Source organism: Novosphingobium sp. UBA6272, assembly GCF_002440635.1.
Taxonomy (GTDB): Bacteria; Pseudomonadota; Alphaproteobacteria; order Sphingomonadales; family Sphingomonadaceae; genus Novosphingobium.
The window spans coordinates 113,260-225,676 of sequence record NZ_DJUW01000015.1 but is presented as its reverse complement, the minus strand read 5'-3'; the positions used below and the strand labels follow the sequence as shown (position 1 = coordinate 225,676).

Below are 112,417 nucleotides of genomic sequence, written 5' to 3'. Positions count from 1 at the left end.
CGGTCCACACCCGGTTCGAGACCTATTTCCGCTATTACAACATGGCCTGGCTGGAGCCGGTTGTCGTGGCCATGCTGCGGCGGTTCTATCGCCGCTGCGATGCACTGGTGGCGCCATCGGACAGCTTCGCCCAAGTGCTTCGTGACCAGCGGATGAACTACGATATCGATATCTGGTCACGCGGAGTCGACCGCGAGATGTTCCATCCCGGCCTGCGCGATATGGCCTGGCGCCGCTCGCTCGGAATCGGCGATGACGAGGTTGTGGTCGGGTTCCACAGCCGGCTGGTGATGGAAAAGGGGCTCGATGTTTTTTCCGACACGATCGACCAGCTCCGCCGGCGTGGGGTAGTCCACCGCACTCTGATCGTCGGCGATGGCCCGGCCCGGCCATGGCTGGAAGCACGGCTGCCCGATGCAGTTTTCGCCGGGTTCATGTCGGGCAAGGACCTTGGCAAGGCGGTCGCCTCGATGGACGTGCTGTTCTTCCCCTCGACCACTGAGACCTTCGGCAATGTCAGCCTTGAGGCGATGGCCTGCGGCCTGCCGGTCGTCGCAGCGGCGGCCACCGGCAGCCAGAACCTGGTCGACAATGGCCGTTCGGGCCGGCTGATCCGTCCCGGCGCGGTCCACCAGTTCGCCGAGGCACTGCAGGCTTATGTGGCTGACCCGGCGCTGCGCCGCGCCCACGGCCAGGCCGGCGAGAAGCGCAGCGAGGCCTTTTCGTGGGATCAGATCAACCAGGTCGTGGCCGATACCTATATCCGGCTGATTCGCCAAAAGGGCGCGGCCCGGTCTGGCTGACTGGGTCTATGACCGGCAAGGCTTACCGCAGCGTACCATCTGCAGTCTTGCGCCGGGCAAACCACCATTGCAGCACGATCGCGCCAAGGATCACCAGCGGCATTACCTTCATTGCCGGCGTATCGAGTTCGGCTGGCATTGTTACGGTCATCTGGAAAGCAAAACTGGCCGCCGCCGCGATTAGGGAGAGCGCGAAAACGCGGGCCGCATGTCGTGAGCGAGCCAGCAGTAGTAGCGATCCCAACACCGACGACCAGACCCCCAGCGGCCATAGGATTTGTGCGAAAAACGGCATTCCTTCAACCAGAGCCAACATCTCTTCGGCCAGTTCCCGACTGCCGCCAGTTGCGCTTGTGACATAGTCAATGTTGCGCATTCGGGTCATCAGATAGTCATATCCGCCAAAGCCGTTCCACAACAGGCTGAATGCCGAGATAATCCAGAATGTCGCGGATGCCTTGCCCGTTGAATTGGTGTCCATTTTCCCCTCCTCCAGTTGGTTACTGATGCAACCAGGCTACGCCGCTTCGCGAATCGATGCAAATTTGCGCGGCAGGCGCTAACGGTGAGCGATGAGCGGCCTGTTCGAAGATGATTTGCCCACTGCCTTGCCGGCCGCACCCGATGCGGATGCCCCGCTCGCCGACCGGCTGCGCCCGCGCGGGCTGAGCGATGTTATCGGGCAGGAGCACCTGACCGGCCCTGAAGGTGCGATCGGGCGGATGGTCGCAGCCGGCAAGCTTTCGAGCATGATCCTGTGGGGTCCGCCGGGTACCGGCAAGACCAGCATCGCCCGCCTGCTGGCCGACGCGGTGGGGATGCGGTTCATCTCCGTCAGCGCGGTGTTTTCGGGCGTGGCCGACCTCAAGAAGGCCTTCGCCGAAGCGGAGACGGCCGCGAAGATGGGCCAGCGCACGCTACTGTTCGTGGACGAGATCCACCGCTTCAACCGCGCTCAGCAGGACGGCTTCCTGCCCTTTGTCGAACGCGGCACCGTGACCCTGGTCGGTGCGACGACCGAGAACCCCAGCTTTGCACTCAACGCCGCGCTGCTCAGCCGCGCGCAGGTGCTGATCCTCCACCGGCTTGATGCCAGAGCGCTCGACACGTTGCTGGCGCGCGGCGAGGAACTTGAAGGCCCGCTGCCGCTCACCGCCGAAGCGCGCGAGGCGCTCGTCGCCAGCGCCGACGGCGACGGGCGATTCCTGCTCAATCAGGCCGAAACGCTCTACAACGCGCAGATCCCCGAACCGCTGGATCCGGCCGGCCTCGGCAAGTTCCTGCAGCGCCGGGTCGCGGTCTATGACAAGGACCGTGACGGGCACTACAATCTGATTTCCGCGCTGCACAAGGCGCTGCGCGGATCGGATCCTCAGGCCAGCCTCTATTACATGGCGCGGATGCTGACTGCCGGGGAGGAACCGCTGTATGTTCTGCGGCGGCTGGTGCGCTTTGCCAGCGAGGATATCGGCCTCGCCGATCCGCAAGCGCTGGTCCAGTGCCTCGCCGCCAAGGATGCCTACCAGTTCCTCGGCAGCCCAGAGGGCGAACTGGCGATCGTCCAGGCCTGCCTCTACCTCGCCACCGCGCCCAAATCGAACGCGGCCTATGCCGCGCAAAAGGCGGCCTGGAAAAGCGCCAAGGAAACCGGCAGCCTTTCCCCGCCCGCCAACATCCTCAACGCCCCGACCAAGCTGATGAAGGACATCGGCTATGGCAAGGACTACGCCTACGACCACGAGGCCGAGGACGGCTTTTCGGGAGCCAATTACTGGCCCGAAGGGATGGAACCGGCGCAGTACTACAAGCCGGTCGAACGCGGGTTCGAGCGCGAGGTACTGAAGCGCCTGGAGTGGTGGGAGAAGAAGCGGGCCGAACGGCGCGGCGAATGAATCCCGCGCGATTTCGGCACTTCGCTGCGATCGACTGGTCCGGCGCGGCGGGTGAGCGTCACCATGGGATTGCCGTCGCGCTTTGCCCGGCGGGCGATGCTGCGCCTGAACTCGTCCGCCCTGGCCATCGCTGGTCGCGCGGTGAGGTTCTGGAATGGCTGACCGACCAGCTTCCCGCCGATACTTTGGTCGGCATCGACCTCAGCATGAGCTTTGCCCACGCCGATTGCGGAGCCTATTTTCCCGGCTGGGCTGGCAGTCCGCCACATGCTCGCGCGCTATGGTCACTGGTCGAGCAGGTCTGCGGCAACGAACTGCACCTCGGCGCTACCACTTTTGCCGATCACCCCGATCTCGCCCCGCACTTTCGCCGCCACGGCGGGCGCGAAGGCGCGGCGTTTGGCGGTGGACGCGGACGCTTTCGCGAGACCGAGCATGGCCAGGCCCGCGCCGGTTGCCGGCCCTACAGCAACTTCAACCTGGTCGGCGCGGCGCAGGTCGGCAAGGGCAGCCTGGCCGGAATGCGGCTGCTGCACCGCCTGTCCGGCATCCACGCAATCTGGCCGTTCGATCCGTTGCCCGAGCGCGGCTCGGTGTTGGTTGAGATCTACACCACGCTGGCCGCGATCGCCGCGGGTAGAACTGCAGGGCGCTCAAAGATGCGCGACTGGATCGAACTGAATCTCGCGCTGGCCAATCTTGGCAGCAAGTCGGCGTGCGGCAACGGCCCGCTTAGCGATCACGCCTCGGACGCATTGCTTGCCGCCGCCTGGCTCCGTAAAGTCGCGCACGAGCCCGCGCTGTGGCAACCGCCGCTGCTGACCGATCAATTGGCGCAACGCGAGGGCTGGACCTTCGGCGCTACCTGAGGCTAAGGACGCCTGCACATAAGACCACGTTGCCGGCTTAGCTCAGTTGGTAGAGCACCTGATTTGTAATCAGGGGGCCACGGGTTCGAATCCTGTAGCCGGCACCATTTTTGAACCAGGAGCTTGTGCAGGCCAGAACCGTCCAACCCGTGGCTGAGTAATCGGTTTGTCGGCATCCGCCGACGTGGGGGTTCGAATCCTGTAGCCGGCACCATTTTTCGCCAGGGAGCGTGCAGCCGCAATGCTTGCAGAAATGATCCAGCGCCTGTTTGAGCGATCGCTCGACGACGCAGCGCAGGCGCAGGCGCGCGAGGGGCAGTGGAACGCGCCGCTGTGGGCCGAGGTTGAGGAAATGGGCTTGCCGCTGGCGCTGCTCAGCGAGGAGCAGGGCGGGTTTGGCCTGTCCGCCGCCGAACAGGGTGAAGCGCTGCGGCTGCTGGGCAGTCTGGCCGTGCCGCTGCCCGTGGCCGAGACGATGGGCGCCAACCGCCTGCTCGCCAAGGCGGGGCTGCCGTTGGCCGAAGGCCCGGCCGGTCTCGCCCGCGCCAATCATCTGACGCTGGAAGGCGGGATCCTCAAGGGCCGGGTCGAGAGGGTTGCCTGGGGCGAGAACCTCGATTGCCTGGTTTTGGCAGTTGGCGACACGCTGTACCGCGTGCCGCGCAGCGGCTGGTCGCTGGCCGAGGCCGGCACCGCGCTGAACTTCCATCCCCGCCCCGCGCTGGAGATCGCCTGGGAAGCCGATGCCCTGGCCCCCGCCCCGCATTGCCCGCTGGCCGAAGGCGCAACGCTGCGCGCGTTCCAGATTGCCGGCGCGCTCGAAGCGGCGCTCGACATGACGCTGGAACACACCGCCACCCGCGTGCAGTTCGGCAAGCCGCTGCAGAAGAACCAGGTGGTCCAGCACGAACTGGCCAAGCTCGCCGGCGAACTGGCCTGCGCCACCGCCGCGGCTGACCTTGCCGCCGAAGCGCTGGAGCGCGGCGACGCGCTGGGCGTGGCCGCCGGGTCGCTCCGCGCCCGCGAAGCCGCCGGCAACGGTGCGGGCATCGCCACCCAGATGCATGGCGCGATCGGCTTCACCCGCGAGCATGCCTTGCACCTTTACACCACCGCACTGTGGACCTGGCGCGACGAGTTCGGCGGTCAGGTCCATTGGGCAACCATGCTGGGCCGGCCGGCAGTCGCCGCCGGCGGCGAAGGCTACTGGCCGATGGTGACCGCGCTATGAGCAAGATCCCGTTCCCCTCACCGCCGCTTGATTCGGATGAAGTGCTGGCGCTTCGCAGTGAATTCCGCGCCTTCCTCGACCAGCAGCTGGGCCACCGCACGCCGCGTCAGCGCAGCGACAACTGGTACGGCTTCAGCCGCGAATTCTCGCTGGCGATGGGTCAGGCCGGATACCTCGGGATGACCTGGCCCAAGCAATACGGCGGGCACGAACGCAGCGCCTACGAACGCTATGTCATCGTCGAGGAATCACTGGCCTTTGGCGCTCCGGTCGGCGCGCACTGGATTGCCGACCGCCAGTCCGGCCCCTCGATCATCAAGTTCGGCACCGACGAGCAGAAGGAAACGATCCTGCCGCGCATCGCCAAGGGCGAGCTGGCCTTCGGGATCGGGATGAGCGAGCCGGACTCCGGCTCCGACCTCGCCGCGACCCGGACTAAGGCGGTGCGCGATGGCGATGTCTACCGCGTCACCGGGACCAAGGTCTGGACCAGCTTCGCGCATGAGGCGGACTATGTGATCCTGTTCTGCCGGACCAGCGGCACCCCCGCAGACCGGCACATGGGCACCAGCCAGCTGCTGGTTGACCTCAAGAACACCCCCGGCCTGACGATCCGCCCGATCATTGACCTTGCTGGCCAGCATCACTTCAACGAGATGCATTTCGAGGACGCGATCGTCCCGGCCAAGAACCTGCTCGGCCAGGAAGGCGATGGCTGGAACCAGGTGATGAGCGAGCTGGCGTTCGAGCGTTCCGGCCCCGAACGGTTCCTCTCTTCGATCGAGCTGATGTATCAGCTGATTGAGATGCTGAAGGGCCGCGAGGACGATGCTGCCATGGCCACGATCGGGCGGCTCACCGCGCAGCTTGCAGTTCTGCGCCGCCTGTCGCGCTCGGTCGCGGCGATGCTGCAAAACAAGCAGGATGCCGGCTTGCAGGCGTCAATCGTCAAGGATGTCGGCGCGGTTTGGGAGCAGACCCTGCCCGATTTCGCCCGCCAGCTGGTCGATGCCGAGGCCGACCCGCGCAGTCAGGCAGCCTATGCCGGGGTACTCGCCAACATCGTCCACAACGCGCCGAGCTGGTCGCTGCGCGGTGGGACACGCGAGATCCTGCGCGGGATCATCGCGCGCGGGCTGGGAACTCGGTAGGGCGGGATCGACCAACGCCACTTGTTTCGATGGAAACTATCGCCCAAGCTGGCGAGAGCTGCATTTCCGGAGAGACCCATGATGCTTCGCCGCCCTTTCACCGCGCTGCTGCTCGCCACAGCGCTCGCGTCCTGCAACATGGCGCCGACTGCGGGAACCACTGCCCAAGCGCCCTGGGCTGAATTCACCAAGGCGGCGATCGACGGCTGGCTGAAGCAGGATCCCTACTTTGCGGTCTATCAGGGCGCGCACCAGTACGATGGCAAGTTTGCCGACTGGACTGCAGCGGGCCTGAAGGCGCGGGGCGATTTCCTGCGCAAGGTGATCGCCGACGCCAAGGGCTATGACAAGCTGGAAGGCCGCGACCGGTTTGAGCGCGATTACATGGTCAAGGTTGCCGAAGGGCAGCTGTTCTGGCTGGAAACTGCCGATCAGCCGCACACCAATCCGGGCTGGTATGTCGGAGCCTTCGATCCCAACGTCTACCTGACCCGCGAATATGCAGACAAGCCGACCCGTGCCAAGGCGCTCGCCCAGTTCCTTGAAGGCGTTCCCGCCGCCGCCGCGCAGATCAAGGCCAACCTGAAGGGTCCGATCGCCGCGCCGCTGGTCACCTATGGTGTTTCGGCCTTTCAGGGCTATGCCGAGTTTTACCCCAAGGACGCGCTGAGCACCTTTGCCGATGTAGAGGACCCCGCGCTGCAGCAGCGGCTCAAGGACGCCAGTGCCAAGGCAGCCGCAGCGATGAGCGACCTTGCGACCTGGCTTAAAGGTCAGGAAGGCGCTAATGCCTCTTTTGCCCTGGGACCGGACCGGTTCGCCCAGATGCTGCGCGATACCGAGGCGGTCGATGTTCCGCTCGATCAGCTTGAAGCAGTCGGCGAGGCCGATCTCAAGCGCAACCGGGATGCACTCAAGGCTGCCTGCGACCAGTTCGCTCCGGGGCAGACCATCCCGGCCTGCATGGACAAGATGGGTGCCAACAAGCCGGTCGGCGGCGCGGTAGCCGAAGCGACCAGCCAGATCCCGATGCTGACGGCCTTCGTGAAGGAAAAGGACCTCGTCTCGATCCCCGGCACCGAGCAGGCGCTGGTCCGACAAAGCCCGCCCTATAACGCGCAGAACGGCGCCTATATCGATCCGCCGGGACCTTACGAAAAGGGCATCCCCTCGATCTACTACATCGCCGCGCCCGATCCTTCGTGGCCCGCCGACAAGCAGGCCGACTACATCCCGGGCAAGGACGACCTGATGTTCACCTCGATCCACGAGGTGATGCCGGGGCACTTCCTGCAATTCCTCCACGCCAACCGCGCGCCGTCGTTCTTCGGGCGGCTGTTCGTCGGCTACGCGTTCGCCGAAGGCTGGGCGCATTACAGCGAAGAAATGATGTGGGAAGCCGGGCTCGGCAACGGCGATCCCGAAATCCACATCGGCCAGCTTTCCAACGCCCTGCTGCGTGATTGCCGCTTCCTTTCTGCGATCCGGCTCCACACCAAGGGTATGACGATCGAGCAATCGACCAGGTTCTTCCAGGATGCCTGCTATCAGGGCGAAGGCACGGCCGAGCAGCAGGCCCGGCGCGGGGCCTATGATCCGGCCTACCTCAACTATACGCTGGGCAAGCTGATGATCCGCAAGCTGCGCGAAGACTGGACCGCAACGCGCGGCGGGCGGCAGGGCTGGAAGGCGTTCCACGACGAATTCCTGACCTATGGCGGCCCGCCAATCCCGCTGGTCCGCCAGGCGATGATGAAGGAAGATGCGCCCAAGGCGGTGTTCTGACTAAAGTCCGCTCATCCTGAGGAGCGGCTGAGTGCTGAGCTTGTCGAAGCATCGAAGTCGCGTCTCGAAGGACCCGCGCGAGGGTGGTTCGAGACGGGCCTTCGACTTCGCTCAGTCCCTCCTCACCATGAGCGGAGATGGATGCAAAATTCCAGCAACGAGCGATTCAGCATGACCAAGACCATGACCTATGCCCGCTACCTCGCGCTCGACGATCTGCTCGGGGCGCAACACCCGCGTTCCGATTGCGATGACGAGATGCTGTTCATCGTCATCCACCAGACCAAGGAACTGTGGCTGAAGCAGATGATCCGCGAGCTTCGGCTGGCGCTGGCGCAGGTCCGCGCCGATGCGCTGGTTCCGGCCTACAAGGCGCTGGCTCGGGTCAGCCGGATCCAGGCGGTGATGACGCTGAGCTGGGATGTCCTCGCGACGATGACGCCGAGCGACTACACCCGCTTTCGCGACGTGCTCGGCCCATCGAGCGGATTCCAGTCCGACCAGTTCCGCACGGTCGAATATATGCTGGGGCTGAAGGACGCGCGGTTTCTGGCCTATCAGGATGACCGCCCCGAAGCCCGCGCCGCGCTGGAAGCCGCGCTTGCCGCGCCAAGCCTGTGGGACGAGGCGCTTGCCGCGGCGGCCCGCGCGGGGCTGTCGATTCCGGCTGAGGTGCTAGAGCGCGATGTGACGCAGGCCTATACCGCGCATCCGGCAGTCGAGGCCGCGTTTCTGGAAGTCTATCGCCAGCCGGAGCGGTATTGGGATCTCTACCAGCTGGCCGAAAAGCTGGTCGATCTGGACGATGCCATGGCCACCTGGCGGCACAAGCATGTGCTGACGGTTGAGCGCGTGATCGGCGGCAAACGCGGGACCGGCGGCACTGCCGGGGCGAGCTACCTGCACTCGACCCTGAGCAAGCGCGCCTTTCCCGAACTGTGGTCATTGCGGACTTCGCTGTGAGTGCGTTTTCACCCGAAATTCCCTATTTCTCCCCTCCCCTTGGGGAGGGGCCGGGGGTGGGGGTTCGACACCGGCGCGGAACCCCCACCCCAACCCCTCCCCAAAGGGTAGGGGCTCGTCGGGAGCGGATCGAAGGATGACCTTCAAGCACCTCTTTTCGCGCGCGCTCGAAGCTGCGCCAAGCCGGCTGCACTTTGCCGCGCACAGCCATCACCTCTGGCCCGATGCGAGCTACGCTGGCCAGATCGCGGCGTGGGAAGAAGCAGCGATGCTGGCCGATCACAAATGGGACAAGATCTTCGGCGAGGTCATTCCCGAAGCGCAGCGGCACATCGCCCGCGAGCTTTCATTGCCCGACCCGGCGACAATCGCCTTTTCGCCCAATACGCACGACTTTCTGGTGCGGATCGTCTCAGCCATGCCGATGGACCGCCCGCGCGTGCTGGCCAGCGACTGCGAGTTTCACTCGTTCCGCCGCCAGTCGCTACGCTGGGCCGAGGCGGGCCGGATTGCGCTGACTACGGTGCCTTTGGAGCGGCTGGTCGAGGAAGCGGAGACCGGCGCCTATGATCTGATCTTTGCCAGCCAGGTCCAGTTTAATTCCGGGCGCGTGCTGCCGGGGATTGAGCGGCTGGCGGCGCTGGCCCGGCCCGAAGGTCCGTGGGTGGTGATCGATGGCTACCACGGCTTTATGGCCACGCCGACCGACCTTTCTGCCGTGGCCGACCGGGTATTCTACCTCGCGGGTGGCTACAAATACGCGATGGCGGGCGAAGGGGTCTGCTTCCTCCACGCCCCGGCTGGCTATGGCCCACGCCCCGAGGTGACCGGCTGGTACGCCGCCTTCGATGACCTCGCCGCGCGGCAGGGCGGAGTCGGCTATGCCCCCGACGGACGGCGCTTCCTGGGCAGTACCTTCGATCCGAGCGGCCTCTACCGCTTCAACGCGGTGCAGCGAATGCTGAAGGCCGAGGGCCTCGATACCGCAGCTATTTCAGCGCATTGCGAAAAGCTCAAGGCGCGCTTCCTCGCCGTCGATCCGCTGCCGCAGCTCGCGATGCTGAGCGAGCCGCAAGCCCGCTTCATCGCGCTGCAAGGGCCTGCTGCGCCTGCCTTGTACGAGAGCCTCACCGCGCGCAATGTCGTCACCGACCTGCGCGGGGACGTACTCCGGATCGGCTTCGGCCTCTATCAGAACGAAGCCGACGTCGATGCGCTTCTGGCTATGCTCCGGACCTGAATGCAACATCGCCGGAGTCCGCAATCGGACCCCGGCGACGTTCTTTTCCGATGTGCCTGGCGGTAGGGCCTAGAACTTCACGCCCACTTCCACGCCCCAGATCCGCGGTTCGTTGACCATCGCGGTGAGGTTGTTGAAGTCGATGCCCGAGACCGCCGATACATCGTTGGTGATGTTCCGACCGAACGCAGCGATGTCGAAACGGTCGGTGCGATAACCGATCCGCAGACCGCCTTCGAGCATGTTGTCGTCGCTGAACTCGACCGAGTTGTAGAGGAAGAACTGGATCTTCGAGCGATAGGCCCAGTCGGTGAACAGGTAGACGTGGCCATTGCCGACCGGCGCTTCGTAACCGGCGGTCCAGTTGGCGATCCAGCGCGGGCTCTGCGGCAGCTGGTTGCCGTTGATCGAATAGATCCCCGGGCTGCCCACGCGCTGGGTGTTGGTCACCGTGCAAGGCGCGCCGCAACCGGCGACATAGAGGTTGGGATCCTTGATCTCGTTGTGATTGTACGAAAGCCCTGCAGACAGCGTCAGCCCTTCGACCGGCTTGGCTTCGAATTCGGCTTCGAAGCCGTATCCGTCGACCTTGTCGGCATTGATCAGCGTGGTGAAGTTCGACGCCCCGCCCACTGCGGTCAGCTGCATGTCGTTGGTGCTGAAGTAGAACCCGGTCAGGTTGAAGCGGGCCTTGTTGCCCAGCGTCGACTTGAGCCCGGCTTCGTAGCTCATCGTGGTTTCCTTGTCGGCGACCGACAGCGTCCGTCCGAATGCAAGGCGGCCCTGGATCGACGGCGCGCGATAGCCGCGGGCGACCCGCGCGAAGACGTTGACATCCGCGCTGAGCGGCGCGGTTGCCGAAACATCCCAGGTCAGCACGTTCCCGCTGACTTGTGCAGTCTGCGGAGTAACCGGGCCGCCAAAGCCGAGGAAGCCGGGACGGGTATCGACCGGGCGAGCCGCCACCATGTCGCGCTTGTCGTGGTTGTAGCGCATGCCGGCCTGAAGCTTGAGGCCGCTTTCGAACTGGTAGTTGACCGAGCCGAACAGGCCCAGGGCATCGCTGTCCTGACGCTGGGTGGCGATCGCCGCCGGGGTGGTGTCAGTCGGCGCACCGAAATCGTAGCTGGTGATGTCCAGCTTTTCGTTGAACACGAAGACACCCAGCTGATAGCCGAGCCCGCCCGTGTTGTTCGAGGCAATGCGCAGTTCCTGGGTGAACTGGTCAAGGCTCGGCACGTCGTCCTGCGACTGGGCCGAGAACGGGATGAAGCCCGGTCCCATCGTCGGAGCGAACTGGTTGCCGAAGCCGCCATCGATATCGCCGCGGCTGGCGAGGTTGCCATTCCAGTACGACGTGACCGAGGTGATCGTCACCGGACCGGCATCGTATTCCGCCGTGAACCCGACGTTGTAATTGTTAAGCCGCTGGAAGTTGAGGCCATCGGCGCGGGTCTTGCGGCGGTCGAATTCGGTGGCCGGACCGCCGAGCCCGATCAGCGTGTTGCTGCCCTTGGCAAAGGCATTGGCGCGGAACACGCGGGCGCTGCCTTCGAAAGTGCGGACCTGCCCGGTCAGCCGCAGGGTCAGCGCATCGCCGGCCTTGGCCTGCAATTGCAGGCGCGCGGCAAAATCGTCGAACCCTTCAAGATCGTTGCCGCCAGCAATGTCGACGTTATCGACCCAGTTGTTGCGGTGCTGGTAGAGCATCGAGACGCGGGCCGAAATGCCGTCAGTCAGGTCGCCGCCCACGCCGCCTTCGGCGTTGATCGTGCCGAAGCTGCCATAGCTGGCGCGAACATAGTTCTTGCCCTTGGCGTCTGGCTTGACGCTGTCGAACTTGACGATCCCGGCCGGGGTGTTGCGGCCGAACAGGGTGCCCTGCGGCCCGCGCAGCACTTCGACGCGGTCAAGATCGAACACCGGGAAGCCCTTCAGGATCGGGTTTTCCAGCACGACATCGTCATAGACCAGGCTGACCGGCTGCGAGGCGTTGAGATCGAAATCGGTGTTGCCCAGGCCGCGGATGTAGAAGCGCGGGAAAGTGCGGCCGAACGAGCTTTCGATGTTGAGGCTGGGAACCCGGCCCGAAAGTGCGCGGATATCTGCCCCTGCGCCGCTGACGGCCTGCAGCGTATCGCCGCCGAGCGTGGCGACCGAGAGCGGCACGTCCTTCTGGTTTTCGGCGCGGCGCTGCGCGGTAACGATGATTTCGTCCAGACCTTCGTCGTCAGCGGCGGCATCCTGCGCCAGTGCGGGCGCTGCAGCCGAAAGAGTCAGGCCGATTGCCAGGGCGGCGGCGGAAAAGCGAAGCGAAGCGGAAAGTTTCATGAAAACTCCGTCAATTGGGAATGGATTGCGCGATGTGCTGCCTGCGCTAGCCAAGCCGCCCCACGGCTCAAGGGCAGAGCCTGCCATGGGACAATTTTCCCGACGACCTGTTGCGCGAAAGCCGCGCATTCGGGCGCGTTATGACAAAACTATGACCTAACCGCGACCGCGATAGCTCGCCACGCCCTGATCAGGCACCCACAGTCCTTCGGGGGCCGCGCCGCTTTGCCAGAACACGTCGATCGGGATGCCGCCGCGCGGATACCAGTAGCCGCCGATCCGCAGCCAGCGCGGCTGCATTTCGGTGAACAGGCGCTGGGCGATGCCGACGGTGACGTCCTCATGGAACCCGGCATGGTTGCGGAAGCTGCCGAGGAACAGCTTGAGGCTCTTTGATTCGACGATCGTTTCCCCTGGCGCATAGTCGATCACCAGGTGGGCAAAATCGGGCTGACCAGTGACCGGGCAAAGCGAAGTGAACTCGGGCGCGGCGAAGCGGACCAGATAGAGCGAGCCGGGGCGCGGGTTGGGGACATAGTCGAGCACCGCGGCTTCGGGCGAGACTGGAAGCGTGCTGGACTGCCCCAGATGCAGGGGTGTGGGTGTGTCTGACATGTCACGCGCCATGCCTCTATCGCGGCCCAAGCACAAGTCGGCGGTTGGAATGCGCGGGTTCACTTCCTATTCAGTGCCAGGGGCGCTAGCAGCCCGGGACGCGCTGATATGAACACGACTATGCACCAGGCAGGGGGGATTCGATCCGCCGCAAGCGCAATTGCGCTGACGCTGGCGCTCGTCCCGCTGGCAGTGCAGGCCCAATCGGCCAGCGACTGGCGCTTGCCCGGTGCCACGGTCCGCCCCGCCCCGCCGGGGTCGCAAGGCCCGGTCGATCGCGACAACCCGGTGGTGACGACCGCGGTTCCGCGTCCGACGCAGAGCACTGCGCCTGCGCCGACGCCTTCCGCAAGCCAGCCGGCCCCGACCGCCAGTGCCGCACCCTCGCCCGCCGCCAGCCGCACCGCGACCCCGCGCGCGGTCACGCCTGCTCCGCGCCAAACCGGCACTGCCGCCAGTTCCAGCGCTGTGCCTTCAGCGACAGTTCCTACGCAGGCCAACGGCGCAATTCCGTCGTCCGCAGCGGCCACCGACTTCCCGGCGCTGCCGACCAACATTCCCGCTGCGCCGGCGGTGACGCCTGTGGCGACCGACGCCAGTTCGGGGTGGTATTGGCCATGGATCGCCGGCGGCACGGCGCTGCTCGCGCTGATCTTTGCCGGGCTGTGGTGGCGTCGCCGCAAGGAGACCGAAACACCGCCGATCGTGTTCGAGCGCCCGGTCGTGGCAACCCCGCCCGCGCCTCCGGCGGCAGCGCCGGTGCCGGCTCCGGCAGTCTTGCCCGAGCCGCAACTGTCGATCGAAGTTCCGGGCGGACTTGGCATCACGCTCGAAGCCCGGAGGATGAGCGCTTCGCTGATGGCAACCACCCTGTCCTATGCGCTGCGGCTGACCAACAACGGTTCCGAAGCCTTGTCCGGTCTGGCGGTGGAAGGCGACATGATTTCGGCCCACGCCTCACTCCCGCCCGAACAGCAGATCGCCAACGATGGCCACCGGCTTGAGCCGCGGCACAATCTGCTTACGCTCGCCCCGGGAGAGAGCGCGGAATTCACCGGCGATTTCCGCCTGCCGCTGACTGCGGTGACGCCGATTCGGGCCGGCGACGCTGCCTATTTCGTGCCCTTGGCCCGGCTGCGGGTTGAGGCCAGCAATGCCAGAGGCGAATCGCTGGTCCGCGCGCAAACCTATGTCGTGGGCGAACTGCCTGAGGCTCCGGGTGCGGCGCTCAAGCCGTTTCGGCTCGATCTGGGCCCCCGGACTTACTCCAAAGTCGGCCAGCGGGCAGTAGATTGAGCATTTCCCCCCTCGACGCGCCGCGTCGGCGGGTCTAGTCTTCTTCGCAATTGCAGCGAAAACAGGGGCGCTGCAATGGCCGTGGAGGACGGCCTTCAGGAGGAAGCAAGAATCATGGAAAGTCTGGTTTCGACCGAGTGGCTCGCCAACGAAATGGGCGCGAGCGACCTTCGGATCGTCGATTGCACCAAGCATCTGCCCGGCACCGGGCGGGATCCGCAGGCTGAATACGAAGCCGGCCACATTCCGGGGGCGGTCTTCATGGACCTGGGCGACCTGGTCGACAGCAATGCCCCGGTTGAAAACACTCTGCCCCCGGCAGAGAAGTTCGCCAGCCGGATGCAGTCGCTCGGCCTCGGCGATGGCAGCCGGATCGTGCTTTACGATGACAGTGCAGTGAAGACTTCGGCCCGCGCCTGGTTCATGCTCAAGATGTTCGGCGCGCACGATGTGGCGATCCTCGATGGCGGCCTCGCCAAGTGGAAGGCCGAAGGCCGCCCGCTGGCGCAAGGCAAGGAAACATTGCGTCACCGCCACTTCACCGTGTGGCAGGATGACAAGAATGTGCGGACCAAGGCCAACGTCCTGGCCAACCTCCATTCGAAGGACGAACAGGTGATCGATGCCCGCGGCGCCAAGCGCTGGTCGGGCGAGGAAGCCGATCCGCGCCCCAACATTGCCAGCGGCCACATCCCGGGATCGTTCAACGTACCCTTCACCGAAGTCTACAACGCCGACGGCACCTTCAAGGACAAGGCCGACATCCGTGCCACCTTCGAAGCAGCCGGGGTCGATCTGGCGAAGCCGGTGATCACCTCTTGCGGCAGCGGCGTGACCGCCTGCGTGCTGATCTTTGCGATGCATCTGGCCGGCAAGGACGACGCGGCGCTTTACGATGGCAGCTGGACCGAATGGGGCAACGATCCCGACACCCCCAAGGCGGTGAAAGCCGCAAGTTCCGACACGGAAACCTGACCATGCCGAATGCCGAGGAAATTTTCGAGGCAGCTTTGGCGCGAGTTCAATCGGCCGAACCAATTAACGTTGGTCAAATGTTTGGAAAGCCCTGCGCCAAAGTTGCCGGAAAAGCATTCATGGCGCGCCAAGGCAGATTGATCGTTTTTAAGCTGAACGGCGATGCTCATCGCATGGCGCTAACATACGATGGTTCGTCGCTTTGGGACCCTTCGGGCAAGGGCCGCGCAATGCGCGAATGGGTTGCAATTCCTGAGCAAGCCGATGCTGATTGGGCAAGTCTGTCACAGTCGGCACATGATTTTGTGTTTGGTTCACGCAATTCCGCATGAGCGACGAGCCGCATCATCTCTCGACCCAACTGGTTCAGCTTGGCCGCCGCGCAGAATGGACCGAACCCGCTGTAAATCCGCCGATCTGGCGCGCTAGTACACACCTCTATGAAAACAGCGCCGCACAGCAAGCCGGGCTGAAGGTCAATGCCGACGGCCACTTCCACTATGGCGCACGCGGTGGGCCGACCCAGTGGGCCCTGGCCGATGCTCTGACCGTGCTTGAGCCTGGCGCGGCCGGCACCATGCTTTATCCAACCGGACTGGCTGCTGCGGCCATGGCGCTACTCAGCGTTCTGAAGGCCGGCGATGAAGTGCTGGTCGCTGACAATTGCTATGACCCCAGCCGGACCATCGCGGTTCAGGCGCTGCGCGACTACGGCATTTCGGCGCGGTTTTTCGATCCGCACGACGTGGCAGGCTTTGCCGCCGCGATCGGCGATGCCACCCGGGCGGTGCTGCTGGAAAACCCCGGTAGCGTCTCGATGGAGGTCTGCGACATTCCGGCATTGACGGCGGCGGCCAAGGCCCGCGGCCTGGCGGTACTGCTGGACAACACCTGGGCCGGGCCGACCGGGTTTCAGGCGCTGAAGCACGGGGTCGACTTGTCGATCCTGGCCCTGACCAAACACGTTGGCGGCCATTCCGACCTGATGTTGGGTGCGGTCACCGCCAATGCCGCCTGTTATCCCCGGCTGCGCAGGCGTTCGCTGATGCTGGGCCAGATGGCCTCGCCCGACGATTGCGCGCTGGCGCTGCGCGGCCTTCGAACGATGGGCGTGCGGCTGGAACGGTCCTGCGCCAGTGCGCTGACCGTCGCCGAATGGCTCCAGAGCCGCAGCGAGATCGCGGCAGTGCTGTTTCCGATGCTGCCCGGATCGCCCGGACACGAGCTGTGGAAGCGCGATTTCACCGGCGGCTGCGGGCTGATGACGATCATCATGGCCGGCAAGGATGCCAAGGCGCGCGATGCGCTGGTCGATGCGCTCAGCCTGTTCGGGATCGGTTACAGCTGGGGCGGATTTGAGAGCCTGGCGCTTGGCAGTCACCCCGAGCGCGACCGCGATGTGCTGCCCTGGCCGCCGCGCGGGATCGATCCGGAAAACCGCTTCGCCGTGCGCCTGTGGATCGGCCTGGAAGAACCTGCCGACCTGATCGCCGACCTTGAGCGAGGCCTGGCCGCCTGGGCGGATAGCTGACCTTATCCCCTGCAAAGCCAATATCGCTGGCACCTTGCCGTTCCAGTCGCCATTCCAACGCAATGAGCAAGCTTCCTTCTTTGCCCGGCAAGGTCTGGCTGGTCGGCGCCGGACCCGGCGATCCCGACCTGCTGACGCTGCGCGCCGCGCGGCTGATCATGCGCGCCGGGCTTATCGTCCACGATGGGCTGGTCGATCCAGCGATCCTGGCCTTGGCTGGCGCGAAGGCACGGCTGGTCTCGGTCGCCAAGAGCCGCTCGCGCCATACGTTGCAACAGGACGAGATCAACGCCTTGCTGGTCCGTGAAGCGCTGGCCGGGAACGAAGTGGTGCGCCTGAAGGGCGGCGATCCGTTCATCTTTGGTCGCGGCGGCGAAGAGGCCGAGGCCTGCCGCGCCGCTGGCGTTCCGGTTGAAGTCGTCCCCGGGATCAGCGCCGCGATCGGCGCCGCCGCCGCCGCGCAGATGCCGCTGACTCACCGCCGCTCTGCCTCGATCGTCAGCTTCGTCGCGGGTCAGTGCAAGGGCCTGAGCGAACAGGACTGGACCGGCCTTGCCGGCAAAGGCCGCACGCTGGTGATCTACATGGGCCTCGCCACCGCCGATGCGATCGCCGAAAAGCTGATTGCCGATGGCCTCGCCCCCGATGTTCCGGTCGCGGTGGTCGAGAATGCCACGCGGCCAGGCATGCGCGTGCTGCGCAGCCCGCTGGCTGGCCTGGGTGACCTGGTCGCCCGAAACAAGGTTAAGAGCCCCGCGCTGATCGTGATCGGCGAAGTGGCTGCTGAGTCCGCTGACGAACCCTTGAAAACCCTCGCCCTGGAAGCGCTGCAATGAAGATATTGACCGGTAACGATTTGAAGAGTGGCGCCGTCACCTGGTGGGACGGCGTGCAGTGGTCGCTCCACGTCGAGGATGCGGTCGATGTCGGTGACCATGCCGATACGATCCTGGCCCGCGAGCAGGCCGCGCTGCGGGTCAACGCCGCCTATGCGATCGACGCGGTCAAGGATGAGCAGGGCGTCCGCCCGGCCCACATCAAGGACCGCATTCGCGCGCTCGGCCCGACCGTGCGTCCCGACCTTACTTTGAAGCCGGCCGACCCTGCCGCCGGCGATTGGGTGATCTGATGTACAAGTACGACACATACGACCAGGCGATGGTCGATACCCGGGTCGAGGAATTCCGCGACCAGGTGAAGCGCCGCCTCGAGGGGCACCTCAGCGAGGACCAGTTCAAGCCGCTGCGGCTGCAGAACGGGCTTTACCTGCAATTGCACGCCTACATGCTGCGGGTCGCGATCCCCTATGGCACGCTCAATTCGGCGCAGATGCGGGTGCTGGGCGACATCGCCGACAAGTACGACCGTGGCTATGGCCACTTCACCACCCGCCAGAACATCCAGTACAACTGGATCCAGCTCGACCAGACCCCCGACCTGCTGGCCGAATTGGCCAAGGTCGAGATGCACGCGATCCAGACCAGCGGGAACTGCATCCGCAACATCAGTTCGGACCAGTATGCCGGTGCCGCCGCCGACGAACTGGTCGATCCGCGCCCCTATGCCGAACTGCTGCGCCAGTGGTCGAGCTTCCACCCGGAATTTCTGGTCCTGCCGCGCAAGTTCAAGATCGCGGTGATTGCCAGCGAGACCGACCGCGCGGCGATGAAGCTGCACGATATCGGGATCCGCATCGTCAAGAACGCAGCGGGTGAAATCGGGGCGGCGTTCTACGTCGGTGGCGGGATGGGCCGGACCCCGATGATCGCCCCGTTGATCCGCGAATTCGTCCCGCTCGATCAGTTGATTACCTATTCGGAAGCCTGCCTCAGGGTCTACAACCGCTATGGCCGCCGCGACAACAAGTACAAGGCGCGGATCAAGATCCTGGTCCATGAACTGGGCAAGGACGAATACACCCGCCAGGTCGAGGAAGAGTTCGCCCACCTGCTGACCCAGGGGATCGAACCGCCGCTGGCCGAGCTGGAGCGGATCAAGGCCCATTTCCCCGATCCGGCTTATGACCCCGCCGCGCCTGACACGCTCGATCGCTCGGACCCGGACTTCGCGTTGTGGGTGGATCGCAACTGCGCAGCCCACAAGCAGCCGGGCTACATGATTGCGACGATCAGCCTCAAGCCGGTCGGCGGGATTCCCGGCGATGCCACTGGCGAACAGATGCGGCTGATGGCCGATCTTGGCCGCGACTACAGCTTTGACGAACTGCGCGTCACCCACGCCCAGAACATCGTCCTGCCGCATGTCCGCAAGGCCGATCTCTATGCGCTGTGGCAAAAGCTCGATGCGGCCGGGCTCGGCACCGCAAACCTTGACCGGATCGGCGACATCATCGCCTGCCCGGGGCTCGACTATTGCAGTCTTGCCAACGCCCGCTCGATCCCGGTCGCGCAGAAGATTTCCGAACGGTTCGCCGCCAAGCAGGCCGATCTGGGCGAACTCAAGCTCAAGATTTCGGGCTGCATCAACGCCTGCGGGCATCACCATGCCGGCCACATCGGCATCCTCGGCGTCGACAAGAAGGGCACCGAAAACTACCAGCTGCTGCTCGGCGGGTGCGAGGGCGACGACACCTCGCTCGGCACGATCACCGGACCGGGCTTCTCTGAAGACGGGATCGTCGACGCGATCGACAAGGCCACCGAAGTCTATCTTGCCCACAAGCAGGGCGATGAGCGTTTCCTCGATACCTACCGCCGGGTGGGCATGGCCCCGTTCAAGGAGGCAATCTATGAGTGACGTCCAGTTCCGCTTCCGCGATGACGAGCCGGTGGCCGATCCTGGTGTAACCGTCGATGTGTTCGGCGCCCAGTCCAATGCCGCCGCGGTGCGGCTTGAGCCGGGCGACGATGCCCGCGATCTGCTGCCCTATCTGGACCGGATCAAGCTGATCGAGGTCAACTTCCCGACCTTTACCGATGGCCGCGGGTTCTCCTCGGCGCGGGTCCTGCGCGAGGCCGGCTATACCGGCGAGCTGCGCGCGGTCGGGGAACTGCCGGTCGATCATCTGGGTCATCTGCGGCGCTGCGGCTTCGATGCCTTTGCGCCCGAACCTCCGCTCAACCCGGCTGACGCTGAAACCGCCTTTGCGCGCTGGGACAATGTCTATCAGGCAACCGGCGATGGCCGCGTGCCGATCTGGGCCAAGCGGCATGGGTGAAGCCGCGCGCCGCATCGATCGCCTCGATACCGCCGCCCGCTTTACCGCGGCGGAGGTCGAGGCGCTCAATGCGCGTTTCGCAAACGTACCGACCAAGCACATGCTCGCCGCAGTGCTCAGCGAAGGCCTGGCGGGACGGATCGCGGCCGTATCCAGCTTCGGCGCGGAAAGCGCGGTGCTGCTGCACCTGATCGCCAGTGTCGACCGCTCGGTGCCGGTGCTGTTCCTCGAAACCGGCAAGCACTTCCCCGAGACCTTGGCTTACCGCGATGAAATCACCCGGCGGCTGGGGCTGACCAACCTGATCAACCTGACCCCGGACCCGCAACTGCTCGCCAAGCGCGACGAGACCGGCCTGCGCTGGTCCTACGATCCAGATGGCTGCTGCGAGATCCGCAAGGTGCTGCCGCTGGCGCGCGCGCTGGAGGATTTTGACGCCAGCTTCACCGGCCGCAAGGGCTTCCAGAGCGCGACCCGCGCCGGGCTGCCGCGGTTTGAACTCGACCTGACCGATGTCCAGGGCCGGCTCAAGATCAACCCGCTGGCCGACTGGTCGAGCGACCAGATCCAGTCCTACTTTGCCGCCACCGGCCTGCCGCCGCACCCACTGGTCGCGCAGGGCTATCCGTCGATCGGTTGCTCGCCCTGCACCACCATGGTCGCGCCGGGCGAAGACCCGCGCTCGGGCCGCTGGAAGGGCTGGGACAAGACCGAATGCGGCATCCACGTCGATGGCGCGGTGGAAGAACTGCCTCCGGGCTACGAGCCCTATCTCTAAGCCGTTTGCGCCGCCGCGGGCCTGGCCCAGCGGCGACGCAACACGGCCATCGGGTCAGCCTTCGACGCGCTCGACCTTGGAAACCTCGCCCTTGGCGTTGGTGGTGGTCCAGACCCCGTTTTCGACCTTCTCTTGGTTGCAGACCTGCTTGGCGTCTTTCCCGTCCTTGATGAAGCAGAAGGTCCCGGGGCTCTTCTGTTCCCACTTGCCGGTCTCGACGACCTTGCCGTCCTGGGTGGTGACATAGGTCCCGTCGGCCTTATCCTCTTCGATATAGACCTTGCCGTCATGCGAAGTGATCTTGAACTTGCCGACCGAGGACTTGCCGTCGGCAGCGATGTTGACGGCGGCGGCGTCACTGGCTTCGGCAGCTTCGGAGGCAGCGGGTTCGGGCGCCGGCTCAGGCTTGGAACAGGCTGACAGCGCCGCAAGCGCGGCAAACAGGACAAGCTTCTTCATGATATGATCCCCTACGAGAGTGATGGCGGAGGTTCCCGCCTTTACGACTCGCGATCCCGCCTTGACCCTAGGGCTGCAACGCGGCGTTACCTAACGCAACTTTGCGGGCATCTGCCCGCTGATCGGGCGCAAATCTGCCTTCTCCTCAGCGCGCCATGCAAACCGATTGCAATTGCTCGCATTTTGAGGTGACCTGCCAAAAAGGTCGCATGACGCTACGACAAGCAAGGCCTTGTGGGGGAAGATCATGTACGCGCTGCAACTGACCGAATCCTATTGCCCGGCCCAGACCGACGCGGATCTGGCGGAATCCACCGTCGGCAGCGTGCTGCGCGATGCCGCGGCGCGGACGCCCGATGCGCCGGCGCTGCACGAGGTTGACGGCGACGGCAATCTCGCGCGCAGCTGGACCTATGCCGAGCTGCTGGCCGACAGCGAACGGCTCGCCCAGGCATTGCTGACCCGCTATCAGCCGGGCGAGCGGATCGCGGTCTGGGCGCCTAACATTCCCGAATGGGTGATCGCCGAATTCGCGCTGGGGCTGGCCGGGTTGACGCTGGTGACGGTCAATCCCGGCTACCAGCCGCGCGAGCTCAAATATGTGCTCGAGCAATCGCGCGCGGTCGGGCTGCTGCTGATCAAGGAATTTCGTGGCAATCCAATGGCCCGGATCGCTGCCGAGGTGACCGCCGCGATCCCGGCGATCCGCGAGGTGACCGATCTTGAGGATCACGCCGCGCTGTTCCGCGAGGCCGGACCGCTAGGATCCCTGCCCGAAGTCCGCCCGCGCGACGAAGTCCAGATCCAGTACACCAGCGGCACCACCAGCTTTCCCAAGGGCGTTGTATTGCACCACCACGGGATCACCAACAATGCCCGCCATGGCTTTGCGCGGATGGAGATGCCCCACGGCGCGACGGCGCTGGTGATCATGCCGCTGTTCCATACCGGCGGCTGCGGCATGGCAATTCTGGGCGGGGTACAATTTGGTTGCCGGATGCTGCTGATGCGCCAGTTCGAGCCGCAGCGCGCCAATGCCCTGATCGAAAGCGAAGGCGCGATCGGGATGATGGGCGTGCCGACCATGCTGATTGCTATGCTGGAGGCCGATGCGGCCGTCCCGCGCGATTTTGGCAGCGTCCGGTTCGCCGGGTCTGGCGGTTCGATGGTCCCGCCCGAACTGATCCGCCAGATCATGCAGCGGCTCCGCTGCGCCTTCTACACCGTCTACGGCCAGACCGAGACCTCGCCGCTGCTGACCCAGACCCGTCCCGGCGATCCGCTCGACGATGTGCTGCACACGGTTGGCCAGGCCATGCCGCAAACCGAGCTGTCGATCCGCGATCCGGCGACCAACGCGGTACTGCCAGTAGGCGCAGTGGGCGAAGTATGCGCCCGCGCCTATTCGCTGATGCTGGGCTACAACGACGATCCCGAGGCCACTGGCAGGACCATCGATGGCGATGGCTGGCTCCATACCGGCGACCTTGGCACGATGGACGCGCGTGGGTTCGTCAGGATCACCGGGCGGGTCAAGGAAATGATCATCCGTGGCGGCGAGAACCTGTTCCCGGCTGAGATCGAGAACGTGCTGCTCGAACACGCCGATGTTGCCGAAGTCGCGGTGGTCGGGGTTCCCGACCCGAAATTCGGCGAGGCAGTGGCGGCCTTCGTCCGTCTCGCCGAGGGTGCCAGCCTCAACGACGCGGCGCTGATCGCCCATTGCCGCGCCAACATGGCCGCGCAGAAGACCCCGAAACACTGGATCGCGGTCAGCGAATGGCCGCTGACCGGTTCGGGCAAGATCCAGAAATTTGCACTTAGGGATCAGTGGGTTGCCAGACTTTCCGGGGATTGATCGGCTGCCCGCCCGGCATCCGCAACAAAGTCTTGCAGCCGAGGTGCTTCCTCCGGGCTTCAACCTTGTGCCTAGAGCGAAAGCTACTTTGCGGCTGCGGGTAACCGGCCGTATTTGCGCATGATTGCCAGCAGCCGATCATGCGGCAGCGCATGGACCCTGAGATCGTCTGCCCCCGTCATGGTTTGAGCAGCAAGCAAGGCGTTGGTTATTGCCGCTTCGGTTGCCTGCGCGGTCGCCTTGAACAACGGGCTCATTTCCGAATTGCCGATCATCTGCACGCTCGAGGGCTTGCTGTTCGACCAGATGTTGGGGTTGGCCGTGGAAAAGGCCACGAAGATATCGCCCGAGCTGTTACCGCCAAACCCACCCTGGCGGCCAATACCCAGCGCCACCCGGGTGGCGAGACGCTTGAGCTGATGCGGCAGCAAGGGCGCGTCTGTGGCGACCGTAACGATGATCGAGCCCTGCTCTGCCCGGTTATCGTTGCCTGCGATCCCGGCCCCGCAATGGGGCCATTCTTCGTTCGGCAGGGCTGCCGCATTGTTGGCGATGCACGGACCCAGGTCGGTAATTTCCTCGCCCACGGGCACCCCGGCGATGCGCAGATTCTGGCGCTGGCCGAAATTGCACTGGACCAGCACACCGACGGTATAGCCGCCTTCAGCCACGGTCAGCTTGCGCGAGGCCGTGCCGATCCCGCCCTTGAAGCCCAGGCAGATCATTCCGGTCCCGCCGCCGACCGCACCTTCTTCAACCTTGCCGCCGCGCGCGCCATCGAGCGCGCTCAGCACATGCTCGGGCTTGACGTGAAATCCATTGATGTCGTTTAGTGAGCCATCATAGGTTTCCGCCACGACGGGAAGCCACCAGGGCTGCAGCACGTTCTTGCGGGTCACTTCCCACTTGATGATCGTATCGCGCACCACACCCACGCTGTGGGTATTGGTGATCGCGATCGGCCCTTCGAGGAACCCGCTTTCCTGTATCCAGGTCGTGCCAGTCATCTCGCCATTGCCGTTGAGTGTAAACCAGGCTCCGAACACCGGGTCAGGATTGTCGCGCCCGCGCGGAAAGATCACTGTCACGCCGGTACGGACCGGGCCCCGGCCCACCACCAATTTGCCCGAACCGGAAATCAGAGTGGTCTGCCCCACCTCGACCCCCGCAACATCGGTTATCGCATTGAGCGGCGCGGGAATTCCGCCGATCGGCAGGCCCAGCTCATGCTCGCGAGAATGGGCTGACAAGTTGGAAGGCAACGCAAGCGCAAGACCCGCAGCAACAATCCCGATCGAACGGAGCAACTGACCTTTACCCATGATTTCACTTTCCACTACCGGATAACGCCGACTTGGTTGGCATGTTGTCGCACTGTCAGCAACCGCTCGCTCTTGGATTTAGAGCAAATCGTCGAAAAACAGGCTGACCAGCCCGGCCTGGCTCGATACTCCAGACTTGGAATAGATGCTGGAAAGCTGCGCGCGCACGGTTCCTGGCGCAGCGCCGCGCAGCCGGGCAATTTCACCCGCATCGCAGCCCTTGAGGGCGAACAGCGCGACTTCGGCCTCGGCCGTGGTCAGTCCCCAGTCCCTAAACCGGGCGGAGAGATGATCGGCCAGTGCGCCACGGGCAACGGTCAGGGCCCGCTCACGCCGGTCCGCTTCGGCCAGCAACACGCGCAGATGCCAGGCGCCCACGATCACTCCAGCCATTAGGGCAAAGGCGATCATCGCTTCCACTGCGATATGGCGGGTCATCCCGTCTGCCGCGAGATCGCCGATCGCATCGGCGACAAAGAACATCGCGGCGACCGCCTGGATCACCAGCACAGCCGCGACCAGCAGGGTTTGCCGGTCGCGGCGCATCAATCCGGTCTTGCGACTTGCCGCCATAAGCCTTCCCGTCAGCTCCGGCGGTTGCCCCCCGGGATCATTGCTCCAAGCACTTCGCGGCCCGTGCGGCGGGTTTCGAATGCCACGCCGGCAAGGTGAAGCGCAACCAGCAGATAGAGCAAGTTGACCGCGATTTCGTGCATTTCTTCGAACAGCTCCTCTCCCTCGTCTTCTGTTCCGGCTTCGCCGCCTTCGTCGGCGCGGGCCGGTGCGATCAGCCATTGCCCAGGTCCGGCAGACGCCTCTTCATGCTCTTCACCCTCGCCGCCTTCACCGTGCTCGCCGCGCACCGCCGAGGGATCGGCCGGCGGCGCGCCCGACATGGCGACGCCGCTGCCGATCACGACCAGCAGGGTTCCCCAGATCGCATAGACCATCAGCGCGCCGAGCGGATTGTGCGAACGGTGGCGCACCTTTTCGCCGCGGCCGATCTCCCCGACATGGCGGCTGGCCCGCGCGAGGCTGGGGGGAAAGGCGCCAAAGCGCGCCTCGCGCGGACCGACCAGACCCCACAGCAAGCGCAAGGCAAGCAGTGCGGCCAGGCCATAACCGACCCAGATGTGCCAGCCGGAGCCTTCCTCCGTGACCAGGGCATTGCCGATCACCGCGGCCACAATGCCCCAGTGCGTCAGCTTGACGATCGGGTCCCAGCGGCGCGGCAGTTCGGTTGACGGTTCCATGTTCGGTGCTCCTGAAAGTACGGCACTCGACATGGCATCCCTGCGCCGGCTCAGCGAGGCACAGGCGCTTGGATTGCGCGCCTTAAGCAGCTGCTTAGAGCCACCCCTCGCGCTTGTACCACTCCGCCGTCGCCTTTAGCCCCTCGCGGGTCGGGATCAGCGGGCGCCACAGCTTGGCCGGGGGGCGCTGGCCGTGGCTGACCACCCAGTCGGGGTGGCTCATGTAGCCGACCCGGTCCTCGGTCAGCCGGGCCCTTTCGCCGCGAATCCGGCGATCGACCCGGGCTGCGCGCTCCAGACTGGTGCGGCTGAGGTGCACCACCCATGGCCGCCGCCCCATCGCCCAGCCGACCGCGCGGGCGAACTCGTAATGGCCCCAACCGTGTTCGCGGCCGTCATCGGGTTCATAGGTCTGGAACGAAACATCCTCGCCGCCCGGCACCAGCGCCAGCAGTAGCCGGGCAAGATCGTCAACGTGAATGATCGAGGCGCGGCCTTCCTTGGGCGGAATCGGCATCAGCCCCCAGCGGGCGAGGCGGAACATCTCGAAATAGTCGACATCGCGCGGGCCGTAGATCCCCGGCGGGCGGACAATCGTCCAGTCGAGCCCGCTGGCCATGACCAGCTTCTCGGCCCGCGCCTTGCTCGCGCCATAGGCCGACAGCTCCGGTTCGCGCGCGGACAGCGAGGAGACGTGGATCAGGCGCGGGACACCCTCGGCCCGCGCGGCCTCGATCACATTGAGCGTGCCGGTAACATTGCCGCGTTCGAACTCGGCGGCGTTGTTGACCACCCCGGCGACGTGGATCACCGCCTCGGCGCCGCGGACCAGGCTGCGCAGCGCATCGCCCGCGTCAAGATCGCCGCTTACCCATTCCACTCCCTCGCGGGGGTCCTGCGGTCGGCGTGCCAGTGCGCGAACCTCCAGCCCCTGATCGCTTGCTCGGTCCAGCAAGGCCTGGCCGACAAATCCGGTCGCCCCGGTCAGGGCAATCGTCACAGCACCACCATCTGGTCGCGATGAACCACGGCCGAGCGCGGAGAATAGCCGAGGATCGCGGCGTGATCGGCGTTCTTGTGGCCCAGCAGCCTGATGCACTCCGCCGCATCGTATTCGGCGAGGCCGTGGGCCAGCACGCTGCCATCCTCGCCGTGCACCGCCACGGCATCGCCGCGCCGGAACTCGCCTTCGACCCGCACGACACCGGCGGCCAGAAGGCTCGAACCCTTGCCCAGCGCGCGCGCCGCCCCGGCATCGATCACCAGCGCGCCCTTCAGCCGCAGCCGCCCGCCAAGCCAGGCCTTGCGCCCACCGTCCTTGCGGCGCGGCAGGAACAGCGTTCCGATGCCTTGTTGGCAAACGCGGTCGATCGGCGCGTCTTGCAGGCCCGAAGCAATCGCCAGCGCGATCCCGGCGCGCTCGGCAATCTCGGCAGCCTGAAGCTTGCTGGTCATCCCGCCCGAGCCCATGCCGGAGGAACTGCCGCCGGTCGCCATCGCGTGAATTTCGGCGGTGACGCCGCGCACTTCGGGCAGCAGGACGGCGCCGGGTTCGGCTGGATTACGGTCATAGAGCCCGTCGACATCGCTCAGCAGCAGCACCGCGCTGGCCTGCGCCGCTTGGGCCACGCGTGCGGCCAGCCGATCGTTGTCGCCAAAGCGGATTTCCTGAGTGGCGACCGAATCGTTCTCATTGATAACTGGCACCGCGCCCGCATCCAGCAGCCGGGTCAGGGTGGCCGTGGCATTGAGATAGCGGCGGCGATCCTCGAGGTCTTCCAGCGTCAGCAGCAGCTGCGCAGCGGTGATCCCGTGAGCGCTAAGCAGATCGGCCCACAGCCCGGACAATGCAATCTGGCCCACAGCGGCAGCCGCCTGGGCATCGGCCAGCGAACCGCGCCCGCCCTTGTCGAGCCCGAGCCGCGCCGCTCCCAGTGCAATCGCGCCCGAGGAGACCACGATCACTTCCTGCCCGCGCGCCCTGGCCGCAGAGATTTCAGCCACCAGCCCTTCCAGCCAATCGCGCCGCACCCCCTGCTGGCCGACCAACAGCGACGAGCCGACCTTGACCACCAGCCGGGGGCAGGCGGCCTTTTCAGCCAGATCGGATAAGCGGGCGATCTTCATCGCCTGTGGCGATTAGGCAAAAGCGCGCGCGATGCAACCTTTGGCGATCAAACCGGCGACCAGGGACGGTCGTCGCCTTCTTCCTGTTCGCCCGCCGGCCGCTCGGTCCCGGTGGCCGCAGGAAGGAACTGGATTACCGCATCAAGCAGCGCATCCATGCCTTTTCCGGTTGCGCCGGAGATCGGGTAGATCTTCTTGGCGCCGGCGGCCTTCAGTTCCTTGATGAACATGTCGACCAATTCGCGGTCGACCGTGTCAACCTTGTTGAGCGCAATCAGGCGCGGCTTTTCGTCGAGCCCGCCGCCATAGGCCGCCAGTTCGTCCTCGATAATCTCCAGTGCTTCGGCCGGGTCGGTGCCGTTGATGTCGATCAGATGGATCAACACGCGGCAGCGTTCGATATGGCCCAGGAAGCGGTCGCCGATCCCGGCGCCCTCGGCCGCGCCTTCGATCAGGCCGGGAATGTCGGCCAGCACGAATTCGCGATTGCGGTGGCGGACCACGCCCAGCTGCGGGGTCAGCGTGGTGAAGGCATAGTCACCGACCTTGGCCTTGGTATTGGTGATCTTGTTGATGAAGGTGCTCTTGCCGGCGTTGGGCAGGCCGACCAACCCGGCATCGGCGAGCAGCTTGAGCCGCAGCCAGACGTACATCTCCTCGCCCATTTCGCCCGGCTGGTGCTGGCGCGGGGCACGGTTGGTGCTGGTCTTGTAGCTGGCGTTGCCGCGTCCGCCCATCCCGCCGTGGAGGAAGGTGACGCGCTGGCCGGGCTCGGTCAGATCGAGCAGCACCGTCTCACGGTCCTCGTCCGAGATCAGCTGGGTGCCAATCGGAACCTTGATCACCAGATCCTTGCCAGCCGCGCCGTTGCGGTCCTTGCCCGAACCATGGACCCCGCGCGGGGCCTTGAAGTGCTGGGCATAGCGGAAGTCGATCAGGGTATTGAGCCCGGGCACGGCCTCAAAGATGATGTCGCCGCCCTTGCCGCCGTTGCCACCGTCGGGCCCGCCATATTCGACGTACTTCTCGCGCCGGAACGACACGGCTCCGGGGCCGCCCTGGCCCGAGCGGATGTAGATCTTGGCCTGATCGAGAAAATGCATGGTTTCGGTTCTAACGGAATTGAGGACAGATGTCGCTGTTTAGTCCAGTGCCTTGCCATTCGCCTCAGTCCGAGCCGAAAATGGTGACATTCGAGAACCGGCGCGCAGCGGCCATTTGGGCCGTGAGCACCGGAAGCGCAGAAGATCGCCATTTGCAGGCCGGAATGTGGCGAATGGCAAGGCACTGGTGGAGCCGAGGGGGATCGAACCCCTGACCTCGTCATTGCGAACGACGCGCTCTCCCATCTGAGCTACGGCCCCGTTCCAGTGCGACTGACGGACGGCAGGCCGCCCGTTGCGAGGCGCCCCCTTAGCGAAGCTGCTGCCCGCTTGAAAGAGCAAAGTTACTTGGGCGCAGCCACCGCGGCTGGAGGGTTGTTGATCGGAATCGAGGAGGCCAGGACCAGCGAGCCGGGCACGGCATCCTTGCCCCACTTGACTTCCCAGGCGGCCATATCGGCACGCCATTGATCATAGCGCTTGTAGAAATCGTCGAACACGATCTCGATATTGGGCAGCGCGGTGGTGGCAAAGGCGGTCAGGTTGGCGGACTTGACGGTCTTGGCGTCCTTGCTCATCGCCAGTGCAGCGTTACAGAAGGCCGGCATGATCGGCGGGACCGCAAAGTGGTTGTAGACCTCGGTCATGAATTTTTCGCGGTATTTGACATAGCCCGCGCCGTACTTGGCGCGCCATTCGGCATCGACCTTGGTATTGGTCGCGCGCAGGGTCTTGGCATGGGCCTTGAGGAAGGCGCGATAATTGACCACGATTTCCGCATGTTCGGGCTTCAGGCAGTTGAGCGCCGCGACATTGTAGGCCGAACGCAGGTTCCACAGCGTCTGTGCCGGCGAAATCTTGCGATTGACGCTGAGCCGAACACCGTCCGGGCCCAGCGGCTGATAGGTCAGTTTGGGAGAAGCCCATTCAGGCGGAATCGGCTTCCATGCGACATAGACCATCGGCGGGGGCGGCGGAGCAGGTGGCGGCGGCGGCGCCTTCTTCTTGTCCCTGGCGTCGGCCGCGCCGGCGACCAGCACCATTGCGGCGACGCACCCGGTCATGACCTGGCGAATATTCACTGGCATTTCTCGTCCCACTCCAACCTTCGAGCCTTCGCCGCTTGTGGAGCGGCGCGGCTTAACCCGCGATGACGCTTGCCTAGCGCGGCGGCCCGATAAAGCAAGTGCCCGGCCTGCTGCTGGGCAAGCCGGGCACGATTGGCCGTTTCCGGAAAGGGATCAGTCGCGGCTGCCGAGGAAGCTCAGCAGGAACTGGAACATGTTGACGAAGTCGAGATAGAGCGAGAGCGCGCCCATGATCACGACCTTGCCCATCATGTCGGTTCCGGCGACGTGGTAGTAGGTTTGGCGCAGGCGCTGCGTATCCCAGGCGGTCAGCCCGGCGAAGATCAGCACGCCCAGGGCCGAGATCGCCATGGCGAGCGGACCCGATTGCAGCCACAGGTTCAGCAGCATCGCAATGATCAGGCCGATCACGCCCATCGCCATGAAGCTGCCCATGCCCGACAGGTTGCGCTTGGTGGTGTAGCCATAGAGGCTCAGCCCGGCAAAGGCACCGGCAGTGGCGAAGAAGGTGGTCGCGATCGACGGCCCGGTATAGATCAGGAAAATCGACGAGAGCGACAGGCCCATCGCCACGCTGAACAGCCAGAACAACAGCTTCAGGGTCGATTCCTGCATGCGGTGGAGGCCAAAGCTCATCGCCATGACGAAGGCCAGTGGCGACAATGCGATGACCCAGCGCAGCGGGGTGACCATCACCTGGGCAGCAAGGCCCGAGGTGGCAAACAGCAGTGCGACCACGCCCGAGAGCAGCACGCCCGAGGCCATGTAGTTGTAGATCGACAGCATGTACTTGCGCAGGCCCTGGTCCATCGTGACCGCGCCGAGCGAAGCGCCGTTAAGCGCCGGACCGCTGGTGCCGAACGGCGATTGGGTGGTCCGAGGATCGTTCCAATCAGACATGACAAACTCCTTTGCCGCCCCGAGATAGAGGCAGTGCTGTGAATATCGGATGGATCGCCCCCGGATTCAAGCGAAACCGGACCGGTTTGATCCAAAATTGATGGTTAATCTATTGCCGGGCTTCGGCTGCCATTTCCGCGCCGCGATCGCGCGCAGCCCGCAAAGTGGCGGAAATTAGCCGCGCGAGGGCCTGGTCATGGTCGAGTACGGCTAGGCCGGCCGCGGTTGTTCCGCCCGGGCTGGTCACGCGCCGGGCCAGTTCTTCGGGCGGCAGATCGGTCGATGCAGCCAGGATGGCCGCCCCTTCGACCATCGCCAGCGCCAGCCGCCGCGCCTGATCGGGATCGAGATCGAGTTCTGCGCCTGCATTGCCCAGCGCATCGATGATCCGGTAGATGAAGGCCGGACCCGAACCGGCCAGCGCGGTCACCGCATCAAGCTGGCCTTCGGAGGCCAGCCATTCAGCCGTACCGAGCGGAGCCAGCAGAGCTTCGACCTGCACCTTCGCCGCATTGTCCAATCCGGCGGCGTAAATGCCCATCGGGGACTTGCCGATCGCGGCTGCCAGGTTGGGCATCACCCGCACCAGCCCCGACGTCTGCGGAAACCGCGCCGCCAGGCTCGCTATCTCCGCCCCGGCGAGGATCGAGAGCAGCACCGCGCCTGCAGAGGCCGGAGCCAGCGCCGGGGCGACCTGATCCAGCGCTTGCGGCTTGATCCCGAGCAGGACGAAATCGAAGCGCTTGCTTGGAATTTCGCGTAGAAGGCGTACGCCGGCAGGCACTTCAGGCAGGACCGGATCGACCACAGTGAAACGCTCGGGATCGAGCCCGGCGCGCAGCCATCCCGCCAGCATCGCCCCGCCCATATTGCCGCAGCCGCAGATCAGGATGGATTGATCGGTCAAGGGACTGCTCCTTTTCACCCCTGCCCCAATAGGGCGGGGCTTGAGAGTCACGCCTCGCCCGCGGCGTCGACCATCGAGCTGGCCAGCGCCTCGGCCGGGCTCTTGTCGCCCCACAGCACAAACTGGAAGGCCGGATAGAACCTGTCGCATTCCTCGACCGCGGCTTCAACCGCGACCTGCGCCTGGGCCAGGCTGAGCAGGCCTTCATCGCCGAGCAGCATGGCGTGGCGGTAAAGCAGCACCGAACCGTTCGACCACATGTCGAAATGGCCGACCCACATCTGTTCGTTGACCAGCGCGAGCAGTTCGTGAACCGCCGGGCGCTTGTCATCCGGAATACGGATATCGGGCAGGCACAGCAGTTGCAGCACGTGATCCTCACGCCGCCACACCCCGCGCAGTGTATAGCTGGCCCAGGATCCCTTAATCTCGCCCGAAATCTCGTCTTCGGCGACGAATTCGCAGGGCCAGCCGCGCGCTTCGAACAGGGAAGCGAGCATATCGACGGGGGCCGCGTCCTCTTCGCGCTCGAAATGGCTGTCGCCTTGCATCATGAGAGGGTGGATGCAGCGGCAAGGGTGCACCGCACAATCCACTGCGTGCGCTGCCCTGCGCAAAACTCGACAAGCCTGTTTACAAGGTGTGGAAAAGGAGTGGACGGAGCCTACTTCGATCCGCCCAGGGCATCGACGACCTGCCCAGCCGGGCTGGTCCACAGGAACGCACCGCTGACCCCGGCCTTCTTGAGCTGCGCCAAAAAGACATTGGCCTCCTTGGCCGAGGCAAAGGGCCCGGCGAGCAGGCGGTTGGCCTGGCCCCAGGCGGTAACATGGGGTTTGAGCCCCTTGAACACTGCCGGATCGTCCTTGACCAGCTTGCGCCAATCGAACCCGAGCGCCGCCTTGTCGCGCCCGGTCGCGAGCTGCACCCAGATCCGGCTCGGCTGGGTCTGGGTGGCGGGCTTGGCGTCCTTGCCCTTGGTCTTGTCGCCGGCCTTGGCCTTGTCAGCGGCCTTGTCGCTGCCCTTGGCCTTGTCACCGGCCGGCGGCTCCTTGGCCGGCGGAGCGCCCGGGCGGATCCGCCGGACGTCGACGGCACCGGACTGCGGCTCGATCTCACGGCTGGGCGGTGCAAGGTCTGCAAAGGCTTCGTCAATGCTGGTCGGCTTCGGCGCCGGCTTGGGCACTGGAGGCGCTGTCTGTGCGGGAGCTTTGGCGAGATCGAAGGTACTGGCAGAGCGCTGCGGGGTTGAATCCAGCGAACCAAAGCCCGGTTGCGGAGCAGGCGCCGGAGCAGGCGGAGCAGGCGGGGGCGGCGGCGCGGGGACGGGGGCGGGCTTCGGCGCCGGTGCAGGAGGGAATGTTGCCTGGCCCAGCTTGACCGGCGCGGTCGTGGTTTCACGGCCCACGCTAGGTTCGGGCGGCGGCGCAGCAGCCGCTACCGCGACCGGCTTGGTGGGCACTGGTTTTTTGCCCCTGTCGTCCTTCTTGCCCTTGCCTTTGCTTGCGGCCGGAACCGGCGGCGGCGGTGCTGCGGCAACCTTGACCCGCGAACGTGAATATTGCGCCATGCGCGGATCGTCATTGCCGATTTCCGATGCGCGCGGGAACCGGCCAAGATTTGCCGCACCGGCCTGCTGCGCCGCAGTCAGTCGCGGCATGTAGCGCAGATAGGCGGTGATCGCAGTGGCCAGATCGAGCGGCATGGTCTGCCGGGCGATCGCTTCGGCCTCATCGGTTTGGCCCAAGATCGCCAGGCCGAAGGCGCGGGCCCGCCAGGCGGCCTTGTCCTGCTTCTGCAGCAACGGGGCGAGCGTGATGTCCATGCCCTTGCGATCGCGCGTAATCGCCTGGCTGATCCCAAGGCGGCGCAGCGTTTCATCGCTGGGCGCGGCGGAGAGCGACTGGCGGTAATAGAATTGTGCAGTCTGCGGATCGCCGACCAGATCGAAGGCCAATCCCCGATCTGCCAATCGCGCCGGATTGATCGGCCCCGCCTTCTCCGCCTCGTCGAACAGCTCGATTGCGGTGAAGGGATCCTCGCTCAGCACATAGGCCCCGGCCAGACCCGCCTTGACCTGGGCATTGCCTGGCTGCAGCGCCAGCGCGCGCTGATAAAAGCCGATCGCCGCCTGGGCATCGCCCAATTCCAGCGAGGCCTGACCTGCCTCGCTCAGCGCTTCGATATCCTGCGGACTGCGCGCCAGCCGTCCCAAAGCATCGTTGAGTCGCATTCCAGCCGATTTCTGCGGCACAGCCTGGACCACCGGCACGGCCACTTGTGGCAGCGGCGCAGTCTGAGCCAGGGCGAGGCCAGACCAGACCAGCCCCAAGATCGAGGTGCTGCACAGTTTCAGCATGCGAACGGCGGATTCGGACATCGACGCAGGCGTTACCTTGTTCGCGTCCGCAGGCAAGCGGGATCGCACCGCCGCAGCGATGCAATCCCCAAGCTTAACCCTAACCGAACACGTGCGGCGGTTTACTGGTTGTTCTGGCGACCGAGAAAGCGCGGGATCGAGATCGAGGGGCCATCGCCATCCTCGTCCTCATCGTCATCCGAACGGGCCCCGCCGCGCGACAAGTTGGCCATGCGCTCGAACAGCGTCGCCCCGCCGACCTTGGGCGCGCGGGGAGCAGGATCAGCGGCCTGGGCAGGAGCATTGCTGGCCCCGGCGTCGCCCGGCGAGCTGCCCGGCACGGGGACGCTGCCTGCTTCGGCGGTATCGTCACTGCTCGACACGAGCCCGCGGCGACGTCCGGGCATAGCTCCGCCCGACCCGACCGGGGCATCTTCATCGGCCAGACGGCTGGCATCGAGCAACAGTTCATCTCCGCCGTCGCCGCCAGATGAAGCCTCGTCGGCTTCAAGCTCAAGCTCCAGCGGATCGGCTGCCGAGGGCGCGTCCGGCGCTGTCAGTTCGGGCATTTCCCAATCGTCATCCGCCGCCTTTGGCTCTGGCGCGGCGGGCGCTTCGGGTTCGGAAACCGCTTCGGGCTCCGGCTGCACTTCAGGCTCGGGCTCAGGCGCAGGTGCCGACTGGCGTTCAAACAGCGGCTCTGCGGCGGGTGCGGTCATCGGCGGACGGGCCGGCCCGCGCGAGCTGCCGAGGTTGAACGGGCGGCTTGCCTCTTCCGCCTGGGAATCGGTCTGCTCGATCCCGGTCGCGACGACCGAAACGCGGATCTTGCCATTGAGGTCGGGATTGAAGGCGCTGCCCCAGATGATGTTGGCATTGGGATCGACCAGCTCGCGAATATGGTTCGCGGCTTCGTCGACTTCGAGCAGCTTCATGTCGTCGCCGCCAATGATCGAGATGATCACGCCCTTGGCGCCCTGCATCGAGACACCATCGAGCAGCGGATTGGCGATCGCCTTTTCCGCGGCTTCGAGTGCGCGGTTCTCACCGCTGCCCTCACCGGTACCCATCATCGCCTTGCCCATTTCGGCCATGACCGAGCGGACGTCGGCAAAGTCGAGATTAATCAGGCCCGGCATGACCATCAGGTCGGTGATCGAGCGCACCCCTTGCTGGAGCACCTCGTCAGCCATCTGGAAGGCTTCCTTGAAGGTGGTCTCGGCCTTGGCCACCAGGAACAGATTCTGGTTGGGGATCACGATCAGGGTATCGACGTGCTTCTGCAGCTCTTCGATGCCCGCTTCGGCCGCCCGCATCCGGCGGGTGCCTTCGAACAGGAACGGCTTGGTCACCACGCCGACGGTCAGCACGCCCTTTTCGCGCGCCGCCTTGGCGACGACCGGAGCCGCGCCGGTACCGGTACCGCCGCCCATCCCGGCGGCGATGAAACACATGTGCACGCCTTCGAGCGCGCGGTCGATCAGGTCGAGGCTTTCCTCGGCCGCAGCCCGGCCCACTTCGGGGCGGGCCCCGGCGCCCAGGCCCTGGGTAATTTCGGAACCGAGCTGAATGCGGTGTTCGGCCACGGCGTTGTTCAGCGCCTGAGCATCGGTGTTGGCGACGACGAAGTCGACCCCCTCGATCCCGGCGGTGATCATGTTGGCAATGGCGTTGCCGCCAGCCCCGCCGACCCCGATCACGGTGATGCGGGGACGCAGCTCTTCGACAGCGGGCGGTCCGATATTGATGCTCATCTACGCTCTCCTGTCCGCTCAGCGGATGCAACTCATGCAATTACGCGGGTCTTGCACCCTTCGAATCACCGAATCAAAGCCGGATCAACCATTTTCCACAGTCGTCCCGGCACCTGAGTGTGGACCCGGAGGTCCTAAAAATACTCCCGCACCGCCTGGTAAAGACGATTGACCATGCCAAATCCCTTGTAACGAACGATCGGCTGGTAGCTTGGCCCGACCGAGCGGATGTCGATCGGATCGGCCGCCGCGTAAAGCACCAGCCCGGATAGCGTCGAAAAACCGGGGGTCGCATGGGCTTCGGCGAGGCCCTTCAAATGCTGCGGCTTGCCCAGCCGCACCGGCTTGCCGAGCGCGCCCTGCGCAAAGTCGGCCAATCCGGCCAGTTCCGCGCCGCCGCCGGTAAGCACCACCAGCTGCCCGCGCTGGCCGGTAAAGCCAAGCGCTTTCAGCGCCTTGTTCACTTCGTCGATCCATGCCGCCAGCTGGGTGGTGATGACCGAGACCAGCTCTGCGCGCGGCACCCGGTTCTTGTCATCGGCATGCCGCGCGGCCGGGCCGGAGCTCTCCTCGCCCGGTGCATTGACCGGAATCATCTCGCGGTGATCGGCCGGGCTCGCGATCGCCGAACCGTGGACGCACTTCAGCCGTTCGGCCTGGAAGCGGCGAATTCCGAAGGCGCTGGCCACCGCATCGGTGATGTCGCCCGAACCGAGCGGAATGGTTACCAGCCCAAGCAGCATGCCGGCGGCATAGACCGAAACATTTGTTACTTCCCCGCCGAACTCGACCAAAGCGACTCCCAGCTCGCGCTCTTCGCTGGTCAGGCAGGCGTGCCCGGCGGCGATCGGCGATCCGACCACTGCTTCAACCTGCAGGTGCGCGTTCTGGACCGCTTCGGTGATATTCCGAACCGGCGCGCCATCGGCCAGCATCACGTGGATATCGACCCCCAGCCGCTCGGCATGGAGCCCCTTGGGATCGGCGACCCCGTCAGCGCCATCCAGCGTATAGTGGGCCGGCTGGGCATGGAGCACCATGCGTCCGTCGGGCTGGATCACGTCACGCGCCGATACCAACAGGTGATCGATATCCTCGGCCTCGATCCGGCGGCCACCGATATCAACCTCGACCTGGGCGACCTGGCTGGCAAGCCCTGCGCCAGAGCAGCCGATCCAGACGCTGGAAACCGAAGTGTTGGCCATTTTCTCGGCGCGTTCGACCGCGTCCCGCACGGCATAGGTTGCGGCCTGCATGTCGGTCACATAGCCGCGCTTGATTCCCTGGGCCGCGCGGTGGCCGGAACCAAGCACGACCATTTCTCCGGTTTCAGAGAGCCCGGCAATCATTGCCGAAATGCGGAATGAGCCGATGTTGACGGCGCCAAAAACGCGGCTGATGCGGGGCGCGGGCATTACTGCTTCTCCTCGGACTTGCTAGCGGGTTTGGCGGCGGGTTTTTCGGCAGCCTTGGCGCTGTCGCCGGCCTTGGGTGCCGGCTGCTCGACCGGATCGGTGCGGCCCGGTACGCGCAGATAGATCCGGTCCGGCGCGCGCATATCGAAGGCTACCGCCTTGCCACCGAGCAGGCGGTTGCGGCCATCGAGTTGGGCAAAGGTCATCAGCGCCTTGGCCGATTTGTCCGCGCCTTCGGGCAGCGCCAGCACCTGACCCGTCTTGAAGGTCAGGTTCCAGCGCCGGTTGCCGACCCATTCGGCGCTGCGCAGCTGCGGCCGCATGGCAGGGGCGGCTTCCAGCAGTTCGCTCAGCGCCGCTACCTGGCGGCTGGCACCCGGACCCTTGAGCAGCAATTTGCCCTTGGCGCGTTCGGCCGAGACCACTTCGAGTTCATGCCCGTCCTTGTCGATCAGCATCAGCCGGTCGGCCTTCTGTGCGACGGCAACCGGCTTGCGCTCAACCACGTCGATCACCAGCGTATCGGGAAGCTGGCGCGAGACCCGCGCGTCCTCGACCCAAGACAGCTGGAGCAGCTTGTCACGCAGGGCCTGGACATCAACGAAGGGCATCGCCCGGTTCCGGTCGGCCAGCGCGATCTGGTAGATCTTCAGCTCGTTGAGGTTGTTGGTGCCGCGCACGTTGACATTGTGCAGTTCGAACCCGGCATCGTGGGCGAAGACAGCGACCTGATCGCGCGCCATTGCCGGGACCCCGGCAAAGCTGGCCGCCATCCACGCGCCGACCGCGACGATCCCGAGGATCATCGCCAGGAAGATCCGGTGCAGCTGCGCCTCGCTGAACGGCAGCCAGGCCATCAGCGTGTCGATCACCGATCCGGTCTTGGCCCTGGCGGTGCGGACCTTCTGGGCCTTGCCCTGGGCCGCCGCGGCGCGGCGCGCGCCCTTGCCGCCGCGTTTGATCGTGCGCCCGCTCACTTCGTTTTCTCCTTTGCAGAGAGCGCGTCGGCGATGATCATTTCGACCAGCTCGCCATAGGAAATGCCAAGGTGCCTGGCCTGTTCCGGCACCAGGCTGAGCGGGGTCATCCCCGGCTGGGTATTGGTTTCGAGCACGAACAGCCCCTCGATCCCGCGTTCGTCATCCCAGCGGAAGTCTGTGCGGCTGCAGCCTTTGCAGCCGAGCAGCTTGTGGCAGCGTAGCGCAATGTCGAGGCAGGCCTGGGTAATCTCGTCCGGGATTTCAGCCGGGCAGACATGCTCGGTCATGCCTTCGGTATATTTGGCGTCGAAATCGTAGAAGCCGCTCTTGGGCTTGAGTTCGGTCACCATCAGGGCCTTGTCGCCCAGCACCGCCGTGGTCAGTTCGCGCCCGCGGATATAGGGTTCGGCCAGCAGGCTGTCGAATTCCTGCCAGGGCCCTTTGGCGTCCTTGCTGATCGGATTGCCGTAATTGCCCTCGGCGGTGACAATCGCCACGCCGACCGATGAGCCTTCGTTGACCGGCTTCAGCACATAGGGCCGTTCCAGCGGATCGCGTTCGAAAATCTCGGCAACCTCGACGATCCGTCCGCCCGGCATCGGAATGCCGTGGGGGACCAGCGCCTGCTTGGTCAGTTCCTTGTCGATCGCGATCACCGAAGTGACCATGCCGGAATGGGTATAGGTCAGCCCCATCAGATCCATCATGCCCTGGACGGTGCCGTCTTCCCCCGGGGTGCCGTGCAGCGCGTTGAACACCACGTCGGGCGCGGCCTTGGCCAGCTTCTGGGCGACATCGCGGCCCATGTCGACGCGGGTGACCTTGTGCCCGCGCTCTTCCAGCGCCGCAGCGACGCCCTCCCCGCTCATTAGCGAGACCGGCCGCTCGTTCGACCAGCCGCCCATCAGGACCGCGACATGAAGTTTGGGGAGAGTCACTTCTTACCTACCAGTTGTTCGTCTGGCGCTTTGGCACAGGTGCCAACGCGCTGAATTTCCCATTCGAGCGAAACGCCCGACTTGTCTTTCACGCGCCGCCGAACTTCTTCGCCGAGGTTCTCGATATCAGCGCTGGTCGCATCGCCTAGGTTGAGCAGGAAGTTGCAGTGCTTTTCGCTGACCTGCGCACCGCCCAGGGTCAGCCCCCGGCACCCGGCCTGATCGACCAGTTCCCAGGCCTTGTACCCGTCCGGGTTCTTGAAGGTGCTGCCCCCGGTCTTGCTGCGCAGTGGCTGGCTGGCTTCTCGGCTGGCGGAAATGCGGTCCATCTCGGCCTGGATGTCTTCAGCCTTGCCTGGATGCCCCATGAACCGCGCCCCTACGACGATCGCCCCGTCGGGCAGTTCAGAGTGGCGATAGGTGTAGTGCAGATCGCTGGCCGGCAGTGTCAGCAGCGTGCCGTCGCGCTGCACCACGTCGCAATCGACCAGAATATCCTTCACCTCGCCGCCATAGGCCCCGCCGTTCATCCGCACGAAGCCGCCGACCGTGCCGGGGATCGAGCGGAGGAATTCGAGGCCTGCGATGCCATTGTCGCGCGCGGTCGAGGAGACGAGGATGCCGCTGGCCCCGGCCCCGCAATCGAGCGTCAGGTCCGCGCTTTTGCCGACCTTGGCAAAGGCCTTGCCTAGCCGCACCACCACGCCGGGCACGCCCCCATCGCGGACGATCAGGTTGGAGCCGAGGCCCAGCGCCATGACCGGCACCGCCGGGTCGAGCTCGCGCAGGAACGCCTGCAGGTCGGCCACGTCCTTCGGCTCGAACAGCCATTCGGCCGTGCCGCCGGACTTGAACCAGACCAACGGGGCGAGCGGGGCATCGGCGGTCAGCTTGCCTGCGACCTTCGGCACTTCGAGACGGGCCTTCGCCAGGCTCAGTCCCTCCTCAGCATGGGCGGACCGGCTGTTCATCCGCCCGCCCTCAAATATTTGATCTTGTCCGCCAGGCCCCCGGCCCACTTGGTGATGTCGCCCGCACCCAGGCAAACCACCATGTCGCCTGGCTGAGCGCTGTCAGCCAACACAGCGGCAAGCGCATCGGCCCCTGCCACGGTGTGCGCGCTGCGGTGCCCGCGGGCCTTGATCCCTTCGACAAGCGCATCGGAATCGACCCCGTCGATCGGCGCTTCGCCGGCCGGATAAACCGGCGCTGCGTAAACCACATCGGCATCGTTGAAGGCGGCCTGGAAGTCTTCCATGTGATCGCGCAGCCGGGTGAAGCGGTGCGGCTGAACCACCGCGATCACGCGGCCCGCGCCCACCCCCTCGCGCGCGGCTGCCAGCACAGCGCGGATTTCGACCGGGTGGTGGCCGTAATCGTCAATCACGGTCACACCATCGACCTCGCCGACCTTGGTGAAGCGGCGTTTGACCCCGCCGAACTTGGCAAAACCTGTGCGGATCACCTTATCCGCGCAGCCCATTTCCACCGCCACGCCGATCGCGGCGAGCGAGTTCTGGACATTGTGGCGGCCGGGCATCGGCAGTTCGATCCCTTCGATCCGGCGGCTTTCGCCGTCGCGCTGGCGGATCGTCACGTCGAAGCGGTTACCGCCCGGGTAAGGCGTCACGTTCTCGCCCCGCACGTCAGCCTGGGCGGAGAAGCCATAGGTAACCACGCGGCGGTCGCGGATCTTGGGGATTACCGCCTGAACCTCGGGGTGATCGATGCACAGCACCGCGCAGCCATAGAACGGCACGTTCTCGATGAATTCGACAAAGGCGTCCTTGATCGCGTCGAAACTGCCGTAGTGATCGAGATGCTCGGGATCGATGTTGGTGACCACCGCGATGGTCCCGTCGAGCCGCAGGAACGAGCCGTCGCTCTCATCCGCCTCGACCACCATCCAGTCGCTTTCGCCAAGCCGCGCGTTGGAGCCGTAGGAATTGATGATTCCGCCGTTGATCACGGTCGGATCGATCCCGCCGGCATCGAGCAATGCTGCGACCATGCTGGTCGTGGTGGTCTTGCCGTGGGTGCCGGCAACTGCAACGGTGCGTTTCAGCCGCATCAGTTCGGCCAGCATTTCGGCGCGGCGGACGACCGGGATGCGCGCTTCGAGCGCGGCGGCGACTTCGGGATTGGTCCGCTTGACCGCGGTGGAAGTGACCACAACCGCCGCATCGCCGACATTCTCTGCCGCGTGCCCGATCATCACCTTGATCCCGCGCGCGCGCAGCCCTTCGACGACATAGCCTTCCGCGATGTCGCTGCCCTGCACGCTGTAGCCGAGGTTGTGCATCACCTCAGCAATACCGGACATGCCGATCCCGCCGATCCCGACGAAATGGATCGTGCCGATATCGGTCCCAACGCCCTTCATGCCGTCACTCCCTGCGCGGAAGGCGCGGCTTCGGCGCTGTCGGCAACCCGGATCACGTCCATCAGCGGCGCGCCGCCGAAGCCTTCCATCAGGTCGGCCAGATCGCTCACTGCATTGGGATAGCCACAGTTCCACGCGGCGTGGGCGGCGGTAGCGAGGGATTGCGGGTTCATCGCGATCGCCTGGATCTGCTTGGCGAGTTCACTGGCAGTGAACTTGTCCTGCCGGATCATCCGCGCGCCGCCCGCGGCGCAGATTTCGGCGGTGTTGTAGGCCTGATGATCGTCGGTCGCGATCGGTAGCGGGACCAGGATCGCCGGACGGCCCACAGCGGTCAGTTCCGCCACGGTCGAAGCCCCGGCACGGCCGATGAACAGGTGCGCGTCGGCCAGCCGTTCATGCATGTTCTCGAAATAGGTGCCCAGCTCGGCTGGGATTTCGTGGCTGGTATAGCGGCCGCGCACAGCCTCGATATCCTCGGGCCGGCATTGCTGCGTCACCTGCAGGCGGTTGCGCAGGTTGGGCGGCAGCATCGCCAGTGCATCGGGCACGATCTCGCTGAGAATTCCCGCGCCCTGGCTGCCGCCGGTGACCAGCACCCGCAGCAGGCCATCCTCGCTGAAGGCCGGGAACGGCTGTTCGCGCAGCGCCAGCACTTCGGCGCGGATCGGATTGCCGACCAGATGGGTCTTGCCGAGATATTTGGGCTTGAGCCGCTCGGTCTCGCGATAGGATGTGGCAATCGCATCGACCCGTCCGGCGAGGAAGCGGTTGACCCGGCCCAGCACCGCGTTCTGCTCGTGGATCACGCTGGGAATGCCCGCGCTGGTTGCGGCCCACAGTGCGGGAAAGGCGGGATAGCCGCCGAACCCGATCACCGCCGAGGGCTGAAAGCTTTCGAACAGCCGCGCCGCCATCCGCTTGCCTTCGAGGATCGCCTCGATCCCCTTGGGCCAGTGCAGCGGGTTCTTGCCGATCCGGCCGGCTGGAAGGACATGGGCAACCAGCGTGTGCGGCTTGCCCGGCAAGCGGCTGCCGCGATCATCGGTGATCAGCGCGCAGTGGTGCCCGCGCCGCTCCAGCTCGACCGCCAGGGCAAAGGCCGGGATCAGATGCCCGCCGGTGCCGCCCGCTGCCAGGACATAGTGCCGGGAAGGACTGCTCATAGCTTGATGCCCATGCTGGAAAGGCTGAACTTCTCACGCCGGATAAAGGGATTGCGGCGGGTGATCGAAAGCAGGAACCCGGCCCCCAGGCACAGCGCGATGGTTGAGGAACCGCCATAGGAAATCAGCGGCAGGGTCATCCCCTTCGACGGGAACAGCTGCAGGTTGACCAGGATGTTGATGAAGGCCTGTCCGCCGATCTGCGCGATCAACCCGGCTGCGGCCAGCGTGGTGAACAGGTCTTCCTCTTCAAGCAGGCGGATCAGCACGCGGGCCACCAGCGCAAGGTACAGCACCACGATCACCAGGCAGGCGATCAGACCGAATTCCTCACCGATCACCGAGAAGATGTAGTCGGTATGCGCCTCGGGCAGGCCAAGCTTGCGGGTGCCGAGCCACAGCCCCGACCCGGTCCAGCCGCCGGCCAGCAGGGTGCGCTGGGCCAGATCGACCTGATCGAAAGCGGTCCCGCCGCCCAGAAATGCGTCGATCCGATGGCGGGCGTTGTCATAGAACATGTAGGCCAGCACCACGAAGGCAAGGCCGGCCCCGCCGGCGAGGCCAATCCGTTTCAGCGAAATTCCGCTCATCAGCACCATCACGAACCACACCCCGATGAACAGGATCGCGGATCCGAAGTCGGGCTGGGCCATCAGCAGCACGGCGATCATCCCCATCAGCCCGGTGACGATCTCGATCACCGGCAGGTTGGGATCTCGGACCCGCCACGAGAGGATCCAGGCCATCCCGATCGCAAAAGCTGGCTTCAGGAATTCCGAGGGCTGCAGCGACATGCCAAGGTTGAGCCAGCGCTTGGCGCCATTGACGCTGAAGCCCATGATCGGGACCAGCATCAGCGCGACCAGCATGGCAAAGCAAAGCACGATCCCGGCCCGCCGCGCCATGTCCTTGGGCAGCATCGAGGCACCGAACATCGCGATCAGCCCGATGAACTGATAGCGGATGTGCATCGTGAAGAAGTGCAGGTCGTCCAGCCGGACCGAGGCGGTGGAAAGCCGCCGCGCGCTGGCCGGCGAACTGGCCGCAACCGCCGCGGTACCGATCGCCATCAGGGTCAGGATCAGAAACAGCAGGGTGCGGTCGATCTCACGCCACCAGATCGCAAAGTCACTGCGGCGATTGCGGTGCTGGCGCACAGCGCCATCAAGGCCGACCCGGCCGCCGCGCGGCACCACGGGGGGCAGCGTCGCCATCAGCTGCGCCCTCCGGCTTGCGCTGCCGGTTCAGGGGTCAGCAGGGTCTGGACGATCTGACGAAAGGCATCGCCGCGCGCTTCGTAGTCGCGGAACTGGTCGAAACTGGCGCAGGCCGGGGACAGCAGCACCACGTCGCCCGGCTGGGCCGCAGCCATCGCTTGCTGGATCGCTTCGCACATCATCTCGCTGCGGGTCACCGGCATGTGCGGTGCGAGGATCTCGGCAAAACGCGGGCCGGCATCGCCGATCGTATAGGCGGCGGCAATATTGCCAAAGAACGGTGCGCATTCGTCCAGGTCGTCGCCCTTGGGCAATCCGCCAAGGATCCAGTGGACCCGGCGATGGTCGCTGGGCGGAAAGGCAGCCAGCGCCGGCGCGGTCGAGGCCGGATTGGTCGCCTTGCTGTCGTTGATGTACATCACCCCGCCAGCTTCGGCGACGCGTTCCATGCGGTGTGGCAGGCCCCGGAAACTGGCCAGCGCCGGGCGCCACTGCATCGGGGTCAGCCCCAGTGCCTCGGCGATCGCGACTGCGACGGCGGCGTTCTGAAGATTGTGCGGGCCTTGCAGGCTGGGCCAGTCCGGCTGGAGCTTGACCAGATCCTTGCCATCGACGCTGCGGACCCGCCAGGCTTCGCGCAGCTGCCCTTCTTGCGCGGCGACCGCCTGGGTCTTGGCATCGCTCATCCCGAAGATCGCGAATTGCTCGGGCCGCTGCATCGCAAACAGCCGAGCCTTCGACGCGGCATAGCCGGTGAACCCGTCATAGCGATCAAGGTGATCGGGCGTAATGTTCAGCAGCGCGGCAACATCGCATTGCAGCGAATGGGTCAGGTCGAGCTGATAGCTCGACAGTTCCAGCACATAGACCCCGCCGGCCGAAAGCGGATTAGCTCCCAGAATCGGCAGACCGATATTGCCGCCCATCCGGGTCGGCAGTGCGGCCGATTGCAGGATGTGATGGACCAGCGCGGTGCAGGTCGACTTGCCGTTGGTCCCGGTGATCCCGACCACGCGGTGCGCGGGCAGTTCGGGCCGGGCGATCGCGAACAGTTCAATATCGCCAATCACCGGCACGCCGGATGCCGCAGCGACCTTGGCGATCGGATGGGTGTTGAGCGGAACCCCGGGGGAGACCACCACCCCGGCGAAACCGGTCAGGTCCATTCCCACCGGATCGGCCAGCTCGACCCGGCCTTCCAGCGCGCGGCGCGGTTCCTCGCGGCTGTCCCAAGCGGTCACCTGCGCGCTACCGGCCAGCAGACTTTCGACAGCCGCCATCCCCGAGCGGGCCAGCCCGAGAACGGCATAGCGCTTGCCGGCAAAGGCGGAGGTGGTGATCATCGCAGCTTCAGCGTCGAAAGTCCGATCATGGCGAGGACGATCGAGACGATCCAGAAGCGGATCACCACGGTCGATTCCTTCCAGCCGAGCTGTTCGAAATGGTGGTGGATCGGGGCCATCTTGAAGACCCGCTTCCCGGTGCGTTTATAGACCGCAACCTGGATGATCACCGACAGCGCCTCGGCCACGAACAGCCCGCCGACGATGGCCAGCACGATCTCGTGATGCGCGGCAACCGCGATTGCACCCAATGCTCCGCCCAGTGCCAGGCTGCCAGTATCGCCCATGAACACCGCCGCCGGCGGGGCGTTGAACCACAGGAAAGCCAGGCAGGCCCCCATGATCCCGGCGCAGAGGATCGCCAGTTCACCGGCGCGCGGCACGTGCGGGATGCCAAGGTAAGCGGCAAAGTCGGCCCGGCCGGCCAGATAGGCGATGATCGCAAAGGTTCCGGCAGCGATCACCACCGGCATGGTGGCAAGGCCATCGAGCCCGTCGGTCAGGTTGACCGCATTGCCCGCGCCGACGATCACGAAGGCCGCGAAGACGTAATAGAGCGGACCCAGCGGGATGTAGCGCCCGCTCAGGAACGGGACATAGAGGTTGGTGTCGATCTGGCTGACCAACAGCCACGAAGCCAAGCCGGCGACCGCGAATTCGCCGGCCAGCCGGACCCGGCCCGGGACCCCGGCGGTGGTGCGCTTCTTGACCTTGTCGTAATCGTCCAGAAACCCGATCGCGCCGAAGCCGAGGGTCACCAGAATGCAGGCCCAGACCAGCGGACTGCCGAGGTCCATCCACAGGAACATCGAAACCGCCAGCGAAACCAGGATCATCAGCCCGCCCATGGTTGGCGTGCCGCGCTTGGCCAGGTGGCTCTGCGGCCCGTCCTCGCGGATCGGCTGGCCCTTGCCCTGGCGCATCCGCAGCATGGCGATAAAGCGCGGCCCGATGATCAGGCCCAGCACCAGCGCGGTCATCAGCGCGGCACCGGCGCGGAAGGTCTGGTAGCGGATGAGGTTCGCCAGCCCCTCGAACTGAAAATACTGAGCGATCAGGTAAAGCATTCCTGATCCTAATCCTTCTGCTGCGCGAGCGCGGCGACGACTGTCCCCAACCCGACCGAATTCGACCCCTTGACGAGGATCGCGTCGCCGCCTTCCACGCCATGCGCCCTGAGCGCATTGAGCGCTTCAACGGCAGTCCCGCAATGGGCGAAGCCGATGCCCTTGCCAAGCGCGGTTTTGGCCGCTTTCCCCAGTTCGTCGGCCAAGGCCTGCATCTCGTCGCCGACCAGCACGACGAAGCCCGCTCCCGATGCGGTGAGCGGTTCGATCAGCGCGGCATGATAGGCCGGACCATGCTCGCCCAGTTCCTTCATCGCCCCCAGCACGGCGACCCGTCGGCGCGCGGGAGTGACCCCAAGCTGGGCCAGGGTGGCGCGCATCGAAGCGGGGTTGGCGTTGTAACTTTCGTCGATCAGCAGCGCCCGGCCCGAACCGTCGCCGCCGCCAGCAGGAAGCGTATGCCGCTGGCCCCGCCCCTTCAGCCCCTGCATCTCGGCCAGCGCCAATCCGGCCGCGCCAAGATCGCCGCCGGCCGCGCCGACTGCGGCCATCACTGCCAGCGAATTAAGGATCCAGTGCTCACCCGGCTCGGCCACGGTATAGCAGATCCGCCGCGCGCCAAGATCGGCCGTGACCAGCGAACCGCCACCCGGAGCGGGAACCGCATCGAGCAGACGGACATTGGCGTGGGCCGCCCGGCCGAAGGAAACGACCGCGACTTTTTTCTGTTCTGCCGCTTCCTTCAGCCGGGCGAATTGGGGGCTGTCTGCCGGTATTATCGCGACTCCGTCGGTCTCCAGCCCCTCGAATATTTCTGCCTTGGCATCGGCGATCGCCTCGATGCTGCCCAGGTTCTCGATATGCGCCGGCGCGATCGTGGTGATCACCGCCACATGCGGGCGGACCTGCGCGGTCAACGCGGCGATTTCGCCGGCGTGGTTCATGCCCATCTCGAACACGCCATAGCGGCTGCGCGCCGCCATCCGCGCCAGGCTCAGCGGTACGCCGACATGGTTGTTGTAACTCTTTACCGAACGGTGCGCCTTGCCCCGGCTAGAACGGTCAAGCGCGGCGAAGATCGCTTCCTTCACCCCGGTCTTGCCAACTGAACCGGTTACTCCGATTACGGTCGCATCTGCCCGGTTTCGCGCGGCTTTTGCAAGAAGCTCAAGTGCGATTGAGGTATCCTGGACCAACACGTGCGGGCCAGCCACCGGGCGATCGACCACGACCGCCGCCGCGCCCCGGGCAAAGGCCATGTCGACAAAGCGGTGACCGTCCATGCTCTCGCCCTTGAGCGCAAAGAACAGGTCGCCCGGCACCACGTCGCGGCTGTCGATCTCGACCCCGGACACCTGGAAGTCACCGACCGCGACCCCGCCGGTGGCACGGGCGATCTCCACCGCATGCCATAGGGCCAGACCGAACAGGTCGGTCTCATCAGCCGGCCATTCGAGGATCTTTGCTAGCGCATTCATGCGGCACACTCCCTGGCCACGGCTACGTCATCGAACGGCAGGACGCGGCAGGCATCGCCCGCGCCCACAATCTGGCCCTGTTCGTGGCCCTTACCGGCCACCAGCACGATGTCATCGCGCCCGGCTTCGGCAATGGCGGCGGCGATCGCGCTGCGGCGATCGCCCACTTCGCGCAGGGATTTTCCGCCTGCCAACACTGCAGCGCGGATGGCAGCGGGGTCTTCGCCGCGCGGGTTGTCGTCGGTAACGATGCCAAGGTCGGCCTGCTCCGCAACGATCTGGCCCATCGGCACGCGCTTGCCGGCATCGCGGTCTCCACCGGCGCCGAACACCACGATCAGCCGCCCGCTGCAATGCGGACGGAGCGCGGCAATCGCCGCTTCCAGCGCATCGGGGGTATGGGCATAGTCGATGTAGACCGGCGCGCCCGAGCGGGCGATCGCGGCGCGTTCCAGGCGGCCACGGACCGGCTGTAGCCGGGTGACAGCATCGAACACCTGCGCAGCCTTGCCCCCGGTCGCCAGCACCAGCCCCGCGGAAACCAGCGCATTGGCGGCCTGATAGGCCCCGATCAGCGGCAGATTGACCTTGCGCCGATCGTCGGCGAATTCGACTTCAAGCAGCTGGCCCAACTGGGTCGGAGTACGGGAAAGCAGGCGAATGCCGCTCTGATCCGCGCGTTCGCCCACGCCCAGCAGGCGCAAGCCGCGACGCTGCGCGTGCCCGGCGGCCAGGCCGCTCCATTCGTCATCCATCCAGATGACAGCCGTGCCGTCCCCTTCGACCACTTCGTCAAACAGCCGCATCTTGGCCGCGAAGTAGTCTTCCATGTCCTTGTGGTAATCGAGATGGTCGCGGCTCAGGTTGGTAAAGGCGGCAGCGGCTACCCTTGGTCCTTCGCTGCGGTACTGCGACAGCCCGTGGCTGCTGGCTTCGAAAGCAACGTGGGTGATCCCCTCGCGCGCCAGCCCGCTCATATTGGCCAGGAAGGTGACAACATCGGGCGTGGTCAGCCCGGTCGAGACGCTTTCATCGGCGGTGGTGATGCCCAGCGTGCCGATCGAGGCGGAACGTTCCCCCGCCATCCGCCAGATCTGCCGCGTCATCTCCACGCAGGAGGTCTTGCCGTTGGTTCCGGTGACCGCGACCACCGTTTCGGGAAAGGGCGCAAAGAAGCCGGCTGCCAGCCGAGCGAAGGTCCGGCGCGGATTGGCATCGGCAATGTGAACCGCGCCCTCGACCCGCGCCTCGGGGCGCGCGACCACGGCCACGGCTCCCGCGGTTATCGCGGCGGGGATGAAGTCTTCACCGTTCACGGCGGCGCCCTGGAAAGCGCCGAACACGGTGCCCGGGGCGACCTTGCGGTTGTCGATCGCGAAGCCGATGACCTGGGTCTCGCTGCCGCCGGCGATCGCAATTCCCGCCGTTTCGGCCAGCGCCCCCAGCCTCATTCGCCTTCCCCCTTGCCGACCAGCGGGGCGAGGTCGGTGATGTCCACATCGCGAGTGGCGTCAGGCATGATCCCCAGCAGCGGGCCGATCCGTGGAACCAGCCGGCCGACAACCGGTGCGGCGTTCCATGCGGCGGTGCGCTGGCCCGAGGTGGCAGCAGTGCCCTGGGGTTCGTCGAGCATCGCGATCACCACATAGCGCGGATGATCCATCGGGAAGGCTGCGGCAAAGGTCGCGACCAGGCTGCTTTTGCGATATCCGCCGGCCCCTGGCTTTTCAGCCGAACCGGTCTTGCCGCCGACCCGGTAACCCACAGCATCGGCGTTCCGGCCGGTGCCGATATCGACGATCATCCGCAGCAACTGCCGCATCCGGGCGCTGGTGCTGGCCTTGAACACCCGGCGGCCCGGCACGGCCTGTCCGGGTTCAACCTTGACCAGCGTCGCCGGCCGCCAGATCCCGCCGTTGACCAGCGCGGCATAGGCACTGGCGAGGTGCAGCGGGGTGACCGCGATACCGTGCCCATAGGACACCGTCATTGTCGTGATCCGCGACCATTGGCCTTTGGGCCACAGCGGAAAGCCGCGCGCGGGCAGTTCGATCTGGGCGCGCTGATCCATCCCGAGATCGCGCATCGTCTGATTGAGCCGTTCCGGGCCGACCTCATCGGCAATCTGCGCGGTGACGATGTTGGACGAATGGATCAGTGCCTCGGGCACGTTGAGCGACGCACCCAGCGCGTGGCTGTCCTTGATCTGGAACCCGCCGATCGCGATCGGACGGCTCGATTGATAGCGCCGCGCAAGGTCAGTCACCGATCCGGCATCGATCGCTGCAGCAACGGTGATCGGCTTGAAGGTCGATCCCAGCTCGTAAACCTGGTTAGTCACGCGGTTGAAGATGAAGCTTTCCCCGGCCCGGTCGATCAGATTGGGGTTGAACGAGGGCAACGAGGCCAGCGCCACGACTTCGCCGGTATCGACATCGAGCACGATTCCGGCCGCACCCTTGGCGTTGGAGGCGTTCATCCCGCGCATCAGTTCGTCTTCGAGCGCACCCTGGACCCGCGCGTCGATCGACAGCATTGCCGGAGTGCCGCGCTGGGCCGGATCGGTCAGGCGATCATCGAAGACCTGCTCCATGCCGACATGGCCGTGCCCGTCGGCCCCGACGAAGCCCAGCACGTGGGCCGCCATCGAGCCTTGCGGATAGAACCGTTCGGTCTCACGCGGGAATTCCAGCGCCGGTTCGCCCATCTGGTGAACCCGATTGGCGTCTTCGGGCAGAATCCGGCGGCGCAAATAGCCGGGACGCCCTTCGGCGAGCCGCGCGGCGAGCGCATTGACCTCAAGATCGGGGAATATCCGCGACAGGCTTTCGGCCACCTCGCGCGGGCTGCGGACCAGCGGGGGGCCGTCACCGCCCAGCGCGGCCGGGTTGTACCACAGTGCATAGGCGGGGAAGGCGCGGGCCAGCGGCACGCCGTTACGATCGACGATATCGGCCCGCTCGGGCACCAGCAAGGTGCCGAACTGCTGCTGCGCCGGGGCCGGTTCGAACAGGCCGAGGAACAGGATTCTGCTGACTGCGGCCAGCGCGATCACGGAGAAACCCAGCACCACCCACAGCACCCGCCACTTGGCCATCAGAAGGCTGCGCGAGCGCACGTTGACCAGCGCGCCGCGGCCAGAGGAGATGGTGGTCGAGACGGCGATCGTGGTCATTCCTGGCGGGCCTCGCGCGGTTCGCTGCGGCTCAGCCGGTCGCCCAGAGTGGCGGCGGTGGCGGGCTTGGGCTTGCCTTCGGCCTTCGGTTCGGCCGCCATGGCCTTGCCGGTCAGCGGATTGACCATGGCGGGCAGGCCTTCGGTCTCGCGCGGGGCATCGGCGCTGGCGACCCGGATCGGGCTGGGCGCATCGGCGGCGCGCGGCTTGCCCAGCGCGGCCAGCTGGCGCTCGCCTTCGAGGTACTGGCCGGCAGCGGGAGCCTGATAGCCGAATTCGACCTCGTTGAGGCTGCGCAGCTGCTGCTGGTTGGCGCGGGTTTCGAACTCGGTTTCCAGCAGCAGCTTGTCCTGCTTGATCGAAACGATCTGCCGCTCGGTCAGCCGGACCTGGCTTTTGACTGCATTGACCTTGAAGGTCAGGATTACGGTGAAAGTGAAGCAGGTCAGCAGCACCGCAACCCAGCCGATCGAGCGCATCCGGTCGCGCGTCAGGTTCATGCCGCCCTCCTTTCGCGCGCCGGCGCATCGGTCCGCACCGCGCTGCGCAGCGTTGCCGAACGGGCGCGGGGATTGCGGGCAAGTTCGGCTTCGGACGGGCGGAGCGCCTTGCCGACCTGGGCAAAGGTCGGGGCGTGCGCGGGGGCGTTCACCGGCAGGTGGCGCGAAGCATTGGCCACTGCGCCGCTGGCTTCGCGCAGGAAGTTCTTCACGATCCGGTCTTCGAGGCTGTGGAAGCTGACCACGGCCAGCCGCCCGCCGGGCACAAGCAGCGTTTCGGCGGCGGACAAACCGGCGCGGAGCTCGTCAAGCTCGGCGTTGACGTGGATCCGGATTGCCTGAAAGCTGCGGGTGGCGGGATCCTTGGGCGCACCGGGCCGATAGCCCAGCGCCTTGCGGACGACATGGGCGAGCTGGCCGGTGGTGGACAGCGGACGCGCCGCCACGATCGCCCGGGCAACCCGGCGCGACTGGCGTTCCTCGCCGTATTCGTAGAGCACGTCGGCGATAGCACTTTCCGCAGCCCCGTTGAGGAAATCGGCAGCGCTTTCGCCGTCCTGACCCATCCGCATGTCAAGCGGGCCATCGCTGGAAAAGGCAAAGCCCCGCTCGGCCTGGTCGAGCTGCATCGAGGAGACCCCGATGTCCATCACGACGCCATCCACCTGGGCCACCCCGGCCTCGGCCAGGCTGGCGACCATTTCGGAGAAGCGGCGCGGGTGGAGCACCAACCGGGGCGGGCTTTCCCCGGCTTCGCTCCATCCGCGTCCGCCCGCGATCGCGTCGGGGTCGCGATCAAAGGCGTGAACGCTGGCGCCGGCGTCCAGCAGGCGGCGGGTGTAGCCGCCGGCACCAAAGGTGGCATCGACGATCACCGCGCCGGGGGCGGGCGCAAGCGCGGCGATCACTTCATCGAGCAGAACCGGGACGTGCGGCGCGGCAGCGGTCATTTCCGCCCCTTCCCGCTACGGGCCTGGCTGGCCAGATCGAGGCAGGCTTCCTGGGCGTCTTCCCAGCCCTGGCCCATATCGGCCAGCACGTCGGGGCTCCAGATCGTGAACTGCTTGCCGCCGCCCTGGAAGAAGGCGGCGTCGGTCAGCCCGCCGAGCTTGAAGAAGCGTTCGGGCAGGATGAAGCGGCCGCTGTCATCGAAGGGTACGCGGGCGAAGCCATAGAGCTGCTGGGCGCGCAGATCACGGTCGAAATCCTGCTGGCGATCCAGCGCGTTGCGCTCTTCGCGGTCAAGCTCGGCTTCGAATTCAGCGACGCGCGACAGGCCGAAACCGGTCAGGCACTTCCAGCGCGGGTGCTTGGCAATGCAGAGGAGCCGTTCGCCATGACCGGAATCGCGGACTGCCTTGCGGAAGTCGGGAGGCAGCACGAAGCGACCCTTTTCGCCGAGTAGCGAAAAGCCTTGGCCACTATATGCAATTGGCTTGCCCGCCTCCACGTAATGCCCCGCCTAAAGCCGGGATTTCTCCCGGGTTCCCGCAAAAATCCTCCCCCGCCCCGTCCGCGCGCCCCCGCGGCCGGCTCACCCCTGAAAGGTGCTCGGCAAGGAATTTCGATGTCGATGAATTGGTTCATTAACCCTGCTTCGACGGGGATGGAAGGGAAAATTGCGGGATTTCACGGGATAAGACGGTAAATAATTGATTAATATAATATTGTTTCACCATCTGCGATGGCTATGACAACGATGTTTTTGATTTGTTCGCGCTGAAAATCAGCCACTTGCAGCGCGACTCCGCAAGATCGCACGAACTTTCCCGCGATTTCCCCGAAGCTGGCGAATCAACGCGCGGCGAAGGCCATTTCGAGCAGCGCCTTTAGGGCCTTGGCCCGCGTACCTTCAGGATCTTCGCGCTCCAGCACGGCGGCGTCGGCCAATGCGACTACCCGCCCCTTCCCGATCGCGCAGGTTACCGCCAGACCATCAGCCCAAAGGCGGCAGTTGGCTTGCCCTCTGGTCATGAAATGGCCCGGCAGGTTGACCGGCATGGCCACCCCCATCACCTCGCGGCTGGTCTCACCCAGTTGCTGGCCATCGTCGAAACGCAGGTCCAGTCCCCAGCGGTTCAGGATCGGCGAAAGCAGGACCACCGCCTGGGGCCGGCGCGGATCGGCCAGCGGGAAGGCGGACTCCTCGGTCAGCGCGGGGTCTGCCAGCAGCAGCAAATGTCCCCCGCCCCGAACCCATTGATCGAGCGCGACGTTCTCCTGCGGCCCCAAGACCCGCGGCTGCGCCATGACGAGGCGGCGAACCCGATCAAGCGGGGCCTGCCCCGACGGACCGGACAGGACGTCAATCGGCTCGATCGCGCCGGTCGCGGCCAGGACGCCCTTGGCCCAGTGCGGTTCGACAGCGGGATTGAGCGACACGGACAGGTCCGGACTTTCGGACCAAAGGATCGGCAGGGTGGTGAACAGACCGATGGGTTCGCCGGGTTTCTCCGCGCGCGGTGCGGTCCACCACACCAGCGCGGAGATCGCGGCGGCAATCAGGGCACCGATGATCCAGCCGGTGGAGCGCTTAACGCGGAGCATTCACCGCCGGCGTGGCCGGGTTGGCCGCTGTACTTGAAGCCTCGCTCGGCACGGCCGAGGGAACCACGCCGATATCGGCAAGCGGATCGGAATTGGTCGCTGATGCGCTGGCCGAAGCCTGGGCCGCCGGGGTTTGGCCGGCTTCCTCAGCCATCCGTGCCCGATCATTGATGATGTTGGCGAGGCCGACGACCAGCAGGATTGCAGCAATCCCGAACAGCCCGGTCTGCAACCGTTGCACGGCCTGCGCGCGCAATTCGCGCGCCGATGGCGGCACGAAATGCTGCGGACCGGATAGCGGTGGTGTGACCCTTCGTGGCGGTTGTGTTGCCATTCTGCGACGATGTTAGCCGATCAGGCGAGCCAGGGGAAGACCGGGAGACCCTTGGATTTCAGCCATTCCGCGTTGTAGAGGCTGGACAGGTAGCGGAAACCGGTGTCGCACAGGATCGTCGCGACGCGGGGATTCTCGCGTCCTTCGGCCACCAGCTGCCGGCCCAGTTCAACCGCTCCGGCAACATTGATGCCCGATGACAAGCCCAGGCAAAGCCCTTCTTCCTTGAGCAGCCGGGCGACCCAATCGAGCCCTTCGTCGTCGGAAATGCGGAACTGGGTGTCTATCGGCGCGCCTTCCAGATTGGCGGTGATCCGGCCCTGCCCGATCCCTTCGGCCACCGAATTGCCCTCGGCCTTGAGTTCGCCGTGGGCGTAGTAGTTGTAGAGCGCCGCGCCATGCGGGTCGGTCAGGGCGATGCGAATGCTTTCATCGAAGGCTTTCAGGCCAAGTCCGACCCCGGCGATCGTCCCGCCGGTCCCGGCAGCGCAAGTAAAGCCGTCAACCCGGCCTTCGAGCTGCTCCCAGATTTCAGGCGCGGTGCTTTCGATGTGGGCCTTGCGGTTGGCGATATTGTCGAATTGGTTGGCCCAGACCGCGCCTTCGGTCTCTTCGGCCAGCCGACGCGAGGTGTGGACGAAGTGCCCGGGATTGGAGAATGGCGCGGGCGGAACCAGAACCAACTCGGCCCCCAGCGCGCGCAACGTGTCCATCTTTTCCTTGGACTGGTTCTCCGGCATGACGATCACGGTCTTGTAGCCGAGCGCATTGGCGACCAGCGCGATCCCGATCCCGGTATTGCCGGCGGTCCCTTCGACAATCGTCCCGCCGGGCCTGAGCAGGCCCTTTTCCTCGGCATCGCGGACGATCCACAGCGCGGCCCGGTCCTTGACCGAGGCACCGGGGTTGGCGAATTCGCACTTGCCCCAGATCTCGCAGCCAGCGGCCTCGCTCGGCCCTTCGAGCAGGACCAGCGGGGTGTTGCCGATCAGTTCAAGCGTGTCGGTTCTCGCGGATGGTGCGTTCATGCCGTCAGAGTTAGGTTTGCATGGGCCGCCGCGCAATCGATTTGCGCTTTGCCGCGTGAAACTCAGTCTTCGGGAGCGATCGTCACCTTGAGGCCGTCGAGCGCGTCGCTGATTTCCAGCTGGCACGACAGCCGCGACATTTCGGTGCGGTGATCGGTCGAATCGAGCAGGTCGTTCTCGTCTTCCGACAGCGGGGTCACCTTGTCGGCAAAGGCCGGGTCGACATAGACATGGCAGGTGGCGCATGAGCAGCATCCACCGCACAGCGCCAGCAATTCGTCAAAGCCGTTGTCGCGGATCGCTTCCATCACGGAAACCCCGGCGCTGGCTTCGATCTGCTTTTCCTCACCGGCCCGATTGACCACGACAAGCTTGGGCATATTCGTCGATCCTCTTGTGGAGCGCCCCCTATCGGCGCTTTGGCCGGGCTGCTAACCACTCGCCAGAAGTTTGGCAAGCGGGACGCGGCAATGAGTTTGAGTGCGAAGCAGATCAGGGCGGGACTAGATGCGGTATCGGCGCTGGAGCCGAAGATCGCACTGGCGGTCGAACGCGTCGGTTATCCCGAGCCGCGGATCCGGCCGACCGGATACGGCACCCTGATGCGGACGATCGTCGGCCAGCAGGTCAGCGTCGCCGCAGCGGCTTCGATGTGGCGCAAGTTCGAGGCCCATGTGGGCGAGGACCTCGACCCGCACCGCGTGCTCGATTCCGATTTCGACACGCTGCGCGCCTGCGGCCTGTCGCGGCAAAAGCAGGGCTACATGCGGTCCTTGTGCGAACTGGTGGTGACCGGCAGCCTCGATTTCGACAACCTGCCCAGCGACGATGAGGAAGCCATCGCCCAACTGACCCTGATCAAGGGGATTGGCCGTTGGTCGGCCGAAATCTACCTGCTGTTCGCCGAAGGCCGCCCCGACATCTGGCCCGCGGGTGATTTGGCGGTTCAGGCCGGGCTAGGCAAATTGCTCGGTCTGGAGGAACGACCCAGCGAGAAAGCGACCCGCGAACTCGCCGAGGCCTGGCGCCCGCACCGCGGCGCCGCGGCGATCTTCACCTGGCATTGCTATAACAACCCGGCGCTGTAAGCACTGCTGACAACAATGTCAGTTCGATTCGGGAGAGGGCGATGGCTGCGCACAAGACGATTTTCATCACCGGCGGGGCATCCGGCATCGGCCGGGCGGTGGCACTGAAGTTTGGCGGACAGGGCTGGTTTGTCGGGCTTGCCGACATCAACGAGGCCGGCGCGCGCGAAACTGCGGCCATGCTTCCGGCGGGGCACAGTTCGGTTCACAAGCTCGACGTGCGTGATCGCTCGGCCTGGGATGCGGCGCTGGCCGATTGCGCCAAGGCCAGCGGCGGCAAGATCGACGTGGTGTTCAACAACGCCGGGATCCCGCTCGGCGGCCCGCTGATCGAGAACAACGTGGCCGAAATCCAGCGCTGTCTGGATATCAACCTCAAAGGCGTGCTGTTCGGCGCGCAGGCGGCGCACCCCTGGCTCAAGGCCAGCGCGCCGGGATCGTGCCTGCTGAGCACCGCCAGCGCGGCGGGGATTTATGGCACGCCGGGGGCCTCGGTCTATTCGGCGACCAAGTTCGGGGTCCGGGCGATCACCGAATGCCTCGATGCCGAATGGGCGCCGGACGAAATCAAGGTCTGCGACCTGATGCCGGGCTTCATCGACACACCGCTGATCGACATGAACCCCAACCAGCAGAGCAACGAGGATATCCGCAGCCGGGTGCAGGAAGCCGGGCTGGAGATTTCGCCGGTCGGCGATGTCGCCGAGGCAGCGTGGAAAGCTGTCCATAGTGATACCTTGCACAATCGCGTCGGCAAAAGCGCCCATCGCCTGGCCTTCGCGGCGCGCTGGATGCCGGGAAGGTTGCGCAAGATGACCAAGGCCAGTGGGCAGCCGCTTGGCGGGAAATAGGGTTCACACGAAGACACGAAGATCACGAAGACGTTGCGTCTGCGGCGAAAACGCGCTTCCAATCTGACGTTCTTGCAGGTCGAAACGCCGGATTGAATGAATGAGACCTGCGTCCAAAAACGGCCTCTTCGTGTCCTTCGTGTCTTCGTGTGAACCAATATGGATTAGATCAGCGACCCAGCCAGCTCTGCCAGCTTCCGCACCGTATTCATGTTCCGCGCCGTCCCCGACTTGGCAGCCGGGACCGCCAGCTTCGAAGTGCCCATCCCCTCGTCATAGTCGATAAAGATCTCGCGCCGCCCAAGTGCCAGCACTTCACCCGCCTGATTGCGCACCCCGTCCAGCGAGGGCTCCACATCGGTGAACAGCACGACCACCCGGTTCCCGGCACGCTCCGGCCAGGGGCAGCACGCAGCCACGTCGGCCAGTTCCTCCGCGCTGCGCACCAACACCCCGATCCGCGTGCCGAACTCCGCTTCGATTCCATCCTCGATCAGCCCACGCAGATCATGCTCCCCCAGCGCACTGGCGAAGATCAGGTTCCCGCTGGCGATATAGGTCCGCGCTTGCATAAGCCCCAGCCGCCCGGCCAGCGCCGCCAGTTCGACCATCGGAATCTTGTTGTTGCCGCCGACATTGACCGCGCGCAGCAGGGCGACCCAGCCGGTCACGGATAGATCGTCCAGCCTTCCGGCGTGCTTAGCCAGACGCACCGGTTCTCATCACGGTAAGATGCAATCGGTTCACCGAGCACACCGGGATCAAACGTTCCGCCAGCCACACCCACCATTCCCGGCGCGGTTCCTGAAGTCCACCAGACGGTCGTGCCGCAATCCGGGCAGAAGTGACGGACCTGCGGTTCGGCGACTGGCACCGGGCGCGCCTTGGCTGTGCCGCTCTTTCCGGTAAGCTGACCTTCCAAAAAATAAGCCTGCCAGCCAAATGCGCTGCCGGTGCGGCGCCGGCAGTCAGTACAATGGCACAGCGCATTGAGCACTGGATCGCCCTCGATCTCGATTCCCAGCTGCCCGCACGAGCAGCGCGCCCGCGCCACTACAGGTAGCCCTCGATCGCCCGCGCCATCGCTGCATCGCGCGCACTCAGGCCATCGGCATCGTGGGTGGTCAGCGTCATCTCGACCCGGTTGTAGACGTTGAACCATTCCGGGTGGTGGTCATGTTTGTCGGCATAGAGCGCAACGCGGGTCATGAAGCCGAAGGCCTGGTTGAAATCCTTGAACTTGAAACTGCAGACAATCGCCTTGCCGTCCTCGCGCAGGGTCCAGCCCGGTACTTCGGTAAGGAGGCTATCGACTTCGGCTTGGGTCAGACGGGGGATGGACACGTGCGCTCTCCTTGGCAGACCCCATGCTTTCCCCTATCGCGCTGGCCCATGCAAGAGTGCCGTATCGCCGCCCAAGACCTTGCGTGCCGCCGCGGCGACCGGCTGCTGTTCGCGCGGCTGGGGTTCGCGCTGGGTCCGGGCGAGGCGCTGCAGCTGGGCGGAGCCAACGGGATCGGCAAGTCGAGCTTGATCCGGATCCTGGCCGGACTGCTCGCCCCCTATGCCGGAACGGTCGAGCGCGCAGGAGCCATCGCCCTGGTCGACGAGCGCCCGGCGCTCGACCCGCATCTGCCGCTGGGCCAGGCTCTGGCCTTTTGGCAGCGGCTCGACGGGCCGGCGGATTTCCAGGCAGCGCGGCTGGGCATTGCCGCGTTGATGGACATTCCGGTGCGCTATCTTTCCACCGGGCAGAAAAAGCGCGCGGCGCTGGCCCGGCTGATCGGGCAAGGCGCGCCGATCTGGTTGCTGGACGAGCCGCTCAACGGGCTCGACGCCAAGGGCACCGCGCTGGTCGAGACGCTGGTAGCCGAGCATTGCACCGAGGGCGGGATTGCAGTGATCGCCTCGCACCAGCCGTTCACCTTGGCTGGCATGACCCGGATCGAATTGTCAGACTTTCTCCCTTCCCCGTCGGGGAAGGGGCTTTCATGAGCATGCTCTTGGCCCTCCTCCGCCGCGATCTGGCGCAGCTGCTGCTGGGCGGACGGCGCGGCGGGGCGCTGTTGCCGGTGCTGTTCTTCCTGGCGGTCGCGATGCTCTATCCGTTCGCGGTCGGTCCCGATGCGCCCGTAATGGCGCGGACCGGGGGCGGGGTGATCTGGGTGGCGGCGCTGCTCGCCGCGATCCTGCCGCTCGACCGGCTGATCGAGCCGGACCTTGAGCTCGGCATGTTCGATCAGTGGGCACTGCGCGGGATCAGCGAGGAACTGCTGGTAAGTGTGCGGGTGCTGGCGCACTGGCTCAGCTTCGGGCCGCCGCTGATGCTGGCCGCCCTGCCCGCCTCCGCGCTGGTCGGGATCGATGGGCAAACGCTGTGGCTGGTCGAACTGGGACTGCTGGCCGGAACCCCGGGGCTGGCCGCGCTCGGCGTACTGGTCGCCGCGATCACCGCCGGCCTGCGCGGCGGCGCAGCGCTGGGCGGCCTGATGGCGATCCCGCTGGCTGTGCCGCTGCTGGTATTCGGCGCGGGCAGTCTTGCGATCGGCGGCGAAAGCGGCCTGGGCCTGACCGCCGCGTTCAGTCTGGTGCTGCTGGCGATCACGCCCTTCGCGGCAGGAGCGGCGATCCGGGCTGGAAGAAGTTAAGAGGGTTCACGCAGAGGGCGCAGAGAAAAAGATAGAGGCGCAGAGGCGTTCCCCTGAGCCGAAGGCTCAGCCTCTGTTCTTTGACGTTGCGTTTGGCGAAATATTGAAGAGCTAGATCGGCTTCGCCGGAAGCACGACATCTCTGCGCCTCCACTTTCTTCTCTGCGCCCTCTGCGTGAACCAATCCTAGTAAGGCGGCTTGTCCAACCCCTTCGGGCTCGCCGTAAAGATCTCGCACCCGTCCTCGGTGATCCCGATCGAGTGTTCGAATTGCGCCGACAGCGAGCGATCCCGCGTCACCGCCGTCCAGCCATCCTCCAGCAGCTTCACCCCCGGCTTGCCAAGGTTGATCATCGGTTCGATCGTGAAGAACATGCCCGGCTTCAGCTCCGGCCCGGTGCCTGCGCGGGCGGCGTGGACCACTTCGGGGGCATCGTGGAACAGCCGGCCGAGGCCGTGTCCGCAGAATTCGCGGACCACGCCATAGCGGTGCCCTTCGGCATATTTCTGGATCGCCGCGCCGATATCGCCCAGCCGCGCGCCGGGCCGGGCCTGTTCAATCCCCAGCATCAGGCACTCGTAAGTCACATCGACCAGCCGCTTGGCCTTCAACGGCACGTCGCCGACCAGGTACATCCGGCTGCTGTCGCCATGCCAGCCGTCAAGCAACGGGGTCACGTCGATATTGACGATGTCCCCGTCCTTGAGCTGCTTGTCCGACGGAATCCCGTGGCAGACCACATGGTTGATCGAGATGCAGCACGAGTGCGCATAGCCGCGATAACCCAGCGTCGCCGGAACCGCACCGTTATCGAGCGTGAACTGGCGCACGAAATCGTCAAGCTCACCGGTGGTCACCCCCGGCTGGACCATCGGCACCAGCGCGTCGAGCGTCTCGGCGGCGAGCCGTCCGGCCTTGCGCATGCCTTCGAAGGCCGAGGGGCCGTGCAACTTGATCGTGCCGTCGCGCAGCTGCGTATCGGCGTCGGTAACGGTCTGGTACTGGTTCATGCCCGTGCATATAGTCACAAAGCGCGCAAATGGCTATTGCCGCCGGCATGAGTGACAAAAACACCCTGATCCAGCCCGACAAGGGCCAGCCCGCCATCCCGATCCATCTGGTCGACAAGGCCGGGCTCGATGCCTTCGTCAAAGGCTTGTCAGCCCCCCAGCGCGCCGCGCTGGCCGCGCAGAAGTTCGAAGGCGACGGCTATTCCTTTGCAATCCTGCCCGATGGCGACAGCTGGTTCGTGGTATCGGGCGTGGCCAATGTCGAGAGCCTCTCCAGCTGGTGCATGGCCAGGCTGGCCGAGGCGCTCCCGGCTGGAACCTATCGCCGGGCGGGTGGCGAGCCTGGCCCCGCGCTGCACGGCTGGCTGACCGGTCAGTACCGCTTTGACCGCTATCTCTCCAAGCCAAGCGAAGAAGGCGCACGGGTCCTGCTGACCAAAGACGTTGCGGCGATCGAACCGGCGCTGGCCGAGGCGGCGGCAGTGGCGCTGGTCCGCGATCTGGTCAACACCCCGGCCGAGGACATGGGGCCGGCCCAGCTGGAACACGAAGCCCACGCGTTCGCCAAGGCGCACCGAGCGGAGTTCAAGGTGACCAGCGGCGATGCGCTGGAGCGCGGCTTTCCGATGGTTCACGGCGTGGGCCGCGCGGCCGCGCGCAGCCACGCGCCGCGGATGATCGAACTGCACTGGGGCGATGAAAAGCACCCCAGGGTGGCGATCGTCGGCAAGGGGGTCTGCTTCGATTCCGGCGGGCTCGATATCAAGCCCAGTTCGGGCATGCTGCTGATGAAGAAGGACATGGGCGGCGCGGCACATGCCCTGGCGCTGGCCCAGCTGGTGATGCAGGCCGGCCTCAAGGTCCGGCTCCACCTGCTGATCCCGGCGGTCGAGAACGCGATTTCGGGCAATGCCTTCCGGCCTGGCGACGTGCTGCGCAGCCGCGCCGGGATCTCGGTCGAGATCGGCAACACCGATGCCGAAGGTCGGCTGGTTCTGGGCGACACGCTGACCCGCGCTGGCGAGGAAGAGCCCGAACTGGTGATCGACTTCGCGACCCTGACCGGTGCCGCCCGGGTCGCGGTCGGGCCCGACCTTCCCGCGCTGTTCACCCGCCGCGACGAAACCGCCGAAGAACTGCTAAAGGCAGGCGAGGCGGCGGATGACCGCTGCTGGCGCCTGCCCCTGTTCGACGGCTACCGCGAATACCTGAAAAGCGACATTGCCGATCTCAACAACAGCAGCTCCAACGGCTTTGCCGGAGCCTCGGTCGCCGGACTGTTCCTCGACCGGTTCGTGCCGGAAGGGACCGACTGGGCCCACTTCGATACCTTCGCCTGGCGCCCCGCGGCCAAGCCCGGCCGGCCCAAGGGCGGCGATGCGCTGGGCCTGCGCGCCGCCTGGGGCCTGTTAAAGGGTCGGTATGGATAGCTTGCTAGAAGGCGCAAGCGGCGCTAATCGCCCGCTCTTCCAGTTCGGGGGTACCGACAGTTTGACCGCCAGTGCGATTCCAACCGGGCAGCTTGCCCTATCCGGACCAGCTGAAAAGCTGGACGCCGCGCATTGGCCGGTGCGCGGGGACCTGGCGCATATCCGCCTCGCCGGGCGCTGCTTTGTGCCGCACTATGCTGTGCCGATGGAGCATCAGGTTGTCCCCTGCGGCGCCAAGCTGTTCGCGCTGAACAGCAAGGACAGCGAAGTGCGCGACACACTGGGCGGCGGCACATTGTTCAACGTGCTCGACGTGACCGGCGGCTGGGCCTGGGGCCAGGTCGGCGATGATGGTTATGTCGGCTATCTGCCGGTCGAAGCGCTGCAGGAACGACGAGGTTAGTACTAGCGTCGCTTGCCGGAGCCAGTAAGCCCTTCCCCGGTGGGGAAGGGTTGGGATTGGGGTTCCACGCGAGCGCTCAACCCCCACCCCCAACCCCTCCCCGCTGGGGAGGGGAGTTCTCAGGCACGAGACCGAAGCAATGACCAACACAGTGTTCATCGACGGCGCCGCGGGCACCACCGGGCTCGAGATCGTCGAGCGACTGGCACCGCGCAGCGATTTCCGGCTGATCATCCTCGACGAGGATCAGCGCAAGAGCGCGGATGCCCGCCACCAGGCTTATCACGCCGCCGATTTCGCGGTGCTGTGCCTTCCCGATGAAGCCGCGGTCGGGGCGGTCGCCCTGGCCGAGGGCAGCAAGGTGCGGATCGTCGATGCTTCCAGCGCGCACCGGGTCGCACCCGGCTGGACCTATGGCTTTCCCGAACTGATCGGGCGGAGCAAGGTGGCCGAGGCGAGCCGCGTGTCCAACCCCGGGTGTTATCCCACAGGTTTCCTGGCCCTGCTAGCCCCGCTGATCCGCCACGGGCTGCTGCCGTCGGACTGGCCCTACACCTGCCACGCGGTCTCCGGCTATTCGGGCGGCGGCAAGGCGCTGATCGCCCGGTTCGAGGAGGACGGCGATATCGCCTTTCGCGATTACGGACTGGCTCTGGGCCACAAGCACGTGCCCGAAATGCAGGAATATGCCGGACTGGCCCATCCTCCGCTGTTCGCACCGGCCGTGATCCCGGCGCACCGCGGCATGGTGGTGGAGGTGCCGCTGCACCTCTCGCTGATGGAGCGCGCCGCGCCGACCGATGGCCTGCGCGATTGCCTGGTCGATTTCTATTCCACCAGCCCGGTCGTCACCGTCCATCAGGAAACGCCTGACGAATTGCTGCTGCGTCGTTCAATGGCCCCGTCAGACCGGCTGGAACTGTGGGTCTTCGGCAGCCGCGACGGCAGCCAGGCGCGGCTGGTTGCGCGGCTCGACAACCTTGGCAAGGGCGCCAGCGGGGCGGCCGTGCAAAGCCTCAACCTGATGGCCGGGCTCGACGAAATCGCCGGTCTTTCGCTGTAGCTGCCCATTTTTTAGGCAGGCCTTGCTGAAAATTCAGGCAAGCCGTGCGCCCGCTCTGCGCACAATTGTTGTGCATGATCGCCATTAGCGATTCGATATCTTGCGAATCCGCCCTTTGCGCGCCTAGGGCGAACGCCTAGAGCGGGATTCAGGCCTCTGGCACGATTCTTGATAGGATCGGGTCAGTGGCAAAGACAACTCCGGGCTGCCCTTCGATAGAGACCAGGGCGGATCCGGCTTGCTGCGCAGGGGAATAGGCACGTGAAAAAGATCGAAGCGATCATCAAGCCGTTCAAGCTCGATGAAGTGAAAGAAGCACTCCACGAAGTCGGCGTGTCGGGCATCACTGTAACCGAGGCCAAGGGCTTCGGCCGCCAGAAGGGCCATACCGAGCTGTACCGCGGCGCGGAATACGTGGTCGATTTCCTGCCCAAGGTGAAGCTTGAAGTCGTGGTCCCCGATGCCCTGGCCGAACGAACGGTCGAGGCGATTGCCGCCGCCGCCCAGACCGGGCGGATCGGTGACGGCAAGATTTTCGTCTTCGCGGTCGAAAGCGCGCTGCGGATCCGCACCGGCGAGCGCGACAACGACGCGATCTGATTAGCCCCCCTCCCGTATGCGGGAGGGGATGGGGGTGGACCAGCCATCCGGCCGGAACCAGCTCCAACCCTGACACACCCACCCCTAACCCCACCTGCAAGCGGAAGGGGTACTTAAGAAGGACGCAAAAATGTCGAAGGCAAAGGACATCATCAAGCGGATCAAGGACGAAGAGATCGAGTGGGTCGATCTGCGTTTCACCGACCCCAAAGGCAAGTGGCAGCACCTGACCATGTGCGCGCACGTGATGGGTGAGGACGAGCTGGAAGACGGCCTGATGTTCGACGGATCGTCGATCGAAGGCTGGAAGGCGATCAACGAATCCGACATGATCCTCAAGCCGGATCTGGACGCGGTCTATATCGATCCGTTTAGCGCCACCCCGATGATGGTGATCTGCTGCGACATCGTCGAACCTTCGACCGGCGACCTCTATGGCCGCGATCCGCGCTCGACTGCCAAGCGCGCCGAAGCCTTCGTCAAGTCGAGCGGCGTGGGCGACACCGTCTATGTCGGCCCCGAAGCCGAATTCTTCATGTTCGACGACGTCCGCTTCTATGACGGTTACGATGGCAATGGCTTCAAGATCGACGACATCGAGCTGCCGACCAATTCGGACACCAAGTATGAAGCCGGCAACCTGGCGCACCGCCCGCGTGCCAAGGGCGGCTACTTCCCGGTCGCGCCGGTCGACAGCGCGGTCGACATCCGCGGCGAGATGGTCTCGACCATGCTCGAGATGGGCCTGCCCTGCGACAAGCACCACCACGAAGTCGCCAGCGCCCAGCACGAACTGGGTCTGACCTTCGGCACCCTGGTCCAGACGGCTGACCGCATGCAGGTCTACAAGTACGTCGTGCACCAGGTTGCCCAGGCCTATGGCAAGACCGCCACTTTCATGCCCAAGCCGATCATGAAGGACAACGGATCGGGCATGCACACCCACATCTCGATCTGGGATGGCGGCAAGCCGCTGTTCGCCGGGAACGGCTATGCCGGCCTTTCCGACATGTGCCTGTACTTCATCGGCGGCGTGATCAAGCACGCCAAGGCGCTCAACGCTTTCACCAACCCGACCACCAACAGCTACAAGCGCCTGGTCCCGGGTTACGAAGCGCCGGTGCTGCTGGCCTATTCGGCCCGCAACCGCTCGGCCTCGTGCCGCATTCCCTATGGTGCCGGTGACAAGGCCAAGCGCGTGGAATTCCGCTTCCCCGATGCGATGGCCAACCCCTACCTGTGCTATTCGGCGCTGTTGATGGCTGGTCTCGACGGGATCAAGAACAAGATCCACCCGGGCGAAGCCATGGACAAGAACCTCTATGACCTGCCCCCGGCCGAACTGGCCCAGGTGCCGACCGTCTGCGGTTCGCTGCGCGAAGCGCTGGAATGCCTCGAAGCTGATCACGAGTTTCTGCTCGCCGGCGGGGTCTTCACCAAGGACCAGATCGATGCCTACATCGAGCTGAAGTGGCCCGAAGTGCTGCGCTGGGAAACCACGCCGTCGGCGGTCGAGTTCGACATGTACTACAGCGCCTGATCACTGCGACCCGGACAGGTGCTGACAAGGGCGTCCCGGGAAACCGGGGCGCCCTTTTGCTTGGGCCTTCCGAAAAGCATTTTCCTACACAGACGCTTTGTGCCTAATAGTTTGGCCTCCCGTTCCTGACCCGAGGCTATGCCGATGTCCTTCACACTCGACTTTTTCGAAGCCCTACGCCGGATGAAGGCCCGCCGCGAAACCGCTGACGCAGTGGCTGAGAAGACGCAAACGCAGACTGTCCCCGCCATTACAGCCATGCCTGGTTCTCATTCAGGCCGGATCGGCCCCGCTGGCCTGGCTCTGATCAAGCGCTTCGAAGGCTGCGCCAAGAAGCGATCCGACGGCGCTTTCGAAGCATACCCTGATCCCGGCACCGGTGGCGATCCCTGGACGATTGGCTGGGGGGCGACCGGCAAGGGCATCACCAGGGGCACTGTCTGGACCCAGGCCGAGTGCGATGCGCGGCTGGAGACGGACCTGATCCGCTTCGCCCGCGAAGTGGTCCGCGCGATCGGCACCAGTCCAACCAGCCAGAACCAGTTCGATGCGCTGCTCAGCTTTCACTACAACACCGGGGCGATCGCGCGGGCGACGCTGACCAAGCTGCACAAGGCCGGGCAATTCGACGCCGCCGCGCGCGAATTCGGCAAATGGGTCCATGCCGGCGGGCGGCGCTTGTCCGGACTGGTCCGGCGGCGCGAGGCCGAGGAAGCGCTCTACAAGCGCAGCTAAACCACGACGTACCGATTGCATCTTGCAATCCATCCCGCACACTCCGAAATACGTCGCGTTTAATCGATCCATTAAGGGAGATTCGAGGATGCGCGAGCTGCTGCAACATTACATCGACGGCAAGTGGGTGGACAGCGAAGGCGGTGTCCGCCGCGAAGTCATCAATCCCGCCACGGAAGAAGCCTGTGCGGTAATCTCGGTCGGCACAAAGGCCGATGTCGACAAGGCCGTGGCCGCTGCCCGCCGCGCCTTCAAGAGCTATAGCCAGACCACCCGCGAAGAACGGCTGGCGCTGCTGGAACGGATCGTTGAGGAATACAAGAAGCGCGCCGCCGATCTCGCCCAGTCGATGGCCGAGGAAATGGGCGCTCCGCTGTCGTTCGCGATCACCGCGCAGGTCGGTGCCGGGATCGGCGGTTTCATGAGCACGATCGCCGCGCTCAAGGACTTCAACTTCATGGAAGACGGTCCGGGCTTCAAGGTGGCCTATGAACCGATCGGCGTGGTCGGTATGATCACTCCCTGGAACTGGCCGCTCAACCAGATCGCGCTCAAGGTCGCCCCGGCGCTGGCCGGCGGCAACACCATGGTGCTCAAGCCTTCGGAAGAATGCCCGACCAACGCCAAGATCTTCGCCGAGATCCTTGACGCAGCGGGCGTGCCGCCGGGCGTGTTCAACCTGGTTCAGGGCGATGGCCCGACCACCGGCAATGCGATCTCCAGCCACCCCGATGTCGAAATGGTCAGCTTCACCGGCTCGACCCGCGCCGGGATCCAGGTGGCGATCGCCGCCGCACCCACGGTGAAGCGCGTCCACCAGGAACTGGGCGGCAAGAGCCCCAACCTGGTCCTGCCCGATGCCGATCTCGCCGCTCACTTGCCCGCCGTGGCGATGGGCCCGCTGGTCAACACCGGCCAGTCCTGCATCAGCCCGACCAAGGTGCTTGTCGCCAAGGACCGCGAGGCCGAAGTGGTCGGCTTCTACAAGGCGATGTATTCGCAGACCCCGGTCGGCGATCCGATGGCCGAAGGCCAGCATCTTGGCCCGGTGGTCAACAAGGCGCAGTTCGAAAAGGTGCGCGGGCTGATCCAGTCGGCAATCGATGAGGGCGCCAAGCTGGAAACCGGCGGCCCCGACCTGCCGAGCAACGTCAACCGCGGCTACTATATTCAACCGACTGTGTTCTCGGGCGTGACGCCGGACATGCGGATCGCCCAAGAAGAAATCTTCGGACCCGTTGCGACAATCATGACCTATGACAGCCTTGAGCAGGGCATCGAGATGGCCAATGACACCGAATACGGCCTCTCCGCCGCGATCACCGGCGATCCGGCCAAGGCGGCAGGCGTAGCCGGCCAGCTGCGCGCCGGCATGGTCGCGATCAACAACTGGGGGCCCACCCCGGGCGCCCCGTTCGGCGGCTACAAGCAGTCCGGCAACGGCCGCGAAGGCGGTCTGGCCGGCCTGAAGGATTTCATGGAAATGAAGGCGATCTCGGGCCTCCCGGCCTGATCGTTTTTCCCTGAACTTGCGCAGCCCCCTTCCCGCCAGCGCGGGGAGGGGGTTTGCTTTTGGAGAACAGCCAGCGGTGACGGCCGGGCAGAAAACCTTGACGGCGTCCGGCAAAATGAAATTTGTCCTTTGTTGACGGCTTGACAGGCCGCCAATTTCTTCGATATTTCTATAATCATCGAATCATGGAAGGAATGCAGTGGGACCCGATTCCATCATCCGCTCGCTTGGCGCATTGGCCCAGGAGCACCGGCTCGCTGCTTTCCGTCTGCTGGTGCAGGCCGGGCCGGAGGGCATGGCCGCAGGCGCGTTGGCCGATGCACTGGGCATTCCTGCCTCCTCGCTCAGCTTCCACCTCGCCCAGCTGAGCCACGCCGGGCTGGTCAGCCAGCGCCGGGTCAGCCGCTCGATCATCTACGCCGCTGACTATGCCGCGATGAACGGGCTTCTCTCCTACCTCACCGAAAACTGCTGCGCCGGGGGCTCGTGCGCGCCCGCCGCCACTGCCGAAAGGATGGCCTCATGAAGCGTTTCCACGTGCACGTCGGGGTAACCGATCTTGACCAGTCGATTGCTTTTTACACCGGCCTGTTCGGCCAGGTGCCCAGCGTGACCAAGAGCGATTACGCCAAGTGGATGCTGGAAGACCCGCGGGTCAACTTCGCGATCTCTCAGAAATGCGGTGCGGTCAAAGGGGTCGAGCATCTGGGCCTGCAGGTTGAGGATCAGGGCGAACTGGCCGAAGTCTATTCCGCGCTTGAGGCTGCCGGCCGCCCGGTGCTGGAAGAAGGCGCGACCACCTGCTGCTATGCCCAGTCCGAAAAGAGCTGGATCGCCGATCCCGACGGGGTCGTTTGGGAAGCATTCCTGACCAGCGGGGAATCGACCGTCTATGGCTCACGGCCCGAGCTTGAACAGCTCGCCTCGGCCAATGCCGCGGCCGGATCGTGCTGCGCGTCGCAGGCCCCCGCAGCCGCACCAAAGGCCGCCACAGGCTGCTGCTGACCCATGGTTCAGGTCCGTTCGGTGCTGGTGCTTTGCACCGGCAATTCAGCCCGCTCGATCCTGAGCGAAGCGCTGTTTCGGCGGCTCGGAGCAGACCGGCTGATGGCCTATAGCGCTGGCAGCAAGCCGAAGGGCGTGCCGCATCCCGGCGCGCTGCGCCTGCTGGCAGCCAAGGGCTCCGACACGGCGGCGTTCCGCTCCAAGTCCTGGCTTGAATTCACCGGACCCGACGCGCCGGAGATCGATCTGGCGATCACCGTCTGCGGCAATGCTGCGGGCGAGGTCTGCCCGGCCTTTCCCGGCACGCCCTTGCGCGCGCACTGGGGCCTGCCCGATCCGGCAGACGTGACCGGCGGCGATGCCGCTGTGGATGCGGCCTTTGCCGAAACCTGGCGGCTGCTGGAAATGCGGGTGCAGGCTATGCTGGCCCTGCCGCTGGAGAGCATGGACCGCGATGCTGCCCAGGCTGCGCTTGCAGAGATCGGCGCAATGGAAGGCGCAGCATGAGGCAGCGGCTGTGGGCCGAGGCACTCGGCAGCTTTTTCCTGTTCGCCACCGTGGTCGGCTCGGGCGTGATGGCCGAGCGGCTGGCGCAAGGCAACGATGCCGTGGCGCTGCTCGGCAACACGATCGCCACCGCGGCGATCCTGTTCGTGCTGATCGCGATGCTCGGTCCGATTTCCGGCGCGCATTTCAACCCGGCGGTCAGCCTGGTGATGCGGCTGCGCGGTGACTGCTGCTGGAAGGGGCTGGCGGTGACGGTGGCGGTGCAGGTGCTGGCCGGGATCCTGGGGGTCTGGGCGGTCCACGCGATGTTCGATCTTCCAGTGCTGCAGTTTTCCACCAAGCTGCGAGATGGACCCGGACAATGGCTCAGTGAGTTCATTGCCACCTTCGGCTTGATCACCACGATCCTGCTGACCGCGCGGCACCGCCCTGCGGCGGTTCCCGCAAGCGTCGCGCTGTACATCACCGCCGCCTACTGGTTCACTGCATCGACCAGCTTCGCCAATCCGGCGATCACCCTGGCCCGCAGCCTAAGCGACAGCTTCGCCGGGATCGCTCCGGCCAGTGCCCTGCCATTCATCGCGGCGCAGCTGCTCGGCGCGCTGGCTGCGCATGCGTTCGACAAGGCTGTGTGGGACCCGGCCTAGTCAGCCAGGCGGTATTGGTCCTGAACGCCATGCGCGCCGTCCTTGGTGCTGCCGTCGAGCAGGACCGCCTCTGTCCGGCGTAGTGCGGCGGCGGAGGCGATCAGGCTGTCCTGTTCGGGCGCGCTCATCCGCTGCCAGCCGGTCCGGGTCAGCCGTTCAATCGGGCGATAGCGGACCTTGTACTGCATCCGCGGTGAACCTTCCACCCAATAGCCCAGATAGACGTAGGGCAGCCCTTCTTCATGGGCGCGGCGGATGTGATCGAGGATGATGTAGTTGCCAAGGCCGGTACGGCCTTCGTGATCGGGCTCGTAAAAGCTGTAGATCATCGAAAGACCATCGCCCTGGCGGTCGGTCAGGCAGGCGCCGACCAAGCGTCCTGGGGTGCCATCCACGGTCGGCTCGCGGTATTCGACTACCCAGCTATCGACCGGGGTATGCTCAACCATATCGGCGAAATCGACTTCGTCCATGCTGGTCATCCCGCCTCCGGGGTGCCGCTGGCCGAGATAACGCTGCAACAGGTCAAACTGCTCGGCGGTCGACCAGGGCCGGCAGACCGTGGCGACCAGATCCGAATTGCGCCGCAGGATCTTCTTCTGGCTGGCAGATGCGCGGAATTCGCCCGCCACCACCCGCACCGAAACGCAGGCCTGGCAATCTGAGCAGCTGGGGCGATAGGCGACGGTCTGGCTGCGGCGAAAGCCGATCCGGCCCAGCGCGTCGTTCAACTCGTCGGCATGGGGGCCCTTGAGCTCGGTAAATACCTTGCGCTCCGTCCGCCCCGGCAAATAGGGGCAAGGCGCCGGGCTCGTGACGAAAAACCGGGGAAATCTAACGGGTGCCGTCACGCTGCGTGGACCATCCTGATGGGTTGGCTAAGGCAGACACTATGCATGGGCCGGCGCAACGTTGAAAGAACTTTAACCACGAAACACGGTAAAGGCATCGTTATTATGCACAGTCCACCCGCACAGTGCGGGGCGGACCAGCGCGTTTCGGGACAATGCGCGGCGGCTTAGTTAAGCTCCACCGCCGTCACCGCGTAGCCCTTCTCGCGCAGCGTCTCGACCAGCGAATCGAGCTGTTCCTTGTCTCGGGCCTCGCATTCGATGTCGGTAATCAGGCCCTTGGCCGGCAGATGGGTGAATATCCGCTGGTGGTAGATTTCGATGATGTTGACGTTGTGGCGATCGAATTCGCGCATCACCTTGAACAGCGCTCCAGGACGGTCCTGCAGGGTCAGCCGCAGCCGGGCGAGACGGCCCGAGCGGGCCAGATCGCGCAGCAGCACGTTGGCAAGCAGCCGGGTGTCGATATTGCCGCCGGTGATCGGAATGCCGATCTTGCGGCCCTTGAACCGCGCCGGATGGGCCAGCACCGCAGCAAGTCCCGCTGCACCGGCGCCTTCAGCCACGGTCTTTTCGATCTGCAGCAACAGCGAAACCGCGCGCTCCAGCGAGCCTTCGTCAACCAGCACGATATCGTCGAGCAACCCGCGCAGGGTGCGCGAGGTGAACACGCCCGGCTCCTTCACCGCGATCCCTTCGGCCAGGGTGTCGCCGCCACAGGGCAGATCGTTGTGACGCAGTCGGTTGTACATCGAGGGGAACAGCTCTGCCTCAACCCCGATCAGCGCGATTTCCGGCTTGATCGCCCGCGCCGCCACGCCCATGCCCGAAGCCAGCCCGCCCCCGCCGACCGGGATCACCAGCATGTCGAGATCGGGCACGTCTTCGAGCATTTCGAGCGCGACGGTGCCTTGCCCGGCGGCAACCAGCGGATCGTCGAACGGGTGGATGAAGGTCATGCCCATTTGCCGTTCCATCGCGCGGGCGTGGGCATAGGCCTCATCAAAGGTTTCGCCTTCGAGCACGACCGTGCCGCCGACCGCTTCGGTCTGCATGATCTTCACCGTCGGGGTCGGGCGCGGCATAACGATGGTGACCGGAATCCCGAGCCGCTTACCGTGATAAGACAGCCCCTGGGCGTGGTTGCCCGCCGAGGCGGCGATCACGCCGCGCTGGCGCTGGTCTTCATTGAGGTGCAGCAGCGCATTGAGCGCCCCGCGCTCTTTGTAGGCGGCGGTGAACTGCAGGTTCTCGAACTTGAGCCAAACGTCGGCTCCAGTAATCTCGCTGAGGGTCCGGCTGTAATCGCAATCGGTGCGCACCACGGCACCTTCGATCCGGGAGGCGGCCGCCCGGATATCCTCGATAGTTAGCTGATCGGCTACGGTTTGAACGGGTTCGGTCATCACGAGGGGCCGTAACGCAAAGCGGGCAGCGGGGAAACCTGCAAATGCTTTCGCCGATGCCAGCTTTGCTTTAGGCAAAAAGCCGCTAAACACGCGGCCTATGACCACGCCCCTCAATGTTTCGTTCCTGGGCCTTGGAGTGATGGGCGGCGCGATCGCGCGGCACATCGGCAAGGCCGGACATAGTCTGACGATCTATAACCGCAGTCCCGACCGGGCGAAGCGCTGGCAGGAAGCAAATCCCGGGCTGGCGGCGCGCGTCGCGCACAGTCCGGCCGAAGCCGCCGAGGGGGCCGATGTGGTGCTGACCTGCGTCGGCAATGATGATGACCTCGCCGATGTGGTGCTGGGCCCGACCGGCGTGTTCTCTGCCATCCGCCACGGCGCGACCTTCATCGATCACACCACCGTTTCGGCCCGGATCGCGCGGCAGATCGTGGTCGAGGCCCGCGATCTGGAAGTGCACTGCGTCGATGCCCCGGTTACCGGCGGGCAGGCCGGAGCCGAGAACGGCACGCTGACGGTGATGTGCGGCGGCCGCGCCGAAGCGATCGAGGCCGCGCGCCCGGTGATGGAAGCCTATACCAAGCGGATCGTCCATGTCGGCAAGGCCGGGGCCGGACAGACCACCAAGATGGTCAACCAGATCGCCTTTTCCGGGATCCTCGCCAGCCTGTCGGAAGGGCTGCGCTTTGCCGAAGCGGCGCACCTCGATCTCGACAAGGTCTACGAAGCGATTTCGGGCGGGGCCTCGCAAAGCTGGCAGATGGACAACCGCTGGCACACCATGGCCAAGGACGAGTTCGATTTCGGCTTCGCGATCGACTGGATGCGCAAGGACCTCGGCCTGACGCTGGACGAGGGGCGCTCGCTGGGCGTGTCGCTGCCGGTAACCGCGCTGATCGATCAGTTCTATGCCGAAGTGCAGGCGATTGGCGGCGGGCGGCAGGATACTTCGGCGCTGGTCCGCCGCCTGCCGCGCAAGGGCAAGGCATGAAGGCGCTGTTGCTGGGCGCCGCAGCGGCGTTGGCTTTTTCCACCCCCGCCCTGGCCGATACGCTGGTCGACAACGTCGATGGCGTGACGATTGACGCGACCGGCGGGATCGACCGCTTCACCGGACTGCTGATCGCCGACGATGGCCGGATCAAGCAGGTCCTGCACCGCGGCGACAAGCGGCCCGAGCGGCCAACGTACAAGGTCGACGGCAAGGGCCGCTTCATCATCCCCGGGCTGATCGACAGCCATGGGCATGTGATGGGGCTCGGCTTTTCGGCGCTGACGCTCGATCTGACCGAAGCGAAATCGTTGCCCGATGCGCTGGCCCGGATCGCGGACTATGCCAAGGCGCATCCCGACCGCCCGTGGATCATCGGGCGCGGCTGGAACCATGAATTGTGGCCGGAAAAGCGCTTTCCGACCGCCGCCGAACTTGATGCCGTGGTGCCCGATCGGCCGGTCTGGCTGGCCCGGGTCGATGGCCATGCCGGCTGGGCCAATTCGAAGGCGCTCGCCGCCGCAGGGGTCGTCGCGACCACCAAGGACCCGGCCGGCGGCAAGATTGAGCGGATCATGCCGGGCGGCAAGCCCGCCGGGGTGCTGATCGACAATGCCATGGAACTGGTCGAGACCAAGATCCCCCCGCCCCGCCCCGAAGATCGCGACTTGGCGCTGGCCAAAGCGCAGGACATCCTGCTGTCGCGCGGCGTGACCGCGATTGCCGACATGGGCACCTCGATCGACGACTGGCAGGCCTTCCGCCGCGCCGGCGATTACGGCACGCTGCGGATCCGGATCATGGCCTATGCCAGCGGGACCGAGCAAATGGCGCTGATCGGGGGGCCTGGCCCATCGCCCTGGCTCTATGACGACAGGCTGCGGCTCAATGGGGTCAAGCTCTATGTCGATGGTGCACTCGGCTCGCGCGGAGCCAGTCTCAAGGCGCCCTATGCCGATGCGCCGGGCAGCAAGGGCCTGCGGATCACCGGCGACACCCCGCTCAAGAACCTGATGAGCCGCGCCGCGCTCGACAAGTTCCAGGTCGCGGTCCACGCGATCGGGGACGAAGGCAACGCGGCCGTCCTCTCCGCAATAGAAGATCTGAGCGCGACCTATGGCGGTGACCGGCGCTGGCGGATTGAGCATGCCCAGGTGGTCGACCTGGCCGACATCGTCCGGTTCGGCAAGCACGGGATCATCGCCTCGATGCAGCCGGTCCATCAGACCAGTGACCGCGAAATGGCCGAAAAGCGGCTTGGCCCGGCGCGCCTCGGCGGAGCCTATGCGTGGAAATCGATCCAGGCCAGCGGCGCGCGGATCGTGTTCGGATCGGACGTGCCGGTGGAAGCGGCCGACCCCTTCGCCGGCTGGGCCGCCGCGATCAGCCGGACCGGTCCGGACGGACAGCCACTGGGCGGCTGGCAGGTGCAGGAACGGGTGACCCGCGAGGAAGCCTTTGCCGCCTATACCGCGAGCGGCGCCTATGCCGGCTTTGCCGAAGGGCGGTTCGGACGGCTGGTGGCGGGCGAGCGGGCCGATTTCCTGTTCATCGACCGTGATCCGTTTCTGGCCAGCCCGGCCGAACTTCGCGCCACCAAGGTGATCGAGGTCTGGGTTGGCGGGCGAAAGGTGTGGGATTCGGTTGCGGTCAGAGCGGTCCCATAAGGTCGGTTGACGGCGCGACGGGTTCTTCCGCAGCGGCAATTTCTGCTTCCTTGCGCTCACCCAGCCACATGATCAGCAGGCTGCCTTCGAACAGCAGCCACATCGGCACCAGCAGCATCAGCTGCGAAACCACATCCGGCGGGGTGATCACGGCAGCAATCGCAGTAATCGCAACGATCACATAGCGCCGCATCCCGATTAGTTGCTGGCGCGAAACGATCCCGGCGCGGTTGAGCAAGAGCAGCAGCACCGGCAACAGAAAGCTGATCCCGAAGGCCAGGATGAACTGCATCACCAGCCCGAGATAGTCACCGGCCCCCGGCAGCGCCTCAACCTCGAGCCCGCCCTTCTGGCCCTGAAAGCCCAGCATCCACTTGAAGGCCGTCGGCATGACGATGAAGTAGGCCAGCGCCCCGCCCGAAGTGAACAACACCGGGGTCCACAGCAGGAACGGCAGGAAGGCCTTCTTTTCCTTGGCATAGAGCCCGGGCGCGACAAAGGCCCACAGCTGGTTGGCGATTACCGGGAACGAGACGAAGAATGCTGCGAACAGCGCCACCTTCAGCTCCACGAAGAAGGCCTCGTAAAGCTTGGTGTAGATCAGTTTGCCTTCGCCCGGTGGAAAGGCTTCGGTCAGCGGGCGGATCAGGAAACCGAGGATGTCACTGGCGAAATAGAGGCACACGCAGAAAGCCAGGCCCAGCGCCAGGATCGCGCGGATCAGCCGGGTGCGCAGTTCGACCAGATGGTCCATCAGCGGCGCCTGGCTCTCGTCGATGTCGTCGACTTGGAACACCATCAGCCAGCCTTCTTGCGCGGCTTGGCGGTACGCTTGGGCTTTTCAGTAACCGGAGGGGCCTTGACCGACGATTGAGCAGGCGGCGAGGGCATGGTGCCCGGATCTTCGCCGACCAGCGCAGCCTCGGCCGAAGCGGTAGGCGGATGCGAGGCCATAATGGCCTCGTTCTGCTCGCGCCACTTGTTCTCCATTTCTTGAAGCTCGGCTTCGCGGATCATGTTCTCAACGCCCGAGCGGAAATGTCCGGATATCCGCCGGACCTTGCCGATCCACTGTCCGGCAGTACGCAGCGCGCGCGGCAGCTCCTTCGGGCCAATTACTACGATCGCAACGATCGCAGTGAGCAACATTTCATCCCAGCCGATATCGAACATGGCTTGTTCCCGCCTGAAAGCGGCGGATTACTGCGGGGTGTTCTTGGTCGGATCGACCACGGTTTCGCTATTGATCGTCGCCTGGCCAGCGGGCGGCGGCGGAATCTGACCCGCGGGCGGCTCCGGCTTCACTTCCTGGCCTTCTGACAGACCCTTCTTGAAGCTGCTGACGCCCTTGCCAAGATCACCCATCATTTCGGAGATCTTGCCCCGACCGAACAGGACCAGCACCACGATGGCCAGAATTACCCAATGCCCAATTCCACCGAAACCCATCGAAAAACTCCTGATCCATGCGGGGCTGACGCCCGGTTCGCCCCATCAGCGGCAATGTAGGCCATTCGTGGACGATTTGCGAGTCAGTCCGGCGCTTCCGCTTCGGTTTCATCCGAATCGTTGTCGGCGGCCTCTTCCTGCTTGCCAACCGTGTCCATCGCTTCGGCCAGCGCATCCTCAACCGGATCGAGCAGACCGGCGGCGCGCAGTTCGTCGATCCCCGGCAAGTCGCGGCGGCTTTCCAGCCCGAAGTGGCTAAGGAATTCGGGCGTGGTTGCATAGATCACCGGACGGCCCGGCACTTCGCGGCGACCGACGATCCGGACCCAGCCGGCCTCCATCAGCACATCGAGGGTGCCCTTGGCGGTCTGCACGCCGCGGATCGATTCGATCTCGGCCCGGCTGACCGGCTCGTGATAGGCGACGATCGCCAGCACTTCGGTGGCAGCGCGCGACAGGCGGCGGACCTCCTCGCGCTCGCGCCGGAGCAGGTGGGCGAGATCGGGTGCAGTCTGGAAATGCCAACGCTTCCCACGCTCGACCAGTTGCACCCCGCGTTCACGGTACTGCACCTCAAGCTGTACCAACGCGTCCTTGACGTTTGCCCCGCCCAGATGAGTCGAAATTGCCTCGGCCGTCATCGGCTCTTCAGCAGCGAACAGCGTGGCTTCAACCGCGCGGACCAGATCGTCGGGCCTCACGCCTTGATTCCCCGCAGCATCAGCGGGCCGAAGACGCTATCCTGCTGCAATTCGGCCTTGCCCAGCCGGGCCAGTTCCAGCGCCGCGACAAAGCTGGAGGCCATGGCCGAGCGGCGCAGCTTCGGATCGGCGTGCGGCGGCAGAAAATCCTTGAGCTCCATCCAGTCAAGATTGACGCCGAGCATGGCCGAGACCCGGCTCAGCGCCGAATCCAGCGTCATCACCATCCGGTCGCGGACCATGTGGACCACTGGCGCTGTGCGCGCCTTGACCTGGCCATAGGCCTGGACCAGCGCGAACCAGTCACACTGCCACTTGTTCTTGCGATCGACCCTCAGGCCCTCGGGCGCACCACGGCGGAACACATCGCGGCCCAGCCGGTCACGCCCCATCAGCCGCGCTGCGGCATCGCGCATCGCCGCCAGCCGTTGCAGCCGCAGTTGCAGACGCAGCGCCAGTTCCTCGGGACTGGGATCGACCTGTTCGTCGCGCGGCAGCAGCAGCGCCGACTTCAGGTAAGCCAACCAAGCCGCCATCACCAGATAGTCTGCCGCAAGCTCGAGCCGCAGCGCCTCGGCCTGTTCGATATAGGTCAGGTACTGATCGACCAGTTCGAGGATCGAGATTCTTCGCAGATCGACCTTCTGGCGCCGGGCCAGATCGAGCAGCAGGTCGAGCGGGCCTTCCCAGCCATCGAGCTCAAGATAGAGCGCCTGGTCCTCGCTCGCCGCCGTGGCGACGCCTTGCCATTCATCCTCGGCAAAGCTGACCGCAGGGCTGTCGATCAGGCCTTCCTCGCTCATCGCCGATCACCCTGAGCTTGTCGAAGGGTCACGCCGCCGTCTCCGCCAGAGCCAGCAGCGCATCGCGCTTGGCAATCAATGCGGACTGGTCGCCCTCTGAATTGTCGAGACGGGTGAACGAAAGCGTTCGAGCCAGCCGCTCGGCAGTTTTCTCGTTCATCGTGGGCAATCGCTCACAAATTCCGATCATGTCGTCCATCCGGGCCCAGCAATTGAGGGCCAGATCGCAGCCCGCCGCGACCGACCTTTCCGCGCGTTCGGGCACCGTGCCGCTGAGCGCCTCCATATCGAGATCGTCAGTGAACAGCAGCCCATCGAACCCGATCTTTCCGCGAATGATCTGTTCGATAATGAACAGCGATTGGGTCGCCGGGTTTTCCGTGTCCCAGGCGGTGAACTTGAGGTGGCCGGTCATTCCCGACGGGGCATCGTTCAGCGCGCGGAACGGGGCGATATCGGCCTCCAGTTCAGCCTCGCACTCCGCCACCGTCGGCATCGCCTTGTGGGTATCGCAAGTGGTGCGGCCGTGGCCCGGCATGTGCTTGATCGTGCCGGCGATCCCTGCCCGGGCAAGGCCATCGAGCACTGCCCGCCCGAGCGCGGCGACGCGCAGCGGTTCATGCCCCATGGCGCGGTCTCCGATCACGTCGTGCGCGCTTTCCTGCCGCACGTCGAGCACCGGCGCATGGGTGCAGGTGATCCCAACTTCGGCCAGGTCGATCCCCAGAGCCTCGGCATTGGCCCGCGCCGCCTCGATCGCGCTGGCGGGGGCCACATCGTAAAGCCGGTCAAACGCAGCCCCAGCGGGATATTGCGGCCAGACCGGCGGCTTCATCCGCTGGACCCGTCCGCCTTCCTGATCGATCGTGATCAGCAGCTTCTCGCGCCCGTGGATCTCGCGCAGCGCATCGGTCAGCCCGCGCAGCTGTTCGCGGCTTTCAACGTTTCGCCCGAAAATGATGTAGCCGGCCGGGTCCGCCTCACGGAAAAAGGCCCGCTCGTCGGCGGTCAGCACCAATCCGGAAAGGCCGAAAATCGCGGGTGTCATGGTGCCTTCAGGGTCGCAGCTACGCGCGCCCGTGGCAAGCGCGCGCAGTGCAATCCGTGTGGATTATCGCCTCATTTGACCTGGCAGGAGATTCCAGCGGACTTGAGCCTACCGCAAAGGGCATTGGCCGCTGCGGTATCACCAGCCACCGCCTGCAGGCGATAGATCGTGCCATTGTCGGCGCTGCCTTCGATCACCCGATGCGAAACGCCCGAAAGCGCGCCATTCGCCTGGCCAACCAGCTTGGACCAGCCTGCTTCGGCGGCCGCCTTGGACGAAAACGCCCCGACCTGCACGCCGGTCCCGCCGCTGGGCGCAGCCGGAGCCGTGTTGACCGAAGGCTTGGCCTTGGGATCGGCATTCGGCGCAGGGGCCGGCGCGGCCTTGTCCGCTCCGCCCAGCTGGGCCGGGCGGTTCTGCCCTTCGGATACCGCAAAACTGGTATCACCGGTGCCATCGAACTGTTTGCCGCCAGGATCCTTCGGCGCTTCCTTGTAAGCGCCGCTTTCGGCGGGAACCAGGCTGCCATCGGCAACCAGCGCGGGATCGGGGTTGCGGTTGGTTGCCCACCAGATGCCGCCAACTATCACCACCAGAGCGAGTAGCCCGGCGAGCACCAGCTTCATTAAGCCGCTGCTTTCATTGCCATAACCCTCGTACTCATCGTCCTCGGCGCTTTCCAGCCAGGGCAGCCGATCATCCTCGTCGGCCAGAGCGAGCTGTTCGGTTTCCAGCGGCTCGCCTTCGCCGTCCTGCCACTCTTCGCCTTCGCGCGTCCCCTCGGTGCCCGACATGGCTACATCTCCTCTACTGCCTCTACGCCGAGAATGGCGAGGCCGTTGCGGACAATTTGCCCGATTTGGCTGACAAGATAAAGCCTTGCGCTGGTCAGTTTGCCATCTTGTGCCACGATGAAGCGCTTTTCGGGCCTGTCGTTGCCGAGATTCCAGTAAGCATGAAAGGCCCCGGCAAGCTCATATAGATAAAATGCCACCCGGTGCGGTTCGCGCGCGGCAGCGGCGGCTTCGACCAGCCGCGGGAACTGTGCGGCGAGTTTGACCAGCTCCAGCTCTTCCTCGCCGAGCTGCGCCAGATCAGCCTCGCCCGGCGAAAAGCCCTCGCCCGCAGCCTTGCGCAGGGTCGAATGGATCCGGGCGTTGGCGTACTGGACGTAGAAAACCGGATTGTCCTTCGATGCTTCGACCACCTTGTCGAAATCGAAGTCCATCTGGGCTTCGGGCTTGCGGGTCAACATGGTGAAGCGGACCACGTCCTTGCCGACCATCTCGACCACATCGGCAAGCGTCACGAAGTTGCCCGAACGCTTGGACATCTTGAACGGCTCGCCGCCCTTGAGCAGCTGGACCATCTGTACCAGCTTGACTTCGAACGGTTTTTCCTGCCCCGCCCCCAGCGTCATCGCGGCGACCGCGGCCTTGATCCGCTTGACCGTACCGGCGTGATCCGCGCCCCAGATATCGACCAGCGCGTCGGCGCTGCGGGCCTTTTCGAAGTGATAAGCCAGGTCGGCCCCGAAATAGGTCCACGATCCATCGCTCTTCTTGATCGGGCGGTCCTGATCGTCGCCGAACTGGGTTGAGCGAAACAGCGGCAGCTCGACCGGCTCCCAGTCGTCGAGGGTCTTGCCCTTGGGCGCCTCGAGGTGACCGTCATAGACCAGGCCCTGCGCCCGCAGCCAGGCCTCGGCCGCCTCGGGCTTGCCCGAAGCCTGCAGGTCCGCTTCGGACGAGAACAGGTCATGCCGGATGCCGAGCAGGGCCAGGTCGGCCTTGATCTGCTCGAGCATGGCGGCGACCGCACGGGTCCGGAAGGCGCCGAGCCACTCGCTTTCCGGGGCCTTGGCAAAGCGATCGCCGAATTCGGCCGCCAGCGCTTCGCCAAGCGGAACCAGATAGTCGCCCGGATAGAGCCCTTCCGGGATCGCGCCGACCGCCTCGCCCAGCGCTTCGCGGTAGCGCAGATGAACCGAGCGGGCGAGCACATCGACCTGCCCGCCGGCATCGTTGACGTAATATTCGCGGATCACCTTGTGCCCGGCCCATTCGAGCAGGCTGGCCAGCGCATCGCCGACCACCGCGCCGCGGCAGTGGCCCATGTGCATCGGTCCGGTCGGATTGGCCGAGACATATTCGACGTTGACAGTGCTGCCCCCGCCCACGCCGGAGCGGCCATAATTCCCCGCCAGCTCGGCAATCGTCCGCAGTTCGGCGATCCAGGCAGCCGGGGCAATCCGCAGGTTGATGAAGCCGGGCCCGGCGATTTCGGCCGAGACCACGTCGGGAATCTTCTTCAGTTCCGCGACCAGTGCTTCAGCCAGCGCGCGCGGCTGGGTCCCGGCCGGCTTGGCCAGCACCATCGCAGCGTTGGTCGAGAGATCGCCGTGCGAAGGATCGCGCGGGGGTTCAAGCGTGATCGGCGCGCGGTTGAGCCCGGCGGGCAGCGTGCCCGCTGTTTCCAGCGCAGCGAGCGCGTCGGCGATGTGGCCGGCAAAGGCGGAATAGATGGTTGTGCTATCGGTCATCGAACGGGTTCTCAGGTTTGGCCAAAGGGCCACGCAACGAAAGCGCCCCTACCGCCTGGGCGGGGGCGCGGCAAGCAAGGAGGGGCGCGCCGCAGCGCGCCCGCATCATCGCGTGGCGTTGTAAGTTAGCTGGTCCTGGTTCAGCTGGAAGCCGACCAGAACTTCGAAGGTGGCCCGCGCGATCGCGGCCTTGACGTCGGGCTGCGACAGCGGATCGACCGCCGCGTCTTCTTCACCGGCGCGGCGCTTGCGGGTGATCCGTTCGCGGATTTCGGAAGGCAGGCTGGCTTCGGCCTTGTCGACAAAGGCGCCGCCCTGGCCGCTGGCCTGAGCGCGTTCCTGCCCGTCGGCGAAATTCAGCGTGACCTGGCCAACCCGCTTGGTGATTACCGCGCGGCCGCCGCGCAGGACGGTAACGAAATAGGGCACCGTCACCTGCCGCGCGCCGCGCACATCGGTGCGCTTGGCCAGCACGTCGAAGGTCACGCTGGTGTAGACTTTCTCACCGCTGTCGTTGCACTGGCTGCGCACGTTTGTCATCGCCGCGACGACGTCGACATTGGTCGCGCTGGTATCGCCAGGCGTGCGGAACATCGTGATATCGCCGGTGTAATCGGGAATGCCGACCGCCGGACAGGCGGTGCGGAAAGCCTGGATGCCGACGCCTTCATCGATGATGATATCCCCGGACGAGCGGCAGCCCGCCAGCGCGGCGGCCACGGCAAGGGCGGAAATCAGGCGGAATCGAGCGGTCATCGAGGCGTCCTTGGGGTAAGGCTGTGGTCTTCGTGTGCATGCCCTAGCGGCGCGCAAAGCAAAGCGCTAGGGGGGCGAAGATGAACGCGCCCTTTCTGCCCGGTGAAAAGCCCCCCTTGCGCCTGCTGCTGGCCGCACCGCGCGGTTTCTGCGCCGGGGTGGACCGGGCGATCGACATCGTCGAGCTGGCGCTGGAGCGCTATGGCGCGCCGGTCTATGTCCGGCACGAGATCGTCCACAACCGCTTCGTGGTCGATAGTCTGAAGGCCAAAGGCGCGGTCTTCGTCGAGGAGCTGGACGAGGTTCCGGACGGATTTCCGGTGGTATTCAGTGCCCACGGCGTGCCCAAGGCGGTGCCGGCCAAAGCGACCGAGCGGGGGCTGGACTGGCTGGATGCGACCTGCCCGCTGGTTTCCAAGGTTCACCGCCAGGCCGAGCGGCAGATCGAAGCCGGGCGGCACATCCTGTTTATCGGCCATGCCGGGCACCCCGAAGTGGTCGGAACGATGGGACAGGTACCCCAGGGCACCATTACGCTGGTCGAAACGGTCGAGGACGTCAGCAATCTGAGCTTTGCCGACGAAACCCGGTTGGCCTTCCTGACCCAGACCACCCTCTCGGTCGACGATACCGCCGAAGTCGTCACCGCGCTGCGCGCTCGCTTCCCGCAGATCGTCGGGCCCAAGGCCGAAGACATCTGCTATGCCACGTCGAACCGTCAGGCGGCGGTCAAGACGATCGCCCCGCAGTGCCAGCTGGTGCTGGTGATTGGCGCGCCCAACAGCTCCAATTCGGTGCGGCTGGTCGAAGTGGCACAGCGCTGCGGTGCGCGCGGCATGCTGATCCAGCGCGCCAGCGAGATTGCGCCGGAATGGCTGGATGGCGTCGAAACCCTGGGGCTCACCGCCGGAGCCTCGGCACCCGAAGAGCTGATGAAGGAAGTGATCGACCGGATCGCGACCCTGCGCGAAGTCACGATTGAACAGGTCGTCACCGCCGAGGAGAAGATGGTGTTCAAGCTGCCCCGCCAGCTGGTCGACTGATGGCGGTCTATACCCATCTCGGGGCCGAAGATCTGGCCGGGCTGATCGCCCATTTCGATGTCGGCGAACTGACCAGCGCCAAGGGCATTGCCGAGGGCGTGTCCAATTCCAACTGGCTGATCGAGACCACCGGTGCAAACGGCACAGGTGCCCGGTTTATCCTGACCATGTACGAATTCCGGATTGAGCTGGAGGATCTGCCGTTCTTCCTGACGCTGCTCGATCACCTCGCCGCCAAGGGCTGCCCGGTGCCGCGCACGATTCATGACCGGGATGGCGCGTTGTTCCGGATGATCGATGGCAAAGCCGTCGCCCTGATCGAATTCCTGCCCGGCGTGTCGGTCAGCCACCCGACGGCGGCGCAGGCCCGCGCGGTCGGCCGGGCGCTGGCCCAGCTGCACCTCGCCAGCGCCGATTTCGCCGCCAGCCGGGCCAATGCGATGGGCCTGGCCGAATCCCGCCGCCTGGCCACGGCTTGCGGGCACGAAGGGATGGCCAGCATCGATCCGGAACTGGCCGCGCTGGTCGAGCGCGAGCTGCCGCTGCTAGAAGCGGCCTGGCCGGCCCAACTGCCGCGTTCGGTGATCCATGCCGACCTGTTCCCGGACAATGTCCTGATGCTGGGCAACCAGGTGACCGGACTGATCGACTTCTATTTCGCCTGCACCGATCTGACCGCTTACGATGTCGCCGTCACCCACGCCGCCTGGTGCTTCGATGGCGAAGGCCGCAATTTCAGCCCGGCGATTTCGGCGGCGTTGCTTGAAGGCTACGAAAGCCTCCGCCCGCTGAGCGAGGCGGAACGCGCCGCGTTGCCTGTGCTGGCCCGTACGGCCGCGCTGCGCTTCACCATGAGCCGCGCTTTTGACTGGCTCAACACCCCTGCCGATGCGCTGGTGGTGCGCAAGAGCCCGTCTGCCTTTGCCCGGCGGCTGGAATTCTATGCCGATCCGGCCAACGCCGCTGTATTCGCGCGCCCGTGAAGAAGGTCGAGATCTTTACCGACGGCGCATGCAAGGGCAATCCCGGCCCGGGCGGCTGGGGCGCGATCCTGCGGATGGGGCACCATGAGCGGGAGCTGTCGGGCAGCGAAGCGCAGACCACCAACAACCGCATGGAATTGAGCGCGGTGATCCGCGCGCTCCAGGCGCTGAAGGAACCGTGCCACGTCCACCTCCACACCGACAGCCGCTATGTGATCGACGGGATCACCAAGTGGATCTACGGCTGGCAGAAGAACGGCTGGAAAACCGCCGCCAAAAAGCCGGTGCTCAATGCCGAGCTATGGCAGGAACTGCTGGCTGCGACCAAGCGTCACCGGATCGAGTGGATCTGGGTCAAGGGCCACGACGGCCATCCTGAGAACGAGCGCGCCGACAAGCTGGCCAGCGACGCGGCGCTGGCAGCGGCCTAATCGGCCGTCTTGTCGACCGTTTCGGCGCCGGGGCCGTTCTTCTTGATCGATTCGACCGCGTTGATCGCGCTGGCCTTGCTGGCATAGCCTTCGGTCCAGAAGATCGTTTCGCTGTTGTAGCAGAAATAGGCGACAAACTCTCCGCCCTTGTTCTTGCGGATTTCAAAACGGTGCGACATCGGCAACCTCCCTGATTCAAACCCTTGTGAGGATAGGGGATTTCCCGCGATTCGCTAGCGGAAACGCGCCGGGCCGTAAGGTGCGGGATCGACTGGCCCGGCGGATTGGTCCAGCAACAAGCGCAAAGCCAGATCGGCCGCCGCAGGTGCAGTCTGGATCCCGAAACCACCCTGCCCGGCAAACCAGAAGAAATCGCGCGCGGCGGGGTCGAAACCGTAGACCGGTAGCCGGTCCGGCGCGAAGGTCCTCAGGCCTGCCCATTTGTGTTCCAGCGCGGCGATCCGCCAATCGACCACCGCCTCAAACCGGTCAATCGCCAGCGCGACGTCGATCTCTTCCGGCGCGGCATCGCAAGGCGGGCTGGGGATTTCATCGTGCGGGCTGAGCCACAGCTTGCCGCTGTCCGGTTTGAAATAGAACGAACCGTCCAGCCCCAGCGTTAATGGCAGATCGGCCGGGACCGGCTGATCCATCCGCAGCTGGGCAACGGTCCGGCGCAGCGGCGCCATGCCGATCGGGGCAAGCCCGGCGGCACCGGCAACCTCGTCAGCCCAGGCCCCCGCGGCATTGACCAACACCCGCGCGGCAAAGCTGCGCCCGTCGTCAAGCGCGATCGCCCAGCCCTCGGCACCATGGCTTGCCGCCGCCAGCCGCGCCCGGCAGAGCAGTTCCGCTCCGTCCCGCCGCGCCTGCGCCAGCCACAGCTGGTGCAGCCCAGCCACGTCGATATCGCTGCAATCGGGTTCATAGGCGCCAAGCTGCCATTCGCTCCGCAGGCCGGGCAGCCGGGCCTCCAGCTGGGCGCGATCCTGCGCTTGGACCCGGACCCCAAGTGCGGAGAATTCGGCCATGAACGCGGCCAACCCTTCCGCCTCGCCCGCTCGCGCCAGAGTCAACGCGCCGCGCGGGCCAAGCAAGCCATGGGCATCGAAGAATGACCGCGAGGCGGTGGTCAGCGGCAGGACCCGCGGCCCGCCATAGCTTTCAGTCCAGAACGCCACCGAACGCCCGCTGGCATGATAGCCGGGGCGATCCTCCGCCTCGAGCAGCAGGACCCGGCCATGCTGCGCCAGCCCCGCCGCCAGCGAGGCTCCGGCGATCCCCGCGCCGATAATTGCCCAGTCGAACCGCTCAGTCATCACCGCTCAGATTGCCGCTACCCGGTTCAGGAACCGGTCGCAGGCGGCCAGCGCCCGGTCCCGCACCGCATCGCCTTCACGCAGGATCTCGTGATGTGCTTCCTTGCCGAAGTGAATCAGTTCGCAATCGCGCAGTCGCGCCGCTGCACGGGCGATCGGCTTGAATCCAACCAGTTTGTCGTTGTCAGTCGCCAGGATCAGGACCGGGGTCTCGATCACTTCAAGCAGGCCCGGTTGGGCCAGCAACCGGACCGAGGCATAGGCCCGCTCAACCCAACCCCACGATCCCGGCCCCATCACCAGCTCGGGCCGTTTTTTCCGCCAGAAGATCTCATCGTTGTAGCGCTCGGCATCGTGCGTGAGCAGGTGAATGCGCGCCTCGGGCGGCTCACCCGGCTTCTCGCTCCACTTCCAGGCCGGACGGCGCGGATCGCCCAGCGCTTTGATCAGCTTCGCCGCCTGGTGCATCACCGCTTCGGGCAAATGGCCGGCACCCAGGTTCAGCATCGGGGCCGAGAGAATCAAGCCGGCGGGATTGACCTGCCGCTCGGCCAGCGCCCGCAGCACCAGATGGCCGCCCATCGAATGCCCCGCCAGCACATGCGGCCCCGGGGTCTCGGCGCACCAGTGCTTCCACAGGGTGGCGAGATCCTCGACCCAGGTCGCAAAATCGTCGATATGGCCGGTTACCGCATCCATGCCTAGCCGGCCCGAGCCGGCCTGCCCGCGCCAGTCCGAAGCGGTTACCCGCCAGCCCTGCCCGTGCCAGTGGTCAAATGTTTCGAGGTATTTCTCGTAGAAATCGCCGCGTCCGGGCAGGAACAGGATCGATCCGCGCGCACCGGTTTCCGGCTCGGGCCAGTCAATCCGCCGCACCTGATGGCCGTCACCGGTCTGCCAATGGCCTTCCACGGCGGCGGCCGGGATCGCCCGGCGATCGCATGCTTGGCGTACGTGGCTAATTCCGGCCTCCTGAGGGTAGTTACTTTTTGGTAAGTCCTGCCCCTTACACGTGCCTCCTGAACCAGGGGGCCATGAATGCCGGACGCCGATTTCCGTTACATTTTGCTCGGGTGCTTGGCAATCGCGCTGGCGGTTGCCGCCGCGACCGATCTTAAGCGCCGCCAGATCGATAACTGGCTGAACGCCGGGGTCGCGCTGGCCGCGCCGCTGTTCTGGTGGGCATCGGGCCTTTCGTTGTGGCCAGGCTTGGCAATCCAGTTCGCCATGGGCCTGATCGTGCTGTTCGGCTTTGCGCTGATCTTTGCCCGTGGCGGCATGGGCGGCGGAGATGTCAAGCTGCTGGCCGCGCTGGCGTTGTGGCTACCGCCGATGGTGTTCTTCTCGGTACTGTTCCTTACTTCGCTGGTCGGCGGAGCCATGTCGATGGTGGCGGGTGCCCGCAACCTTTCGCTTGAGCCCGGCCAGACCGCAAAGCGCCGACTGGCCCTTGCCGCTACCGCGCTTTGGGTCGGCGGATCGTGCTACATCGCCTGGGTTATGAACGGCGGCACGCCGCTCAACGCCTCGGGCCTTTTGCCGGGCGGACTGGTCGCTGCCGCGTTTATCGCCCTGCTGGCGATTACCGCGGCCGGAGCGATGGTCGTCTCGCGCAATCAGAAAAGCCGTCTTCCGGTTCCCTATGGCCTGGCCATTTCGACCGGGGGGCTCCTCGTCCTTCTCACCAACTTTCTGCCGCCGGCCAGAGCTGCATTTGCAGCTTCTGGCCTCGGTTGACCGGATTTTAACCAGTTTGCCCGAATAGACACGGACGTTTTCGGGAATTTTCTAGGGGGCTAGCAAAGCCATGGATAAGAAGAAGCTGTTGCTGCTGATTGGCGCACTGATCGTTGCGGTCGGCACCGCCTTCGCCGCGAGGAGCCTGTTGGCCGGTGCAGGCGCACCGAAAGCCGAGGCCGCCCAGGAAGTGCCCAAGGGGCCCAAGGTGCTGGTCGCCCAGCGCGGGCTTCCGGTCGGCACGATCATTACGGCCGATTCGATTGCCTTCCAGCTCTGGCCCAAGGAAATGGTTCAGGACGCTTACTTCATCGACGGCGAGGCCGACATGAACAAGCTGCTCGGCACCGTAGTCCGCTATCCGATTACTGCCGGCCAGCCGGTTACCCAGGGCGCGCTCGTCGCTCCGGGCGATCGCGGCTTCCTTGCCGCGGCGCTTGGCCCGGGCATGCGCGCCGTGACGATCCCCGTTTCGGCCAAGACCGGTGTCGGTGGCTTCGTTTTCCCGGGTGACCATGTCGACCTGATGCTGACCCAGACGGTTGCGGCCAAGGATGGCGGCAACCCGCTCAAGGCCACCGAAACGATCCTCCGCAACGTCCGCGTGCTCGCCACCGACCAGTCGACCGAAACGACTATCGAAGAAGGCAAGACCGTGGTTCGTGCGTTCCGGACCGTGACCCTCGAAGTTACGCCCAAGATCGCCGAAAAGATCGCGGTGGCCCAGACTATCGGCACGCTCAGCCTGTCTCTGCGCAGCCTGGCTGACAATCAGACCGAGCTTGACCAGGCGATCGCCAGCGGCACCGTCAAACTGCCCGCCGGAGCTACCAAGGAACAGGAAGAAAAGTTCCTGAGCCAGGCGATGAACCGTCCGATCGACGGCGGGGTAACCTTCGTCACCGGCGGCGATGTCTCGCGCTTCCAGCGCCGCACTCCGCCGAACCCGGAACTTACCACCAAGTCGATGGGCTCGCCCTACGGCAACTCGGCTCCGAGCTATCAGCCTGCTGCTCCGGCTCGCGCCAATGGCAACCAGGCCCCCAACATTCGCTCGGCTCCGGTGGTCCGCGTGACCCGCGGCAAGAACACGACCGAAGAACCGGCGGGAGGACGCTGAGATGTTGAGCACCACTTTGAACGCCCGCCCGTTTGCCACGAAAGGCAAAACCATGAACCGCCTTGCCATAACCCTGCTTAGCGCCGCCTGTGCGGTGGTGCCCTTCACCCTGGTATCGGCTGACAAGGCCGAAGCCCAAATGGTGAGCCGCCCGGCCAACGACGTCGTGATCTCGATCGGGCGTGGCCAGCTGGTCACCGTCGGCGGGGTCATGGCCGATGTCTTCGTCGCCGATGAGAAGGTCGCCGACGTGCAAGTCAAGTCGCGCAACCAGCTCTATGTCTTTGGCAAGGGCGGCGGCGAAACCACCGTCTATGCCAGCGACGCGGCCGGCAACGTGATCTGGTCCGCTAACGTACGGGTCGGCTCGAACATCGACAGCGTCGATCAGATGCTGCGAGTGGCGATGCCCGATGCCAAAATCACCGTTTCGACCATCGGCACCAACACCTTCCTGCTGACCGGGACGGTCGGCGCGCCGGAAGACGCGGCCGAAGCGCAACGCCTGGTTTCGGCCTTCGTCGGCAAGGAAGCCAACGTCATCACCCGCCTGAAAATGGCAACGCCGCTGCAGGTCAACCTGCACGTCAAGTTCGCCGAAGTCAGCCGCACCCTGGTGCGCGACATCGGGACGAATTTGACCTCGATCGATGGTAGCAGTGGCTTCCAGTTCGGGATTAGCCAGGGACGCAACTTCTCCCCGCGCCAGTATGCCGGACCGGGCCAGACCCTCGGCATGGGTCAGAGCGTGACAACGACGCTGCCCAACGGAACGTCGGTTGAAGGCACCAGTGTGACGCAGATCTCGAACGGGGCAACCCTTGCCGCTCAAGGAAACCTGTTCGGACTTAACCTGTTGGGCGCGCTTGACCTTGGCGAAACCCTGGGCCTCGTGACCACCCTGTCGGAACCGAACCTGACCGCACTGTCGGGCGAGACCGCCGATTTTCTGGCGGGGGGTGAATATCCGATCCCGGTCAGCCAGGGCCTGGGCACCACCTCAATCGAATACAAGCGCTTCGGGGTCAGCCTGAGCTATACGCCGACCGTGCTTTCGAACGGCCGCATTTCGATGCGGGTTCGCCCGGAAGTCTCGGAACTGTCGAGCCAGGGTGCAGTCACAGTCAACGGCTTTCAGGTTCCGGCGCTGACAGTGCGCCGTACCGAAACCACGGTCGAGCTCGGCTCGGGCGAGAGCATGATGATCGCCGGCCTGATGAGCAACGGTGCCCAAAGCACGATCAAGAAACTGCCCGGTGCGGGCGACTTGCCGATCGTTGGTGCGCTGTTCAAGTCCACCAGCTTCCGCAAGGGCGAGACCGAACTGGTGATCGTCGTGACTCCCTACCTGGTCAAGCCGGTCAATGCGAGCGACATCAAGCTGCCGACTGACGGCTACCAGAACCCCAACGTCGCCCAGCAGGTGCTGGGCAATCAGGAAAACGCTGGCAAATCGGGTGCCTCACGCCCCGGCCCGACAGCTGGCCCCGACCAGAATGGCGCACCGCCGCCGCGTGTGGGTGATCTTGATGTGCCCGGACCGCTGCAGAACCCGCGCCCCGGCGCTGGGGAAAAGGGCGAATCCAAGGGCAAGCGTCGCAGCAAGTCCGGCGATAACGCCGACACTGCGCCCGGCTTTGATCTGTGATCTGAGAGAGGAAGACCCATGCGTAATCCCATTTCGAAAAAGACGCTAACTTCGGCCCTCTCGGCCTCGCTGGTTCTGGTCCTTGGTGGCTGCGGCGGCATGGCCAGCAACAGCCAGCTCGACAGCGTCCACCAGCCGGTGGTCAGTCGGACCAATTACACGCTCGACATCAGCGCCGGACCCGGTGGGGTCTCGATCCCCGAACAGCGTCGTCTGGCCGGCTGGTTCGAAGCGCTCGATCTGCGTTACGGCGACCGGATTTCGGTCGATGATCCAATGCGCAGCAGTGCATCGCGCGCCGCGGTCGAGGGCATTGCCAGCCGCCATGGCCTGCTGGTTGGCGATGAGGCACCGGTTACCCCCGGCGCGGTTTCGCCGGGCACAATCCGGGTCGTGGTATCCCGCTCCAGCGCGACCGTTCCGGGTTGCCCGGACTGGTCGGTGAAGAGCGAGACCAACCTCGCCAATGGTACGAGTTCCAACTACGGCTGCGCCAGCAATGCCAATATGGCGGCGATGGTGGCCGATCCCGAGCATCTGCTGAAGGGCGCCTCGGGCACCGGGACCACCACAGTGATGAGCAGCACCAAGGCCATCGAATCTTATCGCGAAGCCAAACCGACCGGCGAACAGGGCCTGTCGAAGAATTCCACTCAGAACGGGGGGAAGTAAGGTCATGAATGCCCCTTGGAAACCAGGCGCACCGGGCAACCGCGACGCTTTCAATGCCTTCATCTGCGACGACGCGGCACTCGATGTCCTGCGCCCCGTGGTGATCGAAATGGGCTGGCAGCCCGAGAAGTGCAACAAGGGCGGCCTGCGCAATGCGGTCCAGTCCCTGTCGATCTCGGCCAGCCCCAATATCCTGATGGTCGACCTGTCGGAAAGCGGCGATCCGCTGAGCGACATCAACGCCCTGGCCGAGGTTTGCGAACCCGGCACGGTGGTGATTGCAGTCGGCCAGGTCAACGACGTGCGGCTTTACCGCGACCTGTTGGCCAGCGGGATTCACGATTACCTGCTGAAGCCGCTCTCGCCGGGTCAGGTCCGCGACGCGCTGGTCAATGCCCAGGCGGTGTTCGCTTCGCCCAAGGCTCACGATCCGTCGGTGGCAAAGCGCCACATCTCAACCGCGGTCATCGGCACGCGCGGCGGGGTTGGCGCTTCGACCATCGCTACTTCGCTGGCCTGGCTGTTCAGCGCCGACGAGAAGATGCCGACCGCGTTGCTTGACCTTGATGTGCACTTCGGCACCGGCGCGCTGGCGCTCGATCTCGAGCCGGGCCGCGGCCTGACCGACGCAATCGAGAACCCGGGCCGGATCGACGGGCTGTTCATCGAGCGCGCGATGATCCGCGCCAATGACAATCTGGCGATCCTTTCGGCCGAAGCGCCAATGAATACGCCGCTGATGACCGACGGCGCCGCTTTCGTGCAACTGGAGGAAGAATTCCGCCAGGCGTTCGAAATGACCGTGATCGATCTGCCGCGCAACATGCTGATCAACTTCCCGCATGTGCTGGCTGACATCAACGTCGTGCTGGTCGTGGCGGAAATGACGCTGGCTTCGGCCCGCGACACGATCCGGATCCTTTCGTGGCTCAAGACCAATGCCGGACATGTCCAGCCGGTCGTGATCGCGAACAAGGTCCAGGCGGGTGTTGCCGAGATCAGCAAGGCCGATTTCGAAGCTTCGATCGAGCGCAAGATCGGCTTCACCATCCCCTACGACATCAAGGCCGCAACCAATGCTGCCAAGCTGGGTCAAACCTTTGCCGATGCCAACCGCACGGCCAAGGCCGGCGTGGCGATGCGCGAAGTGGCCAAGGCTGTGATGGGCGTGGGCGAAGGCGACTTGATCGACGAACCGGGCAAGGCAAAGACCTCGCTGCTCGGCAAGCTCGATCTCAAAGGCATGCTTTCGAAGAAGCCCAAGGGCGCGCCTGCCAAGGCACCGGCCCCTGCTCAAGCGTAATTCCAGGTCTCAATCCCGGGTCTGCCCTGCGGCAGGCCCGGATCCTAGCAAAGGTGTAAGGCAGCGATGAATATCACCCAGCTACTGCTGATTGCCGTGGGCTTGATGAGCTTCATGGTGCTGGGCTATCTTGCCTTTGCCGGGCCGTCTGCGGCCAAGGAAAGCGCGCGCCGCCTCCAAGCGGTTCGCTACCGGCACTCGGAAAGCACGGTCGACAAAGTCGAAGCCCAGCTGAAAAAGGCGGTCGCCGCCCGTAAGCCGAAGATGCACCACATTGCCGGCTCCGAATCGCGGGTTGCCGCGCTGGCGCTACGGCTTCACCGAACCGGTAAACCCTGGACCCTATCGCAGTACGCCTATGCCTCGGCTGGGCTTGCACTGGCGGTAGCGGTAATCATTTTCCTCAAGACCGGCAGTGCTGCATTGTCGCTGGGCATTGGTCTGCTGATGGGTGCGGGGATTCCGCACATGGTCGTCGGCTTCTTCATCAAGCGTCGCAGCAACGCCTTCACCACCAAGTTTCCGGACGCAATCGAACTGCTGGTGCGCGGCCTGCGTTCGGGTCTGCCCGTCACCGAAACTCTTGGCGTCGTCGCCAGCGAAGTACCGGGGCCGGTGGGCGAGGAATTCAAGCTGGTGACCGAGCGGATCAAGATCGGCAAGACCATGGAGGATGCCCTCCAGGAGACCGCCGACCGGCTCAACACGCCCGAATTTAGCTTCTTCTGCATCACCCTGGCAATTCAGCGTGAAACCGGGGGCAACCTCGCGGAAACGCTGTCGAACCTGGCCGACGTGCTGCGCAAGCGGGCTCAGATGAAGCTCAAGATCAAGGCGATGAGCTCTGAATCGAAAGCGTCAGCCTATATCGTGGGTTCGCTGCCGTTCATCGTCTTCACGATGATCTATTGGATCAACCCCAAGTATCTGGGCGGCTTCTTTACCGATGATCGCCTGATCGTGACCGGCCTTGGCGGTCTGGTGTGGATGAGCATCGGCGGCTTCATCATGGCCAAGATGGTCAGCTTCGAAATCTGAGCGAGGGAAAGTAAGCGATCATGTTCAACACCCCGCCCGGACCCACGCTCCTCGGCTTCGACGTCCTCTGGATCGGATCGATCCTGGCCGGTCTTGCTGCAGTTGCCGTGCTTTTCGCAATCTACACTGCGATCACGATCCGCGACCCGATGCAAAAGCGCGTCAAGGCGCTCACCGATCGGCGCGAACAGCTCAAGGCCGGGATTGTTACCCAGAGCGCGAAGAAGCGTGCCAGCCTGGTTCGCAAAAGCGAAACCACTGACAAGATGAAGGAAACGCTGAGCTCGCTGAAGGTCCTTCAGCAGAGCCAGCTCGAAATCATCATCCAGAAGCTTGCCCAGGCCGGGATCCGTCGCAAGGAACTCGCCGTCGTAGTGGTCTTTGCCCGCATGGTCCTGCCGATCGTGCTGGGCGGGCTTGCCGCCTTCATGATCTATGGCATCAACTACTTCCCGACCTGGGGCGGAATGAAGAAGCTGATGGCCTTCGCCGCCATGGTCGGCTTTGGCTACAAGGCCCCGGAAATCTATATCGCCAACCTGATCTCCAAGCGTACCGATGCGATCCGCAAGGGCTTGCCCGACGCGCTCGACTTGCTGGTGATCTGCGCCGAAGCCGGCCTTACGGTCGACGCCGCGTTCAACCGCGTCGCCCGCGAACTGGGCCGGGCCTATCCGGAACTGGGCGACGAATTCGCCCTGACCGCCATCGAACTGGCCTTCCTCGGCGAACGCCGTATGGCGTTTGAAAACCTGGCGTACCGCGTCAATCTGGAAGCGGTGAAGGGCGTGACCACCACCATGGTTCAGACCGAACGCTATGGTACGCCACTGGCCTCGGCGCTGCGCGTGCTCTCCGCCGAATTCCGCAACGAGCGCATGATGCGTGCCGAAGAAAAGGCCGCGCGTCTGCCCGCGATCATGACCGTGCCGCTGATCCTGTTCATTCTGCCGGTGCTGTTCGTCGTGATCCTTGGCCCTGCGGCCTGCTCGATCGCGGATGCCTTCGCGTCGAAACCGGGCGGTCCGAAGTAAGGTCCAACCCAACCGCCGGACACAGAAAAGGCCGGAGCACGATTGCCGCTCCGGCCTTTTTCATTTGCGGCCTAGCCGGATCAGGCGTTGGGAGGCGCAACCACCTGCTCGATTGCGCCGAAGATCGTGTGCCCGGCATCGTCCTTCATCTCGATCCGCACCGTATCGCCATAGCGCAGGAACGGGGTCTTCGCCTCACCCGTGGCGATGGTTTCGACCATCCGCTGCTCGGCGATGCAGGAATAGCCGCGTCCGCCCTGGCCGCACGGACGGCCCGGCGATCCATCCGGGTCGCGGTTCGAAACCGTTCCCGATCCGATGATCGATCCCGCGCCGATCCGGCGTGTCTTGGCCAGGTGCGCAATCAGCGTGCCGAAATCGAAAGTACATTCCTCGCCCGCTTCGGCCCGGCCGAACGGCTGCCCATTGAGATCTACCGCGAGCACCCGGTTTAGCCGCCCACCGCGCCAGGCATCGCCCAGCGCATCGGGGGTTACAAACACCGGCGAAAAGTGGCTGGCGGGCTTTGACTGGACGAAGCCGAAGCCCTTGGCCAGTTCGCCGGGGATCAGGTTGCGCAAGGATACGTCGTTGACCAGGCCGACCAGACGGATGTGATCGAGCGCGGCCTCCGCCGAAACGCCTTGCGGGACATCGCCGGTCACCACGCAGATTTCCGCTTCCATGTCGCAGCCCCAGGCTTCGTCGGCGAGCGTGATCGGCTCACGCGGGCCGCGCAGATCGTCGCTCCCGCCCTGGTACATCAGCGGATCGTGCCAGAAACTGTCGGGCAGCTCGGCCCCGCGCGCCTTGCGGACCAGCTCGACGTGATTGACGTAGGCGCTGCCATCGGCCCACTGGAAAGCGCGGGGCAAGGGCGCAGTCACCCGCCGCTCGTGAAACCGTTCGCGCGGGATCGAACCATATTCGAGTTCGGTCGATAGCGTGCGCAGCGACGGCTCGTAACGGTCCCAATCGTCGAGCGCGGCCTGCAGGGTCGGGACCAGGTGGTCGGCCGCAGCATACCAGGCAAGATCGTTGGAAACGACAACCAGGCAACCGTCACGGCCCTGCGGTAAAGAGGCAAGCTTCACTTCGTTTTTCCTTCTTCGAGAGCCTCGGCACTGGCGTTGATACGGTGCAGCAACGAAACGAATTGCACGCGTTCCTCGGCGTTAAGCGGCGTCAGCAGGCGCTGCTCAATCTCCAGCGCATGGGGCATGATCTTGCCGTGCATGGTCTTGCCCGATGCGGTCAGCTCAAGATGGTGCGAACGCCCATCCTGGGCGTTGGGGCTGCGCCGGACCAGACTGCGTTCCTCCAGCACCTTGCAGGCCCGATTGACCGCCACTTTGTCCATCCGGGTCGCGTGGACCAGTTCGCGCTGGGTATGAGCACCCGAATCACCGAGCACCGCCATCACCCGCCATTCCGGAATCTTCAGTCCGTATGTAGAGCGATACTCGTCCGCGATCAGATCGCTGACCGCATTGGTTGTGACCGACATCAGATAGGGAACAAAATCGGCAAGGCGGGTCGGATCAGGCATGGCGAGTTGGTTCCTGTTGCAACCAATTCGCTAAGGGCAAGCGCGGCGCGGCGCAATGACAAAGGTCATGGCTTCACCGCTTCGGGCGCAGCGGCGGCAAAGGCCGGCAATTCGCGCAGCGCCGCATCGATCCGCACCAGCCGGGGCAAGGCTTCCAGCGGCAATTCGAAGCGTCGCGCCCCGTACATCTGTGGCACCAGGCAGACATCGGTCAGGTTGGGCGTGGTGCCTCCAAAGAAGCCGCTTTCCGGCGCCTGCAGTTCCAGCGCGGCCAGCCCGATCCCCTGCCAGTTGCGGACAAAGGCGGCGACCGCCTCGTCACTCTGCCCCATCGGGCCGCGCAGGTATTTTAGCACCCGCAGGTTCTGCAACGGGTGGACCTCGGCAGCAATAGTCAGCGCCTGCGCCAGGGTAACAGACCGCTCCGCCGGATCGGCGGAAACCAGCGCGGGCTCTGGGTACTTGGCGTCGAGATAGTCGATGATCGCCAGGCTCTGGCTCAGGCGGTGCCCATCGATTTCCAGCAGCGGGATCAGGCCCAGCGGGTTCTTGGCATGATAGTCGGCAGTCAACTGGTCGCCGCCGGCCAGATCAACCGTTACCGCGAGATAGGCGACGCCTTTAAGGTTGAGCGCGATCCGCACCCGGTACGCAGCGGACGATCGCCAGTAATCGTAGAGCACGACCTCGCTCATCCCAGCACCCTTCCCGCCACCGCCTGGAGCCGCGCGACCAAGGCCGGATCGCGGTGATCCGGGGCGGTCATGACCGCATGGTCAAGCGCCCGATCGATCGGGCTCGCGCTCCGACTTTTGGGGAGTTGCCGGGCAAAAGTCCGGAGCACTTCGCGTGCTGTCCCGATAGTACGCGCCATCACCTGCAGCACATCGGCAGCATCGACCCCTGCCTCGCTCTCCCGCCAGCTGTCGTAATCGGTGACCATGCCGAGCAGACCATATGGCAGTTCGGCTTCACGGGCGAGGCGGGCCTCGGGCATGGCGGTCATCCCGATCACGGCGGCACCCCATGACTGGTACAACCGGCTTTCGGCGCGGGTCGAGAATTGCGGCCCCTCGATTGCGACATAGCAGCCGCCCTGGTGCACCGTCGCGCCCTGCTTCTTCGCGGCAGCAATCAGGCCAGCCTGCAAGCGCGAACAGACCGGATCGGCCATGCTGACATGGGCGACCAGGCCGGGGCCGAAGAAGCTGCTCTCGCGCGAAGTGGTCCGATCGATGAACTGGTCAACAGCGACGAAATGGCCCGGTGCCATTGCCGGATTGAGCGAACCGATCGCAGACAGTGCGACCAGATCGGTCACCCCGCAGCGCTTCAGCACATCGATATTGGCGCGGTAATTGACCGCAGCCGGCGAAATCGTGTGACCCAGGCCGTGACGCGGCAGGAAGGTGAAGCGCACGCCTTCCAGCGTGCCGGTCGTCACCGCACCGGAAGGCAGGCCCCACGGGCTGGCGACCTCGATTTCCTGCGCATGCTCGATCCCGATCCCGGCCGCGAGGCCCGAACCGCCGATCACGCCGATATGCCAGAGGCCAGCCATTAGCGGGCGAGAATGCCCGCCATGATGAAGTCGATGCAATGTTCGCGGTAGCGATCGCGCAGTTCCTCGGTCATGCTGTCGGTGTCATAGCAATGCTTGAGCACCAGCCGCGAGGAAAAGAACCGGTCGCAGGCTCCGGTGGCAGTAAAATAGAACATCTGCGGATCGAGATTGCGGAACACACCCTGCTTGATGCCGTCTGCGATCAGCTTGTCATAGGCGCGGCTGAGCGGGGTGAGATAGGAATCGGCGATGCGGTGCGCTTCATCAGGATCACTCTCGCGCACCAGCCGCATCAGCAGCCGGTTGAGGTACGGCGTCTGGTAATAGGTTTCGACCATCTTGCCGATATGGTGCCGCAGCCGCGCTTCCGGGTCCCATTCCTTGGACAGCAGCGCATCGACCGAATGGACGATCCCGGCCATGTCGCGATCAAGCAGGGCCTTGAGCAGCCCGGCCTTGTTGCCAAAGTAGTACTTGACCAGCGCCGAGTTGAGGCCCGACCGCAGCGACAGCTCGGACAGCGAGATATCGACGATATCGCCTTCGCGCATGATGTCCGATGCGGTCTGCAACAGCAGATCCCGTGCGCCAGGGACTTCCCCCTCGATCTGCTTGGCGGCTTCGCTCATTCGTAAGGTGGCTCCCCTCCCCACCATGGGTAAAAGTCAGGCATATCTTCTGAAACCCGTAGCGGAAAGGCTGGTGGGCGCTTTTCGAGGAAGCTTTGCACACCTTCCTTCGCGTCCGCTCCCTTGGAGAGGCGATAGATCGCCCGGCTGTCAACCTTGTGCGCCGCCATCGGATGATCGCCCGAGGGCACCCGCCATAACATCGCCCGGGTCATCGCCACCGAAACCGCCGAGGTATTCTCGGCAATTTCGCGGGCCAGGCCGCGCGCGGCGTCGATCAGTTCGCCCTGCGGATGGACCGAGCGGACCAGTCCCGCCTTCAGTGCTTCCTCCGCTCCGAAGATCCGTCCGGTCATGCACCATTCGAGCGCCTGGTTGATCCCGACGATCTTGGGCAGGAACCAGCTGCTGCAGGCTTCCGGCACGATCCCGCGGCGGGCGAAAACAAAGCCGTAGCGGGCGTTGTCGCTGGCGAGCCGCATATCCATCGGCAGCTGCATGGTTACGCCCACGCCGACAGCCGCGCCGTTGCAGGCCGAAATCAGCGGTTTCTTCGACTGGTAAAGTCGCAGCGTCAGCAGCCCGCCGCCATCGCGGACCCGCGGATCGGACAGGTCCGACACCGGTTCTCCGCTGGAAAAGACCGCGCGGCCGTCTTGCGGGGTAAGGTCCGCCCCGGCGCAGAACGCGCGTTCACCCGCCCCGGTAAAGATCACCGCGCGGACCGAGTCATCGGCATCGGTGCGGTCCATTGCATCGATGATCTCGTTCATCATCGTGCCGGTGAAGGCGTTCATCTTCTCCGGCCGGTTGAGCGTCAGCGTGGCAATCCCTTCGCCGATGTGAAGGTCGATCTGCGAATAGCCCATGCCGTCTCTCTCCCGGAAAAAGGAGGCAGGAGCGCCTCTGCGGACGCTCCCTGCCCGATTTTTGTGCTTAGCGCGGCGCCATGCGGATGCCGCCGTCGAGGCGGACGTCCTCGCCGTTGAAATAGCCATTCTCGATCATGCACAGGGCGAGATTGGCGTATTCCGGCGGGCTGCCCAGACGCTTGGGGTTGAGCACACTCGCGCCCAGCGCATCGCGCACCGGCTGCGGCGCGCCGGCCAGCAGCGGGGTATCGAAGATGCCGGGCAGGATGGTGTTGACGCGGATGCTTTCGCTGGCGAGATCGCGGGCGATCGGCAGAGTCATGCCGACCACGCCGCCCTTCGAGGCCGAATAGGCGGCCTGGCCCATCTGGCCGTCTTCGGCGGCGACCGATGCGGTGTTGACGATCGCGCCACGCTCGCCGTCTTCCATCGGATCGAGCGTCAGCATGCCGGCCGCCGACTTGGCGATGCAGCGGAAGGTGCCGACCAGGTTGATCTGGATGATCCAGTTGAACGCATCGAGCGGGAAGTGCTTGATCGAGCCGTCTTCCTTGCTGCGGCTGGCGGTCTTGATCGCGTTGCCGGTGCCGGCGCAGTTGACCAGGATCCGTTCCTGCCCGTTGGCTTCGCGGGCCTTGACAAAGGCGGCGTCGACCGAGGCATCGTCAGTGACGTTGCATTCACAGAAAATCCCGCCGATTTCGGCGGCGACGGCCTTGCCCTTTTCTTCCTGCAGATCGAACAGCGCGACCTTGACGCCCTTAGCGGCCAGCGCCCGGGCAGTGGCGGCACCAAGGCCGGACGCGCCGCCGGTAACGACCGCGGCAACAGTGTTGTCGAGTTTCATGTCAAATCTCTCCGTTTGGAATTAGCACATCTCAACAATCGTGACGTTGGCGACACCGCCGCCTTCGCACATTGTCTGCAAACCATACTTGCCGCCGCGCGCCTTGAGCGCGTGAAGCAGCGTTGCCATCAGCTTGGTCCCCGAGGCGCCCAGCGGATGGCCAAGCGCGATCGCCCCGCCATTGACGTTGAGCCGCTCGGGATCGGCCCCGGTATGTTTGAGCCAGGCCATCGGCACCGAGGCAAAGGCCTCGTTCACTTCGTATAGGTCGATGTCGCCAATCGAAAGTCCGGCGCGGGCCAGGGCCTTGTTGGTTGCGAACAGCGGCTCTTCCAGCATGATCACCGGGTCCCCCGCCGTCACGGTCAGCGTGTGGACCCGCGCCAGCGGGGTCAGGTTGTAGCGCTTCAGCGCTGCTTCGCTGACAACCAGCGCGGCCGAAGCGCCGTCGCAGATCTGGCTGGAAGTCGCTGCAGTCAGCGCGCCGCCTTCGGACAGCAGCTTGACCCCGGCGATGCCTTCCAGCGTGGCATCCATACGAATACCTTCGTCAACGGTGTGCCACTCCTTGCCTTCGGCGGTTTCGATCTCGATCGGCACGATCTCGTCCTGGAAGGCTCCGGCTTCGGTCGCGGCCTTGGCACGCTGGTGGCTGGTCAGTGCAAACCGGTCGAGCTGGTCCTTCGTGAAACCGTGTTTCTTGACGATCATCTCGGCGCCCATGAACTGTGACCAGCTGACGCCGGGATATTTTTCCTCAAGCCCCGGCGATTTGTAGTTCCCCAGGCCTTCTTTCATGTGGAAGATTGCGGTGGACCCCATCGGCACACGCGTCATGCTTTCGATCCCGGCGGCAATGACCACGTCCTGAGTACCGCTCATCACCGCTTGCGCAGCGAACTGGATCGCCTGCTGCGACGAGCCGCACTGACGGTCGATCGTAACCGCCGGGGTCGACTGCGGCAGCAGCTTGGAAGCGAGCACGGCATTGCGGCCGACCTGGCCGGCCTGCTGGCCGCCCTGGCTGACACACCCCATCACAACATCGTCAACGCCATTGGGGTCTACCCCGGTCCGCGCCACCAGCGCATCGAGCGTGGCGGCAGCCAGATCGACCGGATGCACCCCGGCCAGGCGCCCGCCGCGGCGTCCACCGGCGGTTCTGACGGCATCAACGATATAGGCGGTGGCCATGGCTTGCGATTCCTTCCTTGGATAGCGTTTAACCGATCGATTAAGGAGTACCCTGCCGAGCGTCAAGCGGCCCCTTGGGTCTGTGGCAAATTGACAACAGCAAGCAGCTAAAAGTTGCCTTGGCCTTTTCGACAATTGCCAGCCCGCGACACATATTTCAGGAGTGCAGAATCCGGTCCTGCGTGCAGGGCCTGTTGGCTGCGCTGGTTCCCCAGCATTCGGCCAAACCGAACGAATCTTCCCATTCAAGGGACAGAGGACCAAGGGGCAAAGAAATGAAATTCTTCCGTAAATCTGCCTTCTCTACCACCACTTGCCTGGCGACCTTCGCACTCGCCGCATTTGGAACTGCTACCGCCGCACAGGCGCAGGACGCCGCCCCGGCCGATTCGGCTGAAGCTTGCGCCGACGCCAATGACAACGGCGTATGCGACAAAGACGAGAAAGGCGAAATCGTCGTCGTCGGCACCGGTTCGCGCCTGACGCGTCCGACTCTTTCTTCACCGGTCCCGCTGACATCGATCGCGCCGGGTGAACTTTCCGACGGCGGCGACGTTTCGCTGGGCGATGCGCTGAATGACCTGCCTTCGCTGCGTTCGACCTTCAGCTCGGGCAACTCGACCCGCTTTATCGGCACCTCGGGCCTCAACATCCTTGACCTTCGCGGCCTCGGCACTGCGCGCACGCTGGTCCTCGTCAACGGTCGCCGCCACATCACGGCGCTGCCGGGCGACTACCTGGTTGACGTCAATACGATCCCGACCGACCTGCTTGAACGTATTGACGTTGTGACCGGCGGCAACTCGGCCGTCTATGGTTCGGATGCCGTTGCCGGTGTCGTCAACTTCGTTCTGAAGCGCAACTTCGAAGGTCTGACGATCCGCGGACAGGGCGGCACCACCCAGCGTGGCGACCGTTCAAACTACTTCATCTCGGGTACCTGGGGTTCCAACTTCGCCGACGGACGCGGCAATATCGCAGTCGCTGGCGAATACGCCAAGGCGACCCCGCTCTATTTCCGCGATCGCGATGATCTGGCCGGGGCCTATTCGGGCCGCTGCCAGATTCAGCAGATTGAACCGACCGCCGGCGAACCGAATGGAACCGACGGCATCTTTGATAGCGAATTCGTTTGCGGCGTCCGCAACGCGGCGATCAGCGATGGTGGTACGGTCCGGGCGCTCGATGGCGCCACAAGCCCGACCCGCCGTTACCTGCGGTTCGGGACCGGTGGCGATCTGTTTATCGATACCCCGACCCTCTCGTTTGCGCCGGCTGGAAGTGGCAACCAGGTCGGCGGACAGGGTTCGACCCTGCGCAACACCGGCATGATGGCGGCCGGGGTTGAGCGGTACAGCGCCAACCTGCTGTTCCATTACGACTTCAGCGATGCCCTGCGGTTCTATGCCGAAGCCAAATATGTCCGCGTGAATGCCAACCAGGAGGGCCAGCCAAGCTTCTTCCAGGGCGGCCTGCTCGGGTTCTTCACCTGCGACAACGGCTTCCTGACTGCCAACGCGCTGAACACCTTCCGCTCGCTGGCAACCTGTGGAGCCTCGGTTGCGGGGACGACGATTCCGGGTTCGACCGTGAACCGCGGCTCGCCGGCCCAGGCGTTCTCGCTGTCGCGCTTCAACATCGACTTCGGTGGCCGCGGCGAACTGCACAAGCGTGAAACCTATCGCTTTGTCGGCGGGTTCGAAGGCACTTTCAACGATGACTGGAAGTACGACCTTTCGCTCAACTACGGTCGCTTCACCTCGAGCCAGCGCTCACTGAACAACCTCAAGCTGTTCGACCTTGATGGCAACTTTGACGGCTACCTGCTGGCTTACGACGCCATCGTGGCCCCGGCAGGCTTCACGGGCAGCAACTTCGTGCTCAACTCGGCCGGTCAGCGCGTGATCTGCCGTGTCAACGAAGTCACCAATACCCGTCCGGACTGCTATCCGATCAACGTGTTCGGCGATGGATCGCCCAGCGCGGCCGCGCTCGCTTTCGTCAACACCGAAGGCCGCCGCGAAGAAAAGGCCGAAGAACTGGACATCATGTTCAGCCTCTCGGGCGATCTTTCGCAGCTGTTCGAGCTTCCCGGCGGGCCGATCGGCTTTGCTCTGGGCGGCGAATACCGCGAAGAAACGGCTCGTTCGACCTGGGATCCGCTCACCGTTTCGGGCGGCACCTTCCTGAACGCTATCCAGCCGTTCAATCCGCCGAAGCTGACCGTCAAGGAAGTGTTCGGCGAAGTCGATCTGCCTTTGCTGAAGGATATGCCGTTCGCCAAGGAACTGACCGTCCGCGGTGCAGGCCGGATGTCGGATTACAACACGCCGACCGGAACGGTCTGGGCTTGGAACATCGACGGCATCTACGCGCCGATCGAGGATATCCGGTTCCGCGTTGCCTTCGCCACTTCGGTGCGTGCTCCGACGCAAAGCGACCTGTTCTCGCCGCTCTCGCAGAACTTCTCGCAAGTCGGCGATCCCTGCGATAGCGCGAACATCACTGCCAACCCGAACCGTGGCGGACCGACCGGCACTTGCGCCCAGTTCGGCGTGCCGACCACCTACAACGCCGCGACGGTCGCTGAATGCGCCGGCACCGCGTTCCCGGGTGCACTTGGCGCTCCGTTCCGGAACTGCATCGCGGCCAGCCAGACTTCGTCGTTCCGTTCGGGCGGCAACGTCAACCTGCAGGCAGAGCGCGGCAAGAGCCTGACCATCGGTATGGTTATCGAGCCTCGCTTCGTCCCGGGTCTCAGCGTGACGGTCGACTATTACCGGATCAACGTTCGCAATCTGATCGCGACGCCAAGCCTGGCTCAGCTGCTCAGCCTGTGCTTTGACTCGTCCTCGCCGGTCGCCACCAATCCGTACTGCTCGTCAACCCCCGGGGACATTCCGGGCCTGTTGCCGCGCAACCCGAGCGGCCTGTTCGGTGACTATGCCGGGGTGGTAACCGGTGTGAACTTCGCCGAGCAGAAGACCCGCGGGATCGACGTCGATATTGCCTATCGCAAGACCTTCGACAACGGCCACAAGCTGTCGTTCCGCGCAATCGGGACCCGCGTGACCCGGCTCGACAACTACACCGACATTCAGGCCCCGAACGTGCCGAATCGTCAGCTGGGCGAGCTGGGTGACCCGCTGTGGGCCGCCAATGCTTCGTTCAACTATGATTTCGGTCCGATCGACCTGACCTACTCGGCGCGGTATATCGGCAAGCAGTCGATCGGCACCTGGGAAGCGCAGCACCAGTATATCGGTCTGTGCCCGACCAACGGCCTGACGGGCTTCTCTGGCCGCACCTGCACTGCCGGTCAGCTTGCCACACTGGACCCGCAGAACAACGATCTAACCAAGGTGGTGTACTACCCGGGCGCGATCTATCACAACGTGCGGGTGAACATCGAACTGTCGGACAACAAGTACAATTTCTACTTCGGCATCGACAACTTCATGGACAAGAAGCCGCCGTTCGGCCTGCTCGGCACTGCCGGCGGCGATCCGTACGACACCTATGGCCGCATGATGTACGCCGGGTTCAAGGCGAACTTCTAAGCCTGGGCGTCACAGCCAAAAAAAAGGGCGGCGTGGCAAACCACGCCGCCCTTTTTCTTTTGCGCTGGGCTGACCCGACTCTCAGGTCACGACCATCACCAGCGCGCCGTCGCCTTCGTCGATCTTCACGGTGCTGCCATCGGGCACTTCCCCGCCGAGCAGCTTTTCCGCCAGCGGATCCTGCAGATAGCGCTGCACCGCGCGCTTCAGCGGCCTTGCCCCATAGACCGGATCGTAGCCGACCCGGCCAAGCCAGCGCTTGGCGGCATCGGTCAGCTCGATCGTGATCTTGCGATCCTTGAGCAACTTGGCGACCCGCCCGACCTGAATCTCGACGATCGGAGCCATGTGCTCGACACCAAGGCGGTGGAACAGGATGATCTCGTCCAGCCGGTTGAGGAATTCGGGCCGGAAATGCCCGCGCACCATTTCCATCACCTGCGGCTCGACGCTTTCCACATCCTGCCCGTCTTCCAGATTGGCGAGGTACTGGCTGCCGAGATTGCTGGTCAGGATGATCAGGGTGTTGGTGAAATCCACGACCCGCCCCTGCCCGTCGGTCAGGCGGCCGTCATCGAGCACCTGCAACAGCACGTTGAAGACGTCGGCATGGGCTTTCTCGACCTCGTCGAACAGCACGACCTGATAGGGCCGGCGCCGCACCGCCTCGGTCAGCACCCCGCCCTCGTCATAGCCGACATAGCCCGGAGGCGCGCCGATCAGGCGGCTGACCGAATGCTTCTCCATGAACTCGCTCATGTCGATCCGGACCATCGCGGTGTCATCGTCGAACAGGAACCCGGCGAGCGCCTTGGTCAGTTCGGTCTTGCCGACGCCCGTGGGGCCGAGGAACAGGAATGACCCCAGCGGCCGGTTCGGATCCTGCAGTCCGGCCCGCGCGCGGCGCACGGCCTTGGACACGGCGAGCACCGCGTCCTGCTGGCCGATCACCCGCTGGCCGATCACTTCTTCCATCTTGAGCAGCTTTTCGCGCTCACCCTCCATCATCCGTTCAACCGGCACGCCGGTCCACTTGGCGACGACCGAGGCGATGTCTTCGGCGGTAACTTCTTCGCGCAGCAGCGCGTTCTCACCCACGGTCCCGGCTTCGGCGAGCTGCTTTTCGAGCTCCGGAATGCGGCCGTAGGACAGCTCCCCGGCCTTGGCGAGGTCGCCCTGGCGCTGGGCCTGTTCAAGCTCGATCCGGGCAGCGTCGAGCTGTTCCTTGATCTTGCCTTCGGCTGCGATCTTGTCACGCTCACCCTGCCAGCGCACGGTCAGTGCGGAGGATTGTTCCTCCAGCCCGGCCAGTTCCCCGCGCAGCGCGGCGAGCCGGTCCTTGCTGGCCGTATCGGTCTCCTTGGCCAGCGCCATTTCCTCGATCTTGAGCTGGATAATCCGGCGGTCGAGGACTTCGATCTCCTCGGGCTTGGACTCAACTTCCATCCGGATCCGGCTGGCGGCCTCGTCCATCAGGTCGATCGCCTTGTCGGGCAGGAAACGGTCGGCGATATACCGGTTGCTGAGCGTCGCTGCGGCGACGATCGCGCTGTCGGTAATCCGCACGCCGTGGTGCAGCTCATAGCGGTCTTTGAGCCCGCGCAGGATCGAGATCGTGTCCTCCACGGTCGGCTCGCCCACGAACACCGGCTGGAACCGGCGTTGCAGCGCCGGGTCCTTCTCGACGTGCTTCTGGTATTCGTCGAGCGTGGTCGCACCGATGCAGTGCAGTTCGCCGCGGGCCAGCGCGGGCTTGAGCAGGTTGGATGCATCCATCGCCCCTTCCGACTTGCCCGCCCCGATCAGGGTGTGCATTTCGTCGATGAACAGGATGATCTCGCCCTCGGCGCCCTTGACCTCGTCCAGCACGGCCTTGAGCCGTTCTTCGAACTCGCCGCGGTACTTGGCGCCCGCAATCAGGCTGCCCATGTCGAGCGACATCAGGCGCCGGTCCTTGAGGCTGTCGGGCACGTCGCCATTGGCGATGCGCAGCGCGAGGCCTTCGGCGATCGCGGTCTTGCCGACGCCCGGCTCGCCGATCAGCGCCGGGTTGTTCTTGGTGCGGCGGGCGAGGATCTGGATCGTGCGGCGGATCTCCTCGTCGCGGCCAATCACCGGATCGAGCTTGCCGTCGCGTGCGGCCTGCGTCATGTCGCGGGCGTACTTCTTCATCGCGTCATAGGCGTTTTCGGCGCTGGCATTGTCGGCCGTCCGCCCGCCAGTCAGTTCCTGGATTGCCGCTTCGAGCTTTTGCGCGTCGACCCCGGCCGCCTTCAGCGCCTGACCGGCCATGTTGGTGGTGCCGAGCGCCAGCGCCTGAAGCATCCGCTGGACCGAGACATAGCTGTCCCCGGCCTTGGCGGCGAGTTGCTCGGCCTGATCGAGCACGCGGACTGAATAGTTTTCCAGCCCCGGCGCGGCCTGAGCGCCGCTGCCTGACACCGCCGGAATCTTGGCCAGCGCCTCGTCAACCTTGGCCACCGCGATCTGCGGGTTGCCGCCGGCGCGCTGGATCAGGCCAGACGCCATGCCTTCCTCGTCCTCAAGCAGGGCCTTGAGCACGTGTTCGGGGGTGATCCGCTGATGGTTCAGGCGGATCGCGACAGTCTGTGCGCTTTGCAGGAAACCCTTGGCGCGATCGGTGAATTTCTCAAGGTTCATGGGTGTATCAGCCTCCTGTTACACCCAGAGATAGTGTTGCGCATTGGCAACACAAGGGGTGCGCGCGAGAATTGTCGCGCAGAGACCCCGGCCTGTCGTTGATGCGGCGCAAGTCCCTCAGGTTTTCGGGCGCACCGCCTTTGGCGCGGCAGGCGCGAATTCCTTGCCGAAGAAACTGTCGCCATACCAGCGCGGCGCCTCGGCCTGGTCGGCGATCGCGCGAACGATGTAATAGTTTACCTCGGCGAACTTGGCGCCCGCCACCCAGTCAAACGGCAGGTTCAGGTCATCGCTCGGGCGGTGATAGTGCTGGGCGAGAAAGCCATTGAACGCCTCCTTGCCCGGTCCCGCGTGCCCGGTCATCAGGAAGATCGAAGGGACGCCCTGCTGGACGAAGCGGTAGTGGTCGGACCGGGTGAACAGCCCTTCCTCTGGTAGCGGATCGGGCGAGAGCGCGATCCCGGCCTGCCCGGCCGCCTCGGCCACCACGGGGCCCAGCGTCGAGTTTTCGGCACCAAAGGCCACCAGGTCGGTGAAGCGGTAAGTCAGGATCGGCATGTCGAAATTGACCACGGCGACCACCCGGCCCTTGCCCGTCACCGGATTGCGCGCGAGGTATTCCGAACCGATCAGGCCGCTTTCCTCGTTGGTCACGGCGGCGAACAGGATCGGGCGGCGCGGGCGCTTGCCATCCTTGCTGAGCGCTTTGGCAACCTCGATCATGGTGGCGATCCCGGCGGCATTGTCCATCGCACCGTTGTTGATCTTGTCATCGCCCTTGCCGTGATCGCCGATGTGATCGAGGTGCGCGGTCATCAACACATATTCGCCCGCAACGCCGGGATCGGAGCCGGGGATCATCGCCACGACATTGGGGCTGGAATAGGCGCGGAATTCGCTGGTCCGTTCCAGCCTGGCGGTCATTCCCAGGGCGAAGCCCTTGGGCCGCCCGCCGGCCTTGTCAGCCTCGGCCAGAATCGCGGCCAGGCTCTGCTTGCCTTCGCCGAACAGGGCGGCGGCCTTGTCGGGATTGAGCGTGGCATCGGCGCGGATGCCGGGCGCGCGCAGGAACGGGGCGCCATCGGCCTGAAGCCAGTTTGAGCGCGGCTCACCCGACATCTGCATCCGCCGTTCCCACGGGCGGCGTTTGGTATCGGCCAGGGTCGGGATCGTGATCACCCCGATCGCGCCGCGCTTCATGGCCATTCGCGCCTTGTCCGCGCTCAGGTGCGCACCAAGCTCGGAATTCATCCCCTTGGGAAACCCGCTAAGCACGACCACGATCTTGCCCTTCACGTTGAGCCGGTCATAGTCCCTGATCTTCAGATCGGGCCGGTCAATCCCGTAACCGGCAAAGACCACCGGCGCTTCCACCACCTGCTGCACCTCGGCCGCGCTGGGGCCGATCAGTACGCCATCCTTGCTGTCGAACCGGATCGACTTGCCCTTGCCGCTCAGCGTCAGCACCGGCTGTCCGACCAGCTTGCTTTCGCGCAGCGGGACCTGCTGGAAGAAGCTGCCCTTGCCGGGATCGCCCATCGGCGTTGCGCCGATCGCCATGAACTGGCTGGCAACATAATTCGCTGCGATCTGATAGCCTTTGCTGCCCGATCCGCGCCCGTCCATCGTATCGTCGGCCAGAAAGGTAACATGCGCCCGAACGGCTTCAGGATCGAAGCTGTGTGCTTCAGCGGCAATGACCGCGGCAGGTACGGCAATCAGGGCAAGGGCCAGCAAAGGCGCGGCGAAACGCATGGGTATCTCCCCGGTGTTATTATCTTCCGCAGCGCTAGCGCTGTGCCGTGGCGCAAGCAAGGCTGACCCTTGGGACAGGCCCCTTGCCGGTCCACCGCGCCGGTCTGACCCGACACGCGAAGAAGCCGCACGGTCGTCTCCAAAGCGGCGCAGACGAAAAGGGGCCCGGTTTCCCGAGCCCCTTCGCGTCTTGTCCTGGAAAACGGATCAGCGGGTGCCGATCGTGTCCGCCGGAGCAGCCGGATCGCCGCTGACCACGCCGTCGGCAGCCGGGGTCGCCCGGGCCAGCAGGATGCCGGCGAGGTGCGGAGTGGCCATCGAGGTGCCGCTGATGGTGTTGTAGCCACCGCTCAGCCAGGTCGACTTGATCGATACGCCGGGCTCGGCATAATCGATCGGCGGGTTGCCATAGTTCGAAAAGCTGGCCCAGGTGTTGCCGTTGGCGAAGGCCGAAACGGTGTAGACGTTCGGGCCATTGGCACGGGCCGGCGAATGGTTGTTGGCATTGTCAGTTTCATTGCCGGCAGCCAGCGCGAACTTCACGCCGCCCGAAGCAGCCGTGACCACCGCATCGTCAAGCGCCTGGCTGACCCCGCCACCGAGGCTCATGTTGGCGACATCGCCCGGCTGGCCGTTGGCTGCGACATATTCAACGCCCGCGATCACGCCCGAGTTCGAACCCGAACCGCGGCGATCGAGCACGCGCACTGCAACCACACGGGCACCTGGCGAAACGCCGATCACGCCAATGGTGTTATTCAGCGCGGCAATGGTCCCGGCGACATGGGTGCCGTGGCCGTTCTGATCGGCCGGGGTGGTGGTGCCTCCCAAGAAGCTGCGGCTGCGCGCAGTATCGACGTTGAGGTCGGGATGGGTGAAATCGATACCGGTGTCGATTACCCAGGCGGTGCCGAAGGTGCCGGCTCCCCCGCCCTTGACCCGGGTTATGCCCCAAGGGATTACCTGGGCGGGCTGGGTGCCGCCGCCGCCGCCCGGCCTGGCGGAGATATGCAATGGCGGGATCGCCATGATCTGGTCTTGCTCGCAATAGGCGATGTTGGGGTTCTTGGCCTTCATCCGCGCAACCGCATAGTCCGGCATATTCACGGCAAAGCCGCGCAGGGCGGTGCCGTAGACGCGGGTGACCCGTCCGCCCTGGGCCTGGGCGGCGCGATTGGCCTCCGACTGGACCTGACCGCGCGATACTGCCGCCTTGTGGAATACACAGATATAAGAATCGGGGATCAGGTCCCCGGCTTCCTGCGCGTGAACTGCTGTTGGCGCGGCAAGTGCAGCGAACGGTAGCGCGGCCAGAATAAGGCCGGTCATCTTTTTGCGAGTCATTTTCCCTCCATCTGAATTGTGCGGCCGACGGCCCCAAACTCCGCAGTGCCAATAATGGGAAGCTTCGCGCCGCCGAATAACTTGTCGAGCCGAAGTTGCGGAAATTTTGTAGAAGTATTCTAGCCGGAATTGCGCAGCCACAACGCGCCGATCCTTTTGGGCATGCTGTTCGTCGAACAAGGGGCTGGCCGGACCGACTGTCGTGGCTAAGCTGCGGTGAGGACTGACAAACCGGGGACCTTTCGCCAATGCGCCGCCTGATCGCCACTTCACTGCTCGCCCTTGCCCTGTCTGCTTGCGCCAGCGCGCCCGGATCGAGCGTCGCATCGGCGCCCCCTGCTCCGAAAGTACCAGCTGCAAGGCCTGCCCCGCAGCCCGCACCTCTGAGCGAACTGGTCGCCAAGGTCGACATTCCCTATGAAAAGTTCGTTCTCGCCAACGGGCTGACCGTGCTGGTCCATACCGATCGCAAGGCCCCGATCGTGGGGGTGACCACCTATTATCGGGTCGGGTCAAAGCACGAGCCCAAGGGCCGTACCGGCTTTGCCCACCTGTTCGAACACCTGATGTTCGGCGGCAGCGAAAACGTCCCCAACTTCGACGTGCCGCTGGAGGCTGCCGGCTCCACTCCGACCAACGGCTCGACCGGCTTTGACCGGACCAATTACGTCCAGACCGTACCCACCGGCGCGACCGACCTGACGCTGTTCATGGAAAGCGACCGGATGGGCCACCTGCTCGGCGCGGTAACCCAGGACAAGCTCGACAAGCAGCGCGGCGTTGTCCAGAACGAGAAGCGTCAGGGTGACAACGACACCTACGGGCTGGTCGACTATGCGATCGGCGAAGGCCTGTTCCCGGTCGGCCATCCCTATCGCCACGCCACGATCGGATCGATGGCTGATCTCGACGCCGCCAGCCTCGGCGACGTACGCGGCTGGTTCACCGGCAATTATGCCCCCAACAACGTGGTCCTGGTCCTGTCCGGCGATATCGACGCCGCTACGGCGCGGCCCAAGGTCGAAAAGTGGTTCGGCGCGATCCCGCGCGGACCCGAAGTGGTCAAAACCGCAGGCGGCCCGGTCACCCTGCCCGCCCCGGTCCGGCGCGAGATGACCGATCAGGTGCCGCAGGTACGAATTTACCGCGTGTGGACCGGCCCCGGGATGAACAGCGCCGATGCCCTCCCGCTCGATGCCGGGATGCGGGTGCTGGGCGGGCTGGCCTCGTCGCGGCTCGACAATGCGCTGGTCCGGGGCAAGGGCTATGCCACCTCGGTCGCCGCCTTCGTCTATCAGTTCGAGGATTCCAGCTATCTGCAGGTGCAGATGGACATCAAGCCGGGGGTCGATCGCGCCACCGCCGAGGCGGCGCTGGATGCCGAGATTGCCGCAATCCTGAAGGACGGACCCAGCGCGGACGAGCTCCGCCGCGCCGCGACCAGCAGCGTGTCCAGCCAGATCTTCAGCCTCGAGCAGGTCGGCGGCTTTTCCGGCAAAGGCGCACAACTGGCC

The 112,417-nt window shown here is 65.0% G+C and carries 111 protein-coding genes and 2 tRNA genes (2 of these 113 running past the window's edge); 48 read left to right on the top strand and 65 right to left on the bottom strand.

What is annotated here, in order from left to right:
* Window positions 1–803: the 3' portion of a glycosyltransferase family 4 protein gene (locus tag B2V17_RS08025; protein WP_292996816.1), read on the top strand. It extends 358 nt beyond the left edge of the window; only the last 803 of its 1,161 coding nucleotides appear in the window; its start codon lies off the left edge, out of view; its stop codon occupies window positions 801–803.
* 22 nt (window positions 804–825) lie between these two features.
* Here the strand turns inward: B2V17_RS08025 and B2V17_RS08020 are convergent, their stop codons facing one another.
* Window positions 826–1,284, bottom strand: coding sequence for a hypothetical protein (locus B2V17_RS08020; protein ID WP_292996815.1), 459 nt, complete (start codon window positions 1,282–1,284; stop codon window positions 826–828).
* A gap of 91 nt (window positions 1,285–1,375) precedes the next feature.
* Between B2V17_RS08020 and B2V17_RS08015 the strand changes: the two genes are divergently transcribed.
* The 8 genes from B2V17_RS08015 to B2V17_RS07980 all read left to right on the top strand — a co-directional run bounded on the left by B2V17_RS08015 (window position 1,376) and on the right by B2V17_RS07980 (window position 9,934).
* Window positions 1,376–2,695: a replication-associated recombination protein A gene (locus B2V17_RS08015; RefSeq protein WP_292996814.1), complete on the top strand. Its 1,320-nt coding sequence runs from the start codon at window positions 1,376–1,378 to the stop codon at window positions 2,693–2,695.
* Window positions 2,692–3,564, top strand: a complete 873-nt coding sequence (locus B2V17_RS08010; protein WP_292996813.1) for a hypothetical protein — start codon at window positions 2,692–2,694, stop codon at window positions 3,562–3,564. The genes B2V17_RS08015 and B2V17_RS08010 overlap by 4 nt, the downstream gene beginning before the upstream one ends.
* Before the next feature lie 31 nt (window positions 3,565–3,595).
* Window positions 3,596–3,671, top strand: a tRNA-Thr gene (locus B2V17_RS08005).
* Window positions 3,672–3,805: 134 nt separating this feature from the next.
* Window positions 3,806–4,795 carry an acyl-CoA dehydrogenase family protein gene (locus tag B2V17_RS08000; protein ID WP_292996812.1) on the top strand — a complete coding sequence of 330 codons (990 nt, stop codon included), beginning with the start codon at window positions 3,806–3,808 and terminating at the stop codon, window positions 4,793–4,795.
* Window positions 4,792–5,946, top strand: coding sequence for an acyl-CoA dehydrogenase family protein (locus tag B2V17_RS07995; protein WP_292996811.1), 1,155 nt, complete (start codon window positions 4,792–4,794; stop codon window positions 5,944–5,946). Before B2V17_RS08000 ends, B2V17_RS07995 begins: the two co-directional genes overlap by 4 nt.
* A gap of 81 nt (window positions 5,947–6,027) precedes the next feature.
* Window positions 6,028–7,731: a DUF885 domain-containing protein gene (locus tag B2V17_RS07990; protein ID WP_414690782.1), complete on the top strand. Its 1,704-nt coding sequence runs from the start codon at window positions 6,028–6,030 to the stop codon at window positions 7,729–7,731.
* Window positions 7,732–7,872: 141 nt separating this feature from the next.
* Complete coding sequence (locus B2V17_RS07985) at window positions 7,873–8,694, top strand: tryptophan 2,3-dioxygenase (protein WP_292996810.1); 822 nt, start codon at window positions 7,873–7,875, stop codon at window positions 8,692–8,694.
* Window positions 8,695–8,830: 136 nt separating this feature from the next.
* Entirely contained in the window at window positions 8,831–9,934 is a 1,104-nt protein-coding gene (locus B2V17_RS07980; protein ID WP_292996809.1) for a class V aminotransferase, read from the top strand.
* Between the two features lie 69 nt (window positions 9,935–10,003).
* On the opposite strand, the gene B2V17_RS07975 is transcribed toward B2V17_RS07980, so the two are convergent.
* A complete protein-coding gene (locus tag B2V17_RS07975) occupies window positions 10,004–12,265 on the bottom strand; it encodes a TonB-dependent receptor (RefSeq protein WP_292996808.1) in 2,262 nt (753 codons plus the stop codon).
* Window positions 12,266–12,421: 156 nt separating this feature from the next.
* Window positions 12,422–12,880 (bottom strand): preQ(1) synthase, encoded by a 459-nt coding sequence (gene queF, locus B2V17_RS07970; protein WP_292996807.1) that lies wholly within the window; start codon window positions 12,878–12,880, stop codon window positions 12,422–12,424.
* A gap of 108 nt (window positions 12,881–12,988) precedes the next feature.
* Between queF and B2V17_RS07965 the strand changes: the two genes are divergently transcribed.
* The 9 genes from B2V17_RS07965 to B2V17_RS07925 all read left to right on the top strand — a co-directional run bounded on the left by B2V17_RS07965 (window position 12,989) and on the right by B2V17_RS07925 (window position 20,638).
* Window positions 12,989–14,176, top strand: a complete 1,188-nt coding sequence (locus tag B2V17_RS07965; protein ID WP_292996806.1) for a hypothetical protein — start codon at window positions 12,989–12,991, stop codon at window positions 14,174–14,176.
* 114 nt (window positions 14,177–14,290) lie between these two features.
* The gene (gene sseA, locus B2V17_RS07960) at window positions 14,291–15,151 is read left to right on the top strand and encodes a 3-mercaptopyruvate sulfurtransferase (RefSeq protein WP_292996805.1); all 861 of its coding nucleotides are present in this window, start codon (window positions 14,291–14,293) and stop codon (window positions 15,149–15,151) included.
* Between the two features lie 2 nt (window positions 15,152–15,153).
* The gene (locus B2V17_RS07955) at window positions 15,154–15,483 is read left to right on the top strand and encodes a hypothetical protein (RefSeq protein WP_292996804.1); all 330 of its coding nucleotides are present in this window, start codon (window positions 15,154–15,156) and stop codon (window positions 15,481–15,483) included.
* Entirely contained in the window at window positions 15,480–16,682 is a 1,203-nt protein-coding gene (gene metC, locus B2V17_RS07950) for a cystathionine beta-lyase (protein WP_292996803.1), read from the top strand. The genes B2V17_RS07955 and metC overlap by 4 nt, the downstream gene beginning before the upstream one ends.
* 62 nt (window positions 16,683–16,744) lie before the next feature.
* Window positions 16,745–17,518, top strand: coding sequence for a uroporphyrinogen-III C-methyltransferase (gene cobA / locus B2V17_RS07945; RefSeq protein WP_292996802.1), 774 nt, complete (start codon window positions 16,745–16,747; stop codon window positions 17,516–17,518).
* Entirely contained in the window at window positions 17,515–17,811 is a 297-nt protein-coding gene (locus B2V17_RS07940; protein ID WP_292996801.1) for a DUF2849 domain-containing protein, read from the top strand. Before cobA ends, B2V17_RS07940 begins: the two co-directional genes overlap by 4 nt.
* A complete protein-coding gene (locus tag B2V17_RS07935) occupies window positions 17,811–19,439 on the top strand; it encodes a nitrite/sulfite reductase (protein ID WP_292996800.1) in 1,629 nt (542 codons plus the stop codon). Before B2V17_RS07940 ends, B2V17_RS07935 begins: the two co-directional genes overlap by 1 nt.
* A complete protein-coding gene (locus B2V17_RS07930) occupies window positions 19,432–19,860 on the top strand; it encodes a DUF934 domain-containing protein (RefSeq protein WP_292996799.1) in 429 nt (142 codons plus the stop codon). The genes B2V17_RS07935 and B2V17_RS07930 overlap by 8 nt, the downstream gene beginning before the upstream one ends.
* On the top strand, window positions 19,853–20,638 hold the full coding sequence (locus B2V17_RS07925; RefSeq protein WP_292996798.1) for a phosphoadenylyl-sulfate reductase: 786 nt from the start codon (window positions 19,853–19,855) through the stop codon (window positions 20,636–20,638). The genes B2V17_RS07930 and B2V17_RS07925 overlap by 8 nt, the downstream gene beginning before the upstream one ends.
* Before the next feature lie 54 nt (window positions 20,639–20,692).
* Here B2V17_RS07925 and B2V17_RS07920 read toward each other — a convergent pair whose 3' ends face one another.
* Window positions 20,693–21,097, bottom strand: a complete 405-nt coding sequence (locus B2V17_RS07920; protein ID WP_292996797.1) for a hypothetical protein — start codon at window positions 21,095–21,097, stop codon at window positions 20,693–20,695.
* Window positions 21,098–21,344: 247 nt separating this feature from the next.
* On the opposite strand from B2V17_RS07920, the gene B2V17_RS07915 reads away from it, so the two are divergent.
* Window positions 21,345–22,955 carry an AMP-binding protein gene (locus tag B2V17_RS07915; protein ID WP_292996796.1) on the top strand — a complete coding sequence of 537 codons (1,611 nt, stop codon included), beginning with the start codon at window positions 21,345–21,347 and terminating at the stop codon, window positions 22,953–22,955.
* 83 nt (window positions 22,956–23,038) lie between these two features.
* Here the strand turns inward: B2V17_RS07915 and B2V17_RS07910 are convergent, their stop codons facing one another.
* From B2V17_RS07910 to B2V17_RS07755, 32 genes are all read right to left on the bottom strand, one after another.
* Window positions 23,039–24,205 (bottom strand): P1 family peptidase, encoded by a 1,167-nt coding sequence (locus B2V17_RS07910; protein ID WP_292996795.1) that lies wholly within the window; start codon window positions 24,203–24,205, stop codon window positions 23,039–23,041.
* A 150-nt stretch (window positions 24,206–24,355) separates the two neighbouring features.
* Window positions 24,356–24,850 carry a helix-turn-helix transcriptional regulator gene (locus tag B2V17_RS07905; protein WP_292996794.1) on the bottom strand — a complete coding sequence of 165 codons (495 nt, stop codon included), beginning with the start codon at window positions 24,848–24,850 and terminating at the stop codon, window positions 24,356–24,358.
* An 11-nt stretch (window positions 24,851–24,861) separates the two neighbouring features.
* Complete coding sequence (locus tag B2V17_RS07900; RefSeq protein WP_292996793.1) at window positions 24,862–25,530, bottom strand: cytochrome b/b6 domain-containing protein; 669 nt, start codon at window positions 25,528–25,530, stop codon at window positions 24,862–24,864.
* A gap of 94 nt (window positions 25,531–25,624) precedes the next feature.
* The gene (locus tag B2V17_RS07895) at window positions 25,625–26,530 is read right to left on the bottom strand and encodes an NAD-dependent epimerase/dehydratase family protein (protein WP_292996792.1); all 906 of its coding nucleotides are present in this window, start codon (window positions 26,528–26,530) and stop codon (window positions 25,625–25,627) included.
* A complete protein-coding gene (gene proB / locus B2V17_RS07890; protein WP_292996791.1) occupies window positions 26,527–27,657 on the bottom strand; it encodes a glutamate 5-kinase in 1,131 nt (376 codons plus the stop codon). Before proB ends, B2V17_RS07895 begins: the two co-directional genes overlap by 4 nt.
* Window positions 27,658–27,704: 47 nt before the next feature.
* Window positions 27,705–28,760: a GTPase ObgE gene (gene obgE / locus B2V17_RS07885; RefSeq protein WP_292996790.1), complete on the bottom strand. Its 1,056-nt coding sequence runs from the start codon at window positions 28,758–28,760 to the stop codon at window positions 27,705–27,707.
* A gap of 185 nt (window positions 28,761–28,945) precedes the next feature.
* Window positions 28,946–29,021, bottom strand: a tRNA-Ala gene (locus tag B2V17_RS07880).
* An 83-nt stretch (window positions 29,022–29,104) separates the two neighbouring features.
* Window positions 29,105–29,848: a hypothetical protein gene (locus B2V17_RS07875; protein WP_292996789.1), complete on the bottom strand. Its 744-nt coding sequence runs from the start codon at window positions 29,846–29,848 to the stop codon at window positions 29,105–29,107.
* A 153-nt stretch (window positions 29,849–30,001) separates the two neighbouring features.
* On the bottom strand, window positions 30,002–30,748 hold the full coding sequence (locus tag B2V17_RS07870) for a Bax inhibitor-1/YccA family protein (protein ID WP_292996788.1): 747 nt from the start codon (window positions 30,746–30,748) through the stop codon (window positions 30,002–30,004).
* A 109-nt stretch (window positions 30,749–30,857) separates the two neighbouring features.
* The gene (gene proC, locus B2V17_RS07865; RefSeq protein WP_292996787.1) at window positions 30,858–31,655 is read right to left on the bottom strand and encodes a pyrroline-5-carboxylate reductase; all 798 of its coding nucleotides are present in this window, start codon (window positions 31,653–31,655) and stop codon (window positions 30,858–30,860) included.
* A 47-nt stretch (window positions 31,656–31,702) separates the two neighbouring features.
* On the bottom strand, window positions 31,703–32,209 hold the full coding sequence (locus B2V17_RS07860; protein WP_414690779.1) for a YbjN domain-containing protein: 507 nt from the start codon (window positions 32,207–32,209) through the stop codon (window positions 31,703–31,705).
* A gap of 110 nt (window positions 32,210–32,319) precedes the next feature.
* A complete protein-coding gene (locus B2V17_RS07855) occupies window positions 32,320–34,035 on the bottom strand; it encodes an SPOR domain-containing protein (RefSeq protein ID WP_292996786.1) in 1,716 nt (571 codons plus the stop codon).
* A gap of 101 nt (window positions 34,036–34,136) precedes the next feature.
* Complete coding sequence (gene ftsZ, locus B2V17_RS07850) at window positions 34,137–35,768, bottom strand: cell division protein FtsZ (RefSeq protein WP_292996785.1); 1,632 nt, start codon at window positions 35,766–35,768, stop codon at window positions 34,137–34,139.
* A gap of 134 nt (window positions 35,769–35,902) precedes the next feature.
* Entirely contained in the window at window positions 35,903–37,183 is a 1,281-nt protein-coding gene (gene ftsA, locus B2V17_RS07845) for a cell division protein FtsA (RefSeq protein ID WP_292996784.1), read from the bottom strand.
* Window positions 37,183–38,160: a cell division protein FtsQ/DivIB gene (locus B2V17_RS07840; protein ID WP_292996783.1), complete on the bottom strand. Its 978-nt coding sequence runs from the start codon at window positions 38,158–38,160 to the stop codon at window positions 37,183–37,185. Before B2V17_RS07840 ends, ftsA begins: the two co-directional genes overlap by 1 nt.
* Window positions 38,157–39,101, bottom strand: a complete 945-nt coding sequence (locus B2V17_RS07835; RefSeq protein ID WP_292996782.1) for a D-alanine--D-alanine ligase — start codon at window positions 39,099–39,101, stop codon at window positions 38,157–38,159. The genes B2V17_RS07840 and B2V17_RS07835 overlap by 4 nt, the downstream gene beginning before the upstream one ends.
* A complete protein-coding gene (murB, locus tag B2V17_RS07830) occupies window positions 39,098–40,072 on the bottom strand; it encodes a UDP-N-acetylmuramate dehydrogenase (RefSeq protein WP_292996781.1) in 975 nt (324 codons plus the stop codon). Before murB ends, B2V17_RS07835 begins: the two co-directional genes overlap by 4 nt.
* Complete coding sequence (murC, locus tag B2V17_RS07825) at window positions 40,069–41,484, bottom strand: UDP-N-acetylmuramate--L-alanine ligase (protein ID WP_292996780.1); 1,416 nt, start codon at window positions 41,482–41,484, stop codon at window positions 40,069–40,071. The genes murB and murC overlap by 4 nt, the downstream gene beginning before the upstream one ends.
* On the bottom strand, window positions 41,481–42,650 hold the full coding sequence (murG, locus tag B2V17_RS07820; protein WP_292996779.1) for an undecaprenyldiphospho-muramoylpentapeptide beta-N-acetylglucosaminyltransferase: 1,170 nt from the start codon (window positions 42,648–42,650) through the stop codon (window positions 41,481–41,483). Before murG ends, murC begins: the two co-directional genes overlap by 4 nt.
* Window positions 42,647–43,864: an FtsW/RodA/SpoVE family cell cycle protein gene (locus tag B2V17_RS07815; protein WP_292996778.1), complete on the bottom strand. Its 1,218-nt coding sequence runs from the start codon at window positions 43,862–43,864 to the stop codon at window positions 42,647–42,649. Before B2V17_RS07815 ends, murG begins: the two co-directional genes overlap by 4 nt.
* Window positions 43,864–45,210 carry a UDP-N-acetylmuramoyl-L-alanine--D-glutamate ligase gene (murD, locus tag B2V17_RS07810; RefSeq protein WP_292996777.1) on the bottom strand — a complete coding sequence of 449 codons (1,347 nt, stop codon included), beginning with the start codon at window positions 45,208–45,210 and terminating at the stop codon, window positions 43,864–43,866. Before murD ends, B2V17_RS07815 begins: the two co-directional genes overlap by 1 nt.
* Window positions 45,207–46,277 (bottom strand): phospho-N-acetylmuramoyl-pentapeptide-transferase, encoded by a 1,071-nt coding sequence (gene mraY / locus B2V17_RS07805; RefSeq protein ID WP_292996776.1) that lies wholly within the window; start codon window positions 46,275–46,277, stop codon window positions 45,207–45,209. The genes murD and mraY overlap by 4 nt, the downstream gene beginning before the upstream one ends.
* Window positions 46,278–46,285: 8 nt before the next feature.
* Entirely contained in the window at window positions 46,286–47,755 is a 1,470-nt protein-coding gene (locus tag B2V17_RS07800; RefSeq protein ID WP_292996775.1) for a UDP-N-acetylmuramoyl-tripeptide--D-alanyl-D-alanine ligase, read from the bottom strand.
* Entirely contained in the window at window positions 47,752–49,206 is a 1,455-nt protein-coding gene (locus B2V17_RS07795) for a UDP-N-acetylmuramoyl-L-alanyl-D-glutamate--2,6-diaminopimelate ligase (RefSeq protein ID WP_292996774.1), read from the bottom strand. Before B2V17_RS07795 ends, B2V17_RS07800 begins: the two co-directional genes overlap by 4 nt.
* Complete coding sequence (locus tag B2V17_RS07790; protein ID WP_292996773.1) at window positions 49,203–50,930, bottom strand: peptidoglycan D,D-transpeptidase FtsI family protein; 1,728 nt, start codon at window positions 50,928–50,930, stop codon at window positions 49,203–49,205. Before B2V17_RS07790 ends, B2V17_RS07795 begins: the two co-directional genes overlap by 4 nt.
* Entirely contained in the window at window positions 50,927–51,430 is a 504-nt protein-coding gene (locus tag B2V17_RS07785; protein ID WP_292996772.1) for a hypothetical protein, read from the bottom strand. The genes B2V17_RS07790 and B2V17_RS07785 overlap by 4 nt, the downstream gene beginning before the upstream one ends.
* On the bottom strand, window positions 51,427–52,380 hold the full coding sequence (gene rsmH / locus B2V17_RS07780) for a 16S rRNA (cytosine(1402)-N(4))-methyltransferase RsmH (protein ID WP_292996771.1): 954 nt from the start codon (window positions 52,378–52,380) through the stop codon (window positions 51,427–51,429). Before rsmH ends, B2V17_RS07785 begins: the two co-directional genes overlap by 4 nt.
* Entirely contained in the window at window positions 52,377–52,811 is a 435-nt protein-coding gene (locus B2V17_RS07775) for a division/cell wall cluster transcriptional repressor MraZ (protein WP_292996770.1), read from the bottom strand. The genes rsmH and B2V17_RS07775 overlap by 4 nt, the downstream gene beginning before the upstream one ends.
* A gap of 413 nt (window positions 52,812–53,224) precedes the next feature.
* Window positions 53,225–53,977, bottom strand: a complete 753-nt coding sequence (locus B2V17_RS07770; RefSeq protein ID WP_292996769.1) for an ABC transporter — start codon at window positions 53,975–53,977, stop codon at window positions 53,225–53,227.
* Complete coding sequence (locus tag B2V17_RS07765) at window positions 53,964–54,311, bottom strand: hypothetical protein (RefSeq protein WP_292996768.1); 348 nt, start codon at window positions 54,309–54,311, stop codon at window positions 53,964–53,966. The genes B2V17_RS07770 and B2V17_RS07765 overlap by 14 nt, the downstream gene beginning before the upstream one ends.
* Before the next feature lie 20 nt (window positions 54,312–54,331).
* Window positions 54,332–55,339, bottom strand: a complete 1,008-nt coding sequence (locus B2V17_RS07760) for a cysteine synthase A (RefSeq protein WP_292996767.1) — start codon at window positions 55,337–55,339, stop codon at window positions 54,332–54,334.
* Between the two features lie 62 nt (window positions 55,340–55,401).
* Window positions 55,402–55,719, bottom strand: a complete 318-nt coding sequence (locus tag B2V17_RS07755; protein WP_292996766.1) for a 2Fe-2S iron-sulfur cluster-binding protein — start codon at window positions 55,717–55,719, stop codon at window positions 55,402–55,404.
* 90 nt (window positions 55,720–55,809) lie between these two features.
* On the opposite strand from B2V17_RS07755, the gene B2V17_RS07750 reads away from it, so the two are divergent.
* Window positions 55,810–56,427, top strand: a complete 618-nt coding sequence (locus B2V17_RS07750) for a DNA-3-methyladenine glycosylase family protein (protein ID WP_292996765.1) — start codon at window positions 55,810–55,812, stop codon at window positions 56,425–56,427.
* Window positions 56,428–56,468: 41 nt separating this feature from the next.
* On the top strand, window positions 56,469–57,278 hold the full coding sequence (locus B2V17_RS07745) for an SDR family oxidoreductase (protein WP_292996764.1): 810 nt from the start codon (window positions 56,469–56,471) through the stop codon (window positions 57,276–57,278).
* A 164-nt stretch (window positions 57,279–57,442) separates the two neighbouring features.
* On the opposite strand, the gene B2V17_RS07740 is transcribed toward B2V17_RS07745, so the two are convergent.
* Genes B2V17_RS07740 through B2V17_RS07730 form a run of 3 tightly spaced genes read right to left on the bottom strand, consistent with a single transcriptional unit; the run spans window position 57,443 to window position 58,622 of the window.
* On the bottom strand, window positions 57,443–57,949 hold the full coding sequence (locus B2V17_RS07740; RefSeq protein WP_292996763.1) for a DUF1697 domain-containing protein: 507 nt from the start codon (window positions 57,947–57,949) through the stop codon (window positions 57,443–57,445).
* The gene (locus B2V17_RS07735) at window positions 57,946–58,332 is read right to left on the bottom strand and encodes a GFA family protein (RefSeq protein WP_292996762.1); all 387 of its coding nucleotides are present in this window, start codon (window positions 58,330–58,332) and stop codon (window positions 57,946–57,948) included. The genes B2V17_RS07740 and B2V17_RS07735 overlap by 4 nt, the downstream gene beginning before the upstream one ends.
* Entirely contained in the window at window positions 58,332–58,622 is a 291-nt protein-coding gene (locus B2V17_RS07730; RefSeq protein ID WP_292996761.1) for a 4a-hydroxytetrahydrobiopterin dehydratase, read from the bottom strand. The genes B2V17_RS07735 and B2V17_RS07730 overlap by 1 nt, the downstream gene beginning before the upstream one ends.
* A gap of 48 nt (window positions 58,623–58,670) precedes the next feature.
* Here B2V17_RS07730 and ccmA point away from each other — a divergent pair, with 48 nt between their 5' ends.
* Together ccmA and B2V17_RS07720 are read left to right on the top strand one after the other, a co-directional pair.
* Window positions 58,671–59,273 (top strand): heme ABC exporter ATP-binding protein CcmA, encoded by a 603-nt coding sequence (ccmA, locus tag B2V17_RS07725; RefSeq protein WP_292996760.1) that lies wholly within the window; start codon window positions 58,671–58,673, stop codon window positions 59,271–59,273.
* Window positions 59,270–59,926, top strand: coding sequence for a heme exporter protein CcmB (locus B2V17_RS07720; RefSeq protein WP_292996759.1), 657 nt, complete (start codon window positions 59,270–59,272; stop codon window positions 59,924–59,926). The genes ccmA and B2V17_RS07720 overlap by 4 nt, the downstream gene beginning before the upstream one ends.
* Before the next feature lie 186 nt (window positions 59,927–60,112).
* On the opposite strand, the gene map is transcribed toward B2V17_RS07720, so the two are convergent.
* Window positions 60,113–60,937, bottom strand: coding sequence for a type I methionyl aminopeptidase (map, locus tag B2V17_RS07715; protein WP_292996758.1), 825 nt, complete (start codon window positions 60,935–60,937; stop codon window positions 60,113–60,115).
* 47 nt (window positions 60,938–60,984) lie between these two features.
* On the opposite strand from map, the gene B2V17_RS07710 reads away from it, so the two are divergent.
* From B2V17_RS07710 to B2V17_RS07660, 11 genes are all read left to right on the top strand, one after another.
* Window positions 60,985–62,367, top strand: coding sequence for a leucyl aminopeptidase family protein (locus tag B2V17_RS07710; RefSeq protein ID WP_292996757.1), 1,383 nt, complete (start codon window positions 60,985–60,987; stop codon window positions 62,365–62,367).
* A complete protein-coding gene (locus B2V17_RS07705; RefSeq protein WP_292996756.1) occupies window positions 62,360–62,770 on the top strand; it encodes an SH3 domain-containing protein in 411 nt (136 codons plus the stop codon). Before B2V17_RS07710 ends, B2V17_RS07705 begins: the two co-directional genes overlap by 8 nt.
* A gap of 139 nt (window positions 62,771–62,909) precedes the next feature.
* The gene (gene argC / locus B2V17_RS07700; protein ID WP_292996755.1) at window positions 62,910–63,833 is read left to right on the top strand and encodes an N-acetyl-gamma-glutamyl-phosphate reductase; all 924 of its coding nucleotides are present in this window, start codon (window positions 62,910–62,912) and stop codon (window positions 63,831–63,833) included.
* Between the two features lie 261 nt (window positions 63,834–64,094).
* Window positions 64,095–64,433, top strand: a complete 339-nt coding sequence (locus B2V17_RS07695) for a P-II family nitrogen regulator (protein ID WP_292996754.1) — start codon at window positions 64,095–64,097, stop codon at window positions 64,431–64,433.
* A 130-nt stretch (window positions 64,434–64,563) separates the two neighbouring features.
* A complete protein-coding gene (gene glnA / locus B2V17_RS07690) occupies window positions 64,564–65,973 on the top strand; it encodes a type I glutamate--ammonia ligase (RefSeq protein ID WP_292996753.1) in 1,410 nt (469 codons plus the stop codon).
* Between the two features lie 144 nt (window positions 65,974–66,117).
* A complete protein-coding gene (locus tag B2V17_RS07685) occupies window positions 66,118–66,708 on the top strand; it encodes a lysozyme (RefSeq protein WP_292996752.1) in 591 nt (196 codons plus the stop codon).
* A gap of 88 nt (window positions 66,709–66,796) precedes the next feature.
* Window positions 66,797–68,221, top strand: a complete 1,425-nt coding sequence (locus B2V17_RS07680; RefSeq protein ID WP_292996751.1) for an aldehyde dehydrogenase family protein — start codon at window positions 66,797–66,799, stop codon at window positions 68,219–68,221.
* A 199-nt stretch (window positions 68,222–68,420) separates the two neighbouring features.
* Window positions 68,421–68,747 (top strand): ArsR/SmtB family transcription factor, encoded by a 327-nt coding sequence (locus B2V17_RS07675; RefSeq protein ID WP_292996750.1) that lies wholly within the window; start codon window positions 68,421–68,423, stop codon window positions 68,745–68,747.
* Window positions 68,744–69,226, top strand: coding sequence for an ArsI/CadI family heavy metal resistance metalloenzyme (locus B2V17_RS07670; RefSeq protein WP_292996749.1), 483 nt, complete (start codon window positions 68,744–68,746; stop codon window positions 69,224–69,226). The genes B2V17_RS07675 and B2V17_RS07670 overlap by 4 nt, the downstream gene beginning before the upstream one ends.
* 3 nt (window positions 69,227–69,229) lie before the next feature.
* Window positions 69,230–69,733 carry an arsenate reductase ArsC gene (locus tag B2V17_RS07665; protein ID WP_292996748.1) on the top strand — a complete coding sequence of 168 codons (504 nt, stop codon included), beginning with the start codon at window positions 69,230–69,232 and terminating at the stop codon, window positions 69,731–69,733.
* Window positions 69,730–70,380, top strand: a complete 651-nt coding sequence (locus B2V17_RS07660; RefSeq protein WP_292996747.1) for an aquaporin — start codon at window positions 69,730–69,732, stop codon at window positions 70,378–70,380. Before B2V17_RS07665 ends, B2V17_RS07660 begins: the two co-directional genes overlap by 4 nt.
* On the opposite strand, the gene B2V17_RS07655 is transcribed toward B2V17_RS07660, so the two are convergent.
* Together B2V17_RS07655 and B2V17_RS07650 are read right to left on the bottom strand one after the other, a co-directional pair.
* Window positions 70,377–71,231 carry an arginyltransferase gene (locus tag B2V17_RS07655; RefSeq protein WP_292996746.1) on the bottom strand — a complete coding sequence of 285 codons (855 nt, stop codon included), beginning with the start codon at window positions 71,229–71,231 and terminating at the stop codon, window positions 70,377–70,379. The two genes, B2V17_RS07660 and B2V17_RS07655, sit on opposite strands and share 4 nt — an antisense overlap.
* A gap of 167 nt (window positions 71,232–71,398) precedes the next feature.
* Window positions 71,399–72,637, bottom strand: coding sequence for a threonine ammonia-lyase (locus tag B2V17_RS07650; RefSeq protein ID WP_292996745.1), 1,239 nt, complete (start codon window positions 72,635–72,637; stop codon window positions 71,399–71,401).
* A gap of 100 nt (window positions 72,638–72,737) precedes the next feature.
* Here B2V17_RS07650 and B2V17_RS07645 point away from each other — a divergent pair, with 100 nt between their 5' ends.
* Both B2V17_RS07645 and B2V17_RS07640 read left to right on the top strand, forming a co-directional pair.
* Window positions 72,738–73,634, top strand: a complete 897-nt coding sequence (locus tag B2V17_RS07645; protein ID WP_292996744.1) for an NAD(P)-dependent oxidoreductase — start codon at window positions 72,738–72,740, stop codon at window positions 73,632–73,634.
* On the top strand, window positions 73,631–75,301 hold the full coding sequence (locus B2V17_RS07640) for an amidohydrolase (RefSeq protein ID WP_292996743.1): 1,671 nt from the start codon (window positions 73,631–73,633) through the stop codon (window positions 75,299–75,301). Before B2V17_RS07645 ends, B2V17_RS07640 begins: the two co-directional genes overlap by 4 nt.
* Here B2V17_RS07640 and tatC read toward each other — a convergent pair.
* The 9 genes from tatC to B2V17_RS07595 all read right to left on the bottom strand — a co-directional run bounded on the left by tatC (window position 75,285) and on the right by B2V17_RS07595 (window position 82,600).
* Entirely contained in the window at window positions 75,285–76,100 is an 816-nt protein-coding gene (gene tatC / locus B2V17_RS07635) for a twin-arginine translocase subunit TatC (protein WP_292996742.1), read from the bottom strand. The genes B2V17_RS07640 and tatC overlap by 17 nt on opposite strands.
* Window positions 76,100–76,474, bottom strand: a complete 375-nt coding sequence (tatB, locus tag B2V17_RS07630; protein ID WP_292996741.1) for a Sec-independent protein translocase protein TatB — start codon at window positions 76,472–76,474, stop codon at window positions 76,100–76,102. Before tatB ends, tatC begins: the two co-directional genes overlap by 1 nt.
* A 27-nt stretch (window positions 76,475–76,501) precedes the next feature.
* On the bottom strand, window positions 76,502–76,750 hold the full coding sequence (tatA, locus tag B2V17_RS07625; protein WP_292996740.1) for a twin-arginine translocase TatA/TatE family subunit: 249 nt from the start codon (window positions 76,748–76,750) through the stop codon (window positions 76,502–76,504).
* Between the two features lie 83 nt (window positions 76,751–76,833).
* Complete coding sequence (scpB, locus tag B2V17_RS07620; RefSeq protein ID WP_414690781.1) at window positions 76,834–77,391, bottom strand: SMC-Scp complex subunit ScpB; 558 nt, start codon at window positions 77,389–77,391, stop codon at window positions 76,834–76,836.
* 56 nt (window positions 77,392–77,447) lie between these two features.
* The gene (locus B2V17_RS07615; protein WP_292996738.1) at window positions 77,448–78,254 is read right to left on the bottom strand and encodes a segregation and condensation protein A; all 807 of its coding nucleotides are present in this window, start codon (window positions 78,252–78,254) and stop codon (window positions 77,448–77,450) included.
* 28 nt (window positions 78,255–78,282) lie between these two features.
* Entirely contained in the window at window positions 78,283–79,302 is a 1,020-nt protein-coding gene (nagZ, locus tag B2V17_RS07610; protein WP_292996737.1) for a beta-N-acetylhexosaminidase, read from the bottom strand.
* 71 nt (window positions 79,303–79,373) lie between these two features.
* Window positions 79,374–80,096: an SPOR domain-containing protein gene (locus B2V17_RS07605; protein ID WP_292996736.1), complete on the bottom strand. Its 723-nt coding sequence runs from the start codon at window positions 80,094–80,096 to the stop codon at window positions 79,374–79,376.
* Between the two features lie 2 nt (window positions 80,097–80,098).
* Entirely contained in the window at window positions 80,099–81,844 is a 1,746-nt protein-coding gene (gene argS / locus B2V17_RS07600; RefSeq protein WP_292996735.1) for an arginine--tRNA ligase, read from the bottom strand.
* A 105-nt stretch (window positions 81,845–81,949) separates the two neighbouring features.
* The gene (locus B2V17_RS07595) at window positions 81,950–82,600 is read right to left on the bottom strand and encodes a hypothetical protein (protein WP_292996734.1); all 651 of its coding nucleotides are present in this window, start codon (window positions 82,598–82,600) and stop codon (window positions 81,950–81,952) included.
* An 80-nt stretch (window positions 82,601–82,680) separates the two neighbouring features.
* Between B2V17_RS07595 and ispH the strand changes: the two genes are divergently transcribed.
* Genes ispH through rnhA form a run of 3 tightly spaced genes read left to right on the top strand, consistent with a single transcriptional unit; the run spans window position 82,681 to window position 85,057 of the window.
* Window positions 82,681–83,643 carry a 4-hydroxy-3-methylbut-2-enyl diphosphate reductase gene (gene ispH / locus B2V17_RS07590; protein WP_292996733.1) on the top strand — a complete coding sequence of 321 codons (963 nt, stop codon included), beginning with the start codon at window positions 82,681–82,683 and terminating at the stop codon, window positions 83,641–83,643.
* On the top strand, window positions 83,643–84,626 hold the full coding sequence (gene thrB, locus B2V17_RS07585) for a homoserine kinase (RefSeq protein WP_292996732.1): 984 nt from the start codon (window positions 83,643–83,645) through the stop codon (window positions 84,624–84,626). The genes ispH and thrB overlap by 1 nt, the downstream gene beginning before the upstream one ends.
* Window positions 84,623–85,057: a ribonuclease HI gene (gene rnhA, locus B2V17_RS07580; protein ID WP_292996731.1), complete on the top strand. Its 435-nt coding sequence runs from the start codon at window positions 84,623–84,625 to the stop codon at window positions 85,055–85,057. The genes thrB and rnhA overlap by 4 nt, the downstream gene beginning before the upstream one ends.
* Here rnhA and B2V17_RS07575 read toward each other — a convergent pair.
* From B2V17_RS07575 to B2V17_RS07565, 3 genes are read right to left on the bottom strand one after another with little or no spacing between them, the layout of a single operon-like run.
* The gene (locus tag B2V17_RS07575) at window positions 85,054–85,236 is read right to left on the bottom strand and encodes a YegP family protein (RefSeq protein WP_292996730.1); all 183 of its coding nucleotides are present in this window, start codon (window positions 85,234–85,236) and stop codon (window positions 85,054–85,056) included. The two genes, rnhA and B2V17_RS07575, sit on opposite strands and share 4 nt — an antisense overlap.
* 54 nt (window positions 85,237–85,290) lie before the next feature.
* The gene (locus B2V17_RS07570) at window positions 85,291–86,376 is read right to left on the bottom strand and encodes an NAD(P)/FAD-dependent oxidoreductase (RefSeq protein ID WP_292996729.1); all 1,086 of its coding nucleotides are present in this window, start codon (window positions 86,374–86,376) and stop codon (window positions 85,291–85,293) included.
* Between the two features lie 6 nt (window positions 86,377–86,382).
* Window positions 86,383–87,288 carry an alpha/beta fold hydrolase gene (locus B2V17_RS07565; protein ID WP_292996728.1) on the bottom strand — a complete coding sequence of 302 codons (906 nt, stop codon included), beginning with the start codon at window positions 87,286–87,288 and terminating at the stop codon, window positions 86,383–86,385.
* 126 nt (window positions 87,289–87,414) lie between these two features.
* On the opposite strand from B2V17_RS07565, the gene B2V17_RS07560 reads away from it, so the two are divergent.
* The 7 genes from B2V17_RS07560 to B2V17_RS07530 all read left to right on the top strand — a co-directional run bounded on the left by B2V17_RS07560 (window position 87,415) and on the right by B2V17_RS07530 (window position 94,928).
* Window positions 87,415–88,113, top strand: coding sequence for an A24 family peptidase (locus tag B2V17_RS07560; RefSeq protein WP_292996727.1), 699 nt, complete (start codon window positions 87,415–87,417; stop codon window positions 88,111–88,113).
* A gap of 70 nt (window positions 88,114–88,183) precedes the next feature.
* Window positions 88,184–89,233, top strand: a complete 1,050-nt coding sequence (cpaB, locus tag B2V17_RS07555; RefSeq protein ID WP_292996726.1) for a Flp pilus assembly protein CpaB — start codon at window positions 88,184–88,186, stop codon at window positions 89,231–89,233.
* 52 nt (window positions 89,234–89,285) lie between these two features.
* Window positions 89,286–90,881, top strand: coding sequence for a type II and III secretion system protein family protein (locus B2V17_RS07550; protein ID WP_292996725.1), 1,596 nt, complete (start codon window positions 89,286–89,288; stop codon window positions 90,879–90,881).
* 18 nt (window positions 90,882–90,899) lie between these two features.
* Complete coding sequence (locus B2V17_RS07545) at window positions 90,900–91,553, top strand: CpaD family pilus assembly protein (RefSeq protein ID WP_292996724.1); 654 nt, start codon at window positions 90,900–90,902, stop codon at window positions 91,551–91,553.
* A 4-nt stretch (window positions 91,554–91,557) separates the two neighbouring features.
* Entirely contained in the window at window positions 91,558–92,856 is a 1,299-nt protein-coding gene (locus B2V17_RS07540) for a pilus assembly protein CpaE (protein ID WP_292996723.1), read from the top strand.
* Window positions 92,857–92,922: 66 nt separating this feature from the next.
* A complete protein-coding gene (locus B2V17_RS07535) occupies window positions 92,923–93,894 on the top strand; it encodes a type II secretion system F family protein (RefSeq protein WP_292996722.1) in 972 nt (323 codons plus the stop codon).
* 20 nt (window positions 93,895–93,914) lie between these two features.
* Window positions 93,915–94,928, top strand: coding sequence for a type II secretion system F family protein (locus B2V17_RS07530; protein ID WP_292996721.1), 1,014 nt, complete (start codon window positions 93,915–93,917; stop codon window positions 94,926–94,928).
* Between the two features lie 80 nt (window positions 94,929–95,008).
* Here the strand turns inward: B2V17_RS07530 and B2V17_RS07525 are convergent, their stop codons facing one another.
* The 8 genes from B2V17_RS07525 to B2V17_RS07490 all read right to left on the bottom strand — a co-directional run bounded on the left by B2V17_RS07525 (window position 95,009) and on the right by B2V17_RS07490 (window position 101,583).
* A complete protein-coding gene (locus B2V17_RS07525; RefSeq protein WP_292996720.1) occupies window positions 95,009–96,022 on the bottom strand; it encodes a fumarylacetoacetate hydrolase family protein in 1,014 nt (337 codons plus the stop codon).
* On the bottom strand, window positions 96,019–96,477 hold the full coding sequence (locus B2V17_RS07520; RefSeq protein ID WP_292996719.1) for a MarR family winged helix-turn-helix transcriptional regulator: 459 nt from the start codon (window positions 96,475–96,477) through the stop codon (window positions 96,019–96,021). Before B2V17_RS07520 ends, B2V17_RS07525 begins: the two co-directional genes overlap by 4 nt.
* 65 nt (window positions 96,478–96,542) lie before the next feature.
* Window positions 96,543–97,172, bottom strand: a complete 630-nt coding sequence (maiA, locus tag B2V17_RS07515) for a maleylacetoacetate isomerase (RefSeq protein ID WP_292996718.1) — start codon at window positions 97,170–97,172, stop codon at window positions 96,543–96,545.
* A complete protein-coding gene (gene mtnP / locus B2V17_RS07510) occupies window positions 97,169–98,038 on the bottom strand; it encodes an S-methyl-5'-thioadenosine phosphorylase (protein ID WP_292996717.1) in 870 nt (289 codons plus the stop codon). Before mtnP ends, maiA begins: the two co-directional genes overlap by 4 nt.
* Complete coding sequence (locus B2V17_RS07505; RefSeq protein WP_292996716.1) at window positions 98,038–98,670, bottom strand: TetR family transcriptional regulator; 633 nt, start codon at window positions 98,668–98,670, stop codon at window positions 98,038–98,040. Before B2V17_RS07505 ends, mtnP begins: the two co-directional genes overlap by 1 nt.
* Window positions 98,667–99,539, bottom strand: a complete 873-nt coding sequence (locus tag B2V17_RS07500) for a crotonase/enoyl-CoA hydratase family protein (RefSeq protein WP_292996715.1) — start codon at window positions 99,537–99,539, stop codon at window positions 98,667–98,669. The genes B2V17_RS07505 and B2V17_RS07500 overlap by 4 nt, the downstream gene beginning before the upstream one ends.
* 67 nt (window positions 99,540–99,606) lie before the next feature.
* Window positions 99,607–100,389 carry an SDR family NAD(P)-dependent oxidoreductase gene (locus B2V17_RS07495; RefSeq protein WP_292996714.1) on the bottom strand — a complete coding sequence of 261 codons (783 nt, stop codon included), beginning with the start codon at window positions 100,387–100,389 and terminating at the stop codon, window positions 99,607–99,609.
* A 21-nt stretch (window positions 100,390–100,410) separates the two neighbouring features.
* Window positions 100,411–101,583, bottom strand: coding sequence for an acetyl-CoA C-acetyltransferase (locus B2V17_RS07490; RefSeq protein WP_292996713.1), 1,173 nt, complete (start codon window positions 101,581–101,583; stop codon window positions 100,411–100,413).
* Window positions 101,584–101,858: 275 nt separating this feature from the next.
* Between B2V17_RS07490 and B2V17_RS07485 the strand changes: the two genes are divergently transcribed.
* Complete coding sequence (locus tag B2V17_RS07485) at window positions 101,859–105,143, top strand: TonB-dependent receptor domain-containing protein (RefSeq protein WP_292996712.1); 3,285 nt, start codon at window positions 101,859–101,861, stop codon at window positions 105,141–105,143.
* A gap of 81 nt (window positions 105,144–105,224) precedes the next feature.
* On the opposite strand, the gene clpB is transcribed toward B2V17_RS07485, so the two are convergent.
* The 3 genes from clpB to B2V17_RS07470 all read right to left on the bottom strand — a co-directional run bounded on the left by clpB (window position 105,225) and on the right by B2V17_RS07470 (window position 110,903).
* Window positions 105,225–107,804, bottom strand: coding sequence for an ATP-dependent chaperone ClpB (gene clpB, locus B2V17_RS07480; RefSeq protein ID WP_292996711.1), 2,580 nt, complete (start codon window positions 107,802–107,804; stop codon window positions 105,225–105,227).
* Between the two features lie 117 nt (window positions 107,805–107,921).
* Window positions 107,922–109,559 (bottom strand): M28 family metallopeptidase, encoded by a 1,638-nt coding sequence (locus tag B2V17_RS07475; protein WP_292996710.1) that lies wholly within the window; start codon window positions 109,557–109,559, stop codon window positions 107,922–107,924.
* Window positions 109,560–109,766: 207 nt separating this feature from the next.
* Complete coding sequence (locus tag B2V17_RS07470; protein ID WP_292996709.1) at window positions 109,767–110,903, bottom strand: S8 family serine peptidase; 1,137 nt, start codon at window positions 110,901–110,903, stop codon at window positions 109,767–109,769.
* Window positions 110,904–111,151: 248 nt separating this feature from the next.
* On the opposite strand from B2V17_RS07470, the gene B2V17_RS07465 reads away from it, so the two are divergent.
* Window positions 111,152–112,417, top strand: the beginning of a protein-coding gene (locus B2V17_RS07465) for a M16 family metallopeptidase (RefSeq protein WP_292996708.1). 1,635 nt of this gene lie beyond the right edge of the window; the window shows 1,266 of its 2,901 coding nt (coding positions 1–1,266); its start codon is at window positions 111,152–111,154; the stop codon falls past the right edge of the window.

Coding starts and splice junctions, on each gene's coding strand:
- B2V17_RS08020 (WP_292996815.1), bottom strand. CDS start 1,284: ATGGACACCAATTCAACGGGCAAGGCATCCGCGACATTCTGGATTATC.
- B2V17_RS08015 (WP_292996814.1), top strand. CDS start 1,376: ATGAGCGGCCTGTTCGAAGATGATTTGCCCACTGCCTTGCCGGCCGCA.
- B2V17_RS08010 (WP_292996813.1), top strand. CDS start 2,692: ATGAATCCCGCGCGATTTCGGCACTTCGCTGCGATCGACTGGTCCGGC.
- B2V17_RS08000 (WP_292996812.1), top strand. CDS start 3,806: ATGCTTGCAGAAATGATCCAGCGCCTGTTTGAGCGATCGCTCGACGAC.
- B2V17_RS07995 (WP_292996811.1), top strand. CDS start 4,792: ATGAGCAAGATCCCGTTCCCCTCACCGCCGCTTGATTCGGATGAAGTG.
- B2V17_RS07990 (WP_414690782.1), top strand. CDS start 6,028: ATGCTTCGCCGCCCTTTCACCGCGCTGCTGCTCGCCACAGCGCTCGCG.
- B2V17_RS07985 (WP_292996810.1), top strand. CDS start 7,873: ATGCAAAATTCCAGCAACGAGCGATTCAGCATGACCAAGACCATGACC.
- B2V17_RS07980 (WP_292996809.1), top strand. CDS start 8,831: ATGACCTTCAAGCACCTCTTTTCGCGCGCGCTCGAAGCTGCGCCAAGC.
- B2V17_RS07975 (WP_292996808.1), bottom strand. CDS start 12,265: ATGAAACTTTCCGCTTCGCTTCGCTTTTCCGCCGCCGCCCTGGCAATC.
- queF (WP_292996807.1), bottom strand. CDS start 12,880: ATGTCAGACACACCCACACCCCTGCATCTGGGGCAGTCCAGCACGCTT.
- B2V17_RS07965 (WP_292996806.1), top strand. CDS start 12,989: ATGAACACGACTATGCACCAGGCAGGGGGGATTCGATCCGCCGCAAGC.
- sseA (WP_292996805.1), top strand. CDS start 14,291: ATGGAAAGTCTGGTTTCGACCGAGTGGCTCGCCAACGAAATGGGCGCG.
- B2V17_RS07955 (WP_292996804.1), top strand. CDS start 15,154: ATGCCGAATGCCGAGGAAATTTTCGAGGCAGCTTTGGCGCGAGTTCAA.
- metC (WP_292996803.1), top strand. CDS start 15,480: ATGAGCGACGAGCCGCATCATCTCTCGACCCAACTGGTTCAGCTTGGC.
- cobA (WP_292996802.1), top strand. CDS start 16,745: ATGAGCAAGCTTCCTTCTTTGCCCGGCAAGGTCTGGCTGGTCGGCGCC.
- B2V17_RS07940 (WP_292996801.1), top strand. CDS start 17,515: ATGAAGATATTGACCGGTAACGATTTGAAGAGTGGCGCCGTCACCTGG.
- B2V17_RS07935 (WP_292996800.1), top strand. CDS start 17,811: ATGTACAAGTACGACACATACGACCAGGCGATGGTCGATACCCGGGTC.
- B2V17_RS07930 (WP_292996799.1), top strand. CDS start 19,432: ATGAGTGACGTCCAGTTCCGCTTCCGCGATGACGAGCCGGTGGCCGAT.
- B2V17_RS07925 (WP_292996798.1), top strand. CDS start 19,853: ATGGGTGAAGCCGCGCGCCGCATCGATCGCCTCGATACCGCCGCCCGC.
- B2V17_RS07920 (WP_292996797.1), bottom strand. CDS start 21,097: ATGAAGAAGCTTGTCCTGTTTGCCGCGCTTGCGGCGCTGTCAGCCTGT.
- B2V17_RS07915 (WP_292996796.1), top strand. CDS start 21,345: ATGTACGCGCTGCAACTGACCGAATCCTATTGCCCGGCCCAGACCGAC.
- B2V17_RS07905 (WP_292996794.1), bottom strand. CDS start 24,850: ATGGCGGCAAGTCGCAAGACCGGATTGATGCGCCGCGACCGGCAAACC.
- B2V17_RS07900 (WP_292996793.1), bottom strand. CDS start 25,530: ATGGAACCGTCAACCGAACTGCCGCGCCGCTGGGACCCGATCGTCAAG.
- proB (WP_292996791.1), bottom strand. CDS start 27,657: ATGAAGATCGCCCGCTTATCCGATCTGGCTGAAAAGGCCGCCTGCCCC.
- obgE (WP_292996790.1), bottom strand. CDS start 28,760: ATGCATTTTCTCGATCAGGCCAAGATCTACATCCGCTCGGGCCAGGGC.
- B2V17_RS07875 (WP_292996789.1), bottom strand. CDS start 29,848: ATGCCAGTGAATATTCGCCAGGTCATGACCGGGTGCGTCGCCGCAATG.
- B2V17_RS07870 (WP_292996788.1), bottom strand. CDS start 30,748: ATGTCTGATTGGAACGATCCTCGGACCACCCAATCGCCGTTCGGCACC.
- B2V17_RS07860 (WP_414690779.1), bottom strand. CDS start 32,209: ATGATGCAAGGCGACAGCCATTTCGAGCGCGAAGAGGACGCGGCCCCC.
- B2V17_RS07855 (WP_292996786.1), bottom strand. CDS start 34,035: ATGTCCGAATCCGCCGTTCGCATGCTGAAACTGTGCAGCACCTCGATC.
- ftsZ (WP_292996785.1), bottom strand. CDS start 35,768: ATGAGCATCAATATCGGACCGCCCGCTGTCGAAGAGCTGCGTCCCCGC.
- ftsA (WP_292996784.1), bottom strand. CDS start 37,183: ATGCCCGCGCCCCGCATCAGCCGCGTTTTTGGCGCCGTCAACATCGGC.
- murB (WP_292996781.1), bottom strand. CDS start 40,072: ATGAACAGCCGGTCCGCCCATGCTGAGGAGGGACTGAGCCTGGCGAAG.
- murC (WP_292996780.1), bottom strand. CDS start 41,484: ATGAAGGGCGTTGGGACCGATATCGGCACGATCCATTTCGTCGGGATC.
- murG (WP_292996779.1), bottom strand. CDS start 42,650: ATGAGCAGTCCTTCCCGGCACTATGTCCTGGCAGCGGGCGGCACCGGC.
- B2V17_RS07815 (WP_292996778.1), bottom strand. CDS start 43,864: ATGGCGACGCTGCCCCCCGTGGTGCCGCGCGGCGGCCGGGTCGGCCTT.
- murD (WP_292996777.1), bottom strand. CDS start 45,210: ATGATCACCACCTCCGCCTTTGCCGGCAAGCGCTATGCCGTTCTCGGG.
- mraY (WP_292996776.1), bottom strand. CDS start 46,277: ATGCTTTACCTGATCGCTCAGTATTTTCAGTTCGAGGGGCTGGCGAAC.
- B2V17_RS07800 (WP_292996775.1), bottom strand. CDS start 47,755: ATGAATGCGCTAGCAAAGATCCTCGAATGGCCGGCTGATGAGACCGAC.
- B2V17_RS07795 (WP_292996774.1), bottom strand. CDS start 49,206: ATGAGGCTGGGGGCGCTGGCCGAAACGGCGGGAATTGCGATCGCCGGC.
- B2V17_RS07790 (WP_292996773.1), bottom strand. CDS start 50,930: ATGACCACGATCGCCGTCTCGACCACCATCTCCTCTGGCCGCGGCGCG.
- B2V17_RS07785 (WP_292996772.1), bottom strand. CDS start 51,430: ATGAACCTGACGCGCGACCGGATGCGCTCGATCGGCTGGGTTGCGGTG.
- rsmH (WP_292996771.1), bottom strand. CDS start 52,380: ATGACCGCTGCCGCGCCGCACGTCCCGGTTCTGCTCGATGAAGTGATC.
- B2V17_RS07770 (WP_292996769.1), bottom strand. CDS start 53,977: ATGCTCCGCGTTAAGCGCTCCACCGGCTGGATCATCGGTGCCCTGATT.
- B2V17_RS07765 (WP_292996768.1), bottom strand. CDS start 54,311: ATGGCAACACAACCGCCACGAAGGGTCACACCACCGCTATCCGGTCCG.
- B2V17_RS07760 (WP_292996767.1), bottom strand. CDS start 55,339: ATGAACGCACCATCCGCGAGAACCGACACGCTTGAACTGATCGGCAAC.
- B2V17_RS07755 (WP_292996766.1), bottom strand. CDS start 55,719: ATGCCCAAGCTTGTCGTGGTCAATCGGGCCGGTGAGGAAAAGCAGATC.
- B2V17_RS07750 (WP_292996765.1), top strand. CDS start 55,810: ATGAGTTTGAGTGCGAAGCAGATCAGGGCGGGACTAGATGCGGTATCG.
- B2V17_RS07745 (WP_292996764.1), top strand. CDS start 56,469: ATGGCTGCGCACAAGACGATTTTCATCACCGGCGGGGCATCCGGCATC.
- ccmA (WP_292996760.1), top strand. CDS start 58,671: ATGCAAGAGTGCCGTATCGCCGCCCAAGACCTTGCGTGCCGCCGCGGC.
- B2V17_RS07720 (WP_292996759.1), top strand. CDS start 59,270: ATGAGCATGCTCTTGGCCCTCCTCCGCCGCGATCTGGCGCAGCTGCTG.
- map (WP_292996758.1), bottom strand. CDS start 60,937: ATGAACCAGTACCAGACCGTTACCGACGCCGATACGCAGCTGCGCGAC.
- B2V17_RS07710 (WP_292996757.1), top strand. CDS start 60,985: ATGAGTGACAAAAACACCCTGATCCAGCCCGACAAGGGCCAGCCCGCC.
- B2V17_RS07705 (WP_292996756.1), top strand. CDS start 62,360: ATGGATAGCTTGCTAGAAGGCGCAAGCGGCGCTAATCGCCCGCTCTTC.
- argC (WP_292996755.1), top strand. CDS start 62,910: ATGACCAACACAGTGTTCATCGACGGCGCCGCGGGCACCACCGGGCTC.
- glnA (WP_292996753.1), top strand. CDS start 64,564: ATGTCGAAGGCAAAGGACATCATCAAGCGGATCAAGGACGAAGAGATC.
- B2V17_RS07685 (WP_292996752.1), top strand. CDS start 66,118: ATGTCCTTCACACTCGACTTTTTCGAAGCCCTACGCCGGATGAAGGCC.
- B2V17_RS07680 (WP_292996751.1), top strand. CDS start 66,797: ATGCGCGAGCTGCTGCAACATTACATCGACGGCAAGTGGGTGGACAGC.
- B2V17_RS07670 (WP_292996749.1), top strand. CDS start 68,744: ATGAAGCGTTTCCACGTGCACGTCGGGGTAACCGATCTTGACCAGTCG.
- B2V17_RS07665 (WP_292996748.1), top strand. CDS start 69,230: ATGGTTCAGGTCCGTTCGGTGCTGGTGCTTTGCACCGGCAATTCAGCC.
- B2V17_RS07660 (WP_292996747.1), top strand. CDS start 69,730: ATGAGGCAGCGGCTGTGGGCCGAGGCACTCGGCAGCTTTTTCCTGTTC.
- B2V17_RS07650 (WP_292996745.1), bottom strand. CDS start 72,637: ATGACCGAACCCGTTCAAACCGTAGCCGATCAGCTAACTATCGAGGAT.
- B2V17_RS07645 (WP_292996744.1), top strand. CDS start 72,738: ATGACCACGCCCCTCAATGTTTCGTTCCTGGGCCTTGGAGTGATGGGC.
- B2V17_RS07640 (WP_292996743.1), top strand. CDS start 73,631: ATGAAGGCGCTGTTGCTGGGCGCCGCAGCGGCGTTGGCTTTTTCCACC.
- tatC (WP_292996742.1), bottom strand. CDS start 76,100: ATGGTGTTCCAAGTCGACGACATCGACGAGAGCCAGGCGCCGCTGATG.
- tatB (WP_292996741.1), bottom strand. CDS start 76,474: ATGTTCGATATCGGCTGGGATGAAATGTTGCTCACTGCGATCGTTGCG.
- tatA (WP_292996740.1), bottom strand. CDS start 76,750: ATGGGTTTCGGTGGAATTGGGCATTGGGTAATTCTGGCCATCGTGGTG.
- scpB (WP_414690781.1), bottom strand. CDS start 77,391: ATGACGGCCGAGGCAATTTCGACTCATCTGGGCGGGGCAAACGTCAAG.
- B2V17_RS07615 (WP_292996738.1), bottom strand. CDS start 78,254: ATGAGCGAGGAAGGCCTGATCGACAGCCCTGCGGTCAGCTTTGCCGAG.
- nagZ (WP_292996737.1), bottom strand. CDS start 79,302: ATGACACCCGCGATTTTCGGCCTTTCCGGATTGGTGCTGACCGCCGAC.
- B2V17_RS07605 (WP_292996736.1), bottom strand. CDS start 80,096: ATGTCGGGCACCGAGGGGACGCGCGAAGGCGAAGAGTGGCAGGACGGC.
- argS (WP_292996735.1), bottom strand. CDS start 81,844: ATGACCGATAGCACAACCATCTATTCCGCCTTTGCCGGCCACATCGCC.
- B2V17_RS07595 (WP_292996734.1), bottom strand. CDS start 82,600: ATGACCGCTCGATTCCGCCTGATTTCCGCCCTTGCCGTGGCCGCCGCG.
- ispH (WP_292996733.1), top strand. CDS start 82,681: ATGAACGCGCCCTTTCTGCCCGGTGAAAAGCCCCCCTTGCGCCTGCTG.
- thrB (WP_292996732.1), top strand. CDS start 83,643: ATGGCGGTCTATACCCATCTCGGGGCCGAAGATCTGGCCGGGCTGATC.
- B2V17_RS07575 (WP_292996730.1), bottom strand. CDS start 85,236: ATGTCGCACCGTTTTGAAATCCGCAAGAACAAGGGCGGAGAGTTTGTC.
- B2V17_RS07570 (WP_292996729.1), bottom strand. CDS start 86,376: ATGACTGAGCGGTTCGACTGGGCAATTATCGGCGCGGGGATCGCCGGA.
- B2V17_RS07560 (WP_292996727.1), top strand. CDS start 87,415: ATGCCGGACGCCGATTTCCGTTACATTTTGCTCGGGTGCTTGGCAATC.
- cpaB (WP_292996726.1), top strand. CDS start 88,184: ATGGATAAGAAGAAGCTGTTGCTGCTGATTGGCGCACTGATCGTTGCG.
- B2V17_RS07550 (WP_292996725.1), top strand. CDS start 89,286: ATGAACCGCCTTGCCATAACCCTGCTTAGCGCCGCCTGTGCGGTGGTG.
- B2V17_RS07545 (WP_292996724.1), top strand. CDS start 90,900: ATGCGTAATCCCATTTCGAAAAAGACGCTAACTTCGGCCCTCTCGGCC.
- B2V17_RS07540 (WP_292996723.1), top strand. CDS start 91,558: ATGAATGCCCCTTGGAAACCAGGCGCACCGGGCAACCGCGACGCTTTC.
- B2V17_RS07535 (WP_292996722.1), top strand. CDS start 92,923: ATGAATATCACCCAGCTACTGCTGATTGCCGTGGGCTTGATGAGCTTC.
- B2V17_RS07530 (WP_292996721.1), top strand. CDS start 93,915: ATGTTCAACACCCCGCCCGGACCCACGCTCCTCGGCTTCGACGTCCTC.
- B2V17_RS07520 (WP_292996719.1), bottom strand. CDS start 96,477: ATGCCTGATCCGACCCGCCTTGCCGATTTTGTTCCCTATCTGATGTCG.
- maiA (WP_292996718.1), bottom strand. CDS start 97,172: ATGAGCGAGGTCGTGCTCTACGATTACTGGCGATCGTCCGCTGCGTAC.
- mtnP (WP_292996717.1), bottom strand. CDS start 98,038: ATGGCTGGCCTCTGGCATATCGGCGTGATCGGCGGTTCGGGCCTCGCG.
- B2V17_RS07505 (WP_292996716.1), bottom strand. CDS start 98,670: ATGAGCGAAGCCGCCAAGCAGATCGAGGGGGAAGTCCCTGGCGCACGG.
- B2V17_RS07500 (WP_292996715.1), bottom strand. CDS start 99,539: ATGGGCTATTCGCAGATCGACCTTCACATCGGCGAAGGGATTGCCACG.
- B2V17_RS07495 (WP_292996714.1), bottom strand. CDS start 100,389: ATGAAACTCGACAACACTGTTGCCGCGGTCGTTACCGGCGGCGCGTCC.
- B2V17_RS07490 (WP_292996713.1), bottom strand. CDS start 101,583: ATGGCCACCGCCTATATCGTTGATGCCGTCAGAACCGCCGGTGGACGC.
- B2V17_RS07485 (WP_292996712.1), top strand. CDS start 101,859: ATGAAATTCTTCCGTAAATCTGCCTTCTCTACCACCACTTGCCTGGCG.
- clpB (WP_292996711.1), bottom strand. CDS start 107,804: ATGAACCTTGAGAAATTCACCGATCGCGCCAAGGGTTTCCTGCAAAGC.
- B2V17_RS07475 (WP_292996710.1), bottom strand. CDS start 109,559: ATGCGTTTCGCCGCGCCTTTGCTGGCCCTTGCCCTGATTGCCGTACCT.
- B2V17_RS07470 (WP_292996709.1), bottom strand. CDS start 110,903: ATGACTCGCAAAAAGATGACCGGCCTTATTCTGGCCGCGCTACCGTTC.